This window comes from Bowmanella dokdonensis, assembly GCF_017254865.1.
GTDB lineage: Bacteria > Pseudomonadota > Gammaproteobacteria > Enterobacterales > Alteromonadaceae > Bowmanella > Bowmanella dokdonensis.
The window spans coordinates 1-114,195 of the sequence record NZ_JAFKCV010000001.1 but is presented as its reverse complement, the minus strand read 5'-3'; the positions used below and the strand labels follow the sequence as shown (position 1 = coordinate 114,195).

At 55.6% G+C, this 114,195-nt stretch carries 113 protein-coding genes and 1 pseudogene (1 of these 114 only partly in view); 54 read left to right on the top strand and 60 right to left on the bottom strand.

Annotated features, from left to right (window positions below):
- Window positions 1–805: the 5' portion of an acetyl-CoA C-acyltransferase FadA gene (gene fadA / locus J0A66_RS00560; protein WP_206571823.1), read on the bottom strand. 359 nt of this gene lie to the left of the window's left edge; 805 of the gene's 1,164 nt are visible here — the first part of the coding sequence; it begins with the start codon at window positions 803–805; its stop codon lies beyond the left edge, outside the window.
- Between the two features lie 15 nt (window positions 806–820).
- Window positions 821–2,965, bottom strand: a complete 2,145-nt coding sequence (gene fadB, locus J0A66_RS00555; protein WP_206571822.1) for a fatty acid oxidation complex subunit alpha FadB — start codon at window positions 2,963–2,965, stop codon at window positions 821–823.
- A gap of 301 nt (window positions 2,966–3,266) precedes the next feature.
- Between fadB and J0A66_RS00550 the strand changes: the two genes are divergently transcribed.
- The 4 genes from J0A66_RS00550 to bamJ all read left to right on the top strand — a co-directional run bounded on the left by J0A66_RS00550 (window position 3,267) and on the right by bamJ (window position 8,848).
- Entirely contained in the window at window positions 3,267–5,198 is a 1,932-nt protein-coding gene (locus tag J0A66_RS00550; protein ID WP_338143848.1) for a lytic transglycosylase domain-containing protein, read from the top strand.
- A gap of 86 nt (window positions 5,199–5,284) precedes the next feature.
- A complete protein-coding gene (gene pepQ / locus J0A66_RS00545) occupies window positions 5,285–6,604 on the top strand; it encodes a Xaa-Pro dipeptidase (protein WP_206571821.1) in 1,320 nt (439 codons plus the stop codon).
- A 50-nt stretch (window positions 6,605–6,654) separates the two neighbouring features.
- The gene (locus J0A66_RS00540; protein ID WP_206571820.1) at window positions 6,655–7,824 is read left to right on the top strand and encodes a dipeptidase; all 1,170 of its coding nucleotides are present in this window, start codon (window positions 6,655–6,657) and stop codon (window positions 7,822–7,824) included.
- A 406-nt stretch (window positions 7,825–8,230) separates the two neighbouring features.
- A complete protein-coding gene (gene bamJ / locus J0A66_RS00535; protein WP_206571819.1) occupies window positions 8,231–8,848 on the top strand; it encodes a BamJ family beta-barrel-assembly machinery protein in 618 nt (205 codons plus the stop codon).
- Window positions 8,849–8,910: 62 nt separating this feature from the next.
- Here the strand turns inward: bamJ and hutH are convergent, their stop codons facing one another.
- Genes hutH through hutC form a run of 3 tightly spaced genes read right to left on the bottom strand, consistent with a single transcriptional unit; the run spans window position 8,911 to window position 12,844 of the window.
- Window positions 8,911–10,434, bottom strand: a complete 1,524-nt coding sequence (gene hutH / locus J0A66_RS00530) for a histidine ammonia-lyase (RefSeq protein WP_206571818.1) — start codon at window positions 10,432–10,434, stop codon at window positions 8,911–8,913.
- Window positions 10,434–12,098 carry a urocanate hydratase gene (gene hutU / locus J0A66_RS00525; RefSeq protein ID WP_206571817.1) on the bottom strand — a complete coding sequence of 555 codons (1,665 nt, stop codon included), beginning with the start codon at window positions 12,096–12,098 and terminating at the stop codon, window positions 10,434–10,436. The genes hutH and hutU overlap by 1 nt, the downstream gene beginning before the upstream one ends.
- A 2-nt stretch (window positions 12,099–12,100) precedes the next feature.
- Entirely contained in the window at window positions 12,101–12,844 is a 744-nt protein-coding gene (gene hutC / locus J0A66_RS00520) for a histidine utilization transcriptional repressor HutC (protein WP_206571816.1), read from the bottom strand.
- 105 nt (window positions 12,845–12,949) lie between these two features.
- Here hutC and hutI point away from each other — a divergent pair, with 105 nt between their 5' ends.
- The 5 genes from hutI to J0A66_RS00495 all read left to right on the top strand — a co-directional run bounded on the left by hutI (window position 12,950) and on the right by J0A66_RS00495 (window position 16,773).
- Complete coding sequence (gene hutI, locus J0A66_RS00515; RefSeq protein WP_206571815.1) at window positions 12,950–14,188, top strand: imidazolonepropionase; 1,239 nt, start codon at window positions 12,950–12,952, stop codon at window positions 14,186–14,188.
- An 80-nt stretch (window positions 14,189–14,268) separates the two neighbouring features.
- Window positions 14,269–14,556, top strand: a complete 288-nt coding sequence (locus tag J0A66_RS00510; RefSeq protein ID WP_206571814.1) for an encapsulin-associated ferritin-like protein — start codon at window positions 14,269–14,271, stop codon at window positions 14,554–14,556.
- A gap of 219 nt (window positions 14,557–14,775) precedes the next feature.
- Window positions 14,776–15,819, top strand: a complete 1,044-nt coding sequence (locus J0A66_RS00505; protein WP_241263930.1) for a sodium:calcium antiporter — start codon at window positions 14,776–14,778, stop codon at window positions 15,817–15,819.
- Window positions 15,820–15,984: 165 nt separating this feature from the next.
- The gene (locus J0A66_RS00500) at window positions 15,985–16,290 is read left to right on the top strand and encodes a cupin domain-containing protein (RefSeq protein ID WP_206571813.1); all 306 of its coding nucleotides are present in this window, start codon (window positions 15,985–15,987) and stop codon (window positions 16,288–16,290) included.
- 63 nt (window positions 16,291–16,353) lie between these two features.
- Window positions 16,354–16,773 (top strand): RidA family protein, encoded by a 420-nt coding sequence (locus tag J0A66_RS00495; protein ID WP_206571812.1) that lies wholly within the window; start codon window positions 16,354–16,356, stop codon window positions 16,771–16,773.
- Between the two features lie 44 nt (window positions 16,774–16,817).
- Here J0A66_RS00495 and J0A66_RS23320 read toward each other — a convergent pair whose 3' ends face one another.
- The 6 genes and pseudogenes from J0A66_RS23320 to glnA form a co-directional block, all read right to left on the bottom strand.
- A complete protein-coding gene (locus tag J0A66_RS23320; RefSeq protein WP_439098856.1) occupies window positions 16,818–17,072 on the bottom strand; it encodes a cation:proton antiporter regulatory subunit in 255 nt (84 codons plus the stop codon).
- A gap of 9 nt (window positions 17,073–17,081) precedes the next feature.
- Window positions 17,082–18,005, bottom strand: a pseudogene (locus J0A66_RS00490) (ATP-grasp domain-containing protein); the annotation flags it as partial.
- A 109-nt stretch (window positions 18,006–18,114) separates the two neighbouring features.
- Entirely contained in the window at window positions 18,115–19,524 is a 1,410-nt protein-coding gene (glnG, locus tag J0A66_RS00485; RefSeq protein ID WP_206571810.1) for a nitrogen regulation protein NR(I), read from the bottom strand.
- Complete coding sequence (gene glnL / locus J0A66_RS00480; RefSeq protein ID WP_206571809.1) at window positions 19,524–20,654, bottom strand: nitrogen regulation protein NR(II); 1,131 nt, start codon at window positions 20,652–20,654, stop codon at window positions 19,524–19,526. The genes glnG and glnL overlap by 1 nt, the downstream gene beginning before the upstream one ends.
- A gap of 38 nt (window positions 20,655–20,692) precedes the next feature.
- On the bottom strand, window positions 20,693–21,208 hold the full coding sequence (locus J0A66_RS00475; RefSeq protein ID WP_206571808.1) for a DUF4124 domain-containing protein: 516 nt from the start codon (window positions 21,206–21,208) through the stop codon (window positions 20,693–20,695).
- A 101-nt stretch (window positions 21,209–21,309) separates the two neighbouring features.
- Window positions 21,310–22,719: a glutamate--ammonia ligase gene (gene glnA / locus J0A66_RS00470; protein ID WP_206571807.1), complete on the bottom strand. Its 1,410-nt coding sequence runs from the start codon at window positions 22,717–22,719 to the stop codon at window positions 21,310–21,312.
- A gap of 425 nt (window positions 22,720–23,144) precedes the next feature.
- On the opposite strand from glnA, the gene typA reads away from it, so the two are divergent.
- The 3 genes from typA to J0A66_RS00455 all read left to right on the top strand — a co-directional run bounded on the left by typA (window position 23,145) and on the right by J0A66_RS00455 (window position 29,348).
- Window positions 23,145–24,980: a translational GTPase TypA gene (typA, locus tag J0A66_RS00465; RefSeq protein WP_206571806.1), complete on the top strand. Its 1,836-nt coding sequence runs from the start codon at window positions 23,145–23,147 to the stop codon at window positions 24,978–24,980.
- A gap of 152 nt (window positions 24,981–25,132) precedes the next feature.
- The gene (locus J0A66_RS00460) at window positions 25,133–26,236 is read left to right on the top strand and encodes an efflux RND transporter periplasmic adaptor subunit (RefSeq protein ID WP_206571805.1); all 1,104 of its coding nucleotides are present in this window, start codon (window positions 25,133–25,135) and stop codon (window positions 26,234–26,236) included.
- Window positions 26,237–26,243: 7 nt separating this feature from the next.
- Window positions 26,244–29,348 (top strand): efflux RND transporter permease subunit, encoded by a 3,105-nt coding sequence (locus J0A66_RS00455; protein WP_206571804.1) that lies wholly within the window; start codon window positions 26,244–26,246, stop codon window positions 29,346–29,348.
- 189 nt (window positions 29,349–29,537) lie between these two features.
- On the opposite strand, the gene cfa is transcribed toward J0A66_RS00455, so the two are convergent.
- The 3 genes from cfa to rraA form a co-directional block, all read right to left on the bottom strand.
- On the bottom strand, window positions 29,538–30,722 hold the full coding sequence (gene cfa / locus J0A66_RS00450) for a cyclopropane fatty acyl phospholipid synthase (RefSeq protein WP_206571803.1): 1,185 nt from the start codon (window positions 30,720–30,722) through the stop codon (window positions 29,538–29,540).
- Between the two features lie 112 nt (window positions 30,723–30,834).
- On the bottom strand, window positions 30,835–31,839 hold the full coding sequence (locus tag J0A66_RS00445) for a formimidoylglutamase (RefSeq protein ID WP_206571802.1): 1,005 nt from the start codon (window positions 31,837–31,839) through the stop codon (window positions 30,835–30,837).
- Window positions 31,836–32,321, bottom strand: a complete 486-nt coding sequence (gene rraA / locus J0A66_RS00440) for a ribonuclease E activity regulator RraA (protein WP_206571801.1) — start codon at window positions 32,319–32,321, stop codon at window positions 31,836–31,838. The genes J0A66_RS00445 and rraA overlap by 4 nt, the downstream gene beginning before the upstream one ends.
- Window positions 32,322–32,530: 209 nt before the next feature.
- Here rraA and J0A66_RS00435 point away from each other — a divergent pair, with 209 nt between their 5' ends.
- Together J0A66_RS00435 and J0A66_RS00430 are read left to right on the top strand one after the other, a co-directional pair.
- Window positions 32,531–33,043, top strand: coding sequence for a phosphatase PAP2 family protein (locus tag J0A66_RS00435; protein WP_206571800.1), 513 nt, complete (start codon window positions 32,531–32,533; stop codon window positions 33,041–33,043).
- 92 nt (window positions 33,044–33,135) lie between these two features.
- Window positions 33,136–34,218 carry an MJ1255/VC2487 family glycosyltransferase gene (locus J0A66_RS00430; RefSeq protein ID WP_206571799.1) on the top strand — a complete coding sequence of 361 codons (1,083 nt, stop codon included), beginning with the start codon at window positions 33,136–33,138 and terminating at the stop codon, window positions 34,216–34,218.
- On the opposite strand, the gene J0A66_RS00425 is transcribed toward J0A66_RS00430, so the two are convergent.
- Both J0A66_RS00425 and rimK read right to left on the bottom strand, forming a co-directional pair.
- Window positions 34,215–35,243 carry a succinylglutamate desuccinylase/aspartoacylase family protein gene (locus tag J0A66_RS00425; protein ID WP_206571798.1) on the bottom strand — a complete coding sequence of 343 codons (1,029 nt, stop codon included), beginning with the start codon at window positions 35,241–35,243 and terminating at the stop codon, window positions 34,215–34,217. The two genes, J0A66_RS00430 and J0A66_RS00425, sit on opposite strands and share 4 nt — an antisense overlap.
- Window positions 35,243–36,148, bottom strand: a complete 906-nt coding sequence (gene rimK, locus J0A66_RS00420; protein WP_206571797.1) for a 30S ribosomal protein S6--L-glutamate ligase — start codon at window positions 36,146–36,148, stop codon at window positions 35,243–35,245. The genes J0A66_RS00425 and rimK overlap by 1 nt, the downstream gene beginning before the upstream one ends.
- On the opposite strand from rimK, the gene J0A66_RS00415 reads away from it, so the two are divergent.
- Window positions 36,147–36,290: a hypothetical protein gene (locus J0A66_RS00415; RefSeq protein ID WP_206571796.1), complete on the top strand. Its 144-nt coding sequence runs from the start codon at window positions 36,147–36,149 to the stop codon at window positions 36,288–36,290. The two genes, rimK and J0A66_RS00415, sit on opposite strands and share 2 nt — an antisense overlap.
- On the opposite strand, the gene J0A66_RS00410 is transcribed toward J0A66_RS00415, so the two are convergent.
- The gene (locus J0A66_RS00410) at window positions 36,287–36,733 is read right to left on the bottom strand and encodes an ATP-dependent zinc protease family protein (RefSeq protein ID WP_206571795.1); all 447 of its coding nucleotides are present in this window, start codon (window positions 36,731–36,733) and stop codon (window positions 36,287–36,289) included. The two genes, J0A66_RS00415 and J0A66_RS00410, sit on opposite strands and share 4 nt — an antisense overlap.
- 343 nt (window positions 36,734–37,076) lie before the next feature.
- On the opposite strand from J0A66_RS00410, the gene J0A66_RS00405 reads away from it, so the two are divergent.
- The 5 genes from J0A66_RS00405 to J0A66_RS00385 all read left to right on the top strand — a co-directional run bounded on the left by J0A66_RS00405 (window position 37,077) and on the right by J0A66_RS00385 (window position 40,624).
- Window positions 37,077–38,360 carry a diguanylate cyclase gene (locus J0A66_RS00405; RefSeq protein WP_206571794.1) on the top strand — a complete coding sequence of 428 codons (1,284 nt, stop codon included), beginning with the start codon at window positions 37,077–37,079 and terminating at the stop codon, window positions 38,358–38,360.
- A gap of 31 nt (window positions 38,361–38,391) precedes the next feature.
- A complete protein-coding gene (locus tag J0A66_RS00400) occupies window positions 38,392–38,916 on the top strand; it encodes a hypothetical protein (RefSeq protein WP_206571793.1) in 525 nt (174 codons plus the stop codon).
- Window positions 38,873–39,583 carry a hypothetical protein gene (locus J0A66_RS00395; protein ID WP_206571792.1) on the top strand — a complete coding sequence of 237 codons (711 nt, stop codon included), beginning with the start codon at window positions 38,873–38,875 and terminating at the stop codon, window positions 39,581–39,583. The genes J0A66_RS00400 and J0A66_RS00395 overlap by 44 nt, the downstream gene beginning before the upstream one ends.
- Window positions 39,584–39,613: 30 nt before the next feature.
- On the top strand, window positions 39,614–39,913 hold the full coding sequence (locus J0A66_RS00390; RefSeq protein ID WP_206571791.1) for a hypothetical protein: 300 nt from the start codon (window positions 39,614–39,616) through the stop codon (window positions 39,911–39,913).
- Between the two features lie 333 nt (window positions 39,914–40,246).
- Complete coding sequence (locus tag J0A66_RS00385; protein ID WP_206571790.1) at window positions 40,247–40,624, top strand: DUF488 domain-containing protein; 378 nt, start codon at window positions 40,247–40,249, stop codon at window positions 40,622–40,624.
- A gap of 125 nt (window positions 40,625–40,749) precedes the next feature.
- Here the strand turns inward: J0A66_RS00385 and hslU are convergent, their stop codons facing one another.
- The 3 genes from hslU to J0A66_RS00370 form a co-directional block, all read right to left on the bottom strand.
- Window positions 40,750–42,078, bottom strand: a complete 1,329-nt coding sequence (gene hslU, locus J0A66_RS00380) for an ATP-dependent protease ATPase subunit HslU (RefSeq protein WP_206571789.1) — start codon at window positions 42,076–42,078, stop codon at window positions 40,750–40,752.
- A gap of 55 nt (window positions 42,079–42,133) precedes the next feature.
- Window positions 42,134–42,658 carry an ATP-dependent protease subunit HslV gene (hslV, locus tag J0A66_RS00375; protein ID WP_206571788.1) on the bottom strand — a complete coding sequence of 175 codons (525 nt, stop codon included), beginning with the start codon at window positions 42,656–42,658 and terminating at the stop codon, window positions 42,134–42,136.
- A gap of 109 nt (window positions 42,659–42,767) precedes the next feature.
- Window positions 42,768–43,418 carry a methyltransferase family protein gene (locus J0A66_RS00370; RefSeq protein WP_206571787.1) on the bottom strand — a complete coding sequence of 217 codons (651 nt, stop codon included), beginning with the start codon at window positions 43,416–43,418 and terminating at the stop codon, window positions 42,768–42,770.
- A 157-nt stretch (window positions 43,419–43,575) separates the two neighbouring features.
- On the opposite strand from J0A66_RS00370, the gene J0A66_RS00365 reads away from it, so the two are divergent.
- Complete coding sequence (locus J0A66_RS00365; RefSeq protein WP_206571786.1) at window positions 43,576–44,478, top strand: phosphoribulokinase; 903 nt, start codon at window positions 43,576–43,578, stop codon at window positions 44,476–44,478.
- Window positions 44,479–44,495: 17 nt separating this feature from the next.
- Here J0A66_RS00365 and J0A66_RS00360 read toward each other — a convergent pair whose 3' ends face one another.
- Window positions 44,496–44,903, bottom strand: coding sequence for an OsmC family protein (locus tag J0A66_RS00360; protein WP_206571785.1), 408 nt, complete (start codon window positions 44,901–44,903; stop codon window positions 44,496–44,498).
- Window positions 44,904–45,072: 169 nt separating this feature from the next.
- Here J0A66_RS00360 and ompR point away from each other — a divergent pair, with 169 nt between their 5' ends.
- From ompR to J0A66_RS00340, 4 genes are all read left to right on the top strand, one after another.
- A complete protein-coding gene (gene ompR / locus J0A66_RS00355; RefSeq protein WP_206571784.1) occupies window positions 45,073–45,801 on the top strand; it encodes an osmolarity response regulator transcription factor OmpR in 729 nt (242 codons plus the stop codon).
- A gap of 20 nt (window positions 45,802–45,821) precedes the next feature.
- Complete coding sequence (gene envZ, locus J0A66_RS00350; RefSeq protein ID WP_206571783.1) at window positions 45,822–47,123, top strand: two-component system sensor histidine kinase EnvZ; 1,302 nt, start codon at window positions 45,822–45,824, stop codon at window positions 47,121–47,123.
- Window positions 47,124–47,269: 146 nt separating this feature from the next.
- Window positions 47,270–48,733 (top strand): M16 family metallopeptidase, encoded by a 1,464-nt coding sequence (locus J0A66_RS00345; protein WP_206571782.1) that lies wholly within the window; start codon window positions 47,270–47,272, stop codon window positions 48,731–48,733.
- Window positions 48,730–50,112 (top strand): M16 family metallopeptidase, encoded by a 1,383-nt coding sequence (locus tag J0A66_RS00340; RefSeq protein ID WP_206571781.1) that lies wholly within the window; start codon window positions 48,730–48,732, stop codon window positions 50,110–50,112. The genes J0A66_RS00345 and J0A66_RS00340 overlap by 4 nt, the downstream gene beginning before the upstream one ends.
- A gap of 65 nt (window positions 50,113–50,177) precedes the next feature.
- Here the strand turns inward: J0A66_RS00340 and J0A66_RS00335 are convergent, their stop codons facing one another.
- The 3 genes from J0A66_RS00335 to hslR form a co-directional block, all read right to left on the bottom strand.
- Complete coding sequence (locus tag J0A66_RS00335) at window positions 50,178–51,719, bottom strand: phosphoenolpyruvate carboxykinase (RefSeq protein ID WP_206571780.1); 1,542 nt, start codon at window positions 51,717–51,719, stop codon at window positions 50,178–50,180.
- Window positions 51,720–51,953: 234 nt separating this feature from the next.
- Complete coding sequence (gene hslO, locus J0A66_RS00330) at window positions 51,954–52,829, bottom strand: Hsp33 family molecular chaperone HslO (RefSeq protein WP_206571779.1); 876 nt, start codon at window positions 52,827–52,829, stop codon at window positions 51,954–51,956.
- Between the two features lie 108 nt (window positions 52,830–52,937).
- Entirely contained in the window at window positions 52,938–53,342 is a 405-nt protein-coding gene (gene hslR, locus J0A66_RS00325; protein ID WP_206571778.1) for a ribosome-associated heat shock protein Hsp15, read from the bottom strand.
- Between the two features lie 203 nt (window positions 53,343–53,545).
- On the opposite strand from hslR, the gene gspC reads away from it, so the two are divergent.
- The 12 genes from gspC to J0A66_RS00265 all read left to right on the top strand — a co-directional run bounded on the left by gspC (window position 53,546) and on the right by J0A66_RS00265 (window position 64,856).
- Window positions 53,546–54,457, top strand: coding sequence for a type II secretion system protein GspC (gene gspC, locus J0A66_RS00320; protein ID WP_338143847.1), 912 nt, complete (start codon window positions 53,546–53,548; stop codon window positions 54,455–54,457).
- Between the two features lie 10 nt (window positions 54,458–54,467).
- The gene (gspD, locus tag J0A66_RS00315; protein ID WP_206571777.1) at window positions 54,468–56,513 is read left to right on the top strand and encodes a type II secretion system secretin GspD; all 2,046 of its coding nucleotides are present in this window, start codon (window positions 54,468–54,470) and stop codon (window positions 56,511–56,513) included.
- Window positions 56,514–56,542: 29 nt separating this feature from the next.
- Window positions 56,543–58,045 (top strand): type II secretion system ATPase GspE, encoded by a 1,503-nt coding sequence (gene gspE / locus J0A66_RS00310; protein ID WP_241263960.1) that lies wholly within the window; start codon window positions 56,543–56,545, stop codon window positions 58,043–58,045.
- Window positions 58,046–58,070: 25 nt separating this feature from the next.
- The gene (gene gspF, locus J0A66_RS00305) at window positions 58,071–59,291 is read left to right on the top strand and encodes a type II secretion system inner membrane protein GspF (protein WP_206571775.1); all 1,221 of its coding nucleotides are present in this window, start codon (window positions 58,071–58,073) and stop codon (window positions 59,289–59,291) included.
- A gap of 1 nt (window position 59,292) precedes the next feature.
- On the top strand, window positions 59,293–59,730 hold the full coding sequence (gspG, locus tag J0A66_RS00300; protein ID WP_241263928.1) for a type II secretion system major pseudopilin GspG: 438 nt from the start codon (window positions 59,293–59,295) through the stop codon (window positions 59,728–59,730).
- A gap of 8 nt (window positions 59,731–59,738) precedes the next feature.
- On the top strand, window positions 59,739–60,365 hold the full coding sequence (gspH, locus tag J0A66_RS00295) for a type II secretion system minor pseudopilin GspH (protein WP_206571774.1): 627 nt from the start codon (window positions 59,739–59,741) through the stop codon (window positions 60,363–60,365).
- Window positions 60,366–60,472: 107 nt separating this feature from the next.
- Window positions 60,473–60,844 carry a type II secretion system minor pseudopilin GspI gene (gspI, locus tag J0A66_RS00290; protein WP_206571773.1) on the top strand — a complete coding sequence of 124 codons (372 nt, stop codon included), beginning with the start codon at window positions 60,473–60,475 and terminating at the stop codon, window positions 60,842–60,844.
- On the top strand, window positions 60,834–61,460 hold the full coding sequence (gene gspJ / locus J0A66_RS00285) for a type II secretion system minor pseudopilin GspJ (RefSeq protein ID WP_206571772.1): 627 nt from the start codon (window positions 60,834–60,836) through the stop codon (window positions 61,458–61,460). Before gspI ends, gspJ begins: the two co-directional genes overlap by 11 nt.
- Window positions 61,450–62,436, top strand: a complete 987-nt coding sequence (gene gspK / locus J0A66_RS00280; protein ID WP_206571771.1) for a type II secretion system minor pseudopilin GspK — start codon at window positions 61,450–61,452, stop codon at window positions 62,434–62,436. The genes gspJ and gspK overlap by 11 nt, the downstream gene beginning before the upstream one ends.
- Window positions 62,433–63,629: a type II secretion system protein GspL gene (gene gspL / locus J0A66_RS00275; RefSeq protein ID WP_206571770.1), complete on the top strand. Its 1,197-nt coding sequence runs from the start codon at window positions 62,433–62,435 to the stop codon at window positions 63,627–63,629. The genes gspK and gspL overlap by 4 nt, the downstream gene beginning before the upstream one ends.
- Window position 63,630: 1 nt before the next feature.
- Entirely contained in the window at window positions 63,631–64,110 is a 480-nt protein-coding gene (locus J0A66_RS00270) for a type II secretion system protein GspM (protein WP_206571769.1), read from the top strand.
- Window positions 64,107–64,856 carry a type II secretion system protein N gene (locus J0A66_RS00265; protein ID WP_206571768.1) on the top strand — a complete coding sequence of 250 codons (750 nt, stop codon included), beginning with the start codon at window positions 64,107–64,109 and terminating at the stop codon, window positions 64,854–64,856. The genes J0A66_RS00270 and J0A66_RS00265 overlap by 4 nt, the downstream gene beginning before the upstream one ends.
- A 66-nt stretch (window positions 64,857–64,922) precedes the next feature.
- Here J0A66_RS00265 and yrfG read toward each other — a convergent pair whose 3' ends face one another.
- A complete protein-coding gene (gene yrfG, locus J0A66_RS00260; RefSeq protein ID WP_206571767.1) occupies window positions 64,923–65,609 on the bottom strand; it encodes a GMP/IMP nucleotidase in 687 nt (228 codons plus the stop codon).
- A gap of 52 nt (window positions 65,610–65,661) precedes the next feature.
- Here yrfG and nudE point away from each other — a divergent pair, with 52 nt between their 5' ends.
- Genes nudE through J0A66_RS00245 form a run of 3 tightly spaced genes read left to right on the top strand, consistent with a single transcriptional unit; the run spans window position 65,662 to window position 67,626 of the window.
- Window positions 65,662–66,225 carry an ADP compounds hydrolase NudE gene (nudE, locus tag J0A66_RS00255; protein ID WP_206571766.1) on the top strand — a complete coding sequence of 188 codons (564 nt, stop codon included), beginning with the start codon at window positions 65,662–65,664 and terminating at the stop codon, window positions 66,223–66,225.
- Window positions 66,225–67,070, top strand: coding sequence for a 3'(2'),5'-bisphosphate nucleotidase CysQ (gene cysQ / locus J0A66_RS00250; protein WP_206571765.1), 846 nt, complete (start codon window positions 66,225–66,227; stop codon window positions 67,068–67,070). Before nudE ends, cysQ begins: the two co-directional genes overlap by 1 nt.
- Window positions 67,057–67,626 (top strand): YceI family protein, encoded by a 570-nt coding sequence (locus tag J0A66_RS00245; RefSeq protein ID WP_206571764.1) that lies wholly within the window; start codon window positions 67,057–67,059, stop codon window positions 67,624–67,626. Before cysQ ends, J0A66_RS00245 begins: the two co-directional genes overlap by 14 nt.
- On the opposite strand, the gene J0A66_RS00240 is transcribed toward J0A66_RS00245, so the two are convergent.
- The 5 genes from J0A66_RS00240 to abc-f all read right to left on the bottom strand — a co-directional run bounded on the left by J0A66_RS00240 (window position 67,623) and on the right by abc-f (window position 71,522).
- Complete coding sequence (locus J0A66_RS00240; RefSeq protein WP_206571763.1) at window positions 67,623–67,844, bottom strand: YheU family protein; 222 nt, start codon at window positions 67,842–67,844, stop codon at window positions 67,623–67,625. The genes J0A66_RS00245 and J0A66_RS00240 overlap by 4 nt on opposite strands.
- On the bottom strand, window positions 67,841–68,866 hold the full coding sequence (locus J0A66_RS00235) for a hydrolase (RefSeq protein ID WP_206571762.1): 1,026 nt from the start codon (window positions 68,864–68,866) through the stop codon (window positions 67,841–67,843). Before J0A66_RS00235 ends, J0A66_RS00240 begins: the two co-directional genes overlap by 4 nt.
- Before the next feature lie 98 nt (window positions 68,867–68,964).
- Window positions 68,965–69,093, bottom strand: coding sequence for a hypothetical protein (locus tag J0A66_RS23520; protein ID WP_277603501.1), 129 nt, complete (start codon window positions 69,091–69,093; stop codon window positions 68,965–68,967).
- A gap of 79 nt (window positions 69,094–69,172) precedes the next feature.
- Entirely contained in the window at window positions 69,173–69,625 is a 453-nt protein-coding gene (locus J0A66_RS00230; protein WP_206571761.1) for a TIGR02444 family protein, read from the bottom strand.
- A complete protein-coding gene (gene abc-f / locus J0A66_RS00225) occupies window positions 69,606–71,522 on the bottom strand; it encodes a ribosomal protection-like ABC-F family protein (protein ID WP_206571760.1) in 1,917 nt (638 codons plus the stop codon). The genes J0A66_RS00230 and abc-f overlap by 20 nt, the downstream gene beginning before the upstream one ends.
- Before the next feature lie 66 nt (window positions 71,523–71,588).
- On the opposite strand from abc-f, the gene J0A66_RS00220 reads away from it, so the two are divergent.
- Window positions 71,589–71,792 (top strand): YheV family putative zinc ribbon protein, encoded by a 204-nt coding sequence (locus J0A66_RS00220; protein ID WP_206571759.1) that lies wholly within the window; start codon window positions 71,589–71,591, stop codon window positions 71,790–71,792.
- A gap of 15 nt (window positions 71,793–71,807) precedes the next feature.
- Here J0A66_RS00220 and J0A66_RS00215 read toward each other — a convergent pair whose 3' ends face one another.
- Genes J0A66_RS00215 through J0A66_RS00205 form a run of 3 tightly spaced genes read right to left on the bottom strand, consistent with a single transcriptional unit; the run spans window position 71,808 to window position 73,957 of the window.
- Window positions 71,808–72,737, bottom strand: a complete 930-nt coding sequence (locus J0A66_RS00215) for a formate/nitrite transporter family protein (protein WP_206571758.1) — start codon at window positions 72,735–72,737, stop codon at window positions 71,808–71,810.
- 30 nt (window positions 72,738–72,767) lie between these two features.
- The gene (locus J0A66_RS00210; protein ID WP_206571757.1) at window positions 72,768–72,974 is read right to left on the bottom strand and encodes a SlyX family protein; all 207 of its coding nucleotides are present in this window, start codon (window positions 72,972–72,974) and stop codon (window positions 72,768–72,770) included.
- Window positions 72,975–72,988: 14 nt separating this feature from the next.
- Window positions 72,989–73,957, bottom strand: a complete 969-nt coding sequence (locus J0A66_RS00205) for a WD40 repeat domain-containing protein (RefSeq protein WP_206571756.1) — start codon at window positions 73,955–73,957, stop codon at window positions 72,989–72,991.
- 287 nt (window positions 73,958–74,244) lie between these two features.
- Here J0A66_RS00205 and fkpA point away from each other — a divergent pair, with 287 nt between their 5' ends.
- Both fkpA and greB read left to right on the top strand, forming a co-directional pair.
- Window positions 74,245–74,982, top strand: a complete 738-nt coding sequence (gene fkpA, locus J0A66_RS00200) for an FKBP-type peptidyl-prolyl cis-trans isomerase (RefSeq protein WP_206571755.1) — start codon at window positions 74,245–74,247, stop codon at window positions 74,980–74,982.
- Between the two features lie 484 nt (window positions 74,983–75,466).
- Window positions 75,467–75,949: a transcription elongation factor GreB gene (greB, locus tag J0A66_RS00195; protein WP_206571754.1), complete on the top strand. Its 483-nt coding sequence runs from the start codon at window positions 75,467–75,469 to the stop codon at window positions 75,947–75,949.
- Window positions 75,950–75,951: 2 nt separating this feature from the next.
- Here greB and J0A66_RS00190 read toward each other — a convergent pair whose 3' ends face one another.
- Complete coding sequence (locus J0A66_RS00190; RefSeq protein ID WP_206571753.1) at window positions 75,952–76,362, bottom strand: VOC family protein; 411 nt, start codon at window positions 76,360–76,362, stop codon at window positions 75,952–75,954.
- A 200-nt stretch (window positions 76,363–76,562) separates the two neighbouring features.
- Between J0A66_RS00190 and J0A66_RS00185 the strand changes: the two genes are divergently transcribed.
- Window positions 76,563–78,878, top strand: coding sequence for a Tex family protein (locus tag J0A66_RS00185; RefSeq protein WP_206571752.1), 2,316 nt, complete (start codon window positions 76,563–76,565; stop codon window positions 78,876–78,878).
- A 66-nt stretch (window positions 78,879–78,944) separates the two neighbouring features.
- Here the strand turns inward: J0A66_RS00185 and J0A66_RS00180 are convergent, their stop codons facing one another.
- From J0A66_RS00180 to bioH, 3 genes are all read right to left on the bottom strand, one after another.
- Window positions 78,945–79,895 carry a putative metalloprotease CJM1_0395 family protein gene (locus J0A66_RS00180; protein ID WP_206571751.1) on the bottom strand — a complete coding sequence of 317 codons (951 nt, stop codon included), beginning with the start codon at window positions 79,893–79,895 and terminating at the stop codon, window positions 78,945–78,947.
- Between the two features lie 15 nt (window positions 79,896–79,910).
- Entirely contained in the window at window positions 79,911–80,219 is a 309-nt protein-coding gene (locus tag J0A66_RS00175) for a hypothetical protein (RefSeq protein WP_206571750.1), read from the bottom strand.
- Window positions 80,220–80,299: 80 nt separating this feature from the next.
- Entirely contained in the window at window positions 80,300–81,085 is a 786-nt protein-coding gene (gene bioH, locus J0A66_RS00170; RefSeq protein ID WP_206571749.1) for a pimeloyl-ACP methyl ester esterase BioH, read from the bottom strand.
- 49 nt (window positions 81,086–81,134) lie between these two features.
- On the opposite strand from bioH, the gene J0A66_RS00165 reads away from it, so the two are divergent.
- Complete coding sequence (locus J0A66_RS00165; RefSeq protein ID WP_206571748.1) at window positions 81,135–81,824, top strand: ComF family protein; 690 nt, start codon at window positions 81,135–81,137, stop codon at window positions 81,822–81,824.
- Here J0A66_RS00165 and J0A66_RS00160 read toward each other — a convergent pair.
- The gene (locus J0A66_RS00160) at window positions 81,821–84,385 is read right to left on the bottom strand and encodes a M14 metallopeptidase family protein (RefSeq protein WP_206571747.1); all 2,565 of its coding nucleotides are present in this window, start codon (window positions 84,383–84,385) and stop codon (window positions 81,821–81,823) included. The genes J0A66_RS00165 and J0A66_RS00160 overlap by 4 nt on opposite strands.
- Window positions 84,386–84,567: 182 nt before the next feature.
- Between J0A66_RS00160 and nfuA the strand changes: the two genes are divergently transcribed.
- Window positions 84,568–85,143 carry a Fe-S biogenesis protein NfuA gene (nfuA, locus tag J0A66_RS00155; RefSeq protein WP_206571746.1) on the top strand — a complete coding sequence of 192 codons (576 nt, stop codon included), beginning with the start codon at window positions 84,568–84,570 and terminating at the stop codon, window positions 85,141–85,143.
- A gap of 48 nt (window positions 85,144–85,191) precedes the next feature.
- On the opposite strand, the gene J0A66_RS00150 is transcribed toward nfuA, so the two are convergent.
- Window positions 85,192–86,457: an MATE family efflux transporter gene (locus J0A66_RS00150; protein WP_206572304.1), complete on the bottom strand. Its 1,266-nt coding sequence runs from the start codon at window positions 86,455–86,457 to the stop codon at window positions 85,192–85,194.
- 118 nt (window positions 86,458–86,575) lie between these two features.
- Between J0A66_RS00150 and J0A66_RS00145 the strand changes: the two genes are divergently transcribed.
- On the top strand, window positions 86,576–87,643 hold the full coding sequence (locus J0A66_RS00145; RefSeq protein ID WP_206571745.1) for a polysaccharide deacetylase family protein: 1,068 nt from the start codon (window positions 86,576–86,578) through the stop codon (window positions 87,641–87,643).
- A gap of 10 nt (window positions 87,644–87,653) precedes the next feature.
- Here the strand turns inward: J0A66_RS00145 and J0A66_RS00140 are convergent, their stop codons facing one another.
- Genes J0A66_RS00140 through J0A66_RS00120 form a run of 5 tightly spaced genes read right to left on the bottom strand, consistent with a single transcriptional unit; the run spans window position 87,654 to window position 91,485 of the window.
- Window positions 87,654–88,280 (bottom strand): SCO family protein, encoded by a 627-nt coding sequence (locus J0A66_RS00140; protein ID WP_206571744.1) that lies wholly within the window; start codon window positions 88,278–88,280, stop codon window positions 87,654–87,656.
- A complete protein-coding gene (gene cyoE, locus J0A66_RS00135) occupies window positions 88,277–89,188 on the bottom strand; it encodes a heme o synthase (protein WP_206571743.1) in 912 nt (303 codons plus the stop codon). Before cyoE ends, J0A66_RS00140 begins: the two co-directional genes overlap by 4 nt.
- Window positions 89,189–89,244: 56 nt before the next feature.
- Window positions 89,245–90,222, bottom strand: a complete 978-nt coding sequence (locus J0A66_RS00130; RefSeq protein WP_206571742.1) for a COX15/CtaA family protein — start codon at window positions 90,220–90,222, stop codon at window positions 89,245–89,247.
- Window positions 90,223–90,235: 13 nt separating this feature from the next.
- Window positions 90,236–90,787, bottom strand: a complete 552-nt coding sequence (locus tag J0A66_RS00125) for a redox-active disulfide-containing membrane protein (RefSeq protein WP_206571741.1) — start codon at window positions 90,785–90,787, stop codon at window positions 90,236–90,238.
- On the bottom strand, window positions 90,784–91,485 hold the full coding sequence (locus J0A66_RS00120) for an SURF1 family protein (protein WP_206571740.1): 702 nt from the start codon (window positions 91,483–91,485) through the stop codon (window positions 90,784–90,786). Before J0A66_RS00120 ends, J0A66_RS00125 begins: the two co-directional genes overlap by 4 nt.
- Window positions 91,486–91,497: 12 nt before the next feature.
- Between J0A66_RS00120 and J0A66_RS00115 the strand changes: the two genes are divergently transcribed.
- Window positions 91,498–91,707: a DUF2909 domain-containing protein gene (locus J0A66_RS00115; RefSeq protein ID WP_206571739.1), complete on the top strand. Its 210-nt coding sequence runs from the start codon at window positions 91,498–91,500 to the stop codon at window positions 91,705–91,707.
- A 61-nt stretch (window positions 91,708–91,768) separates the two neighbouring features.
- On the opposite strand, the gene J0A66_RS00110 is transcribed toward J0A66_RS00115, so the two are convergent.
- The 5 genes from J0A66_RS00110 to lexA all read right to left on the bottom strand — a co-directional run bounded on the left by J0A66_RS00110 (window position 91,769) and on the right by lexA (window position 97,084).
- On the bottom strand, window positions 91,769–92,650 hold the full coding sequence (locus tag J0A66_RS00110) for a cytochrome c oxidase subunit 3 (protein ID WP_206571738.1): 882 nt from the start codon (window positions 92,648–92,650) through the stop codon (window positions 91,769–91,771).
- A 12-nt stretch (window positions 92,651–92,662) separates the two neighbouring features.
- Window positions 92,663–93,223: a cytochrome c oxidase assembly protein gene (locus J0A66_RS00105; protein ID WP_206571737.1), complete on the bottom strand. Its 561-nt coding sequence runs from the start codon at window positions 93,221–93,223 to the stop codon at window positions 92,663–92,665.
- Window positions 93,224–93,227: 4 nt separating this feature from the next.
- Window positions 93,228–94,817 carry a cytochrome c oxidase subunit I gene (ctaD, locus tag J0A66_RS00100; RefSeq protein ID WP_206571736.1) on the bottom strand — a complete coding sequence of 530 codons (1,590 nt, stop codon included), beginning with the start codon at window positions 94,815–94,817 and terminating at the stop codon, window positions 93,228–93,230.
- Between the two features lie 10 nt (window positions 94,818–94,827).
- Window positions 94,828–95,943 carry a cytochrome c oxidase subunit II gene (gene coxB / locus J0A66_RS00095; protein ID WP_338143856.1) on the bottom strand — a complete coding sequence of 372 codons (1,116 nt, stop codon included), beginning with the start codon at window positions 95,941–95,943 and terminating at the stop codon, window positions 94,828–94,830.
- A 514-nt stretch (window positions 95,944–96,457) separates the two neighbouring features.
- Entirely contained in the window at window positions 96,458–97,084 is a 627-nt protein-coding gene (lexA, locus tag J0A66_RS00090) for a transcriptional repressor LexA (protein WP_206571734.1), read from the bottom strand.
- Window positions 97,085–97,270: 186 nt separating this feature from the next.
- Here lexA and plsB point away from each other — a divergent pair, with 186 nt between their 5' ends.
- Window positions 97,271–99,748, top strand: a complete 2,478-nt coding sequence (gene plsB, locus J0A66_RS00085; RefSeq protein WP_206571733.1) for a glycerol-3-phosphate 1-O-acyltransferase PlsB — start codon at window positions 97,271–97,273, stop codon at window positions 99,746–99,748.
- On the opposite strand, the gene ubiA is transcribed toward plsB, so the two are convergent.
- Window positions 99,710–100,570: a 4-hydroxybenzoate octaprenyltransferase gene (gene ubiA / locus J0A66_RS00080; RefSeq protein ID WP_206571732.1), complete on the bottom strand. Its 861-nt coding sequence runs from the start codon at window positions 100,568–100,570 to the stop codon at window positions 99,710–99,712. The genes plsB and ubiA overlap by 39 nt on opposite strands.
- Window positions 100,560–101,162 (bottom strand): chorismate--pyruvate lyase family protein, encoded by a 603-nt coding sequence (locus tag J0A66_RS00075; protein WP_241263927.1) that lies wholly within the window; start codon window positions 101,160–101,162, stop codon window positions 100,560–100,562. The genes ubiA and J0A66_RS00075 overlap by 11 nt, the downstream gene beginning before the upstream one ends.
- Window positions 101,163–101,300: 138 nt before the next feature.
- Between J0A66_RS00075 and J0A66_RS00070 the strand changes: the two genes are divergently transcribed.
- The gene (locus J0A66_RS00070) at window positions 101,301–101,654 is read left to right on the top strand and encodes a flagellar basal body-associated protein FliL (RefSeq protein WP_241263956.1); all 354 of its coding nucleotides are present in this window, start codon (window positions 101,301–101,303) and stop codon (window positions 101,652–101,654) included.
- 78 nt (window positions 101,655–101,732) lie between these two features.
- Here J0A66_RS00070 and glpG read toward each other — a convergent pair whose 3' ends face one another.
- The 7 genes from glpG to J0A66_RS00035 form a co-directional block, all read right to left on the bottom strand.
- Window positions 101,733–102,593, bottom strand: coding sequence for a rhomboid family intramembrane serine protease GlpG (gene glpG / locus J0A66_RS00065; RefSeq protein ID WP_206571730.1), 861 nt, complete (start codon window positions 102,591–102,593; stop codon window positions 101,733–101,735).
- Window positions 102,580–102,897 carry a thiosulfate sulfurtransferase GlpE gene (gene glpE / locus J0A66_RS00060; RefSeq protein ID WP_206571729.1) on the bottom strand — a complete coding sequence of 106 codons (318 nt, stop codon included), beginning with the start codon at window positions 102,895–102,897 and terminating at the stop codon, window positions 102,580–102,582. The genes glpG and glpE overlap by 14 nt, the downstream gene beginning before the upstream one ends.
- Window positions 102,898–102,900: 3 nt before the next feature.
- Entirely contained in the window at window positions 102,901–103,923 is a 1,023-nt protein-coding gene (gene tdh, locus J0A66_RS00055; protein WP_206571728.1) for an L-threonine 3-dehydrogenase, read from the bottom strand.
- The gene (gene kbl / locus J0A66_RS00050) at window positions 103,920–105,116 is read right to left on the bottom strand and encodes a glycine C-acetyltransferase (protein WP_206571727.1); all 1,197 of its coding nucleotides are present in this window, start codon (window positions 105,114–105,116) and stop codon (window positions 103,920–103,922) included. The genes tdh and kbl overlap by 4 nt, the downstream gene beginning before the upstream one ends.
- Window positions 105,117–105,235: 119 nt before the next feature.
- Window positions 105,236–107,677, bottom strand: a complete 2,442-nt coding sequence (locus J0A66_RS00045) for a putative bifunctional diguanylate cyclase/phosphodiesterase (RefSeq protein ID WP_206571726.1) — start codon at window positions 107,675–107,677, stop codon at window positions 105,236–105,238.
- A 1-nt stretch (window position 107,678) separates the two neighbouring features.
- Window positions 107,679–108,857: a TonB-dependent receptor gene (locus J0A66_RS00040; protein WP_206571725.1), complete on the bottom strand. Its 1,179-nt coding sequence runs from the start codon at window positions 108,855–108,857 to the stop codon at window positions 107,679–107,681.
- Window positions 108,850–109,332 carry a hypothetical protein gene (locus tag J0A66_RS00035; RefSeq protein ID WP_206571724.1) on the bottom strand — a complete coding sequence of 161 codons (483 nt, stop codon included), beginning with the start codon at window positions 109,330–109,332 and terminating at the stop codon, window positions 108,850–108,852. The genes J0A66_RS00040 and J0A66_RS00035 overlap by 8 nt, the downstream gene beginning before the upstream one ends.
- Window positions 109,333–109,561: 229 nt before the next feature.
- Here J0A66_RS00035 and waaA point away from each other — a divergent pair, with 229 nt between their 5' ends.
- From waaA to J0A66_RS00020, 3 genes are all read left to right on the top strand, one after another.
- A complete protein-coding gene (gene waaA, locus J0A66_RS00030; RefSeq protein ID WP_277603500.1) occupies window positions 109,562–110,863 on the top strand; it encodes a lipid IV(A) 3-deoxy-D-manno-octulosonic acid transferase in 1,302 nt (433 codons plus the stop codon).
- Between the two features lie 249 nt (window positions 110,864–111,112).
- Window positions 111,113–111,466 carry a hypothetical protein gene (locus tag J0A66_RS00025; RefSeq protein WP_206571722.1) on the top strand — a complete coding sequence of 118 codons (354 nt, stop codon included), beginning with the start codon at window positions 111,113–111,115 and terminating at the stop codon, window positions 111,464–111,466.
- 190 nt (window positions 111,467–111,656) lie between these two features.
- Window positions 111,657–111,956, top strand: coding sequence for a hypothetical protein (locus J0A66_RS00020; protein WP_206571721.1), 300 nt, complete (start codon window positions 111,657–111,659; stop codon window positions 111,954–111,956).
- Window positions 111,957–112,090: 134 nt separating this feature from the next.
- Here the strand turns inward: J0A66_RS00020 and J0A66_RS00015 are convergent, their stop codons facing one another.
- A complete protein-coding gene (locus J0A66_RS00015; RefSeq protein ID WP_206571720.1) occupies window positions 112,091–113,152 on the bottom strand; it encodes a glycosyltransferase family 9 protein in 1,062 nt (353 codons plus the stop codon).
- A gap of 59 nt (window positions 113,153–113,211) precedes the next feature.
- On the opposite strand from J0A66_RS00015, the gene J0A66_RS00010 reads away from it, so the two are divergent.
- A complete protein-coding gene (locus J0A66_RS00010) occupies window positions 113,212–113,925 on the top strand; it encodes a 3-deoxy-D-manno-octulosonic acid kinase (protein ID WP_206571719.1) in 714 nt (237 codons plus the stop codon).
- Between the two features lie 191 nt (window positions 113,926–114,116).
- On the opposite strand, the gene J0A66_RS23770 is transcribed toward J0A66_RS00010, so the two are convergent.
- Window positions 114,117–114,195: integrase core domain-containing protein (locus tag J0A66_RS23770; protein WP_144020606.1), on the bottom strand; the 79-nt coding region annotated here is incomplete at its 5' end.

The following is a 114,195-nucleotide window of genomic DNA, read 5'->3' as shown; positions in this document are numbered from 1 at the left end:
ATCGAATGCGGGCCCGGGCTTTGAGTCCCAATGCTTTGGCCTTATCGGCTGACATTACCAGCATCGCCGAGGCCCCGTCGGAAATCGCTGACGCAGTGCCGGCTGTGACCGTACCGTTGATCGGATCGAACACCGGGCGCAGACCGGACAGGGTTTCCACCGTGGACTCGGGGCGAATCACTTCATCGTAATCGATCAGGCTCAGGGCACCATCGGCATCGTGGCCTTCAATAGGGGCAATTTCACTGGCCCAGCGCCCTTCAACAGTTGCCTTGTGGGCGCGCTGGTGGGAGCGGGCGCCGAACTCGTCCTGCATTTCCCGGGTGATACCGTTCTGGCGACCCAGTAGTTCAGCCGTCATGCCCATATTGCCGGAGGCACGGGCGGTATGTTTGGCCAGTCCCGGATGGAAGTCCAGGTTGAAGTCCATAGGCACATGGCCCATATGTTCCACCCCGCCTATCAGATACACCTCACCCTTGCCGGCCATAATGCTGCAGGTGGCATCATGCAGGGCCTGCATGGACGAACCGCATAAACGGTTGACGGTGACGGCCGGGACCGAGCGGGGAATTCGGGTCAGCAACTGCGCATTACGGGCAATATTGAAGCCCTGCTCTTTGGTCTGTTGCACACAGCCCCAGATGATGTCGTCGATGTCCATCGGATCCAGTGCTCCATTGCGCTCAAGCAACTGAGTCATCAGATGGGCGGACAGGGTTTCGGCCCGTACGTTGCGAAACACCCCACCCTTGGAGCGTCCCATTGGCGTACGAATACAATCCACTATTACCACGTCTTTCATGATGTTCTCCGAAACTTATTGAGCGAAATAGGATTTGCCGGATGCCGCCATCTCGCGCAATCCGTCGGTGATCTGATAGATGGGTCCGAGGGACGAATACTTGTCGGCCAGGGCCACGAAGTTGTCCAGCCCCATGGTCTCCATGTAGCGGAAGATACCACCACGGAACGGCGGGAAGCCCAGGCCGTACAACAGCGCCATATCCGCTTCGGCGGCACTGGCGACAATGCCCTCTTCCAGACAGCGCACTGCCTCGTTGGCCATAGGAATCATCAGGCGCGCAATCACTGTCTCGGCATCAAACTCCTGATGCTCCACCCCAATGAGTTTGTAGGCCTCGGCAGAGGGGGTTTTGGTGGGCTTACCACGCTTGTCGGTACCAAAATCATAGAAGCCTTTGCCGTTCTTCTGGCCCAGACGCTCAGCTTTATACAAGCTTTGTATGGGATCATTACCGATACGCTGCATACGTTCAGGAATGCCCTGTGACATTACACCGGCAGCATGGTCGGCGGTATCCATCCCCACCACATCCAACAGGTAAGCCGGCCCCATGGGCCAGCCGAAGATTTTTTCCATTACCTTGTCAACCGCCACGAAATCGGCGCCATCCAGCAATAGCTTGCTGAAGCCGGCGAAGTAAGGGAACAGCACACGGTTGACCAAAAAGCCGGGGCAGTCGTTGACCACTATCGGCGTTTTGCCCATCTTCATGGCAAAGGCCACCACAGCGGCGATGGTCTCATCGGAGGTTTTCTCACCGCGGATAATCTCCACCAGCGGCATTTTGTGCACCGGGTTGAAGAAATGCATGCCGCAGAAACGTTCGGGCTGCTGCAGGCTTTCCGCCAGGCTGTTAATTGAGATGGTCGAGGTGTTGGAACAGATAATGGCGTCTTGGGCCACCGTCTCTTCTGTCTCCTTCAGCACTGATGCCTTTACCTTAGGATTTTCCACCACAGCTTCAATGACAATGTCCGCATCCTTGATGGCGCTGTATTCCAGTGATGGCACAATATTATTTAAAGTGGAGGCGAGGACCTTGGGGCTGACCTTGCCCAGCTCCACGCCTTTGTTCAGGATCTTGGCCGCTTCGTTAAGTCCCAGTTGCAGGGCGTCCTGGCGAATATCCTTCATCACGGTGGGAGTGCCTTTGACTGCCGATTGATAGGCGATGCCACCGCCCATAATGCCCGCGCCCAGTACGGCCGCTTGCTCAATGGCCTTTGTGGCGTTCTTTGCCTGCTTCTTGCCTTTGCTTTTGACCAGTTGGTCGGCGACAAAAATACCAATCTGAGCAGTCGCCGCATCGGTTTTGGCCAGTTTGACAAAACCTTCATTTTCCAGTTTCAGGGCACCATCCCTGTCCAGGGACGCCGCCTTAGCGACTGTCTCCACCATCATGTGGGGAGCCGGATAATGTTTGCCGGCCACGGCTGAGACCATAGCCTTGGCTGTGGCAAAACTCATGGTGGATTCGTTGGCATTGAGTTCAAGAGGGGCTTTCTTCTGTGCCCGGCGCTGTTGCCAGTCAATACGTCCTTCAATGGCCTGCCGTAACATAGCCAGACCCGCGTCACGAAGCTTCTCCGGCGCCACCACGGCGTTTACAGCCCCTTCGGCCAGGGCCTGCTCGGGTTTTCGGTCCTTGCCGGTGGTCATCCACTCCAGGGCATTGTCCGCCCCTATCAGCCGGGGCAAGCGTACGGTACCACCAAAGCCGGGCATCAGACCCAGTTTGACCTCGGGTAAGCCGATACGGGCCGAACTGTCTGCCAGGCGCAGATCACAGGCCAGGGCCATCTCACAGCCACCGCCCAGGGCAAAGCCATTCACCGCTGCCAATGTGGGGAAGGGCAGATCTTCGAAACGATCAAAGACTTTTGCTGTTTTGGCCACCCAGGCAAGGATTTCCGGCTCAGGCAGAGAAAACAGGTCATTGAACTCGGTAATATCGGCGCCCACGATAAAGGCGCCTTTATTGGAGCGCACCAAGGCTCCCTTAATCCCGCCGTGGCTCTCCAGCGCCGCACACAACGCGTCGAGCTCGGACACTGTCTGCTGATCAAACTTGTTCACTGAGCCGGCGGCGTCAAACACGACTTCGGCGATGCCGCCGTCCAGCAGCGTCGCCTTAAGGCTCTTACCTTCGTAAATCATTTTGTTCTCCTTTGGCCATCTATTCTGATGGTGCAACGCCCGGCAGTGCCGATGCGCCAGTGTAGGGTGCGCTCAATTCTTGTTTAAGCCGGAGCAAATTTCAACCGAAATTCAAACAAACGTTTAAATTTTTTTATTGTTGAGGAAAATACACTTCCAACTCAAGGCATTAGGATTAAAAAATGAGCCAAAGAATCTTTGCCTCTGTCATTTGAATACCTCTGAAGCCCTTGTCATACTTGATTATCTGGCCGGTATCGTTAATGTAGGGATCCTTTGGTGGTCTCTTGGGAGGCGGGTCGTGTCGTTTGTTTCTGTTCTGCGTAATCTGTTGTTGCTGATATGCCTGTTGCCAATGCTGTCGCTGGCCCAGGACAAACTAGAGAAACAACGGCAGCAGTTTCTGGAAGCGGAGAAATGGAGTTACTACCCGAACAGCCAGACCTTTATCGAGCTGACCGGGCAACTGCACGACTATCCTTTGCTGCCCTACCTCGAGCAGAATGCCCTGTTATCCGGCATCAAACTGAGTAACGAAGAGGCTATCGCCCGCTTCCTGCAGGACTACGACAAGACGCCACTGGATTCAGAACTGCGGCAAAAATGGCTGAACTATCTGGCCAAACGACAGGATCAGACTCGTTTCCTCAAGTACTACCGCGACATGGGTGATGATCATCTGCGTTGCCTCAATGCCGCCTACCGCCTGCAACAGTCAGAATTTCGCGAGCAGGCGTTTAAGCTGGTTCCTGAACTCTGGTTGGTAGGCAAATCTCAGGACAAAGCCTGTGATCCTGTATTCAGGCAGTGGACAGAAGCAGGCCACCGGACGAATGAGATGATCTGGCAGCGCCTGGCCCTGGCCGCCGACGGAGGGGACCATACCCTGGTCCCATACCTTCAATCACTGCTGCCCAAATCCCAGCAATACCTGGGGGATTTATGGCTGCAGGCAAGACGTAATCCTGCCAGTGTCAGCCGCCTGACAAATTTCCCGGTCAAACAGCCAGAGCGGGAAAAGCAGATTCTCATCTACGCACTCAAGCGCCTGGTCTGGCGGGATCAGGCCCTGGCCGTAAAAACCTGGCAGAAGGCGGCGGATAAGTTTCAGTTTCGCTTCGACGAGGAGCTGGATATGGCCAGGGGCTTTGCTATCGCGATGGCGGTAGAGAATCATCCCCAGGCAGAATTCTGGCTGGAAAAAGCCAACCAGGGGGACGGCAACGAAGACATTTTTCGCTGGCATCTGACCCATGTGCTACGGCACAAGGACTGGCAGCATGTTGCCGATGTGATCGGAAACGCCCCCAAAGATCTGGAGTCCGACTACTCCAGTCGTTACTGGCTGGCGCGCAGTTACGAGCACCTGAATGACCCGGTGGCGGCGCAGAAGCAGTTCGACACCCTGTCATCTGTGCGTCACTACTATGGTTTTATGGCCAGCGGCAAACTTGCCAGGACTCCAAGCCTGGCTGACAGCCCCTTGCAAGTCAGCGAGACCGAGTTACAGGCTATCGCCGATTTACCTGCCGCCAGACGTGCGCAGGAGTTCCTTGCTCTCAAACGCTACACTTCGGCCCGTCGGGAATGGCTGCAGATGCAGCCTCATCTGACGCACAGCCAAGGCCTGGCGGCCGCCGTACTGGCAGACAACTGGGGCTGGCATGATCAGGCCATCTTTGCTTTTTCCCGCCTGGGTTACCTCGACGATGTGAAGAGGCGGTTTCCGCTGGCTTTCGATGCCCAACTGCTGCAAAGCGCCAGCAAGCATCATGTGGATCCGGCCTGGGCTTTTGCTATCGCCCGCCGGGAAAGCTCCTTTATGGTAGATGCCAACTCAGGGGCCGGCGCCAAGGGTCTGATGCAGTTGATGCCTGGTACCGCCCGTTACCTGGCCAAGAAACAGGTGTCTAATCAGGTCCTGTTTGATCCACAACAGAATGTGGAGTTTGGGACTCAGTACCTGCGCTATCTGATGGACAAGATGCAGGATAATCCCGTGTTGGCCACTGCCGCCTATAACGCCGGCTGGCGGCGGGTCCAGCAGTGGCTGCCCAAGGAAGGCGTTCCACTGGATATATGGGTGGAAACCATTCCGTACAAAGAAACCCGCAATTATGTGAAAGCGGTGATGGCCTACAAGCAGATTTACAAGCAACGTCTGGGCCAGGAACAGAACCTGTTTAAGGATCTGGCCAATATGCAGATATCATCGGCAATGACAGCCATGTAATGGCTGTCATTTGCATTCAGGCATGCTTCTGACAGGCCGCCGATTGTGCTAGTGTACTGGGCAATATCACCTATTGCGGAGTACCGATGCAAGAGCTGGCTAACCTCTACCCTCAACATCTCGCCGAACTTCAGAGCCGCACGCTGGAAGCCATCCAACGGGAAGGCATAGAAGGCCTCATTATTCACTCGGGCCAGGCCAAGCGTCGTTTTCTCGATGACATGGATTACCCCTTCGCAGTCAATCCCCAGTTCAAGGCATGGGTGCCGGTGGTCGACAACCCCAATTGCTGGCTCATCGTCAATGGTGCCGACAAGCCCAAACTGGTATTTTACCGTCCAAGGGATTTCTGGCATAAGGTGCCGCCTCCCCCCGGCGATTTCTGGGCTGAACACTTCGATATTATCCTGTTGGCCAAGGCGGATCAGGTGGAAAAACACCTGCCCTACGACAAACGTAAGTACGCCTACATCGGCGAGTATATCGAAGTGGCCAGAGCTCTGGGATTTGAGTTGGTTAATCCTGACCGGGTGTTACATTACCTGCATTACCACCGCGCCTACAAGACAGACTACGAACTGGCCTGCCTGCGCCGAGCCAACCGCATCGCCGTGGAAGGGCATCGGGCTGCCAGGGCAGCCTTCTTCGAAGACAAGGCCGAGTTCGATATTAACCAGGCCTATCTGAGCGCTGTACGCCAGGGCATCAACGAGGTGCCCTACGGCAATATCGTCGCCCTGAATGAGAACGCCGCTATATTGCATAACATGACAGTGGACGCTCACAAACCTGATGAGCACCGCTCTTTTCTTATCGACGCGGGCGCCCAGTTCCATGGATATGCCGCCGATATTACCCGAACCTACGCCAGACAGCAGAACGCCTTTGCCGATCTGATTCTGGCCATGGATCAGGTCACCCTGGATCTGGTGGATATGCTCAAGCCAGGCATTCCCTATCCGGACCTGCATATTGCCGCCCACCACAAAGTCGCCCAGTTGCTGAAAAGCTTCGGTCTGGTGAACCTTAACGCAGAGGATATTCTCGAACAGGGTATCAGCAGAACGTTCTTCCCCCACGGCATCGGCCACCATCTGGGGTTGCAGGTGCATGATATGGGCGGCCTGATGCTGGATGACCGTGGCACACCTGCCCCTGCGCCGCCGGAGCATCCCTTCCTGCGGGCCACCCGTCAGGTGGAAGCCAGACAGGTGTTTACCGTGGAACCGGGACTGTACTTTATCGATAGCCTGCTGGCCGATCTGAAAGGCAGTGAGCAGTCCAGGTATATTAACTGGGACAAGGTGGACGAATTCCGTCCCTTCGGCGGCATCCGCATTGAGGACAATGTGATTGTCCACCGTGACAGGAACGAGAATATGACCCGGGATTTGGGTCTGAACTGAGACAATATGCCTCTTCTCAATAAAAAGAAAACCACTACAGGAAGCAACGCGTGAAAACTTCTTTAGCTTTGACACTCACCGCCTTGTTGGCGTCTCCGGCCGCTCTGGCCATCAGCCCTTCCGAACAGGCCAGGAACCTGGCGAAGGAAACCATTATTGTCGACGGCCACATCGATGTGCCGTATCGCCTGGCCGAGGAGTGGGAAGATGTGACTCAGGCCACAGAGAAAGGGGATTTCGATTATCCCCGGGCAGTGGCCGGCGGCCTCAATGCACCCTTCATGTCCATCTATATTCCCGCCAGCTATGAGACCTCAGGCGACAGCGTGCTGTTGGCCAATCAGTTGATTGACAGTGTCGAAGCCATTGTCGGCCGGGCACCGGACAAGTTTTCCATGGCTTATACCGTAGCCGATGTGGAAAAAGCCTTTGCCGATGGCAAAATCGCCCTGCCCATGGGCATGGAAAACGGCACCCCTCTCAAGGGTAGCTTCGATAATCTGAAGCACTTCTATGAGCGCGGTGTGCGTTACATTACCCTGGCTCATTCCCAGGCCAACCATATTTCAGATTCCTCCTATGACCTGCGTCGTAAATGGAACGGGCTGAGCCCGTTCGGCAAGGAGCTTGTCGGCGAGATGAATAAACTTGGCGTGATGGTGGACATTTCCCATGTCTCTGATGAAGCCTTCTACCAGGCCGTGGAACTATCCAGAGTCCCAGTCATCGCGTCCCACTCCTCTTTGCGTCAGTTTACCCCGGGATTCGAGCGCAACATGAATGATGAGATGATCAAGGCCCTGGCCAAAAACGGCGGGGTCATCATGATCAACTTTGGTTCCAGTTTTGTGTCCAATATGGCGCAAAGTTGGGGTAAGCAGCGCACCGAAGCGATGGAAGCGGCCGGCGAAACCAACAGAGACAAATTTGAAGCCCTGTATCGCAAGAAGAACCCTTATCCCTTTGCCACCCTGGAAATGGTGCTCGATCATATCGACCATGTAAGGGACCTGGTGGGTATCGACCACATAGGTATCGGCTCGGACTATGATGGAGTGGGTGATTCCCTGCCTGTCCATCTCAAGGATGTATCCACCTATCCTAACCTGGTACAAGGTCTGCTGGACCGGGGCTATTCGGAGGCCGATATTCGTAAGATATTGTCAGGCAATTTCCTGCGGGTATGGAAAGAAGTGGAAGCTTACGCCGCCAACCATTAATGCCAACGGCCGGATTCCACCGGGAGGCCGGCCATTTCCTCTCAAGTTTTTTCCGCCTGCAGCCGATATTTTATTCAAGACATGACCAGCAAGGACAAACATGCAGTTAAAGTCCAACCCCTTAGAGCAACTGTCGCCGACTGCGGCCCCTTTATACACCCAGCCGGCCGTTTTGCCAGGTATGGCCGATATCCAGAGCGATCAGTGGGTTCTGAATCTGCCTGACCAACTGATGCAAAAACTAAAAGCCTCACGTCCAAACTGAGACTGCAGGCACCTCAGCCAAGCTTTTTCCCTGTACATCATACGCACGGATGTTAGGATCCCCGCTCGCCGATATCTATCGGACTAATCTCCAAACGTTTCCTCTGCCAGACAGGCAGATATCCAGCTTAAAGGATCCCCCATGTCTAAATATTCCAGCGTAGAATCCCAGGCCAGCTATGGCATAGGTTTGCAAATGGGCGAGCAGCTCGCCGGCAATCCTTTTGAAGGACTGGATATCAGCGCCGTGCAGGATGGTCTCGCCACCGCCTTTAATAAAGCCCCCAGCGCCGTCAGCAACGAAGAGCTGCGTATCGCTTTCAATGCTATCCACCAGAAGATGCAGGCCGCCAAGGCGGAACAGGCTAAGCATGTGATTGCCGAGGGGGAAAGCTTCCTGGCTGAGAACGCCAAGCGTGACGGTGTGCAGGTGACTGAATCCGGCCTGCAGTATGAAATCCTCGCAGAAGGCGAAGGCACCTCTCCCGAGGCTGACTCTAATGTACGCACCCATTATCACGGCACCCTTATCGACGGCACAGTGTTTGACAGTTCTTATGAGCGCGGTCAGCCGGCCGAGTTTCCGGTCAATGGCGTTATCAAGGGTTGGACGGAAGCCCTGCAGATGATGAAGGAAGGTGCCAAGTGGCGCTTATACGTGCCTCATCACCTGGCCTATGGCGAACAAGGCGCAGGCGCGGCCATCGGCCCATACAGCACTCTGGTGTTCGATGTGGAACTGCTTGACGTCCTGAGCTGACCGATTCGAGCCCGGATATTAAAAAGCCCGGCGACGCAGCCGGGCTTTTTTTTGCACGCACCTTATCGGCTGAGCATCACCGAATGGGCAAGTTCGTTATAGACGCCTTCACCAATCTGCGCCGCAATCTGTTCGATATCCGGCGAGAAGTAGCGATCGTGATCGTAGAAGGCAACTTTTTCCCGCACCAGGGCGTAGGCCTCCTCCAGCCTGGGACTGGATAAATGGGGACGACGGAAATCCATGCCCTGAGCCACGGCCAGCAACTCCACCGCCACTATGCCACGGGTATTTTCCGCCATATCAGCCAGACGTCGGCCGGCAAAGGTGGCCATGGACACATGGTCTTCCTGATTGGCCGAGGTGGGCAGGCTGTCCACGCAAGCGGGATGGGCCAGCGTCTTATTTTCGGAGGCCAGGGCCGCCGCAGTCACCTGGGCCAGCATAAAGCCGGAGTTGACCCCACCGTTTTCCACCAGGAAGGGTGGCAGGCGGGACAGATTGCTGTCGATCAACAGGGCAGTTCGACGCTCTGACAGGGCACCGATTTCGGCGATGGCCAGGGCCAAATTGTCGGCGGCCATGGCCACAGGTTCGGCATGGAAATTTCCGCCCGAGATAATGTCTTCGCCAAATACCAGCGGATTGTCAGTGACGCCGTTGGCCTCGGCCAGCAACACCTCGGCAGCCTGGCGCATCTGAGTCAGACAGGCGCCCATCACCTGGGGCTGGCAGCGCAGTGAATACGGATCCTGCACCTTGTCACAATCCTCATGAGACTGCCCGATGCCAGACTGGGGCCCGAGCAGATCACGATACAAGGCGGCCATATCCTGCTGGCCACGTTGGCCACGAGCCTCGTGGATACGTGCATCGAAGGGAGCACGGCTGCCAAGGGCCGCTTCCACACACATGGAACCAGCTACGGCCGCAGCGGCGAGCAGATCTTCAGCATGGAACAGGCCTTCCAGCGCAAATGCCGTGGAGGCCTGCGTGCCATTAAGCAGAGCAAGGCCTTCTTTGGGCGCAAACGTCAGGGCGTCGAGGCCGGCAATCTCCAGTCCCTCGGCACCTGTCAGCCTATTGCCTTTGTAACGTACATGACCTTCGCCCATCAGGGGCATACTCATATGTGCCAGCGGCGCCAGATCGCCGCTTGCGCCCACCGAGCCTTTCTTGGGCACACAAGGATAGACCCCGGCATTGAGCAGGGCGATCAGGTTTTCAATCACCTTCAGGCGGATGCCCGAGAAGCCCCTTGCCAGGCTGTTGATTTTTAAAAGCATCATCAGCCGCACTGTGCTGTCGTCCATCAGTGCTCCGGTGCCGGCTGCATGGGAGAGCACAATACTGCGCTGCAGAAGTTCCAGCTCTTCAGGCTTGATACGGGTATTGGCCAGCAGACCAAATCCCGTATTGATGCCGTACACCACTTTGCCTGCATCCAGTATGCGCTGCACCGTGGCGGCTGATTCTCGGATGGCAGGTTTGGCCTCCTCAGTCAGGGTCACTTTTACCCCCTCACGGCTGGCCAGTCGCAGGGTCGCCAGATCCAACTGGCCAGGTGTCAACCTCAGGTCAAACATTATTCGTTCTCCAGCATGGGTAAATCCAGACCATTTTCTTTCGCGCAGCGTTTGGCGATGTCGTAGCCGGCATCGGCGTGACGCATCACGCCGGTAGCAGGGTCGTTCCACAATACCCGACCCACGCGCTTGGCCGCCGCCTCGGTGCCGTCACAGAGAATCACCACACCGGCATGCTGGGAAAAGCCCATCCCCACGCCGCCTCCATGATGCAGGCTGACCCAGGTGGCACCTCCGGCCGTGCTGAGCAGCGCATTGAGTAACGGCCAGTCTGATACGGCGTCGGAACCATCCAGCATGGCTTCGGTTTCACGGTTGGGGCTGGCCACGGATCCGGAATCCAGATGATCCCGGCCAATCACCACCGGAGCCTTAAGCTCCCCGTTTTTAACCATTTCGTTAAAAGCCAGGGCGACACGGGCCCTGTCTTTCAGACCAATCCAGCAGATACGGGCCGGCAGGCCCTGGAACTGAATGCGCTCACGTGCCATGTCGAGCCAGTTGTGCAGGTGGGCGTTGTCGGGAATTAGCTCCTTGACCTTCTGATCCGTTTTATAGATGTCTTCCGGATCGCCGGACAACGCGGCCCAGCGGAAGGGACCGATGCCCTCACAAAACAAGGGGCGGATGTAGGCCGGCACAAAGCCGGGGAAGTCGAAGGCGTTTTGTACTCCTTCTTCAAAGGCCATCTGGCGAATATTGTTGCCGTAGTCCAGTGTGGCGGCACCCCGTTCCTGCAGGGTTAACATGGCGCGGACCTGCACGGCCATGGATTGCTTGGCGGCTTTAACCACCGCCCCTTCGTCCTGCTTGCGCATGGCAGCGGCTTCTTCCAGGGTCCAGCCCTGGGGGAGATAGCCGTTTAAGGGATCATGGGCCGAAGTCTGGTCAGTCACCACATCGGGGGTGATATTGCGCGCTACCAGCTCGGCAAAGACATCGGCGGCGTTGCCCAACAGGCCTACCGAAACCGGCTGCTGAGCCTGCTCAATAATCTCCATTGCTTCATCCAGACTGGCAGCCTTTCTGTCCAGGTAACGGGTACGCAGACGAAAATCGATACGGGTCTCATCACATTCCACCGCCAGCATGGATAAACCAGCCATGGTGGCGGCCAGCGGTTGGGCACCGCCCATGCCTCCTAGCCCCCCAGTAAGTACCCACTTTCCTTGTGGATCCCCATCGAAGTGCTTCCTGACCACCGCGCCGAAGGTTTCATAGGTGCCCTGAACAATCCCCTGACTGCCGATATAGATCCAGCTGCCGGCAGTCATCTGGCCGTACATCATCAGGCCCTGTTTATCCAGCTTGTTGAAGTGCTCCCAGTTGGCCCAGTGCGGAACCAGATTGGAGTTGGCAATCAGCACCCTGGGAGAATCCGGATGGGTTCTGAACACCCCAACCGGCTTACCGGACTGGATCAACAGGGTTTCATCATCTTCCAGACGCTGCAGCACTTCGACTATCTTGTCAAAACATGCCCAGTCCCGGGCAGCCCGGCCGATACCGCCGTACACCACCAACGCTTCAGGTCGCTCTGCCACTTCCGGGTCCAGGTTGTTCATCAGCATGCGCAGGGCCGCTTCGGTTTGCCAGCTTTTACAGCGCAGCGTGGATCCATGTGGCGCCCGGATCTCGCGGCTGGGATCGAGTCTGTTGTTCATCGTCATTTCTCCAAGGTTTGTGCAGGCTTTTGGGCTTGGCTCGGCTGGAAGGTAAGATGACCTCCCAACTGGTATTTATTGCCGGGGTGGGTCAGCAGGGCATGACTGACAATACCGTCCCGGCTCCAGGTTGTGCGTTGCAGGCGAAGGCAGGGCTCGCCAGCCTGCATAGCCAAATATTGCTGAGTCAATGCATCGGCGAGTATGGCTTCCACTCTGTGTTCAGCCTCAGTCAGCGGAGCAACGCTGCACAAATACTCATGAGGCGTGATTCGGGTAAAATCCTGCTGCAGGTAATCGGGTGCCAGCAGAGGATTGATAAAGCGTTGTTCGAGCTGCAGTGCCACCTCATCCTGCCAATGGCAGATGAGGCTGTGATAAACCGGGCTACCCGCCGTCAGACCCAGTCGCAGGGCAATCTGTTTATCCGCTTCTTGACTCTCCAGCACTATGACCCGGGCCCGGTACCGATGCTGGCGTTCACGGATTTCATCGGCAATGTTGCGGATTTGCAGCATGGAGGACTGATTCTTAAGACTGGCCACGCAGGTCGCCGCTCCCTGATTACGCTGCAACACGCCCTGGTCCGCCAGTTCCTGCAGCGCCCGTCTGGCGGTCATGCGGCTGACGGCGAAACTTTGTGCCAGCTGATTTTCAGACGGCACCACATCCCCTTGTGACCACTGACCTGATTCAATATGGGCCAGGATATGGGTTTTGATCTGCTGATATTTGCTCTGTGCCATAAGGGTTCTATGTGCGCTAAGATCGACTCAGGCCCGATAAATTGACATAATCAACTTGTCTATACAAGATGGTCTGAAAAATTCATTGTGTGAAGGAGAATTGCCATGTCACAAGATGCCGATCTGTTACTGACGAGGGCTAACATCGCCACTCTGGATCCTGCAATGGATGGCTATGGCATTATCCAGGAGGCTGCGCTGTTGATGCGTGAAGGCCGAATTGCCTGGCTGGGACCGCAGTCAGAACTGCCTGCCATTAACCCTGATGTCAAGACAATGGATTGCCAGGGCCAGTGGCTGCTGCCGGGCTACATCGACTGTCACACCCACCTGGTGTTTGCCGGTAACCGCGCCGATGAATTTGAACAACGCCTGCAGGGAGTCAGCTATGCGGATATTGCCCGCCGGGGCGGCGGCATAAGACGGACCATGTCCGCTACCCGCCAGGCCAGTGAGGCCGAGCTGCTGGTCCTGGCGCTGAAGCGGGCAAAAGCCCTGCTGGAGCAGGGAGTGACCTGTGTTGAAATCAAATCCGGTTATGGACTGGATTTGAACACCGAGCTCAAGATGTTGCGGGTAGCCAGGCAGGTTCAGGCTCATCTTCCTTTCACCGTACGCACCACTTTCCTGGGTGCCCACGCCCTGCCGCCTGAATATCATGACAATGCCGACGGCTATATAGACCTGGTCTGCAACGAGATGCTGCCGGCTATCCAGGCAGAACAGCTGGCTGACGCGGTGGATGTTTTCTGTGAAAACATCGGCTTCACACTGACACAAACCAGGCGGGTGTTCGAGGCGGCAAGCCAACTTGGCCTGCCGGTCAAACTGCATGCTGAGCAGTTGTCCAACCTGGGTGGCAGCGAACTGGCCGCCAGCTTCAACGCCCTGTCGGTGGACCATATCGAATTTCTGGATGAGGCCGGCATCCGGGCTATTGCCGGCAGTGGCACGGTGGCCACCTTGTTGCCAGGGGCCTTTTATTACCTCAGGGAAAGTCAGAAACCGCCCATTGAACTGCTGCGCAAACATGCCGTGCCCATGGCCCTGGCGACCGACTTCAACCCAGGGTCATCACCCATCTGCAATCTGCCGCTGATGCTCAATATGGCCTGCACCCTGTTTGCCCTTACCCCGGTGGAAGCGCTGAAAGGAGTCACTATCAACGCGGCAAGAGCCCTGGGTCTGGACGACAGCCTGGGTTCCCTTAGTCCTGGCAAGCAGGCCGATATTCTGCTGCTGGATATCGAACATCCCAATCAACTGGCCTATCAGGTGGGTATCAACCCGGTACAGAAACGCTGGCATGCAGGAAAGTACACCAACATGAGTCTGCTTTACTGACAGACTGTCACCGGCGTCTTGCCTCCAGCCCCAGCTCAGCGTGGTCTATAGTGAAGGGAAAGACAACCTGGGAGGCACCTATGGCAAACGAAGGCTACCATGAGCCGGTCGAAGAACTGACCGATAGAACCCGTGACTTTCACCGCGCCATTATCTCGCTGATGGAAGAGCTTGAGGCGGTGGATTGGTACAACCAGCGTATAGACGTATGCAAGGACGAAGAGTTAAAGGCCATTCTTATCCACAACCGGGACGAAGAAAAAGAGCACGCCGCCATGGTGCTGGAGTGGATCCGGCGTCGTGATAAGAAATTCGACGAAGAGCTGCGTGACTACCTGTTTACCGACAAACCCGTTGCCGATTCCTGATGCTCTCGCTATGCGAACAGGGCTGAAACTGGCCGGAAAAAAGGCGCCGGTCTATTGCTCGGTCCGAAGCGGACCAAGCTCAGCCTGGAGCCGGGAGGACAGACAGAGCTGACAGTCCCCGCGGTACAAAACCACCGTAAGTGGTTGAAGCGGATAAAAGGGTGATTTAGGCCAACGGCGCTCTCCCCTCGACATGAGCTACAGGAGAAGGAAAACCGCTTGCCACTGATACAGACACAGGATTGGACGTTATGGCAGGGTGCGGGGCTTTTTTGCCTATGTGCCCTGGCTATCGCTATTGCGGGCACCCGTATCACCCGGGTGGTGGATCAGTTGGCCGATCGCACCGGTATAGGTGAGGCGGCCGCCGGTGCCGTGCTGCTGGGAATATCCACCTCACTGGGCGGATGTGTGCTGTCGGTGACAGCTTCCTGGAACGGCCATGCGGAGCTGGCAGTCAGTAACGCCCTGGGCGGCATAGCGGTACAGACCTTCTTCCTGGCATTGGCGGATATGTCCTATCGCAAGGCAAACCTTGAGCATGCAGCAGCCTCAGTGCCGAACATGATGCAAAACGCCCTGCTGATCTCCCTGTTATCTCTGGTGCTGTTGGCAACCTACCTGCCGTCGTTAACCTTTTTCGGCATTCATCCTGTCAGCCCACTGCTGTTCGTGCTGTACGGCTATGGCATCTCTCTGGTAAGAAAAGCTCAGGACAGCCCCATGTGGCGTCCCTCCATCACCCGGGAAACCCGTGAAGATGTGCCGGATGATGTGGGTAAGATGCCTCCACTGTCCCGGCTTTGGCGGGAATTTTTGCTGCTGATGTTGATTCTGGGAGTCGCTGGCTGGGGACTGGAACCGGCAGCCAATGTCATCGCCGAGAAGGCCGGGGTCAGTTATACGGTGATAGGCGTCATGCTGACTGCGATCAGTACCTCCATTCCCGAGCTGGTCACCTCTGTAGCCGCCGTGCGCCGTGGCGCATTAACCCTGGCCGTAGGTGGCATTATCGGCGGCAATGCCTTCGACGTATTGTTTATCTCGGCCTCGGATATCGCCTACCGGGCAGGATCCATCTACCATGCCGTCCCGCAGGAGGCCAGTTTCTGGCTGGCGCTGAATCTGTTTATGTCCGGCATATTGATAATGGGCCTGATCAGGCGGGAGAAGCACGGCATAGCCGGAATTGGATGGGAAAGCGCCGCCATAATGGTGCTCTACCTGCTGGGCGTATTCCTGCTGTTAAATACCCCTGACTGACAATGGAACAACACTGCAAGTGCTGTTTGCTGGATTCGCTGGTCATCGAAGGGCGTCTGCATGGCAGTGCGTATTTATGCCATTGACTGCTGCGCCGCCTTCGGGATACAACAATTCATCCGGCCATGGGGTCGGAATAACATACCAGGACAACAAGGAAGCAACATGGCAGGCAGTTATCCAGACAGAATCAAGACCCTTCCCCTTTACGACGGCAGGTTTGACGCCTACAGGCTGGAAGCCAAAGGCAGTGACGTATTGTTTGCCTCCTATCCGGCCGGTACCGAAATCCCGCCTCACAGACATGATACAGACAATCACGGTGTGATCACCAAAGGTGAACTTATCCTTTGGATGGACGGCCAGGAGAGGCGCATTGGCGTCGGCCAATGGTACCATGTGCCGGCCCACAAGGAGCACGCAGCGCGTTTCGAGGTGGAAACCGATGAAATCGAACTCTGGTTTCGCTGAATGTATCCGCTCCGGGCGCTGCGGGACCTCCCTGCCGCCGTACTGTCAGATAAAGGAAAAATCATGCGCCTATTACAATTGATACTTCTGGGCCTGCTGGTCTTATACGCCTCCCCCTCCGGGGCCGCTCCTACAGTATTGCCGTTCTCCGAAGCCCGCCAGGCGGGCAACCTGCTGTTTCTGGCCGGGCAGATAGGCACATTACCGGGCAAGTCAGAGCTGGTCGCCGGGGGGATCGAACCCGAAGCCAGGCAAACCATGGAGAATATCCGCCAGGTCCTGGAAAAACATGGGTTGGATATGGGGGATATCGTCAAGTGCACGGTCATGCTGGCCGATATCGGCGAATGGGCCAGCTTCAACCGGATCTACGTGCAGTTCTTCGAACAGCCCTACCCGGCGCGCAGCGCTTTTGCCGCCGCCGGACTGGCCCTCAATGCCAGGGTGGAAGTGGAATGTATCGCGCAGATACCCGGCTCCTGAAGGCAGCCTGCCGGACACGCTGATTGGCGCCAGGCCTGTTTTGGTCAGTTGACATCGTCTGGCAGGTGCTGGATTTGCGGACTGCGATTTTGCACCGTCTTTTTCGGAATCAGGGTGCGCATGGATTCCTGTTTGCCGAAACACAATAGTTTGTCGTTGGCTTCGATAACCCTGGATGCCTTGGGATTGGGGATGACTTTATGTCCCCGGTAAAGCGTCAGCACATTGATGTCCAGATCGTAAAGGCCTGACCCGGTAAGGGTTTTACCGACCAGATAGGACCCTTCTGGCACGTAAATCTCCGTAACGCCATAGCCCTTGCTGACGGTCAGTCGCTGGCGAATATCGATTTCGGGAAAGTCCACCTGGGCGCCGATATAGTCGATAATGGCGCCGGCAATATCCAGATGGGTACAACTTTCGATGCCTTCCAGCCCGGGAGAGGAGTTCACTTCCATCACCTGGGGCCCTTCCTTGCTTTCAAGCATATCGACACCCGCTATCTGCAGGCCAAGAATCTGAGTGGCGCGGATAGCTGTTTCAATATAGCGATCATCCAGTTCCACCGCCTCAGCAATCCCGCCACGGTGCACATTACTGCGAAACTCCTGCCCCTGGGCAACACGGCGCATGGCGGCCACCACCCGGTTTCCCACTACTATGGCGCGGATATCCTTGCCTTTACTCTCGGCGACAAACTTCTGCACCAGCACATTCTGCTTCTGGCTTTGCAGCAGTTCGATAATGGCTTCAGCGGTTTTGGTGCTCTCCGCCAGCAGCACACCAATGCCCTGGGTACCCTCGATGAGTTTGATAATCACCGGCGCGCCGCCGACACGCTCGATTGAAGGCAGCACATCTTTCTTGTCCCTGACAAAGTTGGTCTTGGGAATGCCGATATGATGACGGCTGAGGTATTGCAGGGACCTCAGTTTGTCCCTGGAGTTGAGAATGCCATGGGCGCTGTTGGCACAGAACACGCCCATCTCCTGGAACTGCCGGACCACTGCCGTTCCATAGTAGGTAATGGAGGCGCCGATTCGGGGCAAAACCGCATCATAGTCGGTCAGTTGTTTCTGGCGGAAATACAGAGCCGGCGTGCCACGCTCAAGATCCATGGCAAACTTTAGGGTGTTGAGAATTTTCACTTCATGGCCGCGCGCTTCGGCCGTTTCACGTAATCTGCGTGAACTGTAGTTATCCGGTTCACAGGACAATATCGCCAGCTTCATCTGCATTCCTTGTTAAAGCGATCAGGACTCTTAAAGGTAGCCCTTCCTGTCTCCTTAACAAGGCGGGCTCGTCGCGCTGACTGGCGCTGCCCAACAAGGTAAAGGCAAGCTACTGAATCCCAAGCTCCTTCAGTTTGCGGGTCAGGGTGTTACGACCCCAGCCCAGGCGCTTTGCCGCTTCCTGCTTGTGGCCATGTGTGTAGTGCAGAGCTCTTTCCAGCAGGATCTTTTCGAAGCTCATGGCTGCGTCATTAAGGATGTTTTTCTGCCCTGATTGTAATTGCTTGTCGGCCCAGCTCGATAACAGCGCACGCCAATCGCTGCCCTGTCCCGCCTCATCCCTGACCAGCGGCTGTTCATACAGTTCCGGCGGCAGATCCGAGGGAATAATCTCCTGGCCACTGGCCATTACGGTGAGCCAGCGGCACAGGTTTTCCAGTTGCCTGACATTACCGGGCCAGGGCAACTGACTGAGGATCTTCAGGCTGTCCCGGCCCAGGGTTTTGGCGTCCACCTCCAGCTCCTTGGCGGCCTTGACCATGAAATGCTCGGCCAGCGGCCCGATGTCCTCACGCCGCTCACTCAAACGGGGAATATGGATGCGGATAACGTTCAGACGATGAAAGAGATCCTCGCGGAATTTGCCCTGGGCCACCCTTTTTTCCAGATTCTGGTGGGTGGCGGCAATAATGCGTACGTCCACCGACACCGGATTGTGCCCTCCCACCCGGTAAAACTGGCCGTCCGCCAGCACCCGCAGCAGGCGGGTCTGCACATCCAGCGGCATATCGCCTATCTCATCCAGAAATAACGTCCCCCCGTCGGCCTGTTCAAAACGGCCCTGCCGGGCACCCTGGGCGCCGGTAAAGGCGCCTTTTTCGTGGCCGAACAGCTCCGACTCAATAAGATCTGTGGGTATGGCAGCCATATTCAACGCAATGAAGGGCGCTTTAGCCCTGGGACTGTGCTTGTGAAGCGCCCTGGCCACCAGCTCTTTGCCGGTGCCGGACTCACCATTAATCAATACGCTGATGCTGGAACGGGACAGCCTCCCGATGGCGCGAAACACCTCCTGCATGGCCGGCGCTTCGCCGATGATTTCCGTTTCTATTTTCGTCGGCTGGCGCTGTTGCTGTCTGGCCTGCTCCCTGGAATGGGCAAGGGCCCGTTTCACCAGGTTGACTGCATCGTCAATGTCGAAGGGCTTGGGCAGATATTCAAAGGCACCACCCTGATAGGCGTTAACGGCGCTGTCCAGGTCAGAATGGGCCGTCATGATAATCACCGGCATATTGGCGAATTGTTTATGCACCTCTTCCAACAGCTGCATGCCGTCCATCTGCGGCATGCGGATATCGGAAACGATCACCTCAGGCTGTTGCCCGGCAGCCAGTTGCAGCAACAAATCCTGCGGATTCTCAAAACTGAAGCATTCAATCTCAGCCGTCTGCAGGGCTTTTTGCAGCACCCATCGAATCGAACTGTCGTCATCCACGATCCAGACTGGTGCAACACTCATCAGGCAGGTTCCTTCTTGTCGATTGGCAGGTAAATGGTAAATTCGGTGTGACCGGGCCAGCTCTCCACTTCAATCTTGCCCCTGTGGTGATCAATCAGATTCTGGGCGATAGACAGACCCAGACCGGTTCCATCCTGCTTACCTGTCACCATTGGATAGAACAGCGTATCCTTCAGGCGCTCAGGAATCCCCGGACCGTCATCGATAATCCTGATCTGGGCGCACAGGGGATAGCGTTTGCCATGGATGGTCACCTGGCGTTCTATACGGGTAATAAAGCGGATAACACCCTTGCCTTCGAGCACCTGGACCGCATTCCGGGCGATATTCAGCACCGCCTGCTGGATCTTCTCATCATCAATCCACAGATCCGGGATACTGGGATCGTAATCACGTACCAGCTCCACTTCGGCTATTTCATCCAGACTCAGCAGGGTGCGGATCTTCTCCAGCACCCGGTGAAGATTGTGCCACTGAAAATTGGGTGGTTTGTTGGGACCGAGCAGCCGGTCAACCAGATTACGCAGCCGATCCGCCTGTTCAATGATCAAACGGGTAAACTCCTGTAACTCCGGCTCCTTCAGTTGCTTCTCCAGTAACTGGGCCGCCCCCCGCAGCCCGCCCAGGGGGTTTTTGATCTCATGGGCCAGGCCCCGAACCAGATCACGGGCCGCCTGCTGCTGCGCCCATTGCTGATTTTCCTGGCTGATGCGGCGCAGGTTATCTATTTTCTTGAACTCCACCAGCAGACGGGGGGAACCCTGCTGCTCCAGGCTGGTGACGGTTATCTCTGCCAACGAGTGACGGCCGTCGGCGAAGGTGACCTGCACCTCACTGTCCGAAAAGCTCTGCCTGAATTCCAGGGCACTGCGCAATCGCTCCGTCTCCAGACTGGATTGCAAAAACAGCCGGCGCAGTTCCTGCCCCTCAAGTTGGTTACGACTCTGTTCAAAAAAGGACTCGGCCGCCGGGTTGGCAAACTGCACACGCAGTGACTCATCCAGCAGAAGCAGGGCAATGGACAGATTGCCTATCAGCAGTTCCGTGGTGGCCAGATGCTGGCCTTGTTCGTTTCTCGCCAAGCCCGTTTCTCCTTCCTGCACCACTTTGGTGCAGAACAACTTTAGCATGCTTTATGTCAGGACGCTGCCAACAGTTGGCAGGCGAACTACCTGGGGTTTATCAGGGCAGAAGCCTGATGCAGGTAAAAGACTTGTTGAGGGGACGATGCAAGGATCTTGCCCGAATTGCTGAGGAAGTTGACCTGAATGCTGTGTTCGCCACGATTCACCCCTGAAAGGGAAAAACCCGGGGAGGGGCTGGTCTCGACCACCTTGCCATCCAGCAGCAGCTGGTAACTCCCGGCGCCCCGTGGGTCGGGCTGCACGCTGGCCTGGATCTGCACCCGCCCCAGGTTATCACGCAGGGTCGCTTCAGGTGCCGGAGTAGTGATGGCGACCTGGTATTGCACCTGGGGCCTGGACGATCTGGCATCAGGCGGCGGCACCACAGGCTTGGCGGCGAGAGGTTTGGCAGTATTGATCTGTGGCAGATCCACAGGCACGGCGCCCTCGACCGGCTGATCGGTAAACACCACCGTACCATCGGCCTTAACCAGCTTATATAAGGTGGCGGCCTGGACCGTCGATATCAGCAATAACAGGAGTAAGCTATAAATCTTCATACCATGGTGATTCCGGTTTGCCTCTCCTGAGAGTGTAGCCGCTGTTACTGTTAAAAAAAAAGCCCGCATGACGCGGGCTTGGAATAGGATTTCAGACCAGCTTATACGCTGTAGTACATATCGAATTCGATAGGGTGCGTGGTCATGGCCAGCTTTTCCACTTCGGCGCGCTTCAGACCGATATAGGCATCGATCATATCGTCGCTCATTACGCCGCCTTCTTTGAGGAAATCGCGATCCGCATCCAGGGCATCCAGCGCCATTTCCAGTGTATGAGACACGGTGGGGATGTCTTTGGCTTCCTCGGCAGGCAGGTCATACAGATCCTTGTCCATGGCATCGCCGGGGTGAATCTTGTTACGGATACCGTCCAGGCCGGCCATCATCATGGCAGTAAAGGCCAGATAGGGGTTGGCTGCCGGATCCGGGAAGCGTACCTCAATACGACGGGCCTTGGCGCTGGAAACATGGGGAATACGGATTGAAGCGCTGCGGTTACGGGCAGAGTATGCCAGCATCACAGGGGCTTCGAAGCCGGGCACCAGACGCTTGTATGAGTTGGTGGACGGGTTGGTGAAGGCGTTCAGGGCACGGGCGTGCTTAATGATACCGCCGATATAGTACAGCGCTTCCTCGGACAGACCGGCATATTTGTCACCGGCAAAAATATTCACGCCATCCTTGCTGATGGACTGGTGCACATGCATGCCGGAACCGTTGTCACCTACCAGCGGCTTGGGCATAAAGGTCGCGGTCTTGCCGTAGGCATCGGCCACGTTATGCACCACATATTTATAAATCTGCACCTCGTCGGCTTTCTTCACCAGGGTATTGAAGCGACAGGCGATCTCATTCTGACCGGCAGTGGCCACCTCGTGGTGGTGGGCTTCGATATGCAGGCCCATTTCTTCCATGACCAGACACATGGCGGCACGGATATCGTGGGCGGAATCGACCGGTGGAACAGGGAAGTAGCCGCCTTTAACGCCTGGACGGTGCCCCATGTTTCCGCCTTCGAATTCCACTCCGGAATTCCACTTGGCTTCCATGGAGTCGATTTCATAGAAAGAACCGGCCATATCCGTGTGGAAACGGATGTCGTCGAACATAAAGAATTCCGGCTCAGGACCGAACAGTACGGTGTCGCCGATACCGGTGGATTTCAAGTACTCCTCGGCGCGCTTGGCCACGGAGCGCGGATCCCTGTCATACCCCTGCATGGAGGTTGGCTCGACGATGTCGCAGCGGATATTGACCTGAGTCTCTTCGGAAAACGGATCCAATACAGCGGACTCAGCATCCGGCATCAGGATCATGTCTGACTCGTTAATGCCTTTCCAACCGGAAATGGAGGAACCGTCGAACATCTTGCCTTCCTCGAAAAACTCTTCGTCAACGAGAGAGGCAGGAATGGAAACGTGCTGCTCTTTACCTTTTGTATCGGTAAAACGCAGATCAACAAACTTGGCTTCACTTTCTTTGATAAGGTCTAAGGCCTTTTCTACAGACATTATGTCCTCCAGGTTGAGTATTCAAAGGGCAAAATCGCTTGATGCAAGGGAAAGCGATTATCGTGCCAACTCCCTTGCACCGTTACAGACCGCTTAAAATGGTCAGGCGCCGGGACACGGTATATTTACCGGCGAACACAATGCACCAATCTGGTGCATACCTGCACCAATTTGACCCTGGCGCGCCATCAGGATGCAACTAAAGGTAGCGCATTTCTTCCCCCACGCAACGGCTGGCTTAAAAAACACCCGCTAATCTATAATGTGTCATCGCAATGACATGACAAACCCTGTACAATCCGCCGCCTGTAAAAAGGTGCTTGAAAAATCACCACCTGGGACAGGAAGCTGGCCAGGAAACAAGCTAGTCCGGTTGCGGCGTCACAGACCTCGTCAACCACCCCACGCCACCAAGAGAGAATCAGATGAGTTCACAACACACCTCATTGGAGAAATTGAGGAATATCGCCATTATCGCCCACGTTGACCACGGCAAGACCACCCTGGTGGACAAGCTGCTGCAGCAATCCGGGACACTGGACAGCCGCAAGGGCACAGACGAACGTGTCATGGACTCAAATGCCCTGGAAAAAGAGCGTGGCATTACCATCCTGGCCAAAAACACCGCTATTAACTGGCAGGACTACCGGATCAACATCCTGGACACCCCCGGTCACGCCGACTTCGGTGGCGAGGTTGAGCGGGTCTTGTCCATGGCCGACTCTGTATTGTTGCTGGTGGATGCGGTTGACGGCCCCATGCCCCAAACCCGTTTTGTGACCCAGAAAGCCTTTGCCCACGGGCTGAACCCTATCCTGGTCATCAACAAGATCGACCGTCCCGGCGCCCGCCCTGACTGGGTGATGGATCAGGTGTTCGATCTGTTCGACAACCTGGGCGCCAACGACAAGCAACTGGATTTTCCGGTGATTTATGCCTCGGCCCTGCAAGGTTGGGCCAGCCTGGATGAAAGTGCCCAGGGCGGCGATATGACCCCCCTGTTCCAGGCCATTGTCGATCAGGTGTCCCCACCCAACGCCGATCCTGAAGGCCCCCTGCAAATGCAGATCTCCCAGTTGGACTACTCCAGCTACCTGGGCATTATCGGTATTGGCCGTATCAAACGCGGCCAGGTCAAGGTCAACCAGCAGGTCACTGTCATCGGTGCCGACGGCAAGAAACGTAACGGCAAGATTGGCCAGGTATTCGGTTACCTGGGACTGGACCGCTACGAGGAAGACAGTGCCAGCGCCGGTGATATTGTTGCCATCAGCGGCCTGGGCGAACTGAAGATTTCTGACACCGTGTGTGCGGTGGACAATGTCGAAGCCTTGCCGGCGCTGACTGTTGACGAGCCTACGGTGACCATGACCTTTCAGGTTAACACCTCACCCTTTGCCGGTCTGGACGGTAAGTTTGTTACCTCTCGCCAGATCCTGGAGAGACTGCAGACCGAACTGAAACACAACGTGGCCCTGCGGGTTGAAGAGACTGCCGATCCGGACAAATTCCGCGTCTCGGGCCGTGGTGAGCTGCACCTTGGCGTGCTGATCGAAAACATGCGTCGTGAAGGTTATGAACTGGCCGTATCACGCCCGGAAGTGATCCTTAAGAAAGAGGGTGATCAGCTTCTTGAGCCCTACGAGACCATGACAGTGGATATCGAGGAAGAGCACCAGGGTTCCATTATGGAACAACTGGGTTTGCGCAAGGCGGAAATGCGCGACATGAATCCGGACGGCAAGGGCCGGGTGCGGCTGGACTTTCTGGTTCCCAGCCGCGGCCTGATTGGCTTCCAGACCGACTTCATGACCCTGACCTCCGGCACCGGTCTGCTCTATCATACGTTTTCCGAATATCTGCCCCACGCGGGCGGACGTATCGGCCAGCGCAACAACGGCGTACTGATCTCCAACGGTAAAGGCAAGGCCCTGGCCTATGCCCTGTTTAACCTGCAGGAACGTGGACGCCTGTTTATCGGCCATGGTGCAGAAGTGTACGAAGGCCAGATCATCGGTATCCACAGCCGTGACAACGACCTGACGGTCAACTGTCTGAAGGGCAAGCAGCTGACCAACATCCGCGCCGCCGGCACGGATGAGGCGCTGACTCTGACCCCCCCCATCAGGATGACCCTGGAGCGGGCCCTGGAGTTTATCGACGACGATGAACTGGTGGAAGTGACACCTCATCATATCCGTCTGCGCAAGAAGCTACTGACGGAAAACGAGCGTAAGCGGGCTTCAAGAAGCGCCGACTAACACAGACAAACCCGCTTCGGCGGGTTTTTTTGTCCCCCAGACCGATACTAACCTCCTAAATTTAAGTCGAAATTCCTTACTGACCCAAAAGTCATTTATATTCGGCTAAGATGCTCCTATCATCCTCCCCAGTTTATTTGCAGAGATTTGCCATGTTACGCCGCCTTGTTCTTGCCGGGTTACTGTTTTCGCTGCTGGCCTGCCAGGACGCTCCTCCTGAACAGCCGCCGCTTATACGTCCCATTGCCTGGACCCAGGTCAGCCAGTCACCCATTGAACAGATACGGCGCCTCTCCGGCACGCTCGCGCCGGTGGAAGCCACCAGCCTCAGTTTCGAGGTCAGCGGCAAGGTACAAAACGTATCGGTCAACCTCGGCGATAACGTAGTGCAGGGGCAGGAACTGGCCAGGCTCAACCAGCGCAGCTTCAATCTGGGTCTGCAATCGGCCCAGGCCACCCTGGCCCAGGCTCAGGCCGCCCTGACCGAAGCGGAAAATGAATTCAAACGTTATGCCGAGCTGGTAGCGCAGGGAGTGGTATCAAAATCTGGTTTCGACAACGCAAAAGCAGCCTACGACTCGGCAAAGAGTGCCGCTGGTGTGGCCAGGGCCCAACTAGATATTGCCCGCAAGAATTTACAGGACAGTGTGATGTCCGCCCCTTATGACGGCGTGATCACCAAGCGGCTCATCGAGCCCTCTCAGCAGTTGGCCGCAGGACAGACCGCCTTCGAGATAGAAGGGGAGCATGGTCTGGAAGTCAGGGTGCTGGTGCCGGAAACCATCATCCGCGAATTGGACAAAGGGCGGAAATTACCGGTTCGTTTTCCGGTCCTGCCGGAGCTGGTGATGCAGGGCGTGATCAGTGAAATTGGCACCCGGGCCGAGTCGGCCAACGCTTTTCCACTGGTGGTGCTGCTGGACAGTCCCCATGACAGGCTGCGGGCCGGTATGACAGCCGAGGTGGATGTGACCTATGAGCGCACAGGACGCAGTGGCCATGCCGGCAGCAGCGTCAGGGTTCCCGTGTCAGCCCTGGCCGCCGATCAGGGCCAGGGGGTCTTCGTCTATGTGTACGATGCGGATCGCCAGGTTGTTGAGAAGCGTCAGGTGCAGACCGAAAACATCATCAACAACGAAGTCTATGTATCCAGCGGGCTCACGCCGGGTGAAATAGTCGCAACCGCCGGCGTTGCCTTTTTGCGCGATGGTCAGCCCGTGACGCTGCTTGACAAGCAGGTCAGACTCTTTAACTGAGATGCAAATGAACCTGACCTCATTCGCTTTTACCCACCGCAAGACCGTCATGATGCTGCTGGTACTGCTGCTGATGAACGGAGCCCTGGCCTACTTTACCCTGCCTGCCCAGGAAGACCCCACCATCACCATCCGAGAGGCCATCGTCAGCACCCACTACCCCGGCATGGCGCCGGAACGGGTTGAACAGCTGATAACCAAAAAGCTGGAAGAGGAAATCCGTAAGATACCGGAAGTTAAAAAGCTCACTTCATCCTCGACCACCGGGGTGTCCACCATCCACGTGAAGATCTATGACCGTTATTTCAATCTCGATACCATCTGGCAGGACCTGCGTAATAAGGTCAATGAGGCACAGCGACGCCTGCCGGACGGCACTTATCCGTCACAGGTAAATGATGAATTCGGCGACGTCTCTGTTATTACCCTGGCATTGACCGCAGACGGTTTCAGCATGGCCGGTATGTACGATATGGCCCAGCACATCCGGGACAGTCTGTATGGGGTAGAAGGAACCAAGAAGATTGAGATACTCGGCAACCAGGAAGAACGAATATTCCTGGAAGTATCCAATGCTAAGCTGGCCCAGTTGGGTATTTCACCCCGGGCGCTGATCGGCGAGTTACAGAATCAGAATATCATCAGTCCGGGCGGGCGTATCGACACAGGCGTCACCAGTTTTATTATTGAGCCCACAGGTAATTTCAGCAGTGTCGATGACATAGCGGACACCCATATCAGTCTTCCGGGGACAGATGACTTTGTTGCCCTCAAAGACATTGTGCATATCCGCCGGGGCTATCTGGATCCGCCGGATCGGTTGGCTTATTTTAACGGAGAACAGTCAATCTTCTTCGCAATTTCTATGCTGCCCGGCTACAACCTGCTGGATTACGCGCCTCGCATGAGAGGAGCCATAGACAATATCGAAGCGGGCCTGCCCATTGGTTATCACCTGAATATCGCCACTTACCAGGCCGAACAGGTAGAGAAAACCATCCGCGGCGTGTCGGTGAATGTGTTGCAGACCCTGGCTATTGTGCTGGTGGTGGTGATCCTCTTCCTTGGTCTGCGCACCGGACTGATTGTGGGCAGTATTGTACCCTTTGTGATGCTGATCACCTTGTCCGTGATGCAATTCAGCGACATCAGCCTTGAACGCATGAGCCTGGCGACATTGATTATTGCCCTGGGACTGCTGGTGGATAACGGCATTGTCGTGGCTGAGGACTTTAAGCGCCGGCTGGAAGAAGGCGTGGAGCGCTACCAGGCCATGTGCCAGAGTGGCAAAGAACTGGCGCTGCCCCTGCTAAGCTCTTCGGTCACTACCATATTGTTTTTCCTGCCCCTGATGCTGGCCGAGCACGTGGCCGGTGAATATACCCGTTCTATCTCGCTGGTGATCATGATTACTTTGCTATCCAGTTGGGTGCTGGCGCTGTTTGTTACGCCGGTGCTATGTTACTTCTTTATCCCGGCCGATGCGGTCAGAGTGGCGGGGAACCAGCCGGGCGGAGTCAGACGGCTGTACCTTCAATACGAGAGATTCCTGCACTGGCTGCTCAGCGTTAAGGGGGCTTTCCTGGCCGGCATGCTGGCCTGCCTGATACTGGCTGTGTTGAGCATGCAGTGGTTGCCCAAGCAGTTTTTCCCGGACTCGGATAGAACCCAGGTGCTGGTCAACATCGACCTCCCCAAAGGGACCTCTTCCACCGAAACCAATCGTCAGTTACAGGACATTTTCCATTGGCTGGAGCAGGACAGATTTAACAAGACTATCCAGTCTTATTCTGGTTATGTGGGCTTTAGCGGGCCCCGTTTTGTGCTATCCCTGAATCCAGAGGATCCTGCCGACAATAAAGGCTTTATCGTGCTGAATATTGCCGGGGGCGTGGATTTAAAGGCCCTGACCCAGCAACTGGATAGGGAACTGGAAATGGCCTTCCCGAATATTTCGGCCCGGGTCAAAAAAATGTTCCTGGGCCCATCGGACTCCAGCACCATCAAGATTCAGGTCAAAGGCCCGGACAAGGACGTCATCTATGCCAAGGCACAGGAGATCATGACGCTGTTACACGGTATTCCCGATACCCTGGATATCCGTAGCGACTGGCAAAACCGTATTGCCAAGGTGGAGGTGCAGGTGGATCAGCACCGGGCAAGACGGGCCGGTGTCACCTCCAGCGATATCGCCACCGCCCTACAGGGATACTTTTCCGGCTCCATTATTACCGAATTCCGGGAAGGGGATGAAATCATTCCGGTTATGCTCCGGGCCGCCGATGCCGAGCGTACTAATCTGGACAGACTTAGAACCCTGAATGTGTATTCGGAAAAAACCGGACAGGCCGTTCCCCTGTTCCAGGTGGCCGAATTTGCGCCGGTGAATCAATACTCCATCATTCACCGGGAAGACATGTTCCGCACCGTCAGTGTGGAAGCCCGTAATACCCGGATGGCGGCTGAAGATCTGAAGTTGCTCATCGACGCTCCTCTAGAGGCGCTGGCTCAGGACCTGCCGCTTAATCACAGTATCGAGTATGACGGCGTCATCACAGAATCCGCTGCGGCACAACAATCCCTCAGCGCCAGCATGCCCATGGTGCTGGGTCTGATCCTGGTGCTACTGGTGGCCCAGTTCAATTCCTTCCGTCAGCCGCTGGTGATAGTGCTGACCATTCCGCTGGCCTTTATCGGCGCCGTTGTCGGCCTGTTTGTGTTGCAGGCTCCTTTTGGGTTCATGGTCTCACTGGGCCTGTACAGCCTCGCCGGGATCATTATCAACAACGCCATTGTGCTGATCGATCGCATCGGCATCGAACAGCAGGAAGGCAAGACGCCCTATGAAGCCATTGTGGCGGCCTGTCTGACCCGGGTCAGACCCATCGCCATGACCAGCATCACCACCATCATGGGTCTGCTGCCGTTGATTCTGGGGCAGGATCCGCTGTTTTACGGCATGGCGGCGGTGATTGCTTTCGGCCTGGGAATAGGTACGGTGCTGACACTGGGCGTAGTGCCGGTACTCTATGCCCTGTTTTACCGCATCGAGGGTCCCGACAAGGCCGTCACCGAAGCGTTCCCGAGCCAGCGGGAAAACACCGAAGGTTGAGAGCAAGGTCTCCAGCTTGGTGCCTCGCAAAACCGCCGGGCCTCTCAAGCTGTCCTCCGATAAACTCGGGTATAGGCCGTAAAGAAAAAACGGAAAAGTGATCCGGTATCCATCCCCGGGCCGTGCCAGATGGAGTCATCAGATGAGCGATCCGCTCTTTGAATTCTGTGGCCTGCTTCTGATACCAGCTCAACGTGGACTGTGGTAGCGGGGTAACGGCCCCACTTTTTTACGCAGCACCAGTTGGAAGAGCTGCAACTGGCGGCTGCGAAACGCCCCGGCACAGCTTTTCAGGTAATAGTCCCACATGCGCCTGAACCTTTCTCCGTAGCTTTCCCTCAGGGCAGGCCAGGCCGATTCGACGTTCTGCTGCCAGGCCATCAGGGTCCGGTCGTAATCCGGACCGAAGTTATGCACATCCTCGATAACGAAAAAGGGTTCACAGGCCTGACTGATCTGACTTAAGGAGGGTATAGCCCCGTTGGGAAAAATATACTTGTGGATCCAGGGATCGGTACCCAGTTGGGCCGTATGCTTGCCTATGGTGTGCAACAGGAAGATACCCTCATCCTGCATCAGCCGGTGGGCGTTACTGAAGTAGGTGTGATAATTTTTCTGCCCCACGTGCTCGAACATGCCGATGGAAACCAGCTTGTCATAGCGCCCGCTCAGCATCCGGTAGTCCTGCAGACGGATATCCACCGGCAACTCGCGACAGCGATGCCGGGCCAGCTTCTGCTGTTCCCTGGAAATCGTCACCCCTGTGACCCGCGTGCCGTATTGTGTCGCGGAAAACTCGGCAAAGCTGCCCCAGCCACAGCCGATATCCAGCACCTCTTCGCCGGCGTTCAGCTGCATTTTCTTGCAGGCCAGATCCAGCTTGCTTTCCTGAGCCTGATCCAGATCCTCGGCGTCCTGCCAGTATCCGCAGGAGTACACCATGCGTTTGTCGAGCATGGCCCGGTATAAATCGTTGCCCACATCATAATGCTGTTCACCGACCTGGTAGGCCCGCCTGGTTGACTGGAGATTGACCAACCTGGCCATTAACCAGTGTCTGATCAATATCCATCTGCTTTGGATCACTTCATCCAGTTGCACCGACATCAGCCGTTTGAACATTTCATCCAGCCGTTCACAATCCCACCAGCCATCCATATAGCTTTCGCCTGCACCCAGTGAACCTTCCCGCATCACGCGCAGATAAAAATCATTGTTGTGAACGTTGGGATCCCAGGGGTTGGAGCCGTTTAACTGGACACCTGCCTTGGCCAGATGGCTTTTCAGCCAGTCTTTGGCCGAGGCTGCCTGGCGGGTCAAGCGGGAGGAAATAACGGAAAGCTTTTGGTTGAGGGGTTCGGCCGGCAGTCCCATATCGATTCTCTCCTTCTAGGGTACTGAAACTCTCATCTAAGGGGCTAAAGGAGAATTGTAGACCAAAAACCGACTGTGGAGCCGACCCTGTCTGGTGTCCGGCAAAGTCCGGTCAGCGACGGGCCCGGATAAAAGTGCAGACCAGCTCGGCCAGGGCCTGCCCTGTTACTCTGGCGCCGGCATCGGGGCCGGAGGGATGACGCTCAGGCGCGGCTTCGGCCAGGTGCAGGTACTGTACCTGTTTCTGCTCGGCCATTCTGTATACGTAGTGGATGGCATCGTCCAGTGACATGCCTGCCGAGGTGATGGCGCTGGTAGGCATGTCGGAGATGGCATCCATGTCCAGCTCCAGACCTATAGGGCGGTTCGACGCCTGAAGGTAGGCGCAAACCTTCTCCATGGCCTGTTCAAAACTCAGTTCGCGACGCCACCTGAGTTGCTGGATGCTGTACCAGGGGAAGCCGCACTCGCCAAGGGCTTCCAGAGCTTCCCGGGAATTCTTCTGTTCATGCAGGCCCAGAATTGCATAGTGGGACAGGTAGCCCTCATGGCAGGCATATCGAAACGGATTTCCACTGTGGCGGCCTTCCATCTGCCGGAAGTCCCCGTGGGGATCAAAGTTGGTCACCGCCAGCGGTTGGCCCAGGTACTCGCTGCAGGCCCGAATCAGGCCATAGGCGTTGTTATGTCCGCCGCCTATCAGTATGGGTGTCAGCCCCGCCGCAAATATCTCTTTCAGGACATGGACCAGACGCTGATCCAGCAGACCACATTGATGACGCAGATCCTCCAGTGTGCCGGCGGGCTGTAGATCATCACAATCCAAACGCCCCAGCAGCAGCACCTCTTCCCCGGCCAGGTACTGGTTGCTTTGCAGGTTCAAAAAGATACGCAGGAATGCCTGCCAACCCTGATGAGCGCCGCCTTTGCCACAATTGGCCATGGGGCCAATCTGCTCAGGCACACCGAGCAGGGCAAAGCGGCATCCGCTGGCGCTGGCCTGCTGATAATCACCGAACTGGCTGGCCAGTTTAACCACCTGCCCCAGCCGGGTCTCGCCCGGTCTGGCCTGGCACAACTCAGCCAGCGCCCGGTCCTGTAGCAGGTGCAGGCTCATTCGATATCGAGGGGCTCGGGAGACAGGATGATGCCGGTGCTGTCGGCATACAGATGATCTTCAGGAAGAAAAGTGACACCGCCAAAGTTAACCGCAATGTCCACTTCCCCTGTTTGGTCATCATCTGCCGCAACCGGAATGGATGCCAGGGCGTGGATACCTATATCCACATCTTCCAGGGCATCCACGTCACGCACGCTGCCGTAACAGACGATACCTTCCCACTCATTGTCAATGGCAAGCTGGGCGATGTTCAGATCGATCAGGGCGCGGCGCATGGAGCCGCCGCCGTCCACCAGCAACACCTTGCCTTTGCCGGGTTGCTGTAAAACACGCTCTATCAGGCCCTTGTCCTCAAAACACTTGATGGTGGTGACTTCGCCGCCGTATGAGCGACGTCCGCCATAGCTGACGAACATCGGCTCGACCACGTCCACATTACCGGCAAACAGGTCGCATAGCTCTGAAGTGTTGTAGTCCATCTGATTTCCATTGGCATTGAGGGGCTCTGCGTCCCAGTATACTGTTAGTTTTTCCGGGCTGTCCATTCAATCCCGGGACAGTTTTGAGCGGTGGGGCAAATCACCCCGGCAATGGCCTGTCATTGTCATAAAGTCTTCTCTAATCTGTCACCCCAGCTTCATAGAGGATTTCTAGGATCGGTCTGCAGGTGAACAGGAGCCAGGCAACAATGAATTTATTGTCCCGAGCCGATACGCAGCTCTTCTACTGGCTTTTCAATAAGACCAGTGGCAGAAATTGCACTCCCATCCGCTGGCTGTCCAGAACCGGCGACGGTCACCTGTACCTGTTACTGGGACTGATTCTGTGGCGCTTCGAGCCAGACCATGGAGACCTCTTCCTGTACACCGCCCTGCTGGCTTATGCCCTGGAATTGCCTCTCTATCTGATGCTCAAGCAAGTATTCAGGCGTCGCCGCCCCTGCGACCTGCTGCGAAACTTCAATGCCCACATCGCCCCCTCAGACAAGTTCAGCCTGCCTTCAGGGCATACGGCTGCAGCCTTCCTGATGGCCTCGATTATCGCCCATTATTATCCCTCTTTTGCGCTGCTGGTTTATGCTTGGGCTGGTACGGTTGGCTTGTCCCGGGTACTGCTTGGCGTACATTACCCCAGTGATATCCTGGCCGGGGCCGGATTGGGCCTGACAATTTCCCTGTTCAGCCTGTCCATACTGGCCTGATTTGCTGTTTTGCTGACCCAGGCCAAGCAGTGCCACGCCCGAACTGTACCAAGTCTGACCTTAAATCTGCCTGCCGAGATGGGAGTATCCGGATGAGAATATTGTATGGGGTCCAGGGAACCGGCAACGGTCATATTACCCGCGCCCGGATCATGGCCAAGGCCTTTAGCCGACGTGACGACGTGAAGGTGGACTTTCTGTTCAGTGGGCGGCCGACTGAGGGCTACTTCGACATGGAGGTATTTGGCGGATATCAAACCCGCCAGGGACTGACTTTTGTTCATCAAAGGGGAGCCATCGACCACTGGCAGACACTCAGGCAGGCCAGCCCCCTGGTGTTCTGGCAGGATGTGCGAAGCCTGGATCTGGCCGCCTACGACCTGGTGATCAATGATTTTGAACCCATCAGCGCCTGGGCAGCCAGGCGCCAGAAGGTGCCATGTATTTCCATCAGCCACCAGGATGCCTTTCGCCATCCGGTACCCAAGCAGGGCGACAACTGGCTTAACCGTCTGATCATGGACCACTTCGCGCCGTCAGATGTGCAATTGGGCGTGCACTGGTATCACTTCGGCCATCCCATTGTCCCGCCTTTTATCGAAAACGAGCCGTCTGGTGAAACGGGTCAGCATATTCTGGTCTACCTGCCCTTCGAGGAACTGCAGGAGATCCGTCTGATGCTGGAGCCGTTAAGCGAAGTCAACTTCGTCTGTTTTCATCCAAACCTGCAAGAGGATGAGGACCAGGGCAATATCCAGTGGCGGAAAACCTGTAAAGAGGGCTTCCACCAGACCTTGCAAAGCTGCCGGGGGGCGATTGCCAATGGTGGCTTCGAGCTATCCAGTGAATGCCTGCAGTTGGGCAAGAAGCTGTTGATCAAGCCCCTGCATGGCCAGTTCGAACAGCTATCCAATGTATTGACCCTGGAAACACTCGGTCTCTGCCACAGTATGCCCGCCCTGGACAGCGAAGAGGTGGAAAACTGGCTGGACAGTGCCTCCGCCGAACCCATCGAATTCCCCAGGGATCCCCACCTGCTGGTGAACTGGCTGATCGGCGGCCAGTGGCAGGATACCGGGGAAATCTGCCGGCAACTCTGGCAGCAGGTGCGCTTTCCCGCCCCCCTGTCACGGAAACTGGCGGCTATGGCTACCCACACCAGTCGCGAGGGTTAGAGTACCCTGGGCTCGAAGTCCTCTATAAAGGCATCGACGATTTCACCGGCTTCGTCCATCCGGTCCCGATCAAACTTGGCCAGATGGAACAGGGCCTCCCCTTCGTTGGCAATAGGGATATTGGACATGCCGATGACTATGCCATCGAAAGGCGACCGGATAGGCTCTTCATTGTCTCCATGTGGGCTGGCCGAATAGGCCAGGATCTGCCCTTTGGTAACCCGATCCCCAAGCCGTACCCGACTGATAATCAGCCCGTCCAGTTCGTTACGTACCCACTGGCTGCTGTTGGCCACCACGGGATCATACTTACGACGGCTGCCTCGCCGCTGAGCCATGCCCAGCAGTTTCATCACATTCAAAATACCGTTAAGACCGGTACGAATGGAGGCCTCGTCAAACCTCAGGGCCTCGCCGGCTTCATACAATATGCTGTGCACGCCCAAATCAGTGGCAGTGGAACGCAGTGAGCCATCGCGTTCCTTGGCGTGCAGTATAACGGGGGCAAGAAATGCCTCGGCCATTTGCAAGGCGTCGCCATCACGGATATCGGTGCGTACCTGCGGCAGGTTACTACGATTAATGGCCCCCGTATGCAGGTCAATCAGGTGGGTGGCCCGTTGCAGCAACTGACTGTAAAACAGATAGGCCAGCCTGCCGCCCAGCGTCCCCCGCTGGGAGCCCGGAAAGCAGCGATTCAGGTCACGCCGATCCGGCAGATAACGGGTTTGCTGAATGAAACCCAGCACGTTAACGATGGGCACCACCATCAGGGTGCCGTTCAGGCGCTTGGGATTGATTTTCTTGATCAGCCGCCGGCAGATATCGATGCCGTTCAGCTCGTCCCCGTGCAATGCCGCACAGACCAGCAGGGTCGGTCCCGGCTTGACCCCGTGAAACACCTCAACGTGTAATTCAATGGGAGTGTCCGTATACAGCCGCGCCGCAGGCAGTTTGATGGAACGCTGGCTACCGGCAGGGACGCGTTGGTCGGCGATTTCGAAGGCGGCCTGACCTTTGGCCATCAACCTCTACCCCGCGTGCGGGTATGATGGGCCTTGGCGTTCTTCTCGATAAACTCAATGATGCTGTCGGCCACATTCTTGCCGGTGGCAGCCTCAATACCCTCCAGCCCCGGAGAGGAGTTAACCTCCATCACCACCGGCCCATGGTTAGAACGCAGTATATCGACCCCGGCCACATTCAGGCCCATGGTGCGGGCGGCCCGCACTGCGGTGCTGCGTTCCTCCGGCGTCAGGCGCACCAGGGATGCGCTACCGCCCCGGTGCAGATTGGAGCGGAATTCTCCTGGCTTGGCCTGACGCTTCATGGAGGCAATAACCTTGTCGCCGATAACAAAACAACGGATGTCGGCGCCGCCGGCTTCACTGATGTATTCCTGCACCATGATATCCGCTTTGAGTCCCATAAAGGCCTCAATAACGCTTTCTGCCGCCTTACGGGTTTCGGCCAGCACCACGCCTATGCCCTGTGTGCCTTCAAGCAACTTAATCACCAGCGGCGCGCCGCCGACCATTTCAATCAGATCGGGAATATTGCTGGCCTGGTTGGCAAAGCCAGTAATGGGCAGACCAATGCCCTTACGAGACAGCAGTTGCAAAGAGCGCAGTTTGTCACGGCTGCGGCTGATGGCCACAGACTCGTTCAGCGGATAAACACCCATCATCTCAAACTGTCGCAACACCGCCGTACCGTAGAAAGTGATGGAGGCGCCGATACGCGGAACTATGGCGTCGAACTCGGGCAGTTCCTTGCCTTTGATATGCACCGACGAGCTCTGCATATTGATATTCATATAACATTTAAGCGGGTCAATAACATGTACTTCATGCCCTCTGGCCTCACCTGCTTCTTTCAGGCGCCGGGTGGAGTACAAACTGTTATTACGGGACAGAACGGCGATTCTCATGAAACCAAACCTTGTGAAAAAATTAGAGATTGTCCCAGTCAATCAGAACCCACTGCTGGGCTGGCAAAAACTCGGCCTGAGTGTGGCAGGCGAGCAGCGCTTTTTCAAATGGACGGGTAGTTGTGCAAACCTTGATGCTTAAGGGCAACGTGTTCCTGGCTGTCCCAACAGATAGGACTTCTCTGGATCCACCATAAAGCGTCCGCACATGGCCTGACGACCCAGCAGCATCCGAAAACGCATGGAGTCCCGGTTGGTCAGGGTCAGCTCAATGGGAAAACGCCGGTCAGCCAGCACCAGTTCCGTTTCCACCACATAGCGAACTTCCTCGTGTCCGCCTGAGTCCCTGACTTTACGTTGATCCAGCACCCTGGCTTCGCAGATAAGTACGGTGTCGTTGTCATCCTGCACCGGATGCAGATGGATACGCACCCATTCCTGACCTTCATGTTCGAAAGGTTGCAGATCGAATGCATGCAGGCAGGAGGTCTTGGCCCCGGTATCCACCTTCATCTTGATTTTATCTATGCCCAGTTGGGGCAGGCTGCCCCATTCCCGCCAGCCCAGGGTATGTTTATCTTTCATAATTGTCTTAAGTTGAGAGATAACAATCGATCAGTCAAGGCGAAGTCATCGCCCTTCAGCCCTCTGCCCTCGGGAACAGCACTGATTGACCGGGTTTCAGGCCATTGGCCTTAAGCATGGCTGAATTGTGCTGCCATATGGGATGAATGGCAAAAACTTTTCCATCCCCAGGGGGGCGTACCCCAGTTTGTACAGTTTGATACGACATGACGGCGCTTTTGGCGGAATAATTGCGGCTGTACTTGAGGTAAAATTGCTCTATGATGCCAGCAAGGGACGCAGGAGGCTGCGGTTCTTATGCCATTCTGATTAGCAGTTTGCAGGGAAATTTCAGGGGAACTGTTTGTTTACGTCGCTTCGCACCAAACTGACACTGTCCATGCTGGTCACCAGCCTGGCAGCCATCAGCGTTATGGCCCTGATTACCCCCTGGTTACTTGAAATCCGCTTCGAGGAAGAAGCCCGCCAGGTGCACTTTTCCCGATTTGTACGCCTGATTGAAAACTTCCGCGAGGATAATGGCCAGTGGGGCGGTCAGGAAAATGCGTTGCTGCTGCACAAACGCATCCTGGATAGCAGCAGTCGTCTGGCGAGAAGCCCTGAAGCCTCCCCCAGTCATCCAGGTGATTTGAAACCCGAACGGCACCCCCTGGATTCGGAAACCTTCCGCTATGTGCTGGCTGACCCCCAGGGTTTCGTGTTTATGCCCTTTGGCGACTATCAGGCCGGACAACAGCTCACCGACAGGCAGTTGGAACGCTCCGAGCCCCTGTACAATGGTGATCAGCTGCTAGGTTATGCCCTGGGCGCCAATGAGTTTCCGATGACCGAGCAGGACAAGTCATACCTGATGATCCAAAGCCGCAGCATGTTGCTCGGAGCCGCCGCAGGCTTGATCGTCACCCTGTTGCTTAGCCTGACCATGGGTCGCCAGCTAATCAAGCACCTGCAATCACTGACCCGGGCCGCCATTGAGATGAGCAAAGGCAACCTCAACCAACAGGTCAGCGTCGAAGGAAAGGACGAAATAGCCTTGCTGGCGCGCGAGTTCAATCGTATGGCCTTGGAGCTGAACAACACCTATGCCGAACTCAAGGCCTCAAACGAGACGATCAAGGCGCAGGCAGAAGCCATGCAGGAATTGTCCCTGCGTGACGAGCTCACCGGGCTTCACAACCGGCGTTACTTCAATCAGCAGTTTCGCCTGATGCACCACCAGGCAGTCCGGTACGGGGAAAACCTAGCACTGGCTCTGGGTGATATCGATAACTTCAAGCAGATCAATGACAGGTTCTCCCATCAGATCGGCGACACCGTGCTGAAGCAGGTGGCCAAGCTGATGGCAGAGGAGATCCGCGATGCCGATATTCTGGCCCGTTACGGGGGCGAGGAGTTTGTCATCCTGCTGGGTCATACGGACAAGCACCAGGCCGAAGGACTGGTGGACAGAATTCGCGCCAAAGTGGCGGCCTGGCCATGGCAGCACATTCACAAGGATCTGTCGGTTACCATCAGTTTCGGTATCAGCGACAAGCTGGACACGGATTTGGGTCACAGCATGCTGGTGGAAGCGGACAACCGGCTCTACGAAGCCAAGGATCAGGGCCGTAACCGGGTCTGCATCTGACCTCTTATCCCTCAAACCAACAGGACCAGGCATGAAATACCTGCTGATATTACTGCTGACATTCAATCTGCCGCTGATGGCGCAAACCGACACTCATCAGGCTTTCTTTGACAAACTTGCCGGCCTCTGCGGCCAGACCTTTACCGGTCAGTCCAGCTTTCCGGATGACCCAAAGGACAGCTTTTACGGCAAACCCCTGGTTGCCCATATTGCAGAATGTGGTCCGGCACAGATCAGGGTGCCTTTTCAGGTAGGCACCGATACCTCGCGCACCTGGGTGTTCAACCTTAAAGAGGATGGCCTGCAGTTACAGCATGATCACCGCCATCAGGACGGCACACCCCATGAGGTAAACCTTTACGGCGGCATGGCTACAGCACCAGGAACCGCCTTAGAGCAGTCGTTTGCCGCCGATACCCATACCATCGGCCAGATCCCCGAGGCTGCCACCAATGTCTGGACCCTGACCCTGTCTGAGGACGGCCAGTCGCTGATCTACTATCTTGAACGTCATGGAAAACCAAGATTCAAAGCTACCCTTTACCGCCAACCCTAGCCCGGCCATTCCCCTGTGGCAGTTTGGACTGCTGGCGTCCCTGCTACCGCTGCTGACCATTCATCTGACCCTGCTGGTGTCCTTCTGGCAGGACGCCCTGCCCCATTGCAACCCCTACTGGCTGGATTGCGTCAGTATCAGCGCCACCGGCCGTTACGGCCTGGCTTATTTTCTGTTCAAGGCCGGCATGATCCCGGCCATGGTGCTGCTGGCCCTGTTCTGGACTCTGAACAGTTACTGGCTTAAGAGCCTGGGTCTGGGTTCACAGCGCTACCTCGGCTGGTTGGGAGTAGTGGCCAGTCTGGCGCTGATTGTCTACAGCCTGAGCCTGGGCCATGTGGGAGAGACCTTTTATCTGCTCAGACGCGCCGGGGTAGTGATCTACCTGGGCCTGACCTTTATCGCCCAGGCCTGCCTGGGGGCAGCCCTGGCCAGTCATCCTTCCCGCCCGATGAGCAGGAGCGGCAGAAGGCTGCTGCTGTTCAGCGCCCTGACCTTGTTTATAGCCATCTTCTCGCTGGCACTGGATGGCCTGTGGCCGGTGTGGCACGAGCGGATGGAGGATGCCTTTGAATGGTGGCTGGTGTTGCTGCTGAACCTGCATGCCGTGTGGGTGGCGGTGCTGTGGCGGCGGTTAGGGTTTGTTGCGAGGATGGGTGTGCGCTAAGGTATCAAGCCATTTAACGAAGGAGAAATCATGGAAGAAATCAAAGTTACCTGGAAATATGCGGTGCGGATTTGGTGGAGCTGGGTTTGGCGGGCGATGCTATGGACCTTTCCCACTGCCCTGCTGGTCGGTTTTTTAATGGGCTTCATCTTGTCCATCGCCGGGGTGTCCACTGAACCCTATCAACCCTATTTGCAATTGATCGGAGCCCTGATTGGGATTTTCTTCGGCATCTATGCAGTGAAGGTCGTGATGACCAAGCGCTTTAACGGCTACCGGATAGCTTTGGTCAAAACAGATACCACTGAAACCTCCACCATCGACGTATAGCCCACCGTCTCACATTCCAAATGTGTGAAGAAGTCAGTTTCAGCAGCCGCCTGTCTAAGCACGCGGTCTGGTTGGAAACCTATTACTCACCAATAGAGAAAAGGCTGAGAGGCAGTGTCGGGTTGGCCTTTGCAGACCTTATGCAGCAGGGAGGCTGCGTAAGAGCGTATAGGGATATATTCACAGCGTGTCTGCGAAGGCCAACCCGGCGCCGCCTTTTACCTTCTTTATTTGGTCCATTAATTTGATTTGCGTCCCAATCAAGCCCTACTAAGTTTTTGTATTAGGGCGTCCAGCCCAGACGTTAGCTGGCAATCCATTAGGAGAGGGGCAATGAATATCAAGCTGCATCGCATTTACGATGAAGACATTCCACAAGGCTATCGGGCGCTGGTGGATAAGCTGTGGCCAAGAGGGGTGTCGAAGGAGCAGGCGGATCTGGATGGCCACTGGAAAGCGCTGGCACCCAGTGATGGGTTACGCCACTGGTTTGATCATGACGCCGATAAATGGGCGGACTTCCGCAAACAGTACCTAAGCGAGCTCAGTGAAAACAAAGAAACGGCCAGGGAATGCCTTGCCGATGTGACCCAGCAGAACCTTATTCTGCTGTCTGCGACAAAAGATACCCGACACAGCCATGCCCGGGTGCTGAAGGAGTATCTGGAGAAACTGGACTCAACAGTGGTATCGCGCCATCGCCAAGCCTAAGAGGAGCGATCCTTAAACCGTCTTCCTGGGCGGCTCTGCATGCCCTGCGCGGGTATAACGGATGACAGCTTGGGAAATCTGCGCCAGCCGGGCGGGGCATTGCGCCCCACCCCATCAGCCAGTAATCAGAGAATAAACCGGCTCAGATCCTCATCTTCCACCAGCGTATCCAGGTGTGCCTTCACGTACTCGGCGTCAATGACCAGCTTCTCGCCGTGCTTGTCGGTGGCGTCGAAGGAGATATCCTCCATCAGCTTTTCCATCACCGTATGCAGGCGCCTTGCGCCGATGTTCTCGGTGCGTTCGTTAACCTGCCAGGCGGCCTGAGCGATGCGCTCGATGCCATCCTGGGTAAAGGCGATTTCCACCCCTTCGGTGCCCATCAGCGCCACATATTGCTCGGTCAGCGAGGCATTGGGCTCGGTGAGAATCCGGATAAAGTCTCCCACTTTGAGGGCACTGAGCTCCACCCGGATGGGCAGACGCCCCTGCAGCTCAGGGATCAGATCCGAAGGTTTGGACATTTGAAACGCACCCGAGGCGATAAACAGGATATGGTCCGTCTTGACCATACCATGCTTGGTGCTGACCGTGCTGCCTTCCACAAGCGGAAGCAGATCCCGCTGCACCCCTTCGCGGGATACATCGGCGCCCTGGGTGTTCTCCCGTTTGCAGATTTTGTCTATCTCGTCGATAAACACGATGCCGTTCTGCTCCACATTGAACAGCGCCTTTTCCTTCAGGTCCTCCTGATTGACCAGACGGGCCGCTTCCTCTTCCACCAGCAGTTTGTAGGCTTCCTTGATCTTGAGCTTCTTCTTTTTCTTATGGGAGCCGGACAGGTTCTGGAACATACTCTGTAACTGGTTGGTCATCTCTTCCATGCCGGGAGGGGCCATGATCTCCACCCCCATCTGCGGCAGGGCAATGTCTATCTCGATTTCCTTGTCATCCAGTTGGTGCTCACGCAGTTTCTTGCGAAACGCCTGACGGGTACCCTTGTCCTGGCCCTCCTCCCGTTCACCCCAGGCATTCTCCGGACGGGGCAGCAACGCATCCAGGATCCGCTCCTCGGCCGCTTCTTCGGCCCGGTAACGTACCTTGGTCATTTCCTGCTCCTTGGTCATCTTCACCGCAATATCCGCAAGGTCGCGGATAATGGCCTCCACTTCCTTGCCCACATAACCCACTTCGGTAAATTTGGTCGCTTCCACCTTAATAAAGGGAGCATTGGCCAGCTTGGCCAGGCGACGGGCAATCTCGGTTTTGCCGACTCCGGTGGGACCAATCATCAGGATATTCTTGGGCGTCACTTCATGGCGTAGCTCGTCATTAAGCTGCATGCGGCGCCAGCGATTGCGCAGGGCTATGGCCACAGCCCGCTTGGCGCCCTGCTGGCCGATGATATGCCGGTCCAGTTCATGGACGATTTCTCTTGGAGTCATTTCTGACATATTTAACCCTTTGATTTTAAATAGTTATTTATCACGCACTTGGTGGTAGGCGGAATCAGTAATCCAGCTGTTCAACCGTCTGATTATGGTTGGTAAAGACGCAGATATCGCCGGCGATGGTCAGACTTTTCTCGGCGATCTCCCTGGCCCCCAACTCAGTGTTCTGCAACAGGGCGGTGGCCGCGGCCTGGGCGTAGGGGCCTCCGGAACCAATGGCGATCAGATCCATTTCGGGCTGCAGTACATCGCCGTTACCTGTGATAATCAGGGAGGCAGTTTCATCCGCCACGGCCAGCAAGGCCTCCAATCGCCTCAACATACGATCGGTGCGCCAGTCCTTGGCCAACTCCACTGCCGATCGCATCAGATGGCCCTGATGGATCTCCAGCTTGGACTCGAAGCGCTCGAACAGGGTAAAGGCATCTGCCGTGCCGCCGGCAAAACCGGCCAGTACCTTGTTCTGATAAAGACGCCGGACCTTGCGGGCGTTGCCCTTCATCACCGTATTGCCCAACGACACCTGGCCGTCACCGGCGATGACCACCTGATTATTTCGTCTGATGGAAACTATCGTAGTCACTTGAATTCCTTTGCTTGGGACGCAGCGCGTCTGAATATCGAATGAGGCTGATTTGGGGGACAACAGGGCAAAATTCAAGGATCCACAGGCAAACCGGTACGCAATTCGACTAATTTCCCTTGCTGCTCCCCCACCAGCGCGCAGTATTCCGGCGATACTGACCATACTCCACCGGCAGCTTTTCCTGCAGGTGCTGCTCTTCCAGATAAATCTGAACTCCCACCGCCGTCCAGCCCACCAGCAGACAGGTCAGCGAAAACCAGCCCGGCAGAGCAAGGAAAAAGCCCAGTTGCCCCAACATGACGCCGATAAAAATGGGGTTACGGGAATAGCGGTACAGGGAGTGGGTAACCAGCCGGCCGGGGCCCTGGCTGTCCACACCGGACCGCCATAAACCGCTGAGCAACAGATTGCCCCATATTGCCAGGGCAAAGCCGCTGGCCAGCATCAGCATGCCGCAGATAACCACCACCGGAATGGCCGACAGCGGCACAAAGATCAGCCAGGCATCCATCTGCGGCCATATCAGCCGCGCCACGCAAACGCCCCAGATCAGGATTCGGAACACCCGGAACGTCAGGTGGTTCCACCAGTGCAGGGTGCCTGACTTGCCCATATGGACAAATTCGCAGGACGGGGCCTGGGGACGGAACAGCTTGATCCGCAGGGTGTAAAAGAGCGCCACCAGCGTATAGAAGGCTGCCAGGTACAGTTGATTAAAGGCTTGTAATTCGATCTTGGCGCTCCCCATTACGCTCATTTATATACTGTAACAGCTTTTTTCTGACAGACAGTCTGGCCAGCGCCCTTTATGCCGCAGTACTGGCAGTGCGGTCGGCCGGGACCGGACCGGTATCCCTTGACCCTCACCACGGCCTTGCTTATAAATAGCGTTCCAGCGAACAACTCTAAGCGCTATGTCAGCCAAGCATCCTATTATCGCCATCACGGGTTCGTCCGGTGCCGGTACCACCACGACCACCCAGGCCATCCAGCATATTTTCCGCAATCTCGGGCTGAATGCTGCGTTTGTCGAGGGCGACAGTTTCCATCGCTTTACCCGACCGGAAATGGAAGTGGAAATCCGCAAGGCACAGGAACAGGGCCGGCATATCAGCTATTTCGGCCCCAGGGCCAACGACTTCGTGCTGCTGGAAACCCTGTTCAAGGAATATGCTGAAACGGGCCAGGGCAAGCACCGTCACTATCTGCACAGTTTCGACGATGCGGTGCCCTTTAACCAGATGCCCGGCACCTTCACCCCCTGGCAGGAACTGCCCAAGGGCACGGATCTGCTGTTCTACGAAGGCCTGCACGGGGGGGTGGTAACAGACGAAGCCGATGTGGCCAAGCATGTGGATCTGTTGGTGGGCATGGTGCCCATTGTCAATCTGGAGTGGATCCAGAAAATCGTCCGCGACACCACTGACAGGGGCCATTCACGCGAGGCCGTCATGAGCAGCATAGTACGCAGCATGGACGACTATTTTCAGTTTATTACCCCGCAATTTTCCCGTACCCATGTGAATTTCCAACGGGTGCCGACGGTAGATACCTCCAACCCCTTCAGCGCCAGGGAGATCCCCTCCCACGATGAAAGCTTTGTGGTGGTGCGCTTTCGCCGTGAAATGCGCAATGTCGATTATCCCTATCTGCTGCAGATGATCGACGGTGCCTTTATGTCCCGCATTAATACCCTGGTAGTGCCGGGCGGCAAGATGGGCCTGGCCATGGAGCTGATCCTCTCGCCGCTGATTGAAGAGCTGATGGACAAGAAGCGCCGGGCCAGCTTCCAGATGGACTGGGTGGAAGACAGGTAGCCTGCCTGCAGAGTAGGTTAAAACTCGGCTTGCCGGACCTCAAAACTGTGGCTGACATCCACCGACTTGCCCAGCATGATAGACACCGAACAGTACTTTTCGGCGGACAGGTTCACCGCCCGTTCCACATGCTTTTCACTGATATCAATGCCGCTGACGATAAATTTCAGATGCATGCGGACAAAGACCGCCGGCACCGCATCGGCCCGCTCGGCGCTCAGTTCCACTTCTACCGCTGAAACCTGCTGCCTGGCCTTTTTCAGAATACTGACCACATCCACCGATGCACAGCTGCCCGCCGCCATCAGCACCATCTCCATGGGGCTGGCAGCGCTTTGTTTATCCCCATCCATAACCACTGTATGGCCGCTCTCAGCTGTGCCGACAAAACGGCTGTTGTCCAGCCATTGAACCTTTGCTTTCATTGAATACCCCCAAGCCTTGAAGAGTCGGTTATTCTGCCCAACTGCCGCAGGCTTTACCAGCACGCACAAACTTTGTAACAACTCAGCACAGGGGCTTAAGTGGCAAGGCTTTTCATTTCGACGGGCTTTCTTTTATATTGGGGGCACTGCACTTTTGTGGAACACCCCTATGGGACAGGAAACACCAAAAATTCTGGTCGTGGATGACGATATGCGCCTGCGCAGCCTGCTGGAGCGTTACCTGGTGGAGCAGGGCTACCAGGCCCGTACGGCCGCCAACTCCGAACAGATGGATCGTTTGCTGGAGCGGGAGAATTTTCATCTGATCGTGCTGGATCTCATGCTGCCCGGCGAGGATGGCCTGTCCATCTGCCGCCGTCTGCGTCAGAAGGAAAATGATATTCCCATCGTGATGCTCACCGCCAAAGGCGATGAAGTGGACCGTATTATCGGCCTGGAAATGGGTGCCGACGATTATCTGCCCAAACCCTTCAATCCCAGGGAATTGCAGGCCAGGATCAAGGCGGTGCTGCGGCGCCGGACCACCGAAGCGCCGGGGGCTCCCTCACAGGAAGAACAGGTGGTGACCTTCGGCAAATACAGCCTGAATCTGGCCACCCGGGAAATGAGCTGCAACGGCACCCCCATGACCCTGACCAGCGGTGAATTTGCGGTACTCAAGTCACTGGTCACGCATCCCCGCATCCCGCTGTCGCGGGACAAGCTGATGAACCTGGCCCGCGGCCGGGATTACAGCGCCCTGGAGCGCAGTATCGACGTGCAGGTATCCCGCCTGCGTCGAATGCTGGAAGAGGATCCCGCCAATCCCCGTTATATTCAGACCGTCTGGGGCCTGGGTTACGTCTTTGTGCCCGACGGCGAAAAGAAAGCCGAATAATAGGATAACCAGTAAAATCCATGCGCCTGCTGCCCAAGAGTGCTTTTGGCCAGACCGTCCTGTTGATTGGCCTGCTGCTGCTGATCAATCAGGTGGTGTCCTATCTGTCGGTAACCTATTACTTTATCCGGCCAAGCTATCAGCAGATCAACAACCTGCTGGCCACCCAGATAAAGGTGATTTTTATTGAGGGACTGGATCACCAGGACCCCGATCTGCACCGGGATTTTTTTGAAGCCACCGGTATCCAGATCATGAACGACTGGCAGGCCAGGGAAGCAGGGCTGGAGCAGGCCAAATACTATCAGTTCCTGTCCAGACAGATGTCGGGCCTGCTCGGCGGTACTGCCGATGTGCGCATAACCCCGGGGGATCCTTACCTCTTCTGGGTCAACCCCCCCCAGGACAGAAGTCTGTGGATTACGGTGCCCATGCAGGGACTGGGAGAGGCGGATATCTCGCCCCTGACCATATACCTGATGGTAATCGGGATCTTAAGTGTGGCCGGCGGCTGGATTTTTGTACGACGCTTGAACAAACCCCTGCAAGCCCTGCAACAGGCCGCGATCACGGTTGGCCGGGGCACTTTCCCACCGCCGCTCAAAGAAGAAGGCTCCAGTGAAATCATGGCGGTGACCCGCGCCTTCAACCAGATGTCCCGCGGCATCAAGCAACTGGAGGATGACCGCGCCCTGTTAACCGCCGGCATTTCCCACGACCTGCGCACCCCCCTGACCCGCATCCGCCTGGCGGCAGAAATGCTGCCGGATGATCAGGAATGGCTGAGGGAAGGCATCAATCACGATATCGAGGATATGAACGATATCATCGACCAGTTTATCAACTACGTACGCCAGGACCGGCAGGAGAAACTGGAGCGGGTCAACCTCAACAGCCTGATTGACGATGTGGTGCGGGCCCGGGATATAGAGGGCGACCACGACATCGACCTTGACCTGCAGGAAGTGCCGGATGCGCAATTGCGCAAGGTGGCCATCAAGCGGGTGCTGGACAATCTGCTGGAAAACGCCTTTCGCTACGGCAGTAACCGCATAGAAATCACCTCAGGCTACGATAAGAAACACAAACAGGTCTTTTTCACCATCCGTGACTTCGGCCCGGGCATCCCAGAGGATCAGATTGAAAACCTGTTCCAGCCTTTTACCCAGGGTGACAAGGCCCGCGGCAGCCTGGGCTCCGGCCTGGGCCTGGCCATCATCAAGCGCATCGTGGATATGCATCTGGGCAGTATTGAACTGAAAAACCACCCTGCAGGTGGGCTGATTGCTCGGGTCTGCCTGCCCAGCAAGCTGCAACGCTGAAGGTAATCTGATTAAAATTCTTACAATCTAGATGCTTAGGGATATTTTACTGGTTTTGCCAGGATTGCACCGCCCCGGTGGTCTGGCTATATTGGTCGGGGATTAATCAAGCGTCTGTCTCGTTACAACACAAAAAGGGAATCATCATGTTCAACCGACTCGCGGCCCTGGCCGCTGCCCTGCTACTGGCGGGTTGCAGCCCCAATCCGGCCGACACCGCCCAGAATAACCTGGCAGATAAACTGGCTGAACAGGCCGGCCAGGAACACAGCCCGGTCAGCTTTAATGTGCCAGTCCACTATCACAGTCTGGACAATGGTCTGAAGGTCGTTATTTCACCCGATGATACGGCACCTATTGCCGCCATAGGGGTGTACTACAACATAGGTTTCCGTATCGAGCCGAAAGATCGTACCGGCTTTGCCCACCTGTTTGAACATATGATGTTTCAGGGTTCGGAGAACCTGGGCAAGATGGAATTCGTCAAACTGGTGCAGAATAACGGCGGGGTGCTCAACGGATCCACCCGTTTCGACTATACCAACTACTTCGAGATAGTGCCGGCTAATAAAGTCGAGACCTTGCTCTGGGCCGAAGCGGACCGCATGAAAGGCCTGGCCATCACCCAGGAAAACCTCACCAACCAGCAGGGCGTGGTAAAAAATGAGGTCAAGGTCAATGTGCTCAACCAGCCCTATGGAGGCTTCCCCTGGTTGGATATGCCCCAGTACGCCTTTAACAACTGGTATAACGCGCATAATTTCTACGGCGATTTGGAAGATCTGGACGCCGCCACCCTGGAAGATGTGCAAGCCTTCTTCAATATGTACTACTCGCCCAATAATGCCGTAGTGGTGGTGGTAGGCGATGTGGATGTGGAGCAGACCCTGGGCTGGATTAAAGAGTATTTCGGCCCCCTGCCCGCCAGCGAGCTGGCCGCCCAACCGGATTTAACCGAACTGCGCCAGGAACAGGAAAAACGCTTTAACAAATTTGACCGACTGGCACCCAAGCCGGCGTTTGCCTTTGCCTATAAAATGCCGCCGCGCAACAGCCCTGAATATTACGCCATGGGCATTATCGATCAGTTGCTGGTGCAGGGCGACGACAGCCTGTTGTATCAGGAACTGGTCAAGGACAGGCAGATTACCGGGGAAGTCGGCGGCGGCATCAACTACCTGTTGGGCAATATGTTCAACTACAACGGACCGATGCTATGGATGAGCTCTTTTACTCATGACGAGGGCGTCAGCGAGAAGGAACTGGTGGCGGCGGTGGATTCCGTGGTGGCAAAACTGGCCGAACAGCCCATCGCCCAGAAAGACATCGAACGGGCCATGGTGAAGCTGCGTTCCGCCCTGTTTGACAATATCGACAGCTTTTATGGCTTTGGCAAACTGGATCTGCTCGCCAGCTTCGCCCTGTTTGATGATAATCCGCAGCGCATTAACGAACTGGAAGGTAAATTCAAGGCTGTCACTCCGGAACTGATTAAATCCACGGTCAAAGAGTATCTGCGGCCGGGCAACCGTACCATTTTAACCCTGACCCCGGGTGAAGACCCCAACGCCACAGGATCGAACCAGGACCAGCAAGGAGAACAGCAATGAAATCATGGATTAGCGCGCTACTGCTGTCTGCCCTGGCGGCTCTGCCATTGTGTGCCAAGGAACAGCCGCCCAAAGGAGGCGAACCCAAAGACTTCAGACTGACCACGACCCAGGACATTCTGCTGGATAACGGCCTGACGGTGACTTTTATCCCTTACGGCAATACCCCCAAGGTGACCCTGCGACTGGTCACCAGTACCGGCAATCTGGATGACGGCGGCAAGGATGCCGTGTCCGATATCAGTTACCAGTTACTCACCGAAGGCACTCAAAGTTTGTCGGCCCGGGCCATTGCCGAGGCTGCGGCCAATATGGGCGGCCAGGTTGAAACGGCTGTCTCCACCAACTCCAGCTTTTTGCAACTGGACGTATTGAGTGAATTTGCCGGAGAGGCGGCCTCCCTGCTCGCCGATATCGTCATGCATCCCAAGCTGGAACAGACCGATCTTGACCGGGCCGTTACCAACTTCGTGCGTGACCTGAAAGTACAGAAATCCCAGGCCCAGGGACAGGCGGTGGAGGCCTTCTACCAGGCCGTATTTGACGACCATCCCTACGCCGGGGTGTTCGCCGATGAAAAGGTGGTGGAAGCACTGACTCTGGAGGATGTCCGTCAATTTCTGGGTAACAACCTGGTGGCCAGTCGCAGTCACCTGTACGTGTCCGGACAATTTGACCGGTCCCAGGCTGAAAAGGCGATTCGCGATGCCTTTGCCGGAATGCCTGCCGGCACGCCCAAGGAAGTGGCGGCCCCCTCCCCCTCCACAGAGGCCGAGTTGGTATTTATTCCCCGGGACAAGGCCCCCCAGTCCACCCTCCGTATCGGGCTGAAAGTGGTGGACCCCTCCCACCCTGATTATATCGCCCTGAGCACTATGAATACCTTACTGGGGGGATCGTTCTCCAGTCGCATTACCTCCAATATCAGGGAGGACAAAGGCTATACCTATTCACCGCGGAGCAGTGTGTACGACCTGGTGAAAGCCGCAGTGTGGTACCAGCATGCGGATGTGACAGCCGAGGCTACGGGACCGGCGCTGGCAGAGATCATCAAGGAAATCAAACGCCTGCAGAATGAGGCGCCGGCAGCAGAGGAGCTGGAGGGCTTCAAAAACTATATTTCAGGGCTCTATGTACTGCAGAATTCCTCCCGCACCGCCATCATCAACCAGTTGTGGTTCCTGAAAAGCCATGGCTTGCCGCTGTCGCGCCTGGAAACCTATGTGCAACAGGTGAATGCGCTGACGCCGGAAACCATTTCAGAGATGGCCAGGAAATATCTCAAACTGGAGAACATGGTGCTGGTGGTGGTGGGCGATGAGTCTGTCAGACCCCAGCTCACTGAAGTGCCGGAACTCAAAGCCGTATATCAGCTTTGACGGGAAACCCTGAAGCAAAAAAACCGCAGCCTGGCTGCGGTTTTTTTTGCTTAGGTCAACTGAGATCAGGCTTTGGGACCGGCCTGGCGAATCTCCTCTGATACCTCATACTTGGCAAAATTCTTCTGGAACTCTGCTGCGAGGCGACTGGCGTACTCGTCGTATTTAGCCTGGTCGGCCCAGGTATTTCTGGGATTGAGCAATTTGCTTTCCACACCGTGCACTGCCACCGGTACATCCAGATTCAACTGTTCCAAATGCTGGGTTTCCACCCCGTCCAGCTTGTTATTGACGATGGCATCGATAATGGCGCGGGTAGTAGGGATATCGAAGCGCTTACCCGTGCCGTACGGACCGCCTGTCCAGCCCGTATTGACCAGATACACTTTGGAACCGAATTCGCGCACCCGCTTCATCAGCAACTCGGCGTAAACACCGGCGGGACGGGGGAAGAAAGGCGCACCGAAACAGGTGGAGAAGGTGGATTCAATGGCGGCGGTGGAGCCAATCTCGGTGGAACCCACCTTGGCCGTATAGCCGGACAGGAAGTGATAGGCCGCCGCCTGCTCGGACAGGATGGACACCGGCGGCAACACACCACTCACGTCACAGGTCAGGAAGACCACGGCCTGGGGTTCACCGGCACGATTGGCCAGTTCCCGCTTTTCTATGTGCTCAAGGGGATAGGCAGCACGACTGTTCTGGGTCAGGCTGCTGTCGTGGTAATCAGGATGTTTGTGATCATCCAATACTACATTTTCCAGTACCGCCCCAAAGCGGATAGCCTCCCAGATTACCGGTTCATTCTTTTTCGACAGGTCGATGCACTTGGCGTAGCAACCGCCCTCGATATTGAAGACCGAGCCCGGTGCCCAACCATGCTCGTCATCGCCTATCAGGAAGCGGGTAGGGTCGGCAGAGAGAGTCGTCTTGCCGGTGCCGGACAGACCGAAAAACAGAGTCACATCGCCCTGCTCGCCGACGTTGGCGCTGCAGTGCATAGGCAGCACGTCTTTGCCCGGCAGCAGGAAGTTCTGTACCGAGAACATGGATTTTTTCATTTCACCGGCATAACGCATGCCGGCCAGCAGCACCTTACGCTGGGCGAAATTAATGATGACGCAGCCTTCGGAGTTGGTACCGTCACGCTCGGGCTCACAGACAAAGCCAGGCGCATTAAGGATCTGCCAGGGAGTCTTACCCGCCTGGTTCCAGTGCCGGGGGCGGATAAAGAGGTTATGGGCGAACAACTGATGCCAGGCGGTCTCAGTGCGCACCTGCAGGGGCAGATAGTGCTCAGGGTCGGCGCCCACTTCCAGATGCGACATAAAATGCTGCTTACCCATCAGATATGTTTCAACCTTCTGCCACAGGGCATCAAACTGATTGGCGTCAAATGCGCGGTTGACGGCGCCCCATTCTATCTCGTTCTCGGTGGAGGCTTCCCTGACGATAAAACGATCCTTGGGTGAGCGGCCGGTGCGTGCACCGGTTTCCACCACCAGCGCGCCATTGGCCGCCAGATGGCCTTCCTGACGCAGTATGGCTTGCTCTACCAGCTCGGCAGCGCTCAGGTCTACCATCAGATTCGGGGGTACAGAGGTCATGTTCAAAACAACTCCAGGGCAAAAGTTTTCAGAGGTGGTTTCATTATTGTTATTTGCCGCGCATGATACATTAAACTTGGCCTGAAGAGGTAGGGAGAATGGCGATTTTTTCCGCAATCCTGAAAGACTTTCAGGATTTTTCTGAAAGTCTTTCAGTTTATACGGATAGTTATGCGGATTCCGGCCATTTAGCCGGATAAATTTGCAGGAAAAAGATCAGAAATGCCGGTTGGGTTAATTCAACTGCCCGGGTTGACCGTACTGACCGGCATGAATGGCCTCAATATCTATGGCGTCGAAACGGTACTCTGCATGGCAATACTGGCAGTTGATGGTCACTCCCCCTTCCCGGGAAGCAATATCAAGCAGATCCTGTTTATCTACCGACGCCAGGGCCATGGCACTTCGCTGCCGGCTGCAACTGCATCTGAACAACACATTCTGCGGCTGAAAAAGTTCCACCTCTTCCTGGTGATAAAGCCGGTGCAGTATCTGCTCGACCGGCAGATCGAAAAGCTCGTCTGGGCGGATGGTGTCGGTGATCTGGGAAAGATGCTCAAAATCCTCCCTGGCATGCTCTGCCACGGGCAAGACCTGCAATAGCAAACCGGCCGCCCTGGGCGGGGTATGTTCTGAGCGGGTCATCAGGATCACCCGGGTCGCCAGCTGTTCTGACTGGGCAAAATAAGCCTCCAGACACTCTGCCAGGCTGGGCTTATCCAGTGCCACCATACCCTGGTAGCGCTCGCCTTCTTTAGGGGTGATGGTGATGGCCATCACCCCTTTTTTGAACATGGCCGGAAAGTCCTCCGGAACATCCCCGTCCCAGCGTGCGACTCCCCGCAGTTCCTGCTTATGGGTGCCATTGATCACCGCATATTTGACCGGGCCTTCGCTCTGTAACTGCACGGCGATGTCACCCTCAAATTTGAGGGTGGCGGTTAACAAAGAACTGGCAGCCATCAGTTCCCCCATCAGGCGTTGCAAAGGGGGCGGATAATCCTGTGCGGCCAGCACCGCCGCATAACTGTTTTCCAGCCGCACCAGCTCTCCGCGCACATGGTTGTCGGTAAACAGGTAACGATAAAGCAGATCATAGGGTTGGGACATGATTCTAATCTCTTCATTGACCGGGGCAGACTGCCTGCTCATCGGCCGGGCGGACGGCTCTCCATGAACGCAGTTATACCCGACATTGGGGATGCAGTCAGCACCCATCTACTGATGTTTGAACCTGATGATGTCACGCCGCTGTTTCTTGTCCGGTTTATGGTCCGGTCTGGGACTATAGAGAGCGCCAGCCTTGCGCGCCTCGGCGTTGGCTTCCCGCTGCCTGATACTGTCAGGCGTCTCTTCGTACATGGTTTGAGCCTGGGGAGCGGAGCGCCGTTTATCATAGACCTCGAGCACCCGGACCTCCCGTATATCCTGGCCCTGGGGAACTTTAATCACTGCCCCGAGCTCCACTGTCTTGCTCGGTTTGCTGCGCTGACCGTTATACTGGACCTTACCGCCCTGGATCACCTCCCTGGCCAGAGCCCGTGTCTTGAAAAAACGTGCAGCCCAAAGCCACTTGTCCAGGCGCACAGAGATCAGGTTGTTTTCGCTTTGGTTGGTTTTCATGATTCAAATGACATGTATTGGTAACTTTTCGCTATTATGATTGTCTGCCCTTTTCTGGCACGGACACAGAATTAAAGTTGTGGCCCTTTTTATGACTGGATATGATGGGCGGGATAGTTTAGCACAGGTCGAGTTCCCACCAAGCGCGCCAAGTCCCGACAGCCCGTTTCCGATTACACTCGACCAGATAACATGGCACAGACGTGATAGCTTTTAATCATAATAACATTCAGCAAGTCTGGTTTCGCTTGAGTCAGTACCAGGAGCAGATAATACGTCTGATCTGCCTCCTGCTCGGACTCTATCTCATCGCTTTTGCCGCGGACCTGACTTGGCGACTCTGGCCGGTGCCCGAAACGGCCCAGCAGAGTCAAACGACCCTGAGCCCGGTAGAGACACAGGCCAAAGCCAGCGCCGATATCCGCAGGATTCAGCAGTTGGATCTGTTTGGCAAACCCCAGGCCAACCAACCCAAAGTAGTGGTGGAAGAGGCCCCCCAGACCGATCTGAACCTGACGCTGACCGGTGTGGTGGCCAGCGATAATCCGGATCGGGGCGCCGCTATCATAGAGAATCGTGGCAAGCAGAATACCTATGGTATAGGCGAGAAAGTGGATGGCACGAACGCCGTGGTACAGGAAGTCTACCCGGACAGGATTATCATCAAAAATGGCCCCCGGGCGGAGACTCTGATGCTGGACGGGGTGGACTTCAAGCAATCCCCGTCGGGTCCAGCCGCCGAGGCCAAACGCGCTCCGGCTCCTGCCTTCGAACGCCGCTCCCTGTCCCAGGAAGCCGTGGAAGCCACCCAGGCGCTACAGGCCCAGCCGGCCAACTTTACCGATTATATTGCCATCAGCCAGCACATGGTTGATGGAGAACTCAAGGGATACCGGGTCAGTCCCGGCCGCAACCCCGCGTTGTTCCAGGCAGCCGGGTTGCAGGCCAATGATATTGTTACCGAAATCAATGGCCTGGATCTGACCGATATCCAGCAATCAGTGGAAGCCATGTCCATGCTCAGGGAAACCGAATCCCTGCAGTTAACCGTGGACCGGGAAGGGGAACTCTTAACCCTGTATCTGGATCTCCCCTCCGACGATAGTGAATTATAAGGAACCTGATATGAGGCTGAACCGCCTTTTTTCTCATCTTTCCATCGCTGCCTGCGCTGCTTTTTTTGCGGTGGCCGCCTCTCTTTCCGCAGCCGAGTATTCGCCTAATTTCAAAGGCACCGACATCGATGAGTTTATCAATATCGTCGGCAAAAACCTGAAGAAGACCATCATAGTTGACCCCAATGTGCGGGGTAAAATCACCGTACGCAGCTATGATCTGCTCACCGAGGAACAGTATTACCAGTTTTTCCTCAACGTTCTGCAGGTCTACGGCTTTGCTGTTGTGGAAATGCCCAGCGGGGTCCTCAAGGTGGTGCGCGACAAGGACGCCAAGACCTCCAATATCCCGGTGATTGAAGGCACCCCCTTCGACGGGGATGAAATGATCACCCGGGTGGTCCCCGTCTACAATGTGTCGGTCAGGGAGTTGGCCCCGCTGCTGCGCCAACTCAACGACCAGGCCGGTGGCGGTAACGTGGTCAGTTACGACCAGTCCAATGTGATGCTGCTCACCGGCCGGGCCGCTGTGGTCAACCGTCTGGTGGAAATCATCGAGCGGGTGGATAAGGCCGGCGACCAGGAAGTGGATATAATCAAGCTGAAGTACGCCTCCGCATCCGAGATGGTGCGTATCGTCGACAGCATCAATAAATCCCAGGGTGCCAAACAGGCGCCGGATATCCTCGAGCCGAGGGTGGTGGCGGATGATCGTACCAACAGCATTATCGTCAGTGGCGACATCAAGGCCAGGCAGCGACTAATCAACCTGATCGAACGGCTGGACAGCGAACTGGAAACCAACGGCAACACGCGGGTGCACTATCTGAAATACGCCAAGGCCGAAGATCTGGTCAAGGTATTGCAGGGGGTCAGCGCCGGGATACAGGCCGAGGAACAGGGCGCCGCCACACCGCAACGACGCAGCTCCAAGCGGGATGTGAGCATCGAAGCCCACCCTGACTCCAATGCCCTGGTGATCACCGCTCAGCCGGATATGCTGCGCTCCCTGGAAGAGGTCATCCGCCAGTTGGATATCCGTCGGGCTCAGGTGCAGGTGGAAGCCATCATAGTGGAAGTGTTCGAAGGAGACGGCACCCAGTTGGGCGTGCAATGGATCAGCGAGAACGGCGGCGGCCAGCAGTTTACCAACGGCACAGTCCCCATCGGCTCCCTGGGCGTGGCGCTGCGGCAGGCCGAGGACAGGGAAGTGAAAAAGACCGTCATCAGTGCCAATGGCGAGCCCGTGCAAACAACGGAGACCATCGAAGGGGATCTCACCGCCCTGGCCAATCTGCTGGGCGGGTTGAACGGCGCCATGTACGGCGTGGTCAAGGACGGTTGGGGCGCAGTAGTGCAGGCGGTGAGTACCGACACCAATTCCAATGTACTGGCAACTCCGCACATCACCACCATGGATAACGAAGAAGCCTTCTTTATCGTCGGCCAGGAAGTGCCGATTATCACAGGGTCCACCACCGGCTCCAACAATGCCAACCCCTTCCAGACGGTGGATCGCAAGGAGGTAGGTATCAAGCTCAAGGTCACCCCTCAGATCAACGAAGGCACTGCCGTACAACTGACCATCGAGCAGGAAGTCTCCAGTGTCAGTGGCACCACCGGGGTGGATATCTCCATCAATAAACGCGAACTGAAAACCACAGTGCTGGTGGATGACGGCGGTACAGTGGTGCTAGGGGGCCTGATTGACGAGGATGTGCAGGAAAGCATCTCCAAGGTGCCGCTGCTGGGTGATATTCCGCTGCTGGGCCACCTGTTCAAATCCACATCCACCTCCAAGCGCAAACGTAATCTGATGGTCTTCCTGCGCCCCACTATCGTCAAGGACGGGGTCACCATGAATACCATCAGCCACCGTAAGTACAACTTTATCCGCGCCCAGCAGTTGGATCGTCAGGCCCGGGGTATCCCCCTGATGCCCTTTACGGACACACCGGTGCTGCCAGAATGGGATGACTCCCTGGCGCTGCCCCCCAGCTTCTACGACTATATGGACAAGAAGCAGGCAGGTGAAGCGAAGGACAAGCAAGACTGATGAGTGAGCAGCATATCGATCCGCAGCAGATGGCCGCCGAGCCAGAAGCGGTGGTGTCTGAACACCGGCAGCTTGGCTTTGGCTTTGCCAAGCGCCACAGGGTGCTGCTGGATACCAGCGAACAGCCGCCGCTGCTGTACTATACCGCCGAAACCCCTTTTCAGATCTTTGCCGAGGTCAGACGCTTCCTCGGTCGCGAGTTCCAGTTGCGGGAAATTCCCCCTGAACGCTTCGAGAACCTGTTGACCAAGGCCTTCCAGCGGGACTCCTCCGAAGCCAAGCAACTGATGGAAGACATAGGCAACGAGGGGGATCTCTTTACCCTGGCCGAAGAGTTGCCGGAAACCGAAGATCTGCTGGATAGCGAAGACGATGCCCCCATCATCAAGCTCATCAACGCCATGCTGGGGGAAGCCATCAAGGAGGGGGCCTCGGATATCCATATCGAGACCTTTGAAAAAAGGCTGGTGGTGCGCTTCCGGGTGGACGGTGTGCTGCGGGAAATCCTGCGCCCCAACCGCAAAATGGCCTCCATGCTGGTGTCCCGAATCAAGGTCATGGCCAAACTGGATATCGCAGAGAAACGGGTGCCCCAGGACGGCCGTATCACCCTGCGTATCGCCGGACGGGCGGTGGATGTGAGGGTCAGTACCATGCCTTCCAGCCACGGCGAGCGGGTGGTGTTGCGTCTGCTGGACAAGAACACCGCACACCTGGATCTCAGCGATCTGGGCATGACCAAAGAGATTCGCCTGCATTTTTCCGAACTCATCAGGAAACCCCACGGCATTATCCTGGTCACCGGTCCCACCGGTTCGGGCAAAAGCACCACCTTGTATGCAGGCCTTACGGAGATCAACACCAAGGATCGCAATATCCTGACGGTGGAGGATCCCATCGAGTATGATTTGGAAGGTATTGGCCAGACTCAGGTCAACAGCCGGGTGGATATGACCTTTGCCCGCGGCCTGCGCGCCATACTGCGCCAGGATCCGGATGTGGTCATGGTGGGTGAAATCCGCGATCTCGAAACGGCTCAGATCGCCGTGCAGGCCAGTTTGACCGGCCACCTGGTGTTGTCCACCCTGCACACCAACACTGCATCCGGCGCCATTACCCGCCTGGAAGACATGGGCATCGAGCCCTTCCTTCTCTCATCCAGTCTGCTGGCGGTATTGTCCCAGCGCCTGGTGCGGACCTTGTGCACCGAATGCCGTGAAGAGCATGAGCCCTCGGAACGTGAATGTGAAATTCTCGGCATCAAGGCAAAAAAAGCCAGTGAATACCCCATCTACCGGCCTAAAGGCTGCGCCGCCTGCAACCAGACCGGCTATCGCGGCCGGACCGGCATACATGAACTGTTGCTGGTTGACGAAGAGATCCGGGAAATGGTCCACAACGGCCATGGCGAACAAGCCATAGAGAAATATATCCGCCAGTCCCATCCCAGTATTCGTGACGACGGCTGCAAGAAGGTCCTCAAAGGCATTACCGCACTCGAAGAAGTACTGCGCGTTACCCGGGAGGACTAGGTCAGATGCAAAGGAACAATGACTGATGGCAGCATTTGCCTACAAGGCTATGGATCAGGCCGGTCGTAACAAATCCGGTGTGATGGAGGCCGATAACCCCCGCCAAGTCCGACAACTGCTTCGTGAACAGAGCCTGATACCCCTTGAAGTGGATACGGTATCCGAGAGGGAAAAACGCGCTGCCGGCGGCTGGCGGATGTTCCAGACGGGTATTTCCGCCTCGGAATTGGCCCTGCTGACCCGACAAATGGCCACCCTGGTGGAATCGGCCCTGCCCATAGAGGAGGCCCTGCAGGCGGTGGCCGAGCAGTGTGAGAAAGCCAAGCACAAGAATATGATGATGGCCGTGCGCAGCAAGGTGGTGGAAGGTCACGGCCTGGCGGATGCCATGGCCGAGTTCCCCCAGGTATTTGACCAGCTTTACCGGGCCATGGTGGCTGCAGGTGAAAAGTCCGGCCACCTGGACACCGTACTCAACCGCCTGGCAGACTACACGGAAAAGCGCCAGCAAACCCGCAGCCAGATTATCCAGGCCCTGATCTATCCCAGCCTGATGCTGACCATTGCCCTGCTGGTGGTGATTGCCCTGCTCACCCAGGTGGTGCCGAAGATCGTCGGTCAGTTCGATACCATGGGCCAGGAACTGCCCCTTATCACCCGCATCATGATCGCCATCAGTGACTGGCTGCAGGATTATGTGCTGATCGCAGGCATGGTTATCCTGCTGTTGATCGTTATTGTCCAGCGACTGTTGCAGCAACCGGCGCTGAAACTGCGTTATCACCGGCTTATACTGCGCCTGCCCATGTTGGGCAAGGTGTCCCGGGGCTTGAATACGGCACGCTTCGCCCGCACGCTGAGTATTCTGACCTCCAGCGCCGTGCCCCTGCTGGAGAGCATGAAGATTTCTGCCGGCGTACTGGAGAACCTGCATATCCGCAACGAGGTGCTGGAAGCATCAGAAAGGGTTAAGGAAGGTTCCAGCCTGCGTGCCTCACTGGAAAAAACCCGGATGTTTCCCCCCATGATGATGCATATGATCGCGTCGGGGGAGCGCAGCGGCGAACTGCAGCAGATGCTGACACGGGCCGCCGACAATCAGGACAGGGAATTCGAGGCCCTCGTCAGTGTCTCACTGAAAGTCTTCGAGCCTCTGTTAATCGTCAGCATGGCCGGGATCGTCATGTTTATCGTCATGGCTATCCTGCAACCCATTTTGGCTCTCAATAATATGGTGAACTTGTAATATGAAAATCCGTGCAATGAAACAATCCGGCTTCAGCCTGATCGAAGTCATGGTGGTCCTGTTGATCATCGGCATGATGGCGGCGCTGGTCGCTCCGGCTATCCTGGGCAACCAGGAAACCGCCCAACTGAAAAAGGCCGCTATCGATATTCAGCAACTGGAGAGCGCCATTCAGATGTATAAGGTGCGTACCAATCTGCTGCCCACCACCGATCAGGGCCTGGAAGCACTGGTTAATGCCCCGACCCTGGATCCTGTTCCGCGTAACTTTCCGGCCGAGGGCTTTATCAATCGCCTTCCCCAGGATCCCTGGGGCAACCCCTACTACCTGCTGAGCCCGGGTGAGATGGGCACCTTCGACGTATTTTCCGCCGGCCCCGACATGCAGCCCGGCACCGAGGATGATATTGGCAACTGGAATCTGGAAGAGTATCTGTAAACCACCCCATGACCGCCTGTCGCCTCACTTCCCGAGCAAGCCGCTTCCAGCGGGGCTTTACCCTGCTGGAGGTGATGCTGGTACTGCTGCTGATGGGTTTGATTGTCGGCACCGTGACCTTTACCAGCCTGGGCAAAAACCGGGAAGAGGCCCTGCATGACCAGGCCCAGCGCTTTGCCGTAGTGATGAATATGGTATCGGATCACGCGGTACTCAATCAGGTGGAGTTGGGTCTGCGGGTGGAGGAAGGCAGGTATTACTTCCTGATGCTGGACGAGCAACAGAAGTGGCAGCCGGTGGAAGAGGACAAGCTGCTGAAAGAGCATAAGCTGCCGGAAGACTTCAGCCTGGAGTTAGAGCTTGAGGATCTGCCCTGGCAGGAAGAAGACAGTCTGTTCGAGCAGGAGCTGTTTGACGAACAGTTATCGGTCAGCGAAGAAGGGGTTGAAATCGGTGAGGAGGAAGAAAAGATTCCCCCCCCTCAGATACTGCTGCTATCCAGTGGCGAAATTACCCCCTTCAGTCTGTTCTTCAAGTATGAGCCGGGTTTCGGCAATGACGAGCCGGTGTATTTTCGCGTCGACGCCCAGGATATGCCTCCCCTGAGCCTGAGCGACGCCATGGACAGGCTATGATTCCAATCCAGGGGGAAACAATATCACGGCGACCCTCCCGTCCCCGGGCAGGCACCTTTTCACTTGTCACTCGCCACTCGTTACCTGTTGGTCGCTATCCTAGGGGCATGACTCTGTTGGAAATCATGGTCGCCCTGCTCATTTTTGCCCTCACCGGCACTGCGGTGATGAAGGCTGCCGGGGATCACCTGCACAATGTCAGCATGATTGAAGAAATCACTTTTGCCACCTGGGTGGCCAATAATCGTCTTGCCCAGGTGCACCTGGAAGGTCGCTGGCCACCCCAGAACAATCAAAAAGGCAGTGAGGAGATGGCGGATCGCACTTGGTACTGGAAGCAGGTGGTGAATGAAACCGCCGACAAAGATCTGCGCCAGGTGTCAGTCGAAATCCGCCTGCAGGAGAATAGCGAGCAGGTGATTACCTCGGTATCCACTTTCCTGGCCCGACCCTCAACAGGCAGCCTCAATGGGAACTAGTCGCGGCTTTACCCTGCTGGAGATCCTGATAGCCATGGCTATCTTCACCCTGATTGGCCTAGCCGCCAATGGGGTGCTGACCACCGTACTGAACAGCGATGCCATCTCCAGCGAGCGGGTGGAGAAACTGCAAACCCTGCAACGGGCCATGCTGTTCCTGGAACGGGATCTGCTGCAGGCGGTTCCCAGGGCTGTGCGTATCAATGGCGAACAGAATGAACGGGTGATCACGGGGGGCGCCAATCAGTTGGAAAGCCAGTCCGATGGCCTGGCGCTGGTGCGAACCGGCTGGCATAACCCCCAGTTGATCCTGCCGCGCAGCACATTGCAGGGAGTAGGCTACCGCCTTTACGACGGTCAGTTACAGCGGCTGTACGGCAACCACCCGGACAACGTCATCGGCCATGAACCTAAAATCAAGACGCTGCTGACCGATGTGGAAGATTTTCGCGTACAGTTCCTCACAGAAACCGGACAAAGGCCACTGAAATGGGAGGACACCTATGTAGGCACCGTGCTGCCCAAAGCCGTCGCCGTCGACATCCTCAGCAAGGACTTTGGCCGTATCCGCCGGGAATTTCTGCTCCCCTCGCCGGGAGGCGCCAATGCACCATAGCAGGGGGGTCGCGCTGATTCTGGTATTGCTGATCCTGGCCATGGTCAGCGTCATCGCTACGGAAATGGGCTCCCGGCTGCAATTGCAGGCCCGGCGGGCGGGCAACATCAAGGATAATAACCAGGCTTACTGGTATGCCATGGGCGCAGAACAGTTTGCCCTGAAATCCATTGCGGAGCTTCTGGAGTCGGCCAATGGGGTGATTCATCTCAACCAGCCCTGGGCCGCCGCAGATATTCAGTTTCCCCTCGAGGGGGGCGGATTGCAGGCCAGGATCACCGACATGCAGAGTTGCTTCAACCTTAACGCCCTGCAGGCGGCCCCTCAGAACAAAACCGGCACGCCCACAGCAAACTCGCTGGCCGAAGCCTTCAAGCGGTTGTTGCAGACCGACGGTCTGGAGATTTCCTCTTATGATGCCGATGTGTTCCGCGACTCCGTCATAGACTGGCTGGATCAGGACAGTCAAATCAGCGCCTTTGGTGCCGAAGACAGCGATTATGAAGCCAAGCTCCCCCCTTATCTGCCTGCCAATAACCTGATGGCCGCCGAGTCTGAACTGAGAATGGTACATGGGGCCGCCCCCCAATGGCTGGACAAACTTTTACCCCTGGTCTGTGTACTGCCCGGCAACAACAGCCTTAAAATCAACATCAATACCCTGACAGACGAGCTGGCGCCGGTACTCCACGCCCTGCTCGGCAACGGTATCAGCCTGCAGGATGTGAAAGGCATCATTGCCTCCAGAAAGCCGGAAGGATTCAAGGACACCAATGAATTCTTCAGTCTGCCGGAAATCACAGCCCTGAACCTGACCGACGATCAGAAAGGATGGTTTGACGTGACCAGTCAATATTTCCTATTGCAGACCCGAACCCGTTACAATAACGCCAGTTTTTCCATGTCATCCTTACTGGTCGTGGATCAAGGCAGCACACCGGTGGTTGTCCGCCGGGAATTTGGAGGCTTCAAATGACAGAGCAGCTAGTCATACGACTGGGATCCACACGGATGGACCCGATTCAGTGGCTGGTCTGGTCCAGTGGCGAGCAGGAGATCATCGCTTCAGGTGAGCTCGCTGATGCCACTCACCTGCACAGTCTGGCTGACCGGGCAGGCAACCGGCCCGTCACTGTGCTTGCGCCCACCAGCGACATCCTCCTGCATTGGGTCACCCTGCCGGCCAAGGCAAGCCGTAAAGCCATTGCTGCTATCCCTTTTATGCTGGAAGATGAGCTGAGCTCCGATATCGACAACCAGTTCTTCGCACTGGGGCCCAGGCACGGTGCCCATCAGGCCGTTGCTGTAGTGGAGAAGCAAAAGATGGTGGGGTGGATCGATGTGCTGAATGATGCCGGCCTGTCCTTTGATAAACTGCTGCCGGATATTCTGGCCCTGCCCCACCACAGTGAAGGTTGGTCCCTGCTGCAGATCAGTGATCAGCTACTGCTTCGTCAGGATGAGTGGAAAGGGATGCAAGGTGAAAGTAAATGGTTACTGACCGCCATTGGCCATGTAGCCAGACAGCAGGCTACACCGTTGACCATTGCCAACTATTCCAATCTGGTCCTGCCCGAGTCCCCCAACCTGGTCCAACAGGCGCAGACGCTGGAAATGCCCATGAAAGTATTGGCACAGGGGGCCCTCTCTGCGTCCTTTAATCTGCTGCAGGGCGATTTCAAGATCAAGAAGCAGCGCAACAATCGGTGGCAGAAGTGGCGCCTGGCGGCCGTACTGGCAGTGATCGCACTGACCACCAGTCTGGTGGACAAAGCGGTGGAAGCCAACCGGCTGGCCAGCCAGCGGGACGCGCTGGAACAACAGATCGAAGCGGAGTTCAGGCGGGCCTTTCCGGAAGTCACCCGCATCGTTAATGTGCGTTCACAGATGAATCAAAAACTCAGCGAATTGCAACAGGGAGGTTCCGGTGTTTCCATGCTGGTGATGCTCTCGCAGTTGAGCGATGCCTTCGACCGAAGCCAGATAAAGCCCCAGACCCTGCGATTTGATGCCAAGCGCGCCGAATTGCGCATGCAGGCGGTGGCCGGCAGTTTCGAGGCTCTGGAACAATTCCGACGACTTGCCGAAGGCCTGGGATTTGAGGTTCAGCAGGGCGCCATCAATAATCAGGACAGCCAGGTCGTGGGCTCGTTGTCCATAAGGAGCTGACGTGAATCCATTGTTACAACGATTCAGGCAATTATCCGACCGGGAACAGAAACTGACCCTTGCCGCCCTGGCAGTGCTGGGACTGCTGTTGTTCTATCTGGTTGTCTGGGCCCCCCTGAATCACTCCATTGAACGCAACAGAACTGCCGTTGAAGCCCAGCAGGAATTGCTGGCCTGGGTGCAGAAGAACGCCAACCGCGTCCAGCAGCTCAAGGGGAACGCCGGTAAGCAGGCAGCTTTCACTGGCTCCCTCACCCAGGCAGTCAATCAGTCCGCCAGCCGCCTGAACATCAATATTTCCCGTATGCAGCCCCAGGGTGAAGAGCTGCAGGTGTGGGTGGACGAAGCCCCCTTCAATCAGGTGATCAGTTGGCTGCAGAATATTGAGCAGATGGGTATCCGCATACAGGATGCCGACTTCAGCGAGACGGCCAACCCGGGCCAGATCCGCATCCGTCGGTTGCAGTTGAGCAAGTCATGAAGTCAGCTGCTGTAATAAAAGCCGGTCTGCTGTGTTTGACCCTTTTCCTGTTTTTTCTGCTGGCTAAGTTGCCGGCCATACAGGTTATCCCCCGGCTGCCGCTCCCCGCACAAATCACACTCCAGGGCCTCAGTGGTACAGTCTGGGAGGGCCGGGCACGGGTGGTAACTTACCAGGGGATTCCCCTTCACCAGGTACACTGGCGGCTCAGTCCCTGGGGATTGCTGAGCGGCGCCCTGTGGCTGGAGTTGGAGGCCGGCAACAGCCGCGATGCCGATCAGGTGTCCCTGCAGGGCAGCCTGAGCCTGAGTCGTGACAGTGTATCCTCCGATGGCCTGGAGGTGTTCTTGCCTACGGATCTTGTCATCGCCCAGTTGCCACTGCCGTTGCCGGTCAACGCCAAAGGGCGTTTCAAGATCAGGCTGGATGAGCTTCACTTTGCAGACGGTTGTGAGGTCCTGCAGGGGACTGGCCAGTGGCTGAATGCCCAGGTGGCTGGCACCCGGGGTTATATTCCCCTTGGCAATTTTGACGCCAGCCTGGCCTGCCGGGAACAGGATTTGCTGGTGAATATCCAGGAGCCCAACAGCTTTGGCCTGAGCGCCGAGGCGCGCATCCCAGCCAATTTCAAAATAAGCGTAGCCGGGCGCTTTAAGCCGGACGCCGAGCTGCCCGAAGAAGTTCACCAGGCCGCACGCCTGTTCGGCAAACCCGATGCCGAGGGTTATTACCAGATCCGATTTTAGAGAGGTACACCCCAGGGTGCACGACGCCGCCAAGGTGTACTGTTTATTCCTGTGTGTCTTAGGGGCTTACCTGTTTACCACCGGATGATTGCGGATGTCTTCCAGCAGGTAGCGATAATCCTGCACCGCCGGAAAGTCGTCGATCTCTCTGATGGGCAGCTTTGAATCCGGATTGCTGACAGCCAGCAGATGGGCGATGCCAAATCTGGCCGCGGCGTGCAGTATGGTCAGGCTGTCATCCACAAACAGGGTGCGGGCAGGATCGAATTGCAGTCGCGCTTGCAGTTGCTGCCACAACAACTGGGATTCCTTGGTCACGCCAAATTCATGGGTCGAGATCAGGGTATCAATATGCCGATCCAACTGCGTTCGCTCCACTTTCAATGACAGGCTGTCCGGGTGGGCATTGGTCACCAGCACTACCTGCCGGCCAGTGGCGTGCAGGGCCTCAAGAAAAGGCAGCGTGTCGTCACGCAGTCCAATCAGATGCTGGATTTCCCGCTTGGCGCTGACGATATCCATATTCAGCCGGTCGGCCCAGTAATCCAGGCAATACCAGTGAATAGTACCGGCCACTGCCTCATAGTCCCCACGCATTCGCTCTTTGGCCTGCTCAAGGCTCAGACCATCGCGCTCAGCCAGTTTGGCAGGGATCAATTCCAGCCAGAAATGGTTGTCGAAGTGCAGGTCCAGCAGCGTGCCGTCCATGTCAAGCAACACTGTGTCTATCTGATTCCAGGCCAGCATAGGCAATTGGTTTCATCCGCGTTATAGTTAGGGCGAATTATTCTACAGCGGCAGCCAGATGAGTAAAGTCGACCTTGAAAAGGTACTTCCACAGATTCATGACACCCAGTTGGTGGCCCGCAGCCGTCTGTTCCATATCGAAAAGCTGGATTTGGAGTTTTCCAACGGCGCACGTCGCGAATTTGAACGCATGCGCGGTTCCGGCCGGGGGGCAGTAATGCTGGTGCCTTTTCTGGACGACCAGACCCTGCTGCTGGTACGTGAATATGCCGCCGGCACCCATTCCTACCAGCTGGGCTTCCCTAAGGGCCTGGTGGATCCGGGTGAAGACGCCCTGCAGGCCGGTAACAGGGAATTGATGGAAGAAGTAGGCTACGGTGCGCGCCGCCTGCACAAGTTGCATCAGGTCTCCATGGCGCCAGCCTTTTTTAATGCCAGCATGGACATCCTGGTGGCCGAAGATCTCTATCCAAAACGGCTGGAGGGTGATGAGCCCGAGCCGCTGGAAGTGGTCCCCTGGTCTTTGTCCAGGGTGGATGCCCTGCTCGGCAGGGAAGATTTTACTGAGGCACGCAGTATCAGTGCGCTGTTGCTGGTTGAGAGGTGGTTAAGGAACCGATAATGCCCGATGGAGAGAGAGCCCCTTATCTGGAGCTGGCTAAAGAGGCCGCCCGCGAGGCTGGTCAGGCTATTCTGGAAATTTATGACAGTGGCGATTACCAAAGCTACAGTAAAGCCGACGATTCGCCAGTGACGTCCGCAGATATCCGCGCTAACGAGATCATCACCCGGCTGTTGATGGAGAAATCCCCGCAGATCCCCATCATGTCGGAAGAGCAGAACAATGGCCAACTGTCCGACCGGCAGCACTGGCACCGTTACTGGCTGATCGATCCCATTGACGGCACCCAGGAGTTTGTCGCCCGCAGTGGCGATTTTGCCGTCAATATTGCCCTGGTGGAGAACAACGAACCGGTAATCGGCGTGATTTACTGGCCGGCAGGTGACTCCATGTATTATGCCAGCAAGGGACAGGGTGCCTACAAAGCCACCCCGCTGGAAGACAGGCCTATCCGGGTCAGAAAACTTGAAGATCCTGCCGATGGGGTGGTTGTGATTGCCATCAGTCGTCGCCAGTCCCGGGACAAAGTGATGTCCAAGCTGACCAGCCACAGGGTCTACCAGACCTTGCCACTGGGAAGCTGCTCGCTTAAAGCCTGTTTTATTGCCGAGGGCAAGGCCGATGTCTTCCTGCGTATCGGCAGTACCGGTGAATGGGATACAGGTGCCTCCCAGTGTATCGTCACCGAGGCCGGCGGCACCCTTCTGGCCGCTAATTTTGAGCCTTTAACCTATAACAGGCGTAATTCCCTGACCAATCCGGATTTTGTCGTACTGGGGGATCCCAGTGTCGATTGGCGTCATATTGTGCAACACCAACAAGAGGAAGACCATGAGGATAATTAGCCTGGCAGCGTTGCTGCTTTGCGCCCATACGGCCCTGGCAGACTGGCAGTTGGATCAGCAGGCTTCCAGCCTGCATTTTCTGTCTACCAAGAATAACCTGGTGACGGAAATCCATCACTTCAAGCAGTTTGACGGCAGCTTATCTGACAGCGGAGCGCTGAAAGTCAGCATCGATATAATGTCTCTGGAAACCGGCATCCCCATCCGCAACGAACGCATGCAGGAACACCTGTTCAAGCTGTTTCCCAAGGCTAACCTGAGTGCCCAGTTACCGGATAAGGTCTTGGAGCTAGATGTCGGTGAAACAACCAGGCTGGAAGTGAAAGCCAAGCTGGATATGGCCACCAAAACCCAAACCTTGCCGATTGATGTTCAGATAACCCGGCTGGCCAACGAACAACTGGTAGCAACCACAACCAAACCCATTCTCATCAATGCCATCCAGTTTGGCCTCACTGATGGGATCAAAAAGCTACAGGAAATCGCAGGCCTGTCCAGCATCGACCAAACGATTCCGGTAACCTTCAGCGTGGTTTTCTCTGACAATCAGAGCTAATCGCGGGGGAGTTGATCGCGAGACAAGATATTGACCGTCTCGTGCAGCTCCGAATAGACCAGCAGGGCCTCGCCTCGTTTCAGTTGGCCATGGACCTGCTGGATTTTATCCTCCAGACTCACCTCCTGTTCGCCATAATCCGTGCCTTCCCTGAGAACAAAGGCTTCTATCACATTGAACAGGGTCTGGCGGTCGAGCTGATCAAACGGAATAATCATTCTGCCACCCCGAACGTTCCCTGCCCGTTCTCAAGATAGGGCCGGACAAAGTTTACGATCCGCTGATGTGTCCAGATCCTGGGCCGCCATGGCGTGCCCTGCATAAAACCCACATGTCCACCCTGCTTACTCAACTCCAGCCGCACAAAAGCCGACAGTTCGTTACTACTGGGCACCACCGACGGACTCATAAAAGGGTCGTCTTTGGCATGCAGAACCAAAGTAGGTGTCTGAATATGGCTGAGAAAGGTCGCCGCACTGCATTTGCCGTAGTAGTCCAGGGCATCCCTGAAACCGTGCAGGGGAGCAGTAATATGCTGATCAAAATCCAGGAAACTTCGGAAACTTCGCACCTTTTCCTCATCCAGCGACAGGTCCGAATAATCGAAGTGCTTCATCTTGTGCAGCAGTCGCTGACACATGCTGTTGAGCAGGTAGCGTTGATAGAGACGGGAAAAGCCTTTGCCGATGCTGTTGGCACATTCCAACAGACGAAAGGGTGGGGAAATGGCCACCGCTGCCTTGATAAAGCGTTGGTTAACCTGCTCCCCAAGCAGCTTCAACAACATATTGGCGCCAAGGGAAAAGCCTACGGCAACCTTGGGCAGCGATGTGAAACGGCGGTCCAGGGTTTCCAAAAGATACAGGGCGTCTCCGGTATCGCCCGAATGATAAGCCCGTAACGTCCGGTTGGGCCGGGAGCCACAGCCGCGAAAATGCATCATCACCGCCTGCCAGCCCTGCTGGTTGAACTCGGCCAGCATATCGTTGGCGTAATGTGATTTGACTGAGCCTTCCAGACCGTGAAAACAAATCACCAGGCCTTTTTCGTCTGATGGACGGGGTGTCCAGGCCAGTTCAACAAAATCACCGTCGGGCAGATCAAGGCTTTCCCAGTTCAGTTGCACGGGACGCCGCCGCTGCAGCAACCTTGGCCAAATGGTCTGGATATGGGGATTTCTGGCCCACCAGGGCGGCTTAAAATCACTTTCGACTATCTGACCAAATTCGGCGGATGGCAACCTTTGTCTCCCTTATACCAAGCGGATTAATCATCAAACAGCGCCGATTTGACTACAGTGCGCCATCAATGACAAGCCCCATCCCATGCCTGGCCGGCTCAGTTCGGTTTATTGTCCATGGTGTTGTGCAGAATCAGGTAAACGTAGTAGAAGCAGATGCCCAATACCACCGCCAGGCCCAGCAATGAGCCCCACACCACCGGATCGCCCAGTATCAGTTCCAACATAAGAATTCCCCTGTCTGGTTGTTTCAACAGGTTTAGTCTACGTCTGTCTGCGGGCTGAAAATTTGACCCGCATCAATCTTTAGCCCTGCAACAGGCTCAGCAGGGCTCGCAGGCAAGCGGGATCGCGACCCTCGGCCTGGCAATATCGCTGTAAATTGTTGGGCCCTTCAGGTGGTTGTTTCAGGTAGTTGTCTACCTCTGCCAGGTTCACGCACAGCTGCCGCTGTTGCCTTTTTTCCAATGCCAGTTCTGCTTTTTGCAGCAACAGATAAGCCTCTTCGTCGTGGGCTTTGGTTTGTCTGCGCACAGTCCTGAGCGGTGCAAGCAGGGCTTCGGTACTCCGGATAGCCGCTCTCAGCCCGGCGAACTGCTGCGCTGACAACCTTATATGCTGCTCCTGCAAATACAAACAAAGCAGCAAGATATTCACGTTCAGACCGGATTCGTCCTGCAATCTGAGCAAGGGCTCCTGATAACGGGCATAATAATCCAGGCTGAACTGCCAGAAGGCCTCAGCCTGCAAGACTGGCATCGAAGGCCCTTTGTTTATGCTCAAGCTGCTCCTGGGCATCCAGCCAGTCCATCTCTACCTCTTCGAGTTCCTGTTTGCAGCGGGATTGCTTCTCCAACAAGGCCTTGAGCCGTGCTTTGTGCTGTTCTTCATACAAACTGGTGTCAAGCATCTGTTGTTCGATGTCGGCCAAATCTGCCTGCAGGCTATCCATGCGCTTTTCCTTCTCCAACAACAGCTTACGAATTGGTTGGGTAGCCTGCCGGAACTCGGCCTCCAGCCGTTTTAGGGTTTTGCGATCTATCTTGTCTGACTCTGCCTCAGCGTGATTTTTTGTGCTGCTCTGTGGCTGGCTGTTCATCAACCAGTGCTTATAGTCGTCCAGGTCACCCTCGAAGGACTGCACCTGACCACTGTCGACCAGATAGAAGGCTTCGCATACCGAACTGAGCAGGAACCTGTCGTGGGAGACCAGCACCAAAGCGCCTTCAAACCCCTGCAAGGCAATATTCAACGCATGGCGCATATCCAGATCCAGATGGTTGGTGGGTTCGTCCAGCAGCAGCAGGTTCGGTTTCTGATAGACCAGCAATGCCAGCACCAGGCGAGCCTTTTCACCGCCGGACATGGGCGCGACCCTGGCCAGGGCCTCATCGCCACGAAAACCGAAGCCACCTAAAAAGTCCCGCAGGGACTGTTCGGTGGCCTGCCGGTCTAATCGTTGTAAATGCCCCAGGGGAGAACTGTCAGCATCCAGATACTCCAGTTGGTGCTGGGCGAAGTAACCAATCCTCAGTCCGGCCGAGGTGGTGTATTGTCCCTGCAAGGGCTCCATTTCACCGGCCAGCAACTTGATCAGGGTGGATTTGCCTGCTCCGTTTCGACCGAGCAGGCCGATACGGCTGCCCGGCACCAGGTTAAGCTGCAGTTTCTGCAATATGACCTTGTCGCCGTAGCCCACCTGCACCTGCTCCATGCTGACCAGCGGATTGGGTAGCTTTGGCGGGGTGAAAAAATCGAAGGAAAACCCGCTTTGATAATGGGCCGGGGCCAGTTGCTCCATTTTTTCCAGTTGCTTGATACGGCTCTGTGCCTGCTTGGCCTTGCTGGCCTTGGCCTTAAAGCGGTCAATAAAGGACTGCAGGTGGGCCACCTGCTGTTGCTGTTTCTTGAACTGCAGGTCCTGCAGCCTGAGGCGTTCGGCCCGTTGCAATTCGAACGAAGAGTAATTGCCCTTGTAGCTGACCAGCCATTGCTGATCCACATGGATGATCTCGCCGATAGTGGCATCCAGAAACGCTTTGTCGTGGGAAATCAGCACCAACGTGCCGGGATAACGCTGCAGGAATCGCTCGAGCCAGATGACGGCATCCAGATCCAGGTGGTTGGTAGGCTCATCCAGCAGCAGCAGGTCGGAGTGACATAGCAGCGCCTGGGCCAGATTGAGGCGCATCCGCCAGCCACCGGAGAAGGTCCTGACCGGCAGATCTGTCTGTTCGGGGGTAAAACCCAGGCCGTTGAGAATGGTCGCTGCCCGGGCTTCCACCTGGTACCCGCCGGCCTGCTCCAACTGGATATGCAAAGTGGCCAGACGCTCTCCCTGATGGGCGGTCTCGGCCTGGCGAATTTGTCTTTGTATGTCGCGCAGTCGTTGATCCCCGTCAATCACGTATTCGAGGGCAGATTTATCCGACGCGGGGGTTTCCTGGGCGACTGAGGCAATCTGCCAGTCCCTGGGCAGTTCACAACTGCCCTGATCGGCATGCAGTTGACCTTTGAACAGCGCAAACAGGCTGGACTTACCGCAGCCGTTGGCGCCCACCAGTCCCGCTTTGTGTCCGGGATAGATAGTGGCGCTGGCGCCCTCGAGCAACACTTTGCTGCCCCGCATCAGGCTCAGGTTGGCGATCTGTATCATGCTGTTTTGTGACTCAGTAAAAAAACCGCGATATCATATCATCTCAGTTCACCAGCCTCTTCCACCATGTCAGAAAAAACCCGCAAACGCTTTATCGCCGGCGCCACCTGCCCAAGATGTCAGGCCATGGATACTCTCATGTTGTACTTGCAAAACAATCTGGAGCATGTGGAGTGCGTGCAGTGCGGCCATCATCAGACCCAACCTGACGAAAAAGTCAGTTCCGCCACCCGCAAAAAAGAAAGCGTAATTGGCGTATTCAAGCCCTGATGTCGGAGTATCAGGCTAGCTTCTCGCCCTGGCCCGCCTTTCAATGCGTTGGGAATGCCGGATATGGCCGTAATTGAGCATGGCCACAAACACGCTGCCGCCGACCAGATTGCCCGCCAGCACGGTGAGAATCACCGGCGGTAGCGCCCAGAAAGCCAACTGGTCTGAGGCAAAGTAGGCAGCGAACAGCTCGATAGAGCCGGCGATGGAATGATGGAAGCCGCCCAGTCCAATCAGAAAGGTGACGATATAGATGCTGACAATCTGGCTGAGCGTGGAGTAGGTGGACAGGACAATCCAGGCACCCAGGGCCATCAGCCAGCCCGCCAGTACAGCACTGACGAACAGCACCTCGACCGGATAGTCCAGCAAGTGCCGGGCCAGGGCCAGATATCCCGCTCCCGCGTGAACCACCGGCTCTGCAGCAATCAGCAGGCTGCTGGACAAGACACCGCCAATCATGTTCCCCAGGATCACCACCCCCCACAACCGCAACAACTGCCGGACATGGGCCCTTTTATCCAACACCGGGTAAACGGCGGTGGCTGTATGCTCGGTAAATAACTGCGTACGGCTGAGGATACAGAGCACGAAGCCAAGGGGATAGGCTGCCGCCAGCATGACCCGGCTGAAGGGGTACTCGCCCTCGGCCAGCAGGGTCGCCACCACAGCCACTGCCAGCACGGTAAAGCAAAGGATCATGCCGGCCGCCACGGCCGAAAGCAGCAACGAGAAGAGTGGCCGGGAGAGCTGCTCCATCCCCTCCCCTATGGCTTTTTCCAGAATGTCATCCGGGTGCCGGAAGGTCTCATCGGTACGCTTGACGATAACAGAAACAAATTCACTGTTTTCCTGCCGACGCTCCTTCCCCCGACCGGTATCGTCGTCCCGGCTGAGAGGTTCACCCCGACTGGAAACCAGTTGCTTGTTATCCTGTTCTTTCATGTCACTCCTCCAGCATCGGGGCCTGAAAATTCAGTAATGAGGTGGCGGTGTCTCTTCCGAGTCAGTGGCAATATCGGAAGGCTGCATGGCCCTGAGGCGATCAGTGACATGTCTGAGCTGAAAGGTCAGCCGATCCAACTGTTTTTGCTGATCGGCCAGGGCCATATTCAGTTTCTCCAGGGTATCTTCCTGGAATGCCAGCTTGGTCTGTAACAGCTCAATATCTTCTTCTAGCATGGTGCTCTCTTCATCTAGTAGGCCCAGATTTCAGCCAGGCCACTGCTGCTCTCTGACAATACCTGGTGCCCGGGCAAAAAAGCCACATCATACACTACTGCGCTCTGAGGTTGGCTACCCTGCCTGGGCGTTACCCGCCATGATGCGACTTCTTCCCCCGTTGCGACTTCCCACAGGCTCAGGTCTCTGCCGGGTGATCCTGTGAGTAAATACTTGCCATCAGCAGAAAACCTGGCCGCAGAGAAAATTTTCTGCCGTTGCAAATAGCTCAATGTGCTAAGGGCCTCTCCGGTACTCAGATCCCAGATCCTGGCGTTGTTCTTACTGTCCGCCGTGAAGGCATAGCGCCCCTGATTATCCAACGCCACCTTCGTCACCCGGCTTGGATGCGTGAAACTGTAAACTATCTGGCCGGAACGGGTGTCCCACAGGTAGGCAAGGAAATCGCTGGCTCCGGTCAGGGCATAGAAACCATTAGGCGAGAGTGCAACGCTGTTAATCTTCTCCTGATGGCCTAAAAATTCAAGTCGTCTACCGCTGTCAGGCTCGAAGAACATTACCTTGCCGTTGCCCCGTCCCACCAGCACAGCTCTGCCCTGGTCGGCAACGGCCACATCCCGGATACTCGACTCGTCAATCCGCCAGAAACCTATAGGCTCACCGCTTTGTACATTCCACAGGGCAAAGGCCTCGCGGTCAGACGTGACGACGTGGCTGTTGTCAGCCGCGATATGGATACTGGCAACCAGATTGCTGCCATCCCCCTGATGTCGCCACTGATAAAGAAGCTCATTGGAATCCAGATCCCATACCCGGATGCCATTGTCCACGGAAGACACCACTGACAGACTGGCATCCTCCGACACGGCGGCAGCCATGGCTCCCCCCTCGGCATGCACCAGGGATTCCAGCGGTGTACTGCCGGGCAGGGAACATCCCAGTGGAATTAGCAGTACCAGGGAAAATGTCAGTCGACGCAGCATGCCATCCTTATGGTTTCGCTTTTGCTTTTATGGGTTTAGTATAAGCCCATTGTCCTGGCCGCTGTCCATCGAATTGGCGACAACGGGCCGGACTCAAGGACTGAGAGTCACTATTCTTTGCGTTGGGAAGGAAACTTTCTCGCTCACCCCCTCTCAAAGCTCGGACTCCTTATAAACCGTCTGTTGGCGAAGTAAATGATCGCCATGGACAAGTTATGGCCTGCAAATGGCCACTGAATTCCAGGCAGGATGCCTCCTGCCCAAGAAGCAAACTCATCGGAGACAATATGAAGAAGACCGCCATCGCCAGCCTGGTATTGTCAGCAACCCTGCTGACAGCCTGCCAACAAGAACCGGCCAGCCAGCAGGCCCCCGAAGTCAAATTGGACACACCGGAGCAGCAGCAGGCCTACGGTCTGGGTGTCTCAGTAGGTCAGTTTATCGACCAGAAACTGGATATGCAGGAAGAAGTAGAGATAAAGCTGGACCGCGAGATGGTTATTAAAGGATTCAAGGATGCCCTGACCGCCGAGTCCAAGATGTCCCAGCAAGACATTCAGCAGGTACTGACTGCCCTGGACGGTGTGGTTAACGAAAAACAACAGGCCAAGGAAGCCGCCATGAGTGAAGCCAATCTGGCCGAAGGCAAGGCATTCCTGGCAGAGAATGCCAAGCGGGCAGAAGTGACCGAAACGGAGTCAGGACTGCAATATGAAGTGCTGAGCGAAGGAGACGGCCCCAAACCCAGCGCAGAAGATACTGTCAAGGTCCATTACCTGGGCACATTGCTCGACGGCACCAAGTTTGACTCGTCTTATGACAGAGGTGAGCCTGCCGTATTCCCCCTGAGCAGAGTGATTTCCGGCTGGACTGAAGGTGTGCAACTGATGAATGTGGGCTCAAAATACAAGTTCTACATTCCGGCCGATCTGGCCTATGGCGAGCGCTCTACCGGCAAGATCACGCCTAACTCCACCCTGATCTTCGAAGTCGAACTGCTGGGTATCGAGAGCAAAGACAAATAAGGTCCGACCGGCCGTTGAAGGGTTCAGAATCCTTAGCTGCCAAAAAGAAAACCGGGCACTGGGTGCCCGGTGTCTTTCTCTACCAGCTGTTTCCCTGCTGAACCTTGGGTCCGCTCATTACAATACCCGTTATACGGGTGAAATAGGCCGGCTTACGCCGGTTACTGAGTATATCTGCTAACAGCTACCTTAGCTCAGATTCAATGACAAGTTGTTAAGGCATGCAAACCCGGTAGCAAGGGTTGCAGCATGGCGGATGACTCACACTGAAGCTGACTCATTGACTGCATCAGAACAGTGGTCACCCACTGTTGATTCTAGAAGATCCAGGCTGATTTGCGTCGCGCTTTTGAAACGTTTTTGTCATAAACAGATTCAGACTATTACTAACATGTTATGAGCCGGTTCTTGACGTATCCTCAACGTTCTCCCAATGCTTTGGGGACAAGGATTTCCGGCAGACCAGAGTGAGAAAATTTCATCGATGAAAACCAATCTGATCACCCGCGAGGGCTTCAATCAGCTCAGACAGGAACTGGACCACCTGTGGCGGGAAAAACGCCCCGAAGTCACCCGGAAGGTGTCCTGGGCCGCCAGCCTTGGGGATCGCAGTGAGAACGCCGACTACCAGTACAATAAAAAGTTGCTGCGGGAGATCGACCGTCGGGTCAGATACCTGCGAAAACGACTGGAAGAGATCAAGGTAGTGGACTACGCCCCCGAACAGAAAGGCCGGGTATTTTTCGGCGCCTGGGTAGACATAGAAAATGAACAGGAAGAAACCCTGTCGTTCCGCATTGTCGGCCCCGATGAAATCTATGCCCGCAAGGACTATATCTCCATTGACTCCCCCATGGCCCGGGCCCTGCTGAAAAAAGCCGAAGACGACGAAGTCTGGGTCAATACCCCATCGGGTCGAAAACTCTGGTATGTGACCCGTATCCACTACCCGGGGGAACAGGAATAATGTCAGGCTTTGGTCGCGATGGCATCGTACCCCTCACCAATAAACTGGATTAGGCAGATCCCATGACCAAACGGATCGGACAGACAGGCCAGCTTGCGCCAGTCATTGACACTCACCGGATGTTCGAGCTGTCCCCCCGATGCCAGTACCCTTTCTAATGTGGCATCCATATCCCCAACCACAAAGTCCAAATGCACAGGCGTCCAGTGGCGCCGATAACTGCGCAACTGTTGGGGCGTTTCCACTGCGCGGCTGCCGCTTTCTTTCTGTAACAGATAAATTGGCGCGCTGCTGCCCAGCAGTTCCGCTCCTGTGTTACCGAAACGACGGCCTACCCTGAGATCAAAGCTGTGGCAGTAGAAGAAAATGGCCTCATTCAGGTCCGCCACATCAATGTTAACCAGCATCTGCATAAAAACTCCTTGTTATCACACACTTATCCGCATCTATCAGAGAACAGACACAAGCGGCCAAACGCCAGGTGTTAGATCGGCCTGTTTTACCCACCCTGCTCTGCGGCGATTTTATACCCACTTGCCGCCCCCACACTGGTATTTTGCCTGCCAAGCCCTTATAAAGGGCTAGCATTTGCCAATAGCCACCAAGGCGACCAATGATCATAGAAAAAATTGCTTCCGAACTGTCCGTCTCCCCTCATCAGGTACAGGCGGCAGTCAAACTGCTCGACGATGGAGCCACCGTACCTTTTATTGCCCGTTACCGTAAAGAGGCCACCAATGGGCTGGATGATGTGCAGCTGCGGGCCCTGGAACAACGGCTGGGCTATTTGCGTGAACTGGAGGATCGCCGCCAGGTGATCCTGAAATCCATTCGCGAGCAGGAAAAACTCACTCCCGAACTGGAGAAAAAGCTTCTGGCTGTCGACAATAAGACCGAGTTGGAAGATCTGTATCTGCCCTACAAGCCCAAACGACGCACTAAGGGCCAGATTGCCATCGAAGCCGGTCTGCTGCCATTGGCAGAGGGGTTATTCAATGATCCCGGCCAGGATCCGGATACCCTGGCGGAACAATATCTGAACCCCCAGTTGGGTATTTCCGACAGCAAGGCAGCACTGGAAGGCGCCCGCTATATATTGATGGAGCGATTCGCCGAAGACGCCGCGCTTTTGCAGAAAATACGTCTGCATCTTACCCGTGAAGCCCATATCAGAAGCCAGGTCACTCCGGGCAAGGAAAAAGAGGCCGTCAAGTACAACGATTACTTCGCTCACTCTGAATTGCTCAGTAAAACGCCCTCGCACCGCGCGCTTGCCATGTTCCGGGGCCGCAACGAAGGCCTGTTGCAGGTTTCCATGCTCGCCGATCCGGCCAACGAGGAAGGTGATCGCAGTTCCTACTGCGAAACCATTATTGCCCAGCATTTCAACTTGCAGGATAAAGGCCGGCCAGCGGACAAATGGCTACAATCTGTGGTTCAGTGGACCTGGCGTGTGAAAATTCTCCTGCATATGGAGAATGAGCTGTTCGGCACGTTGCGGGAAAAAGCCGAACTGGAAGCCATTCAGGTATTCGCCAAAAACCTCAGTGACCTCCTGATGGCCGCACCGGCAGGGGCCCGGGTAACCATGGGGCTGGATCCGGGCCTGCGTACCGGGGTGAAAGTGGCCGTGGTCGATGCCACCGGAAAAGTGCTGGACACTAATACCATTTACCCCCATGCACCGCAGAACCATTGGGACAAGTCCGTTCGCACCCTCGTCAACCTGTGCCAGCAGCACAAGGTGCAGTTGATTAGCATAGGCAATGGAACAGCGTCCAGGGAGACCGATAAACTGGCCGCTGAAGTCGTCAAGGCTTTGCCTGATCTCAAGATCAACAAGATAATGGTCAGTGAGGCCGGTGCATCAGTCTACTCAGCCTCAGAGCTGGCCTCTGGGGAATTACCGGATATGGACGTGTCCCTGCGTGGCGCAGTCTCCATTGCCCGCCGTTTGCAGGACCCGCTGGCCGAGCTGGTCAAGATTGAGCCCAAAGCCATAGGTGTGGGACAGTACCAGCATGATGTCAGTCAGAGCCAATTGGGCAAATCCCTGGATGCGGTCGTGGAGGACTGCGTGAACGCGGTGGGCGTGGACGTCAATACCGCTTCCCCTGCGCTGTTGAGCTATGTGTCTGGACTGAATCGGACGCTGGCACAGAATATTGTCCGTTTCCGGGACCAGTACGGCGCCTTTAAGAACCGTAAAGGACTGCTGGAGGTTGAACGCCTGGGGCCCAAGGCCTTCGAACAGGCGGCCGGATTCCTAAGGATCAATGGCGGTGACAACCCGTTGGATGCCTCAGCTGTGCACCCGGAAGCCTATGATCTGGTCAGACATATAAGCCAGAGCGTCGAAACGGATCTCCAAACACTGATTGGCAATAGGGAGCTGTTGAAAAGCCTCAGGCCTGAGGAATTTGCCACTGACAGATTCGGGATCCCCACCATCAGCGATATTCTGGCCGAACTGGACAAACCGGGGCGCGACCCGCGTCCCGAGTTCAAGACAGCCACCTTTAAGGAAGGCATCGAGACGCTGCAGGATCTTAAACCCGGCATGATACTCGAAGGGGTCGTCAGCAATGTTGCGGCCTTTGGCGCCTTTGTGGATGTGGGTGTGCATCAGGACGGCCTGGTGCATATCTCGGCGATGACGGACAAATTTATTGCCGACCCCCGGGAGGTCGTCAAGGCGGGGGATATCGTCAAGGTCAAGGTCATGGAAGTGGATGTGGCCAGAAAACGCATTTCATTTACTATGCGTCTGAAGGACGAGCCGGCCAGGAGTCCCGGCAAAACGCCTCAAACCAAAACTGACAAGCCCCGGGGCAATAGGCCGCAGGGACAGCCCCAACGGGCCCCACAGCCCAGCAACAGCGCCATGGGCAATGCCCTGGCGGAAGCCTTCGCCAAGGCCAAGAAGTAAGCCATCTTTTTGATACAAAAAAGCCCCGCTCGCGGGGCTTTTCTCTTTTCTGACTGGTTGTCTTTCTCAGGCCAACTGCTGCAGGGCATGTTCCCTGGGCTGGTAGACCTGCTGGTAAAAATTCTCAATCCTCAGGGCCCTGGCGTCTATATCCACATCCCGGCTTGCCTGGACTCGGCGGAACTCTTCACTGCCGGTCTCCAGGCCTGCGGCTTCAGCTACAGGGTCATCTTCACGCAATTTGCGGGTGGGCGGCTGCACACCGGCGCCACCGATATCGCCCAGCTCGGGTGGTTCAAAGCCTGAACGGGTTTGCTCGGTTTTGTCGCCGAAGGCACTGTCATAAGCTTGTCCGGCGAGTTCGCGACGCTCTTCGGCAATCTCCTGCCTGGCGTCGGCGGCCTTTTGCTGCGCCTCAGCCGCCACTCGCAGATCCTGGGGAGAAGGCTCAGCCGGCGCGAGTGCCGCGGCCCTCACTTGCTGCATCTTGCGTAACGTTTCCTGCGGGGAAGCTTCCGCTGAAATATCGATAGAGACTTCACCGCCCACAGCATACTGCTGACCGTCCGGGCCAGTTTCAAATTCGTAGCTGGGCGACCCGGCATACTGGCCCCCAGCAGCAGCATGGGCCTGCTCATGGCTGCGGACTTCCTTATCACGCTGCTTCAGTTCCTGAATTTCTTTCTGCTCTGCAGACTCCTGCTGACGGTCCTGGGCATCCTGCTTGCCGGCACTGGGATCTTCGCCATTATCCTTGTTCTGGCCACCCTGTTGCTGTGCCTGTGTAGCGGCATTTTGATTTGGCTGAGGTTTTTCATAGGTCAGGGGTTGTGGTGCCTGCCCAGGATTCTTGACACGATCGGATTCGGAACCCAGGCCGGATTCCGCCGCGGAATTCTCAGAGGCGGAGAGCTGGGGAACGGTTTCCCTGGCAATATTGTCACGGCGAGCCGCTTCCGTATTCACATTGGACGTGTTAAGCGGAAAGGCTGACAGCGCGGGAGTAACAATATTCATCATAATGTTCTGGTCCTAGGCGACCTCGTTAATCAAACTGCCGACCATATCGCTGGTCATATCCAACACCTTGGCACCGGCTTCGGCATGGCGCAGGTTGAGGGTAAGGCCAGCCAGACTGTCTGTCACACTGCCGTTACCGGTTGACGGTACCCGCTCAGACAGTTTGGCAGTCTCGGCTTGTTCCTGCCTTGGCTCGCGTTGATCAGTCTGTTGCTGTGCCAGACTGATGGAATTTTGTGTAATACCGTCCGAGGCCCGCTGAATGGTCAGCGCACCGGACACAAATGCAGAATTGACATTACCATCGAACTGAATCGACATAGACTACCCCTCTTACCTCGTGGCTAATTATTAACCAAGCGATGGGGAATTGAAAGCTTTTAGTTGCTGCCGGCCCCGTCCTATGGGGTCTGGCTTCCCTTCTCCATTTTAGCTAATGCTTCCCCAAGAGCGATGACGAATTCGCCGCTGTGTGAAATGAAAGGGGCATGGGACGCCGAAGGAAAAAGCATAGATGAGCTGGCAGGTTGTAATGCTTCGATTTGCTCCAGGGCCGCGGCGGGCACCAGACTGTCCTTGCCGCCGTAGATACGCAAAGTCGGGCAGGCGATGTGCCGGATTTGTTGGCGAAGATCAGTCAGCTCAAGAATATTCAACCCCTCGGCCAATGCCCGTGAAGCCGGCAACGGCCGCTGTGAAATCAGGCCTCTGAGCGCCAGAATATCCGCTTTGGCCCGGGCACTGCCCAGAGCCTGGATCGCCAGAAAGCGCTCGATGGTTTTGGCTATGTCCGAATGCAATTGACTGGCAAATGCCCTGAGCACCTCCGGTTTGATTCCCGGCCAGTCCTGTGCGGCAACGAATCTCGGGCTGCTGGTTACACAGACCAGCCCCCGCACCATCTGTGGATAGCTGAGCGCCAGTTGTTGCGCTATGAGTCCGCCAAGGGACCAACCCAATATCAGCGTCGGTCGCTCAATTTGCCCGGCAACCAAGCGGGTCAGACTGGGGAGATCGTACTGCTCAGGCAAGATGTCCCTATTGAGCCCAAAGCCGGGCAAATCCAGCAAGCTGACACGATATCTGTCTTTGAGACCATCAGCCAATTCATGCCAAACCGCGCTGTTCAGCCCCCAACCGTGCAATAACAGCAGTTCCGGCCCTGCTCCGATGGATTCTTTCTTCACGCTTAATCTGCTCTACCCTTAGATCTGGTCGCCTAGTTTACCCATTGGTATGCACAACACAATCCGACGCATTATTACCGCACTGACCCCGTCCCAGGCCTGCCTGCTCTGTCTCCAGGACACAGACAACCTGATTTGTGACGTCTGTGCCAAAGACATGCCAAGGCTGGACCTGCAGCAGTATCAGCAGAATCTGCTTAACTGGCCGAAAGTCGGTTCCGCACTTGGACCCGTTCCCTACCAAAGGTTGCTGGCCCTTGGCCTGTATGAATGGCCCCTCGACAACCTGTTGCTCGGGCTGAAGTTCGCCCAGAAACTGCTGGCTGCCCGTGCCCTGGCCGAGCTTTTTTATCATCATGCCTTGCCGGGAAGGGAAGATCCTCCGGACGCCATACTGCCTATGCCATTGCACGCTGAGCGTTACCGGCAACGAAAGTACAATCAGGCGGTGGAAATCGCACGCCATCTTGGCATTCTGGCCGGGATTCCCGTCGACACCCGTCTGTGTGTTAGAAACAAGGCAACGCAGCCCCAGACCCAATTGTCAGGGGCGCAGCGGCGTCGAAACATGCGGGGGGCGTTTACCGTCCAACACCCTGTCCCCTATGGGAAGGTGGCGGTGCTGGACGACGTGATCACCACCGGCGCCAGTGTCAACAGCCTCTGTGCGACGCTGCTGGACCAACGCCCGGATCTGCAGATAGAAATCTGGGTGCTGGCTGTCAGCTTGAGGAGTTAACCCTCCGCATCGATAAAATCAGCCAGGTAAAGGGCATTGCTGATAAACCGACTGGTGCCGTACCAATAGCCACGAAATGCCAGGGTATCGGTTACCCCTATCACTTTGCCTTTGCCCAGTCTATGCGCCACCAGATTGACCTTGCCACCGAGCAATTTCTGTAACTCTTCGCTGGCGTAGCCGGCCAGCAGTGGCTTGTCCTGATAGCGGGAAACAGTAATGAAAGGTTTGTCAGGGGCATACATGGCCAGTGTGCTGTTGCGCAGGAAAGCAATATCCGTCTCCTGGATACCGAACGCCAGCGGATGACTGACATCCAGCTCAGCGCCAAACACGGCGCCGGCGATACGTTGCTTGCCCTCCAGTACTTCCCGGTCGCCATAGCGCAGTCCGTCGGTAACGAACGCGCCCTTGATATCCTTGTCGGAAACGAAACTGGCCTTCAACCACTCTTGCTTGCCGGCCCATTTGGCTGCCCGTTTCTGTGCCAGCAGTACCCCTCCGTCTTTTATCCAGGCCTCAATATCCTTACTCAGGTCCTCTCCCAGGTCACTGTAGTTACCGTCAGCCAGGATAAGGTGGCTGTAATCCTCCAGCCCAACCTTTGCCAGCTTGTCCATGTCGACAATGGTCGCCGGCAGGCCCACGCGCTGATCCAGGTAGTGCCAGATCTCACCCACCTCATACTGGGATGTGCCTTCGCCTCCGACCAGCAAGACTTTGGGCAGTTCCACCAAATCCATACTGCGGCTGCCCAGATCGTTACCTTCCGGGGTTAACCCCGATTCCAATGTCCAGACCCTGATGCCTGCATCTTCTGCGGCGCGGGCCAGGGTGGCGGTCCAATCCTGTGGTTGTTTCAACGCGGACGGAATCACCATAGTGCCGGACTCGAAAGCCACCTTGCCCTGGGTAGTCAGCGCGGTAAAGGGGCTGGATGCAGCTTTGACCATGAATCCTGCTTCGAGCAGTTCCTGCAACAAACGCGGTGCATTGGAATCCTGCCAGGAGAAGGCGTAGGCATAGCCTTGCGGCTGGATATCAGACTGCCCCTGGCCGAGCACCGGCAGTTGCTCCATGAGTGGCAGCTTACGCCAGAATCCCCGTTCGACGGGTTGATAGTCGATGTTAAAGGCCAGCGGCAGATTCCAGTTGGACACGTCGTAGAAGGTATTGTCCTTGAAACTGGTGCGGGTGGAAAAAATCGATTTGATCAGTCGGTACTGAGGCTGTGCCAGTGGTACGAATACCGTCTGACTGGCAGCAAAGGTCCTGCCGTTTCGTTCCACATCCTTTTCCAGGCCCATCAGTTGGATCTGGTGTTGCTTCAGAATATCCAGCAAGGCCCGGAAGCGGCTACTGTCTCTGCCTTCACTGAGCAGATAACCGGACATTTCATCGGCTTTGGCGATTTTGGCGGTCTCATTGGCAAAACCACGCTGGTATTGCTTCAGGGTATCGGCATTGGCCAGCGCACCGGCAAAGGTCGACAGGGAGGTTGTCACCTGATTCTGGATAGTCGCGGGGAAGCTCAGCGGACCATGGATGGACTCCTGCAAATGGCCACGGCTGCTGGCCTGTTCAAACAATATGCCGATGCTGCCATGGGCATCGGGATAGGTTGAGCCTTTGCCATAGTAGAAGTCATCGAAGCCTTCCTGGGTAAAATAGAGCTGCTTGTTTCTATCCAGCGCCGCCGCATGAAATTCACCCAGGGCGTTGGTCAGCTCGACATTGGCGTACGGCGTCCAGGGATTCTTGCGTGAAGGAATACCGGGCTGGAAAAAGAATGTGCTGTCGGTGCCCATTTCATGGAAGTCCGTCAGCACATGGGGACGCCAGCGGTGGTACTGCGCGATTCTGGCCCGGGATTCCGGATGGGTCAGCAACAACCAGTCCCGGTTGAGATCGAACCAATAGTGATTGGTGCGCCCACTGGGCCAGGCTTCCCAATGCTCCCTGTGATTAGCGTCGGCGACCAGGTTTTCGCCCTTGTGCATATTTGCCCATTGTGCAAACCGTGACAGGCCATCGGGGTTGAGCGCGGGCTCGAGCAAAATCACTGCCTCACTGAGCAGTTTGTCAATCTCCGGCCCCTGGGCCGCCGCCAGATAATAAGCCACCAGCAAGCCCGCGTTGGCGCCGGAAGGCTCATTGCCGTGAACGCTGTATCCCATCCATAACATCAGGGGCGTATCCTGCGGGACAGTTTCGTGCAAAGACTTAAGATGGGCCTGACGCAGTGAATCCACCTTGTTCAGATTATCCGGTGAGCTGATGGTCAGTAACAGGATAGGCCGCTGCTCATGGGAGCGTCCCATTTCCTCTATTTCGATTCTGGGTGAGGCTTCTGCAAGGCGATAAAGATAGGAAACGATTTGGTCATGCCTGACATGCCAGGTACCCACCGGATAACCCAGCACGGCCTCCGGCCGGGGGATGGCGGGATCATAGGTGACATCCTGAGGCAGGTAGTCCAGATCACTGCTGACCTGGACCGCAAAGGCGCCTGTCGTCATTGCCAGTCCGGCAACCAGAAAGAGGGTTTTCCACAACTTCATTTTTCAGCCTTATGGTTTTTTTTGCACGCTAACAGGTTCGCCGGGGCAGTACCAGCCACTGCAGGGCGAAATCACCAGCACAGACGGTAAACTGACCCCGGGATGGATTCTTTAGTACCCGAGTGTTTTACTCAGGTAATTTTTGTTATCATATTTCTATCTGTGGCAGACAAGGCAATTCCATGATTCGTATTTCAGAACCGGCACAGGCCCATTTTCAAAAACTTCTGCAAAAACAGGATAATGAAACCCATATCCGGGTATTCGTGGTGAATCCTGGTACGCCCAGCGCAGAATGCGGCGTGTCATACTGTCCGGTGGATGCCATCGAAGCATCGGATCTGAGTATAGAGTTCGAAGGATTCAATGCCATTATCGACCAGGATAGTGCCCCTTTTCTGGAAGAGGCGGAGATCGATTTCGTTACCGACCAGATGGGCTCACAATTAACCCTGAAGGCCCCTAACGCCAAAGTGCGTAAGGTCGATGACGATGCCCCTTTGATTGAACGTATCAACTACATGATCGATGCCGAGATCAACCCTCAGCTTGCCAGTCACGGCGGCAAGGTAATGCTGGTGGAAATCACCCCTTCCGGCAAGGCGGTCCTGCAGTTTGGCGGTGGCTGTAATGGTTGCGCCATGGTGGATGTGACCCTCAAAGAAGGCATCGAAAAACAGATGCTGGCCCAATTCCCAGAACTGACCGGGGTGATGGACGCCACCGAACACCAGGCCGGTGAGCACTCCTATTATTAACACCGGTGGTTATGTTGTTCCCAAAGGTCCGCTTTGCTGAAGCGGGCCTTACCCCTCAAGGAGGGCTTGTTCTGACCAAAGCCGCCAATAGACCCAGCCCAGACTGACCCCCCTTGCCAGCAGAAAGGCCAGAAACGCCGACCACAATGCATGGTTACCCGAATCGCTCAGCCACCACCAAACCGGCAGGAAAACGCCAAGACTGCACAATAGCATACTGTTCCGCATTGCCCGGCCCCGGGTCAGACCGATAAATACCCCATCGAGGAGAAAGCACCAATGTCCGGCCAGTGGCAACCACCCTATATACTGAAGATACTCCCCTGCCAGCTGACGCAGGCTGGGTAGATCGGTCAGCAACGCCACGATCTGCCGGTCAAACAGGACAAACGCCAGGCTGTAGATCAACGCCAGCAAGCTGGACCAAAGCAGTCCGCGCCACACCCGCAGATGGAGCTGATAGCTGTCCTTGCGCCCTTTACTCTCGCCGACCAGGGCCTCCACAGCATAAGCAATACCGTCCAGCCCCAGGGCAATCATCACGAAGAATTGCATCAATATGGCATTCACCGCCACCACTTGTTCACCCAGCCTGGCGCCCTGAAAAACCATCCAGGCCAGGGTTAGCTGCAATGCCAGGTTGCGTAACAATATGTCGCCATTGAGCCTGAGGACGGCGGTGAAAAGACGGGCTGAAAACCAACGGGCACTGGGCTTCAGCCAGCCAATCCGGCGCAGAATCAGCAGGCTGCCTGTCAGGCAGATCCCCCATTCGGCCAGCACGGTAGCCATCGCCACCCCTTTTACACCCATCTCCAGACCCAGAGCCAGCCACAGGCTCAACAGGGCGTTGAGCAGATTGGCCGCCACCTGGATAGCTAACACGCTGCGGGCCATCTGCTGGCCAATCAGCCAGCCCATCAGCACCAGGTTGGCCAACGCTGCCGGTGCGCCCCAGATCCGGGTATGCAGATAGTCATAAATGACACCACGGACCTGCAGGTTGGCTTCGGCAAAATATTCCGCTGTCCATTGCAGTGGACCTTGCAGCAGGATAAGCAGCAAGCCGAGCAGGCCTGCCGGAGCCAGCAACTGGTAGAAAATCCTGGCGGCCTGCTCATTCTCACCGCTGCCCAGGGCCTGGGCGCTGAGACCGGTGGCCGACATGCGCAGAAAGCCACACAGCCAGTAAATCTGCGTAATCAGCATGCCCGCTACGGCAGTGCCAGCCAGATAATGACTGCCATCCAGGTGGCCGACGATCGCCGTGTCCACCATGGCCAGAATGGGATTGGTGATATTGCTCAGGATCATGGGCAAAGCCAGCGCCAGGATGCGCCGGTGCTCGCTTCGCTGGCACAATTGGTGAAAAAAATGTGCAGACAAGATAAGCTCTTGGATCTAAGGATTCTGCCAACATGGTCTAACGCTTATGTCAAAAAAACCAGCTTTGTTAAGCCTTTGTCTGCTGCTGTCAGGACTGACAGCCTGGGTACAGGCCGCCCCCCTGCCCTTCGATCACCATGGGGTTATTCTGCAGTATCACCATGTCAGCACCGACACACCCGCCGTCACCTCTTTGAGTCCCGAGCGCTTTGCCGAGCACATGCAATATATCGCCGATCATCATCAGGTGGTGCCGCTGCCGGAGTTGATAGAAAAAGTGAAAAGTGGCCAGGCATTGCCGGAAAAGGCCGTGGCCATTACCTTCGATGACGGTTTTGAGAATATCCTGCAAAACGCCCACCCCATTCTGAAAAAGCATGGTTTCAATTACACCATCTTTATCAATCCGGCCCTGATCGGCACTGAGGCGCATCAGCTTACCTGGGAGCAGGTGAAACAAATGCAAGAGGAAGGAGTCTGGTTTGCCAACCATACCAACCACCATCAGCATCTGTTGACCCGGGGTGATATGAACAAGGAGCAATGGCTGGCCCACCTGAAGACAGAAATTCAGACGGCCGAAGCCATGCTGGAAGACAAACTGGGCTATAGCCTCAAATACCTGGCGTATCCCTTTGGCGAATTCAACCGGGATTTGCAGCAACTGGTGAGAGAACTGGGTTATACCGGCTTCGGCCAGCAATCCGGCGCGGTGGCGCCCTACAGTGATATGACGGCCCTGCCCCGGTTCCCGGCGGCGGGCATCTATGCCAACCTCAACAGTCTGAAGGTCAAGCTTGCAAGCCTGGCCATGCCCAGCTTATACGAGCCGCTGGATCCTGAGCTGTCCAGAGACAGTCTCCAGCCCCAGTGGACGACCAAGATAGACACCAGCGATATCCGTCCCAAGCAACTGGCCTGCTACTTTCGCGGCGACCCGCTGGACATCATCTGGGAAACGCCGGATGTATTCAGCCTGACGCTGCCCCAGCCGCTGACCGCCGGTCGCGCCCGGGTCAACTGTACCGCGCCCAGTATCCGCGATCAGTCGCGCTACTACTGGCATTCCCAGCCGTTCTTTGTGCCTACTGCCGAGGGCAAATGGCTCGACTGAGCGCCTTTGATTAGCGGCCGATGATCACCGGCATATCCGCCAGTATCTGCTGCGGATTGACCACCGCCATCTGACCGGGTGCCAGGGTGGGTTTAAAGCGGCCCACGACCTGGGCCTGTGGATTGATAATCGTCAGCGAAGAACTGTGATCGACCAGATAATCCGGATTGTCGGTACTTTCAGACATGGCGTACATCATGCCCAGGCTACGCACGAAGGGGAACAGCTCTTTATGCTCTGCGGTGGCGGCGATAAAGGCCGGTTCAAAAAAATTCACATACTCCAGCAGTCGCTCCGTCGTGTCACGGTTGGGATCCACCGACAAGAACAGCACCTGGATATCCGGTGAGATCTGCTGTAACTGAGGGTAAATGCCCTTGAGTTCGGCCAGGGTAGTGGGGCAGATATCCGGGCAAAAAGTGTAGCCGGTGAAAGCCAGCGTCCATTTGCCCCTTAGGGCCTCCTTGCCAAAGGTCTCTCCGTGCTGATTGATCAGGGCGAAATCGGGAATTTCCCGTGGCTGGGGATACAGACTGGCATACTGTGGGCCCGAAGGCGGCGCAATATGGATGGAGAGGTACACCCCTGCCGCCAGAGCCAGAATCAGGGCTAGCCCAATCAGTATTTTCTGTTTCATAGGGTCAACTTAAAGTAATGGTCAACCAACAGGACCAGAAACAATAACATCAGATGCAGGATGGAAAACTTAAAGGTCTGCATGGCGGTGTTCTCCTGCGCCGCATATTTGAGTTTAAGGGCGTAGTAGAGAAAGCCTGCATTCAGCGCACAGGAACCCAGCAGGTAGATAATACCCGTCATACCCACAAGGTAGGGCAGCAGGCAAACCAGTGCCAGCAATACGGTATAGAGCAACACGGAGGTCTTGGTATATTCCACGCCGTGCGTTACCGGCAGCATGGGCACCTGGGCCCGGGCATAATCTTTTTCCCGATGGATGGCCAGGGCCCAGAAGTGCGGTGGCGTCCAGGTATAGATGATCAGAACCAGCAGCAACGCATAGGGGTGTATTTCGCCGGTCATGGCCGTCCAGCCAAGCAGCGGCGGCGCCGCCCCAGCCAGTCCGCCAATGACGATATTCTGCGGCGTCGCCCGTTTCAGGTACATGGTATAGACCATGGCATAGCCCACCAGACTGGCCAGCGTCAGTAATGCGGTCAGCCGGTTGACCCAGATTTCCAGGACCAGATAACCCAGCAAGGCCAGAACGAAGGCGAAGATCAGGGCACGTTTTGGACTGACCTTGCCTTTGGGCACGGGCCGGTTGAAGGTCCGGGCCATCTGAGCATCAATTCGCCTGTCCACCACATGGTTAATGACCGCCGCTGAAGAAGACAAGGCACCAATACCGAACAGGCCGGCAATCAGCGGTTGCCAGGCCAGCCAGCCAGGCGTGGACAGGCACATACCAACCAGAGCCGTCAGCAGGAGCAGCAACACCACATTGGGCTTGGTCATCTCATAATAGTCCCTCCAGCGTCCCTTAAGAACCGCCGGAACGGCTATGCTGTCAATTGCTTTGCTCATAACATCTCCTGGGCGAATTTGTCTTTCATACCTGTCTCTGCTGGCCTACTCACAACTCAGGTTTTCCGGAACAGGGTGTAATTGATCAGTACCATCATCAGCAACAGGCAGGCACCCACCGCATTGTGGGCCACAGCCACGCCTACCGGCAGACTGAAGACTACGTTACTGACACCCAGGGCAACCTGCAAGCCCAGTACCAGCACCAGCATAACGGACAGCGAACGAAACAGTTCCGATGAGGCCCCTTTGTACAGACGAATGGCCAGCCAGCACAAATAGACAAAGGTTATCAGCGCCCCCAGACGATGTGCGATGTGCATGGTCATGCGCTCGGCATAGTCATGGGTACCGAATTCATAATTTTGAGCATGTCCCACCGAAAAGGCGCCGGCAAAGTCCAATCTGTCCCACCAGTTGGCCTCACAGACTGGCAGTTCAGTGCAGGCCAGGGCGGCATAATTGGCGGACACCCAACCGCCCAGGGCGATCTGTGCCATCACAATGACCAGACCCAGCAGTGCATAACTGCCAAAACGCCGCAAATTGGCGTCGCCCCCTGGTATGCGGTATGGCGTCAGCCGCAGATACAGCAAAAACAGGCAACTAAGCACCGTAAAGCCACCCAACAGATGGCCCATCACCACCAGCGGCATCAGGTTCATGGTCACTGTCCACATGCCAAGCGCGGCCTGGAAACAAACCAGCAACAGCAGCACAAACGGCAGTTTAACCGGGCGGTGGTGGGAACGCCCTGTCAGGCTTTTTACAAAGATGGCCAGAATAACCAATCCCAGAGCACCGGCAAAATAGCGGTGAATCATCTCGTTCCAGGCTTTGTGCGCTTCGACGGGACGATGAGGAAACGCCTGCTCGGCCTGTTCGATATGCTGCTGCTCTTTTGGAACAGTCAGAAACCCATAACAGCCGGGCCAGTCCGGGCATCCCAGCCCAGCATCGGTCAGGCGCGTATAGGCTCCCAGAATCACCACCACGAAAGCCAGCGCCAAGGCTGCCAGGACCAGTTTTCTCATTGTTATTGTTCCCTTATCCGATCCGCGACAACTTCAGCAGCTTACGCAGGTCGGCCAGAATATCCCGGCTATGCAGGACAGCCTGTTGTTGTTCTTGTTGTAACGGATATTTGAGGATCACGTTATTCATGGTATCCACAAGAAAAATACCATCAGTCGGGACATCTTTAAACACCTGCTTAACAACCTGCTGACTACTGGTTAACAGGCGGATGTTGGGAAACTGCTGCAGGTGCTCTGCAGGCCTGTCGTCACTCACTTCGGTGGCAATGACCACAGGCTCGGCCCTGTCCTGTTCCCGCCCCAGCGCCATCCATACCTGATTGATACTGATAAGGGCATTTTCACAGGCCTTGTCACAGTCTTCAGGCAGGATATACAACAAACGCCAACGCTGTGTCCCATCCAGTACCGACAGGTCCAGTGGCGGGTTCAGCAGTTGGCCTTTATTGGTGGAGGCCTTGTTGAACCAGTCCTGCTCCAGTGCCAGCTTGGCCAGCAGGACCGGAACCAGAAAGGCCAGGGCCACCAGCAAGATGGTCTTTTTGTGTGAGCCTGCGCTCATAAAGAGGTCCTCCATTTTCTTCTAACTGCCAGAATAAATACCCCCAGGCACGCCAGGGCCAGGCCAAACCACTGCACCGCATAGCCGAGGTGTTTCTCGGCGGGCATCACCACCGGCTTCCAGTTGTTTTCGAGTCCGAATGGCTGTGTGTCTGCCACCTGCAGCATAAAGGGCAACAGCCTGGTGTCCAAGGCAGTTTGCAGGTAATCCAGATCCGGCTGCTGGACCCGTCTTGGCCAGCCGGCTTCATTCGTTTCCCTCACCATGGGGTTGAGCTGTGGCACAACCACTACCCCCTCCAACGTCACCATACCCCAGGGGAGATCGGTCTGAGGAAGCAGATCACGGTAGGGAGGGGCCTGCAGCCAGCCGAAATTGACTAACAGGTTGCCTTCGTTGGTTTCCAGTACTGCCAGCACCTCATACCCCACCCGGCCTGACAGTATGCGATTGTCCCAGAGTAATAGTCTCTGGGAGTCGAGTTTCCCTGTCACCTGCACGGGGAAGTCACGAATATCGCCAGACTGACCGATGACTTCGGTCAGGGTGAGGCTTTTTTGCTGTTGCCGCTCGGCCAGCAGGGCGCTACGCTGGCGTTTCTGTTCTGCCCGTTCCAGTTGCCAGACGCCCAGGCCAGTCATCAGAATGACGGCGGCAAGGGTAACCAGTGTGGCGAGGGGCGGCAGGGATCTCAACATGGGAGACAACCATTGCTGGTTAAACTACTTGTCATCGGCCTGTTGGTATTTATGGTATTCAATCTCTATCGAGCCATGCGAGTCATGCTCAGGGGCGATGCCGAAGGGCAGTCCATGACCAAATTTATTGGCAGGCGGGTGCTGACTTCTGCGGTGATTATTCTGATTCTGATTATCGCCGTGGCACTGGGATGGATTCAACCTAATCCCCGGCCTTACTAAGTCGCGGCGAATAAAAGGGCGGCCGGTGGCCGCCTCCTGCTAACGGGACTGAAAGGTCCGACTAGAGTATATACACAAAGATAAACAGCATTACCCAGACCACATCCACGAAATGCCAGTACCAACTGGCTGCCTGGAAGGCAAACTGATTGTCCTTGCTAAAGTGCCCCTTGATCACCCGGAAGAACATGATGATCAACAACAGGGTGCCCAGAGTCACGTGCAGGCCGTGAAAGCCCGTGAGCATAAAGAAAGTATTGCCGTAGATGCCGGATGTCAGCATCAGTCCCATCTCTCGATAGGCGTGTACATATTCTTCCACCTGCAGAATCAGGAAGCAGACGCCCAGCAATATGGTTACCCCCAGCATCAGGGTCAGTTGCTTGCGTTTTCCTTCCTCCAGGCCGACATGAGCAAAATGGGCGGTAACGGAGGAAATCATCAGAATCACCGTGTTAATCAGCGGCAGGCCATACCAGCCCATGGCTTCGGTGGTGGTGCCGCCGGGCGTTTGCACCAGCGGCCAGATGGCTTCAAAACCGGGCCACAGGACTTCGTTGGTCATGGCGTTGTTACCGGCGCCACCCAGCCAGGGTACGGCGATCATGCGCGCATAGAACAGTGCACCGAAAAATGCCCCGAAGAACATCACTTCTGAGAAGATAAACCAGCTCATACCCTGGCGGTAAGAGCGTCCCAGTTGTGCACTGTGCATGCCGGTCATGGATTCTTCGATCTGATCGCGAAACCAGCCAATCAACATAATCAGCAGGACCAGGATCCCGGTCAGAAGAATCCAACCGCCGTAGCCGTCCTTACCCTTGGTGGCTTCCACCACAAAGTTGCCGGCGCCGACGGCAATCAGGAACAGCGCTACAGCGCCCACAAAGGGCCAGGGACTCGAGGCCGGCACATAATACTTTTCATAAGATTGCTCTGACATGTCGCTCTCCATTTAGCCGCGGTTCATTGCCACAGTCGATGAGGTTCCTGTCACGTCATACAAGGTATAGGACAGGGTGAAAACTTCGATATCCTCTGGAATCTGAGGATCCACATAAAACTGCATGGGCATCAGTACGTCCTGACCCGCCTGCAGTGGCTGCTGGTTAAAGCAGAAACATTCTGTCTTGTTCAGATACAGTGCCGCCGTCCCCGGAGAGACCGAGGGAATCGCTTGCCCCACAATATCCCTGGTGGTGGGGTTTCTGGCGTAGAACTGCACTGTTTTCAACTCACCCGGGTGAACCGCTATGCGCTTCGTCCTGGCTTCAAACTCCCAGGGCATACCGGTATTGGTCCGGGTGATAAACTCCACCATGATGGTGCGACTGGTGTCGACATCCTGAACATCGTAGGTAGCGGCATAGGGGTTGGTTTTGCCGTTAATCCCGGTAATGTCACAGAACACGTCATACAATGGCACCAGGGCAAAACCGAATCCGAACATGCCCAGCACGACGGCCATCAGTTTGATGACCAGCCTGCTGTTGTTATTTGGGCGCTGCTCGGACATCGGTTTACTTCACCATGGGCGGGGTTTCGAAGGTGTGATAAGGCGCAGGAGAGGGGATCTCCCACTCCAGCCCCTGTGCCCCTTCCCAGACCTGGTCGGTGGCAGGCTCACCTTGTTTGCGACTGGCCTTGATCAACAGGGCAAGGAAGATCAGTTGTGACAGACCAAAGGCAAAGCCACCGATGCTGATCCACTTGTTAAAATCCGCAAACTGCAGGGCATAGTCGGGGATCCGTCTTGGCATGCCGGCCAGCCCCACAAAGTGCATGGGGAAAAACAGCAGGTTGACAGAAATCAGTGAGCACCAGAAATGCCACTTGGCCAGGGTCTCGTCATACATTTTGCCGCACCACTTGGGCAACCAGTAATATACCGCCGCCATGATGGAGAAGATTGCTCCCGTCACCAGTACATAGTGGAAGTGAGCCACTACGAAATAGGTGTCATGGTACTGAAAGTCCACCGGCGTGATGGCCAGCATCAGACCCGAGAATCCGCCTATGGTGAACAACACGATGAAGGCCAGGGCAAAGAGCATGGGGATCTCGAAACTGATGGCCCCCCGCCACATGGTCGCCACCCAGTTGAACACTTTCACCCCGGTAGGCACAGAGATCAGCATGGTGGCGAACATGAAGAACAGTTCGGCCGCCACCGGCATACCGGTGGTAAACATGTGGTGTGCCCAGACGATAAAGGACAGCAGGGCAATGGACGCTGTGGCGTAAACCATTGAGGCGTAACCAAACAGTGGTTTACGGGAGAAGGTGGGCACAATCTGCGAGATGATCCCGAAGGCCGGCAGAATCATGATGTAGACCTCGGGATGTCCGAAGAACCAGAAGATATGCTGGAACAGAACCGGATCCCCGCCTCCTGCCGCGTCAAAGAAGCTGGTACCAAAAAACTTGTCGGTCAGCACCATGGTCACGGCACCCGCCAGCACCGGCATTACTGCAATCAGCAAAAAAGCGGTAATCAACCAGGTCCAGACGAACAACGGCATCTTCATCCAGGTCATGCCGGGTGCACGCATGTTGAAGATAGTCACGATAACGTTGATGGCGCCCATGATGGAGGACGCGCCCATGATATGCACCGAGAAAACAAACAGGGCAGTACTGTCATTGCTGTAGGTGGTAGATAACGGCGCATAGAAGGTCCAGCCAAAGTTAGGACCGCCTCCTTCCAGAAACAGGGAAGACAGCAGAATCAAAAATGCAAAGGGCAGGATCCAGAAACTCCAGTTGTTCATCCTTGGCAGGGCCATGTCCGGGGCGCCTATCATCAGCGGCACCATCCAGTTGGCCAGGCCCGTAAAGGCCGGCATCACAGCGCCAAAGACCATGATCAGCCCATGGACCGTGGTCATCTGGTTGAAGAAATTGGGATCCACCAGTTGCAGTCCCGGCTGGAACAGCTCGGCCCGGATCACCATGGCCATGGCACCGCCGATCAGGAACATGATAAAGGCAAACCACAGATACAGGGTGCCGATATCCTTATGGTTGGTGGTGTTCAGCCAACGCATGATCCCCGCTGGCTTGTGGTCATGATGCTCATCATGGTGCAGATGTTCTGCGGCATTACTCATCATAATTCTCCTATTTGCCAGTCATCAGGGCGTTGACATCTTTCGCCTGCACGGTGTCACCGGTGTTATTACCCCAGGCATTACGCTCGTAGGTGATGACCGCAGCCAGCTCCTTGAGGCTGAGCTGCTTACCGAATGCCTGCATGGCTGTACCGGATACCCCGTTGACCACCACATCGATATGCTTGGTCATCTCACCTGTGGCGATGGCACTGCCTTTAAGCGCCGGGAATACCCCTGGCAAGCCTTCACCGTTAGGCATGTGGCAGGCGGCACAGGCACTTTGATAGACCCGGGCACCCACCTCCATCAGCTCGTCCATTTCCATGTTCATGGCCAGCAGTTTCTGCTCTTCTTCCTTGGCCTTGCGCTGAATGCCCTCTTGCTCGGTTATCCAGGCCTCATAATCCGCCGGCTCTTTGGCAATCACCACCACCGGCATGAAACCATGATCCTTACCGCACAGTTCTGCGCACTGACCACGGTAGATGCCGGGCTCATTGACCTTGGCCCAGGCTTCGTTGATAAAACCCGGGTTGGCGTCTTTTTTCACGGCAAAATCCGGTACCCACCAGGAATGGATAACATCATCAGAGGTCACCAGGAAACGCACCTTCTTGTCAGTTGGAATAACCAATGGGCGATCAACCTCCAGCAGGTAGTTTTCGCCCTTGTTGAACTTGTTGGCAATCTGTTCGGGTTGGGTAGCCAGCACCGAATAGTATTCCACGTCCCTGTCCATGTATTTGTAATGCCATTTCCACTGGGAACCGGTAACCAGCACTGTTACATCGGCCTGGCTGGCATCTTCCATGTCTATCAGCGTACTGGCGGCAGGGATGGCCATGCCAATCAGGATAATAAAGGGAACCACCGTCCAGGCCACTTCAACCCTCACACTTTCATGGAAGTTGGCGGGCTTGACCCCCCTGGATTTGCGGTGAAAGACCATGGCATAGAGCATGGCGCCGAATACCACGATACCGATGACCACACAGATATAGAAAATGGTCATATGCAGGTCATAGACCTGGGCACTGATATCCGTCACCCCTCTTCTCAGGTTCAACTGGGATGGCTCGGCGACTACACCGCTAGTCAGTAAAGTCGCGAATAGCGCGGTTATTACACCTCTGCCCACGTGACGTCTCCTCTGTCAGAAATGAAACCGACCCGGCCTGCAACCAGGGGTTGGGCCGGGCAAACACATGACATCCGATATGAATATGGTGACACGTTATTGTTATTATTTTGTTAAGGTCGTATAAGAATCACCCAATCGACCCCGGCGCGTCCAGACATTTCTTAAGCAAAAACAACTGACTGACCAATTATTGACCAGACCTTGCTGGCTATGCCCTGCAGGCTAACTTATTAATTTGATTGGAGTTTGGTTCTAAGAAAAAGGAGGGAGGCCCGGCAGCAAGGGGATTAGAGCACCGAAGGATTAGATCATGAGCCCCAGCGGAGGTTGATATTTTTCCAGGCAATCCAGGTCTTTTCACGGATTTAGTGGTGCTAAATCCTGGAAAGTCTGGGACAGTCTGGGGAAATTTCAGCCCCGCCCTTCGGGAGCTGCCTGAGATTCGCTCAGGTGGTCATAATCTACTCATTCTGTGCTCTAGGGCCGATTCAGGCAATTACATCCAGTCAGCGTTGCGGATCACGCCCACAGCAATGCCTTCAATGGAAAAGGGCTGGGTGGCCAGATCCACTTTGATAGGAGCGAACTCTTCGTTTTCTGCATGCAACAGGATCTCGCTGCGACCCCGACGTTCAATCCGCTTGACGGTCACATCATCCTCGACCCGGGCTACCACCACCTGGCCATTCTTGACATCCAATGTGCGATGCACAGCCAGTAAGTCACCATCCAGAATACCGATATCCTTCATACTCATGCCGTTCACCCGCAGCAGGAAGTCTGCCCTGGGCCGGAACAGGTTAGGATCAATCTTGTAATGGGATTCAATATGCTGCTGAGCCAGGATAGGTTCGCCGGCCGCCACGCGGCCAATCAGTGGCAGGCCTTCTTCCTCCTGTTGCTCTTCGAGGGGAATATTGAGTTTGATGCCACGGGAGGTACCGGGCAGTATGTCGATCACGCCTTTTCGGGCCAGTGCCTTCAGGTGTTCCTCTGCAGCATTGGCGGAGCGAAAGCCCAGGCGCTTGGCAATTTCCGCCCGGGTTGGCGGCATACCCGTATCGCACATGGTGTCTTTTATCAGTTGTAAAACTTCTTCTTGGCGGGGAGTCAGTGGGCGCATAACCTGTCTTTCCATACAGTTTTACTGTCAGTATATCCAGTTATCTGGGAATCGCAACCCTGATAGTGCCACCCCCGCGCCGAACGGCCGGATTTGAGAAAAATATCCCCTGGCATGCTATGCTTCGCCCACTTTTTACGGGTGCGTTTACCTTAATATCTGAACTCTGCCGGAGGAATTCTCTGCATGCACTGGCTGCATTCGTTGTTGCTGACCCTGATCAAATACCCCACCAGATTATTGGTCAAGACCAAGCCTATCCCAATGGATATCCATCAGGAGCTCGGCCTGGACCGGGAAAAACCCGTTATTTACCTGCTGCACACTCACTCCGCCACAGACCTGATCGCCTTGCAGCAGGCTGCCGGACAACTGGGGCTCCCAGATCCTATGCGGGATATTCACCTTGCCGGACATACCTACCCGGCGAATCTCAGTCTGGAGCAACCCCAGGGCCTGTTCAGCCGCAAGGTTCGCAGTACCGCAGTGGCTGACAATTTTATAGAGATTCTCAGGATCCAGCGGGAAAATCCCGAGATGGATTTGCAAATGCTGCCCGTGTCCGTGTTCTGGGGACGGGCACCAGAAAAGTCCAAGCCAGGCTGGTCAGATTTGCTGGCGGACCGGGCTTCTCCAAGTTGGCTGCGCAAGCTATTTATTGTGTTGTTTCTTGGGCGCGACAATTTTGTTTATTTCAGCCGGGCAGTGTCCTCCCAGCGAATGGTCCAGGAACGGGGCAGTGATGAGATAATCGCCCATAAGCTGATTCGTGTAGCAAGGACTCACTTTTATCGAAGACAGCAAGCAATGACGGGGCCTCAGGCTATTGATCGGCAACAGCTGCAAAATGCCATATTGGGTGCCAAGGCCGTTAAGCTGGCCATTACCGAGGAGCAGAAGGACAGGAAGCTCAGCCAGGAACAGGCCCGCCGCCGTGCTCAGGAGTATCTTGAGGAAATCGCCGCTGATTACCGGGAGGGGGTGATTCGCTTTGCCGACAGGCTGCTGACCCGGGTCTGGAACAAGATCTACAACGGCATTGAGGTCAAGAATGCTGCCAGAATCCGTGAGCTGGCGCAAAATGGCCATGAGATTATCTATGTCCCCTGCCACCGCAGCCATATGGACTATCTGTTGCTGACGTATGTTATCTATCACGAAGGCTTGGCCACTCCCCATATTGCCGCCGGCATCAATCTTAATTTCTGGCCCGTGGGCGGCATCTTCAGGCGTGGCGGCGCCTTCTTCCTGCGTCGCAGCTTTGCGGGCAACAAACTCTATACTGCCGTCTTCAAAGAATACCTGGAGTTGTTATTCAACCGGGGCTACCCGGTCAAGTATTACCCCGAAGGGGGCCGCAGCCGTACGGGTAGATTATTGCCACCCAAAACGGGCATGCTGGCAATGACCCTCCAGGCCATGCTGAAGGGCGTCAGGCGTCCGGTGAGCCTGGTGCCCGTTTATCTGGGCTATGAAAACGTGATGGAGCTTGGCAGCTATATGAGTGAGCTGAAAGGCAGCAGCAAGAAGAAGGAATCTTTCTGGCAGTTGTTCTCTGCGCTCAAGAAACTGAAAAATTACGGCCATGGCTATCTGAATTTCGGCGAGCCCATTCACCTCAACCATTATCTGGACAGGCAGGTGCCTGAGTGGCGCAAGGACATTCAGCAGGAAGCCGAACGCAAACCGTCCTGGCTGACGCCCACGGTTAACCATCTGGCCAATCAGGTTATGTGCCGCATCAATCAGTCTGCCGCGGTAAACGGCATGGCCCTGGCTTCTTTGTGCCTGCTGGCAGCACAGAACCATGCGCTGGAGGAAAAAGAGCTGGCCTCCAGCTTGTCCCATCTGTTGGACCTGTTAAAAAGGGAGCCTTTCAGTCCGGGGATCAGTGCACCGGAACAGGACAGCGAGTCCTTGCTCAAACATGTGCTTTCACTGGGTAAACTCAGAATCAATGAAGATACCTTTGGGCGCATCGTTTCTCTGGACGAATACAGCGCCATCACCCAAACCTACTACCGCAACAACATTCTTCATTTGTTTGCCTTGCCTGGCCTGATCGCCACGATTGTCCAGGCCGGCCAGGGCATAGAAAAAGCAAAGCTACTGGACGGTATAGGGGCAATCTATCCATTGCTGAAGCGGGAATTGTTTATCTACATGGACAGTGAAGAGGCCCTCGCTCATACGGAAAGACTGCTGCATGCCATGAAGGACCTGGGACTGCTGCAGCAGCAAGGACGTAAGATAGTACCGGCACAACGCACAGATCCAGCCTATCTGACCCTGACATTGCTCGCTCAGACCGTGCAACAAACGCTGCAGCGATATGCCATCGTCTTGACCGTACTTGAGAAAGAACAATCCATTGCCAGGGCGAGCCTGGAAAAGCAGAGCCGGGCTCTGGCAGAGCACTTGTCTGCCATTAACGGTGTCCAGGCACCTGAGTTCTACGATAAGAATGTTTTTGCCAGCTTTATCAATGCTCTGAAGGACAATGATCTGGTCGGAGCCAGCGAGGAAGGCGGCCTGATGCACACTGTGCAAAGTGCCGCCCTAAAAGAGCTGATAGTCTCTCTGGTCAATGCGGACGTGGCACAAAAACTCTATCAGTTGCACCATTCAGAGGCTCAGATCGATGATAAGGCCGAGGGCCAGTAACAAGCCCAGATAATGGTTGTTTATAAAGGCACGAAAGCATCTGTCCCGTTCACGCCCGGCTATCAGCCATTGCTGGTAGCCGGACAAAATCAGCGCGCCTGACCAGGCGATATAAAACGCGGTTCCCAGCGACAGCAGGAGACCCAGCCACAGCATCAGAAGAAGAAAGATGCCCTGCAGAAGACCGATGATCAGCCTGTCATGGCGCCCAAACAGGATGGCGGTCGATTTAATGCCGATACGCAGATCATCATCCCTGTCTACCATAGCGTACTGGGTATCATAAGCCACAGTCCAGAGCAGGTTTGCCAGATACAATACCCAGGCCCACCATGGCAGGGTTTGGTTACTGGCCATAAAGGCCATGGGAATCCCCCAACTGAAGGCCGCCCCGAGAACAAACTGCGGCAGATAGGTAAAACGCTTCATAAATGGATAGCTGGCTGCCAGAGCCAGCGCACCAAACGACAGCACGACAGTCTGCCAGTTGAGCAGCAACACCAGGGCAAACGCCAGCAATACCAGTATACTGAACAGGCCCAGGGCCTGGCGCTCAGAAACCTGGCCACTGACCAGGGGACGTGTGGAGGTTCGTTTGACTTCACCGTCAAAATGCCGGTCAGCATAGTCATTGATTACACAGCCTGCCGAACGCATCAGGAAGACCCCCAGACAGAACACCAGCAGGAGTTTACTGTCCGGCGTGCCCATGTTGGCCAGCCACAAAGCCCAGATTGTCGGCCAGAGAAGCAAGTAGATCCCCACGGGCTTGTCCATGCGCATCAGCCTGGCATAGGCGATCCAGGTGGCCTTATCCGGCATGGGGCGCTCCCATTTGTTTGTAAGCCGGACATTGCGGAAGAAATACCTCGGCCACCATCATGCGCCACTGCAGATAATGAAACACCGAACGTCGCCCCCACAATACCTGGGTACCTGGCAGTTTAAGCGCACTCTGGAGGCGATGGGCCGCTGACAAGCGGGTCACCTGAAAAGGCTGGCGTTCGAAACGGGCGTCATTGAACAGAATGCTTCCAAGGGGCTTTTCACCCAGATTGGACAATTCCCCCCTATCCTGTTCACACAAAGCTCTGGGCAGCAATGAGCGGGCGAATACCCAGGGCCTGTCGTCTCCCCAGAGGATCACTTCACGTACCAGGTAGTCCACCGGGCCCATCTGCTCGCGCTCATTATCAAGCAGGGGTAAGGGTGCCTGTCCGAGCAATTGCACACGGAACTGCCGACAATGGGACTGCAGTCTCTCGGTCAGGGAGCCAGTGTCCAACAACCAGTTTCTGAGGTGAAAGTCCGGCACTCTGATAGACTGTGGCGCAATCCAGTCGGTTTCCAGCGACAGCGGGAATTCGGCAGATAATATCAATGGTTTCTGAAGGTTGGCCGATAAAGTGTGCATGATACCCTCCGGGTCTGCATGCAGCAAATACTGGAGCGGGTTGGCCAAATACTGATAAAATGCTGGTGATTTTTCTATCAGTCTGCGAGGACAATAATGTTAAGCAAGAAATGGCGCTGGATAGGTCTGATCTGCCTGATGATGAGCGGCCAGAATGCCATGGGAGCCTATGCTTACTATGGCCTCGAGCCGGATATCGTGACCAATTACCTGAGTGAAAGCAGCAAAAACCTCGGATACGTGCGTGTGACGGTGGAGCTGATGCTTGAGGACGCCAACCATCTGGAAACTGCCGAGCATCACGCCCCCTTGCTCAGAGCCACGACCATCGATATTTTTGGGCGCCAGCCGGAAGAAAAGGTCAAGTCACTGACCGGTCGGGAAGAAATTCGCCAGGACGTGCTGCGTACGTTGCGCGAACTGATGCAGCAGGAGACCGGTTCCCCGCTGGTCAAGGACGTGATTTTTACCAAATATCTGTATCAGGGTTAATACCAATTGGTATAAGAGAAGGACTGACTGGCTTATCTAAGAAATTGGTATTCAATTGCTTTCCTTAAAATTGTCCCGCTAACGACCCACCCTGGTATATATCACTGCCAGTAAACAGCCGGTAATCAAGCCAATGGTATGGGCAGTGTTCGCCATGCTGACCCAGAGCACATCGGCATAGCCTAAAACCAGCCAGACCAGAATAAAACCAACCAGGGGCCTGGACAGGCTCAGCCCCCATTGAGGGCGCAGCCAGCCGCACCACCAGACAAACCCCATCAGCCCGTATACCACTCCCGACAAGCCGCCGAAGTTGGGGCCGGAGGCAATAAACTGACCGTAGTTGGACAGAACCGCCGTCAGTAGAAATATGATGCTCAGATTCACCGTACCCAGCCGTTTCTCCACCTGTCCCCCCAACAACCCCCACCATAGCAGGTTGAAGATGATGTGCAGGGCGGAAAAATGCAGGAATGCCGGGCCCAGCAAGCGCCACCACTGCTGGTTGTCCAGCAAAATAGCGACTGGCTGGAAAGACAACCACTGTAACAGGGGCATAAACCAGCCCAGCAGGCTAGCTCCGTATACCAGCAGACAAAGGATCAAAATCAAACTGGTCAGGGGAGCGGAGCGGGCTCTTGCCAGCCACTCTCCGGGGGTATCAGTCCCTGCAGTCTGCATTTTGACCAACTCCCCCTGTTGCCAGGCGGCCTGCTGATATTTTTGAGCCCTGGGATTATCTAGAAATGCCGCAATCAGCCCCTTTGCCTCGTCACGCTGAACAGGATCCAACAGTACCAGCCCATGGGCATGCTCCCCCGTCAGACGCTGATAAACCACAGCGATACCTTGCTGCTTGAGATAACTACTCAGCAATCTGGCGTCAGACTCCCGACCAAACGCGATCAGAAGCCGCTGTTCAGGCTCATCCGCTGACAAAGGGAAAACTCAACCGCCAATGCCCGAATCCACCGTCCAGACTGTAAACCTGCTCGAAGCCTTGCTGGATCAGGAACTGGGCAGCTTGCTGGCTGCTGTTGCCGTGGTAGCAACAGACTATGACAGGTGTACTCTTGTCTGTTTCCGCCAGGAACTGAGTGATATTTTCATTACTCAGGTGCCTCGCATCCTGAATATGTCCGGCGGCGAAAGACTGGGGGTCGCGGATATCCACCAGCTTTACGGCTCCTTCTTTGAGCCAGCTGGCAGCCTGCACGGCATCTATATGTTCAAATTGTTTCATTATCTACCAGCTCAGGACGACTTTGCCGGACTGGCCGGAGGCCATGGTCTCAAAGCCCTGCTGGAACTGCTCCACCTCAAATCTGTGGGTAATGATCGGGCTAAGGTCCAGGCCGCTTTGCAACAGGCTGACCATCTTGTACCAGGTTTCAAACATTTCCCTGCCATAGATACCCTTGATCACCAGCCCCTTGAAGATCACCTGGTTCCAGTCAATGGCCGTCGCCTCAGAGGGAATTCCCAGCATGGCAATCTTGCCGCCATGATTCATCTTGGCCAGCATGTCGCGAAAGGCGACCGGGACACCGGACATTTCCAGGCCCACATCGAAACCTTCCGTCATGCCAAGCTCCTTCATGACCTCGCCGAGATTTTCCTTGCCCACATTGACGGTGCGGGTCGCACCCATTTTCCTGGCCAGATCCAGCCGGTAGTCGTTGAGGTCGGTGATCACCACATGCCGTGCGCCAACATGGCGGGCCACGGCCGCGGCCATGATGCCGATAGGACCGGCACCGGTAATCAGCACGTCTTCCCCTACCAGATCGAAGGACAGGGCCGTATGCACGGCATTGCCGAAGGGATCGAATATGGATGCCAGCTCATCGGAGATATTGTCGGGGATCTTAAAGGCGTTGAACGCCGGAATCACCAGATACTCGGCAAAAGCGCCGGGGCGGTTTACGCCAACGCCAGTGGTATTGCGGCAAAGGTGGCGACGACCGGCACGACAGTTGCGACAGTGCCCACAGGTGATATGGCCTTCCCCTGACACCCGATCGCCAACCTTGAACCCTGTCACTTCCTGGCCCATGTCCGCCACTTCGCCCACATACTCATGACCTACCACCATAGGCACGGGAATGGTCTTCTGTGACCATTCGTCCCAGTGATAAATATGCATGTCCGTGCCGCAGATGGCGGTCTTGCGGATTTTAATCAACAGATCATTGTGGCCCACTTCGGGCCGCTCTGTATCGGCCATCCAGATCCCTGGCTTGGCATGTAGTTTGGCTAAGGCTTTCATGCAATCACCCCCAGTTCTTTGCCCGTTTCGATAAAGGCGTCAATGGCCCGATCTAGCTGATCCTTGCTGTGGGCTGCGGACATCTGTGTGCGGATGCGCGCCTGCCCTTTGGGCACCACGGGAAAGGAAAAACCCACCACATAGATGCCTTTCTCAAGCATTTTTTCGGCCATCTGGCTGGCCAGTTTGGCGTCGCCGAGCATAACCGGGATGATGGCATGGTCTGCCCCGGCCAGCTTGAATCCTGCAGCACTCATGCGCTGCCGGAAATAGCGGCTGTTGTTACGCAGCTTGTCACGCAATTCTCCCCCTTCGGCCAGCATATCCAGCACGCGGATGGAGGCACTGACAATGGCTGGCGCCAGAGAATTAGAAAAAAGATAAGGACGGGAGCGCTGACGCAACCACTCAATGACCTCACGCTTAGCCGAGGTAAAGCCGCCGGAAGCCCCTCCCAGGGCCTTGCCCAGCGTGCCGGTGATGATATCCACCCGTCCCATTACATCACAGTGCTCATGGCTGCCTCTGCCCTGTTCGCCGACAAATCCCACCGCATGGGAGTCATCCACCATCACAAGTGCATCGTATTTGTCAGCAAGATCACAGATGGCCTTGAGGTTGGCAATCACACCGTCCATGGAAAAGACGCCGTCGGTGGCAATCAGCTTGAAGCGCGCACCGTCCGCTTGTGCCTGCTGTAGCTGTTTTTCCAACTCAGCCATATCGTTGTTGGCATAGCGATATCGCCTGGCCTTGCATAGGCGCACACCATCTATGATACTGGCGTGATTAAGCGCATCAGAGATGATCGCATCTTCCTCGCCCAGCAGGGTTTCAAACAGTCCTGCATTGGCGTCAAAGCAGGAAGAGTATAAAATTGTGTCTTCCATCCCCAGAAAACCACTGATTTTCTGTTCCAATTCTTTGTGGATGTCCTGGGTGCCACAGATGAAACGCACCGACGCCATGCCGAAACCATGACTATCCAATCCGGATTTAGCCGCTTCAATCAAATCCGCATGATTGGCCAGGCCCAGATAATTGTTCGCACAGAAGTTCAGTACATGCTCACCGCTACTGATGCTGATATCGGCCTGCTGCTGCGAGGTAATTATCCGCTCGCCTTTATACAGCCCTTGCTCCCGCACCTCGTCCAACTGCTCCTGCAGGTGTGCGAAAAAAACCTGATTCATCGAATGCTCCGTAAACTGTTGCGCGAAAGCGCACATTGTAAAAGACAGAGGGCGGAAAGGTACAGCAGGGGCTGCAAATGATAGGTCGAACCACCTGCAAGCTGCGGTTGCCAGCGACCTTAGTTTTCAGGCCACTGCCAGATACCCTGCAGCAGTCGCCGCTGCAATACGCTGGGGAGATCCTTTTCCAGAATAGGCCGGGAAATATGATAGCCCTGCCCAATTTCGCATTCCAGCTCCCGCAGGCAGTCCAGTTGGGCCCGGGTTTCCACTCCCTCTGCGACCATCTGCATGCCCAGGTTGTGAACCATAGCCACGGTAGAGGCGACGATCTGGTAATCGGGAGCATTTTCCAGCATGCCGATAACAAAGCTACGGTCTATCTTGATCACATCCACCGGTATCTTTTTCAGGTAGCTCAAGGATGAATATCCCGTACCAAAATCATCAATGCTGAATGTGAAGCCCAGGGATCGGAGATCATTCATCACCTGCAGACACAGTTCGATATCCTTCACCAGGGTTCGCTCGGTCAATTCCAGTTCGAGGCGGTTGGCCAGCGGCCCGTATTCACCAAGTAACTCCTTCAGATAGCTGCAAAGACGAGGATCCAGCAACTGTTCTGCGGACAGGTTCACGGCCAGCTTGACCTCAGTGAGGCCCTGCTCCTCCAGCTGCACCAGCAACTCAAATACCCTGCGCAGGCCCCAGTAGCCAATGTTGAGCAGGTTCTCGGAATTCTCCAGCAGTGGAATAAATTCATCGGGTGCTATCACCCCCTTTTCAGGGTGGGTCCAACGCAGCAGAGCTTCAAAGCCCACCAGCCGGCCCGTGAGGATTTCGATCTGAGGTTGCAGGGCAAAACAGAATTGATCCCGGTTCAGAGCATGACGTACTTCCTCTTCCAGTAGATTGCGCCTGAGCAGATGCTGGTGCATCTGCTCTGTATAAAGGCTTGGGCGTCGCACCCCCTGATCCTTGGCATGGTACATAGCCATATCGGCCTGCCTGACCAGCTCTTCCGGCTCACTGGCAGGGTCTGAGGTAGTTGCAATACCGATACTGACAGAGACATAAAAGCGGAATTGCTTTACTTTCACCGGCAGAAAAAAGCGTTGCTGCACGGATTCAGCGATACGGACTATCTCCCGCAGATCCTCCCGGGGAGAGAGCACCAGTACAAATTCGTCGCCGCCAAACCGGCAGAGAAAATCACCAGTATCAATACTACCCGCCAATTCTTTAGCCACCTCTGTCAGAAAGGCATCACCCAGGGAGTGGCCGTGACTGTCGTTTACTTTGCGAAAATCATCGAAGTCGAGGAACATCACCGCCAGGATTCGCCCTGTCTGACCAAGCTTGTCCACCGATTGCTCAAGCACCTGATTTAATCTGTTGCGGTTGGGCAACCCGGTCAGTTTGTCATACAGGGCGATACGCTCCAGCTCACTGGTATGAGACTCCACCTGGGAATCCAGTCTCTCCAGTTCCCCGGCCAGATTCCCGGCTGACTGTCTAAGCTGCTCCAGCTCGTCGGACAGAAAGGGGCGGGAGCCCGACTGCATGCGATAGAATTCCTGATAACGCTTTTGCGCCAGCAGCGGCAGGCTGCGTGACAGTGATACAAGCCGGCGCCTGAAGCTGTTGGTCAGCCAGAAAAATATTGCCAGTAACAGCACCACGATGAATGTCGCCACCAGGATCACCCGCTTTTGGTAAGCCTGGTGGGCCTGCTGTATTGTCGTGATGTCATGCATCAGTAACAGATAGGGTCCCGCCGGTTCGGCTTGCAGGACAATGAGGTTAAGCAGCAGCATGCTGCCTTCGAACTGCACCCTGGCCCCCTCCTGCAACATACGCGACAAGGTCATTGCCGGGGACAGTTGTGCAAGCACCTGGCGAAAACGCCGTTGTTTACTGGCAGCCAGCGGGGGATGCAGTGTGAGCTCTTTGAAGAGGATGGCTTTGTGGTTTAGGTCTGATTCCGCCCCCAGCAAGGCAAGCTCGGCACCGGTGGACTGATTAAGATAGGCCAGTAGTTCCAGCATTGCACTGCTGGCAGAGAGAATTACCCAGGACTCGCCCGAAGTCAGGACAGGTAAAGAAAGGAATTGCTCACAGCCGCGTTGACATCTTATTTCCGACAGCGTGGTTTGTGTCTTTGCCACCCTGCTGACATCGGCGATAACTCCTGCTGGAGCAGGTCTTGATCCATACATCAACCGGCCGTTGGCCCCGAACAGCCAGAGGTCACCTATCTGCCAGTGCAACTGCAGGTGCTCCAACTCCTGCTCCATCAGATGTGCGACCTTGTCTGCACTGCCCATGTCTGTCTCGCCGTAGCGAATCAATGACTCCAGTCTTGCCGCCATTCTTCCCAACAGCATATCGTTAAGCAACTGATACTGTTGGGTGTCTTTTTTCAGCATCAGCTCCTGTTGACGGGCAAAGTCCTGATCCAGTTTGTCGAGCCAGCTCTTCGTCAGGATCAGGGTGGCAAGCAACAATCCGCCCACCAGCAGGCTGAGTATTTTCCAGGGCAGGCTGACAAACAGGGGCATGTCAGAACCAATACATCAATTGTACGGCCCACATATCCCAGTATTTTTGATCATTGAGCTGAACATCAGGCAGGAAAATAGGGGATAACCGACTGGTGCCCTTGAATTTGTGATATTCAGCCTGCAGCTTCCACTGGGGTGCAAGTTTCCAGGTGAGTCCCAGGGTAAGGCTGTCCATATAGGCGAACCTTTGAGGGATGCCGGTTTCCTGTTCAAATTTCTCTCCGCCCCGGTCATCCTTGTCCATATCCAGAATATCCAGCCTGACCATGGCCGTGATGTCTTTGTTGATAAAGGCTCTTCCCTGGACAAATCCTCCCTGAGATTTTGCATCCCTCACATAGGCCGGGTGAATCAATCCCCTGAATACCGCCCGTTCCTGAATCAGCTCGGCAGCAATCTCCCAATGTTCAGCGTTATAGCGAAAGTTCAGCATGGTTCGTTGAGACTGTCCCTTGCCATCTAAGAAGAAGTCAGCGCTCTCACTGCGGTAGGTAAAGTCCGAATCCAACAGCACCAACCCCATTTGAAGGTTGTAATTCCTGGGGCGGAAATAAACACTGAGCTGATGGACAAAATCCTGTTCCAGGTCGCCGTTGGCCTCTTTACCAAGAAAGTTCTTCATCTGTTCCTGGTCCACCGGTGTGGAACCGTAACTCCAATAGGCTTCCCACTCACCCATGGAATTGTCCAAATTAAGCACCAGGGCCAGGCCATCATTGCCGACAATAAGATCCCGAAAAACATCGAAGTAAATAGATTGAGGCAACACGATAGAGGGGCGGGTGTGAGGCACGTCACGCGTCGATGAGTATAACCAGTGGTAGTTTTTGAAGCGCCCCAGGTGCATGTTGGCTTGCCAGTCGGCAGTTTGCACCAGGGTCCAATCGGCAAACAGGTAATCGACCCTTGCCCCTTGTGGGTATCGATTACCGCCATCCAGATAAACAGCCTGGCCTGCTACCCGCAGGTTATTGCTCAGCCCATGGGAAAAGTTCAGCCCCACTTCGGTCAGGTTGGTTGACAGCTTCCCTGAGTCATTGACAAAGTTGCTGTCCTGCGCCCGCATGACCCCCTGGGCAACAAAACCGTGCCAGACAGTGTCATCCTCAGCCGCAGCCAGGCACACACTCCAGCTCACAAGCCCCAGGACAAGCATCGCCCCTAATCCCTTAGTCATGGCTGTCTCCTTTTACAACGCTTAATTTTTTTACGCCCCTTCCCTCTAACACTATCTCTTTTGAGAGATAACCGATTGCGCCAGGGGTCGCACCGATCGCCTTCAACATCTGGTCCTGGCTGTACACCTCCAGGGGACGTTCACTCAGCCCCGAATAGACCAGCTTGTTCCACAGTCTTTCCAACTGATAGGGAAACATACTCAGTTGGGACTTGGTAAAATGCTGGTGAAGCGGATCCTGATTGGGTAGCACATAGACCTTGATCGGTTCGCCGCTGGGCCACTGGCGCTGACGCATGGTAAAGATTCGACGTAACTGGGCAGCCGACAATTCATCGAGATTGATACTGTCACTCACGATAACCTGCACCTCACTGACCACTTCCTGAGCCCTGAGAGGTAATATGACGGAGCAACAAAGTGCTATACCGAGCAGCCATCCGGATTTGGATATCCTCTTTACTTCCCTGATCAAGTCCTTCTCCCCATGACCTAATACGCTGCTCCGGCAATCAGAAGCATAGCCCATCTCTGCCAATTCAAATGTATTTAGCCTGCCAAATCAAATTGTTAATTACTTTTCTTTGCCGCCATACTGCGTCAGAGTGATTCACTGATCCTTTGCAGTCATTAACCCTTTGCGAGAATGACAAAACTCAGCCTGTTTCTGTTAAAGTGACCCTCCCGAATCAATCCTTTTTATCATGTCAGACAGAACAACCCAGACTGAGAGCCAATTCAGGGTAACCATTGCTCGCACAGGATACAGTGTGCTCCTGGGCCTTCTGGTCCTGTTGATTCTCCCCTGGTCTTTGTTCAGGAGCATTTTGGGCGGCCCGGAGGTCCGGCAACGTTGGCTGGCCCGCATCGGAATTGAACGAGCCAGGAACCAATACGGCGGCCTGCTGATTCATTGCGTATCAGTAGGGGAAGTGATGGCAGCCGCTCCGCTTATCCGCAAAATACTCGCCGAACAACCCCATCTACCCATAACAGTGACCACTACCACATTGACTGGCAGGCAAAGAGCCAGGGAGTTGTTTGCCGGGCAGGTCTGCCAGCGCTATCTGCCCATAGATCTGCCTTGGCTGATGTCCAGGCTGCTGCACCAGATAAAACCGTCCAAGGTGTTGGTCGTCGAAGTGGAACTCTGGCCCAACCTGCTGCATCTGTGTCGGCGGCAGAGCATCCCCGTGATCATTGTCAATGCAAGGATGACTGACAGATCGGCACGTCGTTATGCCAGGTTCGGCTCCCTGTTTGTGAGCATGCTACAAAGATTGCATCTTGTCTGTGCTCAGGGGCAGCGTGACTACGAGAATTATCTGAACCTCGGCGTACCCAGGCAGCGCCTGGTCCTGACCGGCAATATGAAGTTTGATCTGGCGGTACAGGATAAAATGGTGTTAAAAGCCCAACTGGTGGAAAAGTTTGCCTTGCAGCAGCGACGCGTCTTACTGGGGGGCAGCACCCATGATGGCGAAGAGAAAATACTGATTCAGGTCTACCAGATACTTAAAAAACAGTTCCCTGAATTGATACTGATTCTTGTGCCACGCCACCCTCAAAGATTTGAGCCGGTCTGGAATCTATGTACCGCCGTTTCTCAGGCCTGCATCCGGGTCAGTGAAGAAAAGCGCTGCGACGCGGCCACCGATATATTACTCATCGACAGGATGGGCATGCTGCAACAATGCTATGCATTGGCAGACATTGCTTTTGTCGGCGGCAGCCTGGCCGACAGAGGCGGACATAATGCCTTGGAGGCGTCGGCATTGGCGGTACCGGTGCTGATGGGCCCTTCGCAATTCAACAACCCAGAAATATGCCAGACCCTGCAGCAGGCAGGAGCACTGATAACGGTGCATGATCAGCAGGACCTGCTGATCCAATGCCAGCAGTGGTTGGCCCATACTGAGAGGGCCGAACAAGCCGGCCAGGCAGGAAAGGCCGTATTGGAGGAAAACCGCGGCGCAGTCCTTCGCACTTATGCTTTGCTCCAATAATCCGCAGGGAAACCCGACCACCCACTGCAGACCAATTTGTTACAAATTGTCCCTTGCAATTCAGATGCCGTTACTTTAGACAGGTACGTGCAAATAATTTGCAAAGCCATGTTCGGCATTGTCGCTAAATGAAGCGTTGCGATGACGAATTGTTTACACCACGGCTGCCAGACTTTGACATGTTCCGTACAAAGCAGGATGACGGCAGAGAATGACCAAATGGAAAGTAAATATCGAATGGAGGATCCCATGAGAAAACTAGTGTTGATGATGATGGTAGGTGCCGCCGCAGCCATGGCAGGATGTACGTCCAACCCCGACTCCAAGTATGCGAGCCTGGATCACCTCTCCGATACGGAAAGAAACGAAGCCCTGAAAGAATGCTTCAAAGAAGACATCAGCAAGTCTGAGCGCCAGGATTGCATCGCCCGGTACGCCCCCGCAGAAGTGGGCTACCGCTGCGAAACCCGCCCCGTTACTGGGACCCGTTTTGGCGAGCGCGTCTGCTCAACTCAGCGCCAGAGAGAAGCTGAACGTCAAGCCGCATTGGAAACCATGCATAGCGTTTCCCAGCACGCCTCACGCAAAGACGCAGGCGGCTAGTCAGGATACAGGCGGGTCTTATTAAACCCGCCTGTAACTCTTTGTTTTTCATTTATATTCCATAATATTGCTTTATTTTTGAACGTTTTCTAGACTAACTCCTTGAGCCTGCTTGCTGGTTCACTATAAATGGAGCTTAGTCATGAAAAAAACACCTTCCTATCATTTCGTTCTTTCTCTCGGAGTAGTTTTGTTAACCGCATGCGCCTCTGACCCACAACAGAAATATGCCAGCCTGGAAAACCTCTCGGACTCCGAGCGTAACGAAGCCCTAAAAGGCTGTTTCGATTACGACTTAAGTAAAACGGAACGGCAGGATTGCCTGCTGCGCTACGCCCCTCCGGAAGTCGGCTACAAGTGTGAGCGGATTCAGGTCAGCGGCACCCGCTTCAGCGAACGCGTCTGTTCGACTACCAATAAGCGGGACTGGGAGAGCGCCTATGCCAAGGAAACCCTGAGTAAGATACAGCGCAACTCAAAGTCATACTGACATATGCTTTGAAGAGGACCTTTTGTCTGCTGTTTGGCTTATGCCGCTACTTGGAAGGCTGCACCAACGCTCCGCGGGCCAGATGTGCCAGTCAGGACGAACTGTCAGATATTGAAGGGAGGACCAGCCTGATCTCAGCAGGGCTCCGATACTGGACAGATCTTGTTGGTAAGTAACAGCTTATCTATCTGTTCAACAACCGTCCCGGCCTGAATGCGCGCCATCAGGTCGCCCCCCTTGACCCGGGTTCCCCAGGGCAATTCCTGCCAGGACTTGCCCTTTTGTTCTTCTACGACCTGATCATACACAGAGACCACTTTGTCCAGATCCAGATAGGGCCCGGTGCGTCTTGGGTTGCTGTGGGCATACAGACCAATCACCGGAGTACCCACGGTAGTGGCCATATGTGCCGGACCGGTATCCGGAGCAATTACCAGTTCGGCTCTCTCAATCAGGGCCAGTAGTTGTTTCAGGTTGGTCTTACCAACATAGTCTTCTTGGACAATATTGGTATGCTGCTTGATCTTGTCAGCCAACTCCCTGTCCAGTTTGGCCGGCCCGCCGCAAAGCACCACTGTAAATCCCTTTTGGTGAAGATAGTCCGCTACTTGGGCATAGCGTTCAGGCAACCAGTTGCGTTCGGCTTTACTGGCCGCCGGGCTGATGATGACAAATTTGCCCAACCCCTTTGCTTGTGTATCGGCCCACTCTCTGTGCTCCTTTGGTATGGGGATGTGCCACTGGGGCTTTTCCACCGGCGGTACACCAATGGCATCAGCAAAGGCCATAAAGCCATCCAGCACATGGGCATGACGCTGCGGGGCGATGCGGGTGTCGGTAAACCACCAGTGCAGTTCCTTGCTGCGTTGCCAGTCGAAGCCGATTTTCCTGCGGGCCCGGATCTGCCTGGCCGCCAGGTTGGCGCGAAACGCCACCTGCATCAGCAACAAGGCGTCGAAGACCTCACCTGCCAGCTCAGTTTTCAGTCGCTGATAGGCCGCCCTGCCCTGCTTTTTGTCAAACACCACAAACCTGATGCCGGGTATATCGCCCACCAATTGATGTTCAATCTTGCCTATCACCCAGGTAATCCGGCAATCCGGCCAGTGGTGGCGAATACGTTGCACCAGCGCCATCGCGTGGCAGACATCACCAATGGCAGAAAGGCGCAGAATACAGAGATTGTTCAATGACATGTCCGACGCTTGGGGCATTGTGTTATAAAAGGCCGAATGTACCACAAGCATGCCATAAGATGTCGAGCCTCATACAGAATTGCCAGGGTGATCACCACTGGCTGTTTGATAAAAACCTGCTTCCCAACCCGACCTCAGAACAGTTCAGTATCGGTTACTGGCAAAGCCGGGGAGCGGTGCGCGGACAGGCCAAAGGCCGGGGCACCACCTATTTTATTGAATCCGACGGCCAGCCACTGGTGCTGCGCCATTACCGGCGGGGCGGCCTGGTGGGGAAAATACTTACCGATCAGTTCCTGTATCTGGGTCTTCAGCAGACCCGCCCCTGGCGGGAAGTCAAATTACTGGACTGGATGGTACAGCGTCAGTTGCCCGTGCCACGTCCGGTGGCGGCGCATGTTGAGCGTAGAGGGCTGGTTTACCGGGCAGACATCATTCAGCAGCAGATTCCTGATGCGCGGGATCTACATCAGATTTTGTGCACTCAACCACTGGAGCCGGATCTTTGGCAGAAAGTCGGACAGGCCATCAGCAGGATGCACCAGATGCAGGTTTACCATCATGATCTGAATATCCACAATCTGATGCTGGATAAAGCAGAAAAGGTCTGGCTGATCGATTTTGACCGCTGCGCAGTGAAATCCGGACAGGGCTGGAAACAGGCCAACCTGGAGCGGTTGCAACGCTCGCTAAATAAAGAAACTGGCCGTTGCCAGCCTTATTACTGGCAACCTGATAACTGGCGGGCCCTGCTCATGGGTTATGGCATTTAACTTCGGCAACATACAACTCAGGTGTTGGTGAACACAATCTCCTTCTTCAAATCGGCTTGCCGTTTAAACTTATTTCCTGTAGAAATCAAGGTGGATGCATGATGCATCTATTATTGAAAACATGTTCAAAGGAGAAAAGGAACTGACCTTTCCCCGAGATTAGTACCAATCCCTCAATGAGATTTTCCTGCTTAAGCTGCCTGTTTTGCATACTCAACAGGCGACATGTAATTCAGTGAGCTATGCGGGCGAACATGGTTGTAATGCTCG

Coding starts and splice junctions, on each gene's coding strand:
- J0A66_RS00075 (WP_241263927.1), bottom strand. CDS start 101,162: ATGCACACTTTATCGGCCAACCTTCAGAAACCATTGATATTATCTGCC.
- J0A66_RS00070 (WP_241263956.1), top strand. CDS start 101,301: ATGATGAGCGGCCAGAATGCCATGGGAGCCTATGCTTACTATGGCCTC.
- J0A66_RS00015 (WP_206571720.1), bottom strand. CDS start 113,152: ATGTCATTGAACAATCTCTGTATTCTGCGCCTTTCTGCCATTGGTGAT.
- J0A66_RS00415 (WP_206571796.1), top strand. CDS start 36,147: ATGAAACCAAACCTTGTGAAAAAATTAGAGATTGTCCCAGTCAATCAG.
- rimK (WP_206571797.1), bottom strand. CDS start 36,148: ATGAGAATCGCCGTTCTGTCCCGTAATAACAGTTTGTACTCCACCCGG.
- cysQ (WP_206571765.1), top strand. CDS start 66,225: ATGCCCGATGGAGAGAGAGCCCCTTATCTGGAGCTGGCTAAAGAGGCC.
- pepQ (WP_206571821.1), top strand. CDS start 5,285: ATGCAAGAGCTGGCTAACCTCTACCCTCAACATCTCGCCGAACTTCAG.
- tdh (WP_206571728.1), bottom strand. CDS start 103,923: ATGAAAGCCTTAGCCAAACTACATGCCAAGCCAGGGATCTGGATGGCC.
- J0A66_RS00175 (WP_206571750.1), bottom strand. CDS start 80,219: ATGTCGATTCAGTTCGATGGTAATGTCAATTCTGCATTTGTGTCCGGT.
- J0A66_RS00410 (WP_206571795.1), bottom strand. CDS start 36,733: ATGAAAGATAAACATACCCTGGGCTGGCGGGAATGGGGCAGCCTGCCC.
- J0A66_RS00240 (WP_206571763.1), bottom strand. CDS start 67,844: ATGATTATTCCGTTTGATCAGCTCGACCGCCAGACCCTGTTCAATGTG.
- J0A66_RS00425 (WP_206571798.1), bottom strand. CDS start 35,243: ATGGCCAAAGGTCAGGCCGCCTTCGAAATCGCCGACCAACGCGTCCCT.
- abc-f (WP_206571760.1), bottom strand. CDS start 71,522: ATGATACAGATCGCCAACCTGAGCCTGATGCGGGGCAGCAAAGTGTTG.
- J0A66_RS00215 (WP_206571758.1), bottom strand. CDS start 72,737: ATGAAAGAACAGGATAACAAGCAACTGGTTTCCAGTCGGGGTGAACCT.
- hslO (WP_206571779.1), bottom strand. CDS start 52,829: ATGTCCCAACCCTATGATCTGCTTTATCGTTACCTGTTTACCGACAAC.
- J0A66_RS00040 (WP_206571725.1), bottom strand. CDS start 108,857: ATGACTAAGGGATTAGGGGCGATGCTTGTCCTGGGGCTTGTGAGCTGG.
- gspF (WP_206571775.1), top strand. CDS start 58,071: ATGGCAGCATTTGCCTACAAGGCTATGGATCAGGCCGGTCGTAACAAA.
- J0A66_RS00435 (WP_206571800.1), top strand. CDS start 32,531: ATGAATTTATTGTCCCGAGCCGATACGCAGCTCTTCTACTGGCTTTTC.
- J0A66_RS00180 (WP_206571751.1), bottom strand. CDS start 79,895: ATGAATATTGTTACTCCCGCGCTGTCAGCCTTTCCGCTTAACACGTCC.
- J0A66_RS00400 (WP_206571793.1), top strand. CDS start 38,392: ATGAAATACCTGCTGATATTACTGCTGACATTCAATCTGCCGCTGATG.
- J0A66_RS00010 (WP_206571719.1), top strand. CDS start 113,212: ATGTCGAGCCTCATACAGAATTGCCAGGGTGATCACCACTGGCTGTTT.
- J0A66_RS00445 (WP_206571802.1), bottom strand. CDS start 31,839: ATGAGCCTGCACCTGCTACAGGACCGGGCGCTGGCTGAGTTGTGCCAG.
- J0A66_RS00130 (WP_206571742.1), bottom strand. CDS start 90,222: ATGAGAAAACTGGTCCTGGCAGCCTTGGCGCTGGCTTTCGTGGTGGTG.
- glnG (WP_206571810.1), bottom strand. CDS start 19,524: ATGAGTGTTGCACCAGTCTGGATCGTGGATGACGACAGTTCGATTCGA.
- nfuA (WP_206571746.1), top strand. CDS start 84,568: ATGATTCGTATTTCAGAACCGGCACAGGCCCATTTTCAAAAACTTCTG.
- glpE (WP_206571729.1), bottom strand. CDS start 102,897: ATGAAACAATTTGAACATATAGATGCCGTGCAGGCTGCCAGCTGGCTC.
- J0A66_RS00460 (WP_206571805.1), top strand. CDS start 25,133: ATGTTACGCCGCCTTGTTCTTGCCGGGTTACTGTTTTCGCTGCTGGCC.
- J0A66_RS23520 (WP_277603501.1), bottom strand. CDS start 69,093: ATGTTGGAACTGATACTGGGCGATCCGGTGGTGTGGGGCTCATTGCTG.
- ompR (WP_206571784.1), top strand. CDS start 45,073: ATGGGACAGGAAACACCAAAAATTCTGGTCGTGGATGACGATATGCGC.
- kbl (WP_206571727.1), bottom strand. CDS start 105,116: ATGAATCAGGTTTTTTTCGCACACCTGCAGGAGCAGTTGGACGAGGTG.
- J0A66_RS00185 (WP_206571752.1), top strand. CDS start 76,563: ATGATCATAGAAAAAATTGCTTCCGAACTGTCCGTCTCCCCTCATCAG.
- J0A66_RS00360 (WP_206571785.1), bottom strand. CDS start 44,903: ATGAAAGCAAAGGTTCAATGGCTGGACAACAGCCGTTTTGTCGGCACA.
- J0A66_RS00510 (WP_206571814.1), top strand. CDS start 14,269: ATGGCAAACGAAGGCTACCATGAGCCGGTCGAAGAACTGACCGATAGA.
- gspD (WP_206571777.1), top strand. CDS start 54,468: ATGAGGCTGAACCGCCTTTTTTCTCATCTTTCCATCGCTGCCTGCGCT.
- gspH (WP_206571774.1), top strand. CDS start 59,739: ATGACCGCCTGTCGCCTCACTTCCCGAGCAAGCCGCTTCCAGCGGGGC.
- J0A66_RS00120 (WP_206571740.1), bottom strand. CDS start 91,485: ATGTTGAGATCCCTGCCGCCCCTCGCCACACTGGTTACCCTTGCCGCC.
- typA (WP_206571806.1), top strand. CDS start 23,145: ATGAGTTCACAACACACCTCATTGGAGAAATTGAGGAATATCGCCATT.
- waaA (WP_277603500.1), top strand. CDS start 109,562: ATGTCAGACAGAACAACCCAGACTGAGAGCCAATTCAGGGTAACCATT.
- gspL (WP_206571770.1), top strand. CDS start 62,433: ATGACAGAGCAGCTAGTCATACGACTGGGATCCACACGGATGGACCCG.
- J0A66_RS00385 (WP_206571790.1), top strand. CDS start 40,247: ATGAATATCAAGCTGCATCGCATTTACGATGAAGACATTCCACAAGGC.
- J0A66_RS00025 (WP_206571722.1), top strand. CDS start 111,113: ATGAGAAAACTAGTGTTGATGATGATGGTAGGTGCCGCCGCAGCCATG.
- glnA (WP_206571807.1), bottom strand. CDS start 22,719: ATGTCTGTAGAAAAGGCCTTAGACCTTATCAAAGAAAGTGAAGCCAAG.
- glnL (WP_206571809.1), bottom strand. CDS start 20,654: ATGCTAAAGTTGTTCTGCACCAAAGTGGTGCAGGAAGGAGAAACGGGC.
- J0A66_RS00345 (WP_206571782.1), top strand. CDS start 47,270: ATGTTCAACCGACTCGCGGCCCTGGCCGCTGCCCTGCTACTGGCGGGT.
- J0A66_RS00500 (WP_206571813.1), top strand. CDS start 15,985: ATGGCAGGCAGTTATCCAGACAGAATCAAGACCCTTCCCCTTTACGAC.
- J0A66_RS00475 (WP_206571808.1), bottom strand. CDS start 21,208: ATGAAGATTTATAGCTTACTCCTGTTATTGCTGATATCGACGGTCCAG.
- envZ (WP_206571783.1), top strand. CDS start 45,822: ATGCGCCTGCTGCCCAAGAGTGCTTTTGGCCAGACCGTCCTGTTGATT.
- bamJ (WP_206571819.1), top strand. CDS start 8,231: ATGTCTAAATATTCCAGCGTAGAATCCCAGGCCAGCTATGGCATAGGT.
- lexA (WP_206571734.1), bottom strand. CDS start 97,084: ATGCGCCCACTGACTCCCCGCCAAGAAGAAGTTTTACAACTGATAAAA.
- hutC (WP_206571816.1), bottom strand. CDS start 12,844: ATGGCACAGAGCAAATATCAGCAGATCAAAACCCATATCCTGGCCCAT.
- cfa (WP_206571803.1), bottom strand. CDS start 30,722: ATGGGACTGCCGGCCGAACCCCTCAACCAAAAGCTTTCCGTTATTTCC.
- nudE (WP_206571766.1), top strand. CDS start 65,662: ATGAGTAAAGTCGACCTTGAAAAGGTACTTCCACAGATTCATGACACC.
- J0A66_RS00365 (WP_206571786.1), top strand. CDS start 43,576: ATGTCAGCCAAGCATCCTATTATCGCCATCACGGGTTCGTCCGGTGCC.
- hslU (WP_206571789.1), bottom strand. CDS start 42,078: ATGTCAGAAATGACTCCAAGAGAAATCGTCCATGAACTGGACCGGCAT.
- gspI (WP_206571773.1), top strand. CDS start 60,473: ATGACTCTGTTGGAAATCATGGTCGCCCTGCTCATTTTTGCCCTCACC.
- J0A66_RS00335 (WP_206571780.1), bottom strand. CDS start 51,719: ATGACCTCTGTACCCCCGAATCTGATGGTAGACCTGAGCGCTGCCGAG.
- plsB (WP_206571733.1), top strand. CDS start 97,271: ATGCACTGGCTGCATTCGTTGTTGCTGACCCTGATCAAATACCCCACC.
- J0A66_RS00455 (WP_206571804.1), top strand. CDS start 26,244: ATGAACCTGACCTCATTCGCTTTTACCCACCGCAAGACCGTCATGATG.
- hslR (WP_206571778.1), bottom strand. CDS start 53,342: ATGAAAACCAACCAAAGCGAAAACAACCTGATCTCTGTGCGCCTGGAC.
- J0A66_RS00190 (WP_206571753.1), bottom strand. CDS start 76,362: ATGCAGATGCTGGTTAACATTGATGTGGCGGACCTGAATGAGGCCATT.
- gspJ (WP_206571772.1), top strand. CDS start 60,834: ATGGGAACTAGTCGCGGCTTTACCCTGCTGGAGATCCTGATAGCCATG.
- fadB (WP_206571822.1), bottom strand. CDS start 2,965: ATGATTTACGAAGGTAAGAGCCTTAAGGCGACGCTGCTGGACGGCGGC.
- gspG (WP_241263928.1), top strand. CDS start 59,293: ATGAAAATCCGTGCAATGAAACAATCCGGCTTCAGCCTGATCGAAGTC.
- ubiA (WP_206571732.1), bottom strand. CDS start 100,570: ATGCCGGATAAGGCCACCTGGATCGCCTATGCCAGGCTGATGCGCATG.
- J0A66_RS00265 (WP_206571768.1), top strand. CDS start 64,107: ATGAAGTCAGCTGCTGTAATAAAAGCCGGTCTGCTGTGTTTGACCCTT.
- J0A66_RS00045 (WP_206571726.1), bottom strand. CDS start 107,677: ATGCCCCTGTTTGTCAGCCTGCCCTGGAAAATACTCAGCCTGCTGGTG.
- J0A66_RS00340 (WP_206571781.1), top strand. CDS start 48,730: ATGAAATCATGGATTAGCGCGCTACTGCTGTCTGCCCTGGCGGCTCTG.
- rraA (WP_206571801.1), bottom strand. CDS start 32,321: ATGGACTACAACACTTCAGAGCTATGCGACCTGTTTGCCGGTAATGTG.
- fkpA (WP_206571755.1), top strand. CDS start 74,245: ATGAAGAAGACCGCCATCGCCAGCCTGGTATTGTCAGCAACCCTGCTG.
- gspE (WP_241263960.1), top strand. CDS start 56,543: ATGGCCGCCGAGCCAGAAGCGGTGGTGTCTGAACACCGGCAGCTTGGC.
- J0A66_RS00390 (WP_206571791.1), top strand. CDS start 39,614: ATGGAAGAAATCAAAGTTACCTGGAAATATGCGGTGCGGATTTGGTGG.
- J0A66_RS00160 (WP_206571747.1), bottom strand. CDS start 84,385: ATGAAGTTGTGGAAAACCCTCTTTCTGGTTGCCGGACTGGCAATGACG.
- J0A66_RS00370 (WP_206571787.1), bottom strand. CDS start 43,418: ATGAGCGTAATGGGGAGCGCCAAGATCGAATTACAAGCCTTTAATCAA.
- hutH (WP_206571818.1), bottom strand. CDS start 10,434: ATGTTTGACCTGAGGTTGACACCTGGCCAGTTGGATCTGGCGACCCTG.
- J0A66_RS00145 (WP_206571745.1), top strand. CDS start 86,576: ATGTCAAAAAAACCAGCTTTGTTAAGCCTTTGTCTGCTGCTGTCAGGA.
- J0A66_RS00205 (WP_206571756.1), bottom strand. CDS start 73,957: ATGCTGCGTCGACTGACATTTTCCCTGGTACTGCTAATTCCACTGGGA.
- J0A66_RS00230 (WP_206571761.1), bottom strand. CDS start 69,625: ATGCCAGTCTTGCAGGCTGAGGCCTTCTGGCAGTTCAGCCTGGATTAT.
- J0A66_RS00150 (WP_206572304.1), bottom strand. CDS start 86,457: ATGATCCTGAGCAATATCACCAATCCCATTCTGGCCATGGTGGACACG.
- J0A66_RS00430 (WP_206571799.1), top strand. CDS start 33,136: ATGAGAATATTGTATGGGGTCCAGGGAACCGGCAACGGTCATATTACC.
- greB (WP_206571754.1), top strand. CDS start 75,467: ATGAAAACCAATCTGATCACCCGCGAGGGCTTCAATCAGCTCAGACAG.
- gspK (WP_206571771.1), top strand. CDS start 61,450: ATGCACCATAGCAGGGGGGTCGCGCTGATTCTGGTATTGCTGATCCTG.
- J0A66_RS00245 (WP_206571764.1), top strand. CDS start 67,057: ATGAGGATAATTAGCCTGGCAGCGTTGCTGCTTTGCGCCCATACGGCC.
- hutI (WP_206571815.1), top strand. CDS start 12,950: ATGTCACAAGATGCCGATCTGTTACTGACGAGGGCTAACATCGCCACT.
- ctaD (WP_206571736.1), bottom strand. CDS start 94,817: ATGAGTAATGCCGCAGAACATCTGCACCATGATGAGCATCATGACCAC.
- J0A66_RS00140 (WP_206571744.1), bottom strand. CDS start 88,280: ATGAAACAGAAAATACTGATTGGGCTAGCCCTGATTCTGGCTCTGGCG.
- J0A66_RS00495 (WP_206571812.1), top strand. CDS start 16,354: ATGCGCCTATTACAATTGATACTTCTGGGCCTGCTGGTCTTATACGCC.
- hutU (WP_206571817.1), bottom strand. CDS start 12,098: ATGAACAACAGACTCGATCCCAGCCGCGAGATCCGGGCGCCACATGGA.
- J0A66_RS00125 (WP_206571741.1), bottom strand. CDS start 90,787: ATGAGCGCAGGCTCACACAAAAAGACCATCTTGCTGGTGGCCCTGGCC.
- J0A66_RS00395 (WP_206571792.1), top strand. CDS start 38,873: ATGGAAAACCAAGATTCAAAGCTACCCTTTACCGCCAACCCTAGCCCG.
- J0A66_RS00165 (WP_206571748.1), top strand. CDS start 81,135: ATGCACAACACAATCCGACGCATTATTACCGCACTGACCCCGTCCCAG.
- J0A66_RS00110 (WP_206571738.1), bottom strand. CDS start 92,650: ATGTCAGAGCAATCTTATGAAAAGTATTATGTGCCGGCCTCGAGTCCC.
- J0A66_RS00220 (WP_206571759.1), top strand. CDS start 71,589: ATGTCAGAAAAAACCCGCAAACGCTTTATCGCCGGCGCCACCTGCCCA.
- J0A66_RS00105 (WP_206571737.1), bottom strand. CDS start 93,223: ATGTCCGAGCAGCGCCCAAATAACAACAGCAGGCTGGTCATCAAACTG.
- J0A66_RS00210 (WP_206571757.1), bottom strand. CDS start 72,974: ATGCTAGAAGAAGATATTGAGCTGTTACAGACCAAGCTGGCATTCCAG.
- cyoE (WP_206571743.1), bottom strand. CDS start 89,188: ATGAGCAAAGCAATTGACAGCATAGCCGTTCCGGCGGTTCTTAAGGGA.